This window comes from Hungatella sp. SL.1.14 (assembly GCF_024460495.1).
Classification (GTDB): domain Bacteria; phylum Bacillota; class Clostridia; order Lachnospirales; family Lachnospiraceae; genus Hungatella; species Hungatella hathewayi.
Genome location: NZ_JANFYJ010000006.1, coordinates 57672 through 173014, shown reverse-complemented (window position 1 = coordinate 173014; position 115343 = coordinate 57672). Strand labels below are relative to the sequence as shown.

96 protein-coding genes and 3 pseudogenes (1 of these 99 only partly in view) are annotated in these 115343 nt (G+C 43.8%); 25 read left to right on the top strand and 74 right to left on the bottom strand.

The window, feature by feature from the left end:
• Positions 1-358: 358 nt before the first annotated feature.
• Positions 359-1018: a hypothetical protein gene (locus tag NE473_RS08780; RefSeq protein WP_039892778.1), complete on the top strand. Its 660-nt coding sequence runs from the start codon at positions 359-361 to the stop codon at positions 1016-1018.
• 282 nt (positions 1019-1300) lie between these two features.
• Here NE473_RS08780 and NE473_RS08775 read toward each other — a convergent pair whose 3' ends face one another.
• From NE473_RS08775 to NE473_RS08755, 5 genes are all read right to left on the bottom strand, one after another.
• Positions 1301-2887, bottom strand: a complete 1587-nt coding sequence (locus NE473_RS08775) for a recombinase family protein (protein WP_055650824.1) — start codon at positions 2885-2887, stop codon at positions 1301-1303.
• A gap of 2 nt (positions 2888-2889) precedes the next feature.
• Positions 2890-4548, bottom strand: a complete 1659-nt coding sequence (locus NE473_RS32805; protein WP_080552317.1) for a recombinase family protein — start codon at positions 4546-4548, stop codon at positions 2890-2892.
• Complete coding sequence (locus tag NE473_RS08765) at positions 4541-6235, bottom strand: recombinase family protein (RefSeq protein ID WP_006775928.1); 1695 nt, start codon at positions 6233-6235, stop codon at positions 4541-4543. The genes NE473_RS32805 and NE473_RS08765 overlap by 8 nt, the downstream gene beginning before the upstream one ends.
• 193 nt (positions 6236-6428) lie before the next feature.
• Positions 6429-6686, bottom strand: a complete 258-nt coding sequence (locus NE473_RS08760; RefSeq protein WP_006775929.1) for a DUF6870 family protein — start codon at positions 6684-6686, stop codon at positions 6429-6431.
• A 169-nt stretch (positions 6687-6855) separates the two neighbouring features.
• On the bottom strand, positions 6856-7212 hold the full coding sequence (locus tag NE473_RS08755) for a helix-turn-helix domain-containing protein (protein WP_207729795.1): 357 nt from the start codon (positions 7210-7212) through the stop codon (positions 6856-6858).
• A gap of 300 nt (positions 7213-7512) precedes the next feature.
• Here NE473_RS08755 and NE473_RS08750 point away from each other — a divergent pair.
• Positions 7513-7635: pseudogene (locus tag NE473_RS08750) on the top strand (hypothetical protein); the annotation flags it as partial.
• A 1029-nt stretch (positions 7636-8664) separates the two neighbouring features.
• On the opposite strand, the gene NE473_RS08745 reads toward NE473_RS08750, so the two are convergent.
• The 8 genes from NE473_RS08745 to NE473_RS08710 form a co-directional block, all read right to left on the bottom strand.
• On the bottom strand, positions 8665-9081 hold the full coding sequence (locus tag NE473_RS08745) for a helix-turn-helix domain-containing protein (RefSeq protein WP_055650823.1): 417 nt from the start codon (positions 9079-9081) through the stop codon (positions 8665-8667).
• A gap of 489 nt (positions 9082-9570) precedes the next feature.
• A complete protein-coding gene (locus tag NE473_RS08740; RefSeq protein WP_181987958.1) occupies positions 9571-15180 on the bottom strand; it encodes a bacterial Ig-like domain-containing protein in 5610 nt (1869 codons plus the stop codon).
• Between the two features lie 367 nt (positions 15181-15547).
• Positions 15548-16399, bottom strand: a complete 852-nt coding sequence (locus NE473_RS08735; protein WP_039892412.1) for a carbohydrate ABC transporter permease — start codon at positions 16397-16399, stop codon at positions 15548-15550.
• A 4-nt stretch (positions 16400-16403) separates the two neighbouring features.
• Positions 16404-17315, bottom strand: a complete 912-nt coding sequence (locus NE473_RS08730; RefSeq protein WP_006775463.1) for a carbohydrate ABC transporter permease — start codon at positions 17313-17315, stop codon at positions 16404-16406.
• Between the two features lie 67 nt (positions 17316-17382).
• Positions 17383-18747: an ABC transporter substrate-binding protein gene (locus NE473_RS08725; protein ID WP_117632227.1), complete on the bottom strand. Its 1365-nt coding sequence runs from the start codon at positions 18745-18747 to the stop codon at positions 17383-17385.
• 204 nt (positions 18748-18951) lie between these two features.
• Complete coding sequence (locus tag NE473_RS08720; protein WP_006775459.1) at positions 18952-20451, bottom strand: response regulator; 1500 nt, start codon at positions 20449-20451, stop codon at positions 18952-18954.
• On the bottom strand, positions 20444-22207 hold the full coding sequence (locus NE473_RS08715) for a sensor histidine kinase (protein WP_256265209.1): 1764 nt from the start codon (positions 22205-22207) through the stop codon (positions 20444-20446). Before NE473_RS08715 ends, NE473_RS08720 begins: the two co-directional genes overlap by 8 nt.
• Positions 22208-22418: 211 nt before the next feature.
• On the bottom strand, positions 22419-24479 hold the full coding sequence (locus NE473_RS08710; protein ID WP_070102809.1) for a glycosyl hydrolase 115 family protein: 2061 nt from the start codon (positions 24477-24479) through the stop codon (positions 22419-22421).
• Between the two features lie 290 nt (positions 24480-24769).
• On the opposite strand from NE473_RS08710, the gene NE473_RS08705 reads away from it, so the two are divergent.
• Positions 24770-25000, top strand: a complete 231-nt coding sequence (locus NE473_RS08705) for an HPr family phosphocarrier protein (protein WP_006775456.1) — start codon at positions 24770-24772, stop codon at positions 24998-25000.
• Positions 25001-25221: 221 nt separating this feature from the next.
• Here NE473_RS08705 and NE473_RS08700 read toward each other — a convergent pair whose 3' ends face one another.
• From NE473_RS08700 to NE473_RS08640, 13 genes are all read right to left on the bottom strand, one after another.
• Positions 25222-26148, bottom strand: coding sequence for an urease accessory protein UreD (locus NE473_RS08700; protein ID WP_167594034.1), 927 nt, complete (start codon positions 26146-26148; stop codon positions 25222-25224).
• Positions 26099-26713, bottom strand: a complete 615-nt coding sequence (gene ureG / locus NE473_RS08695; RefSeq protein WP_006775454.1) for an urease accessory protein UreG — start codon at positions 26711-26713, stop codon at positions 26099-26101. The genes NE473_RS08700 and ureG overlap by 50 nt, the downstream gene beginning before the upstream one ends.
• 84 nt (positions 26714-26797) lie before the next feature.
• On the bottom strand, positions 26798-27487 hold the full coding sequence (locus NE473_RS08690) for an urease accessory protein UreF (protein WP_117632246.1): 690 nt from the start codon (positions 27485-27487) through the stop codon (positions 26798-26800).
• A 45-nt stretch (positions 27488-27532) separates the two neighbouring features.
• Positions 27533-28015, bottom strand: a complete 483-nt coding sequence (locus NE473_RS08685) for an urease accessory protein UreE (RefSeq protein WP_006775452.1) — start codon at positions 28013-28015, stop codon at positions 27533-27535.
• Positions 28016-28045: 30 nt separating this feature from the next.
• Positions 28046-29764: an urease subunit beta gene (ureB, locus tag NE473_RS08680; RefSeq protein WP_006775451.1), complete on the bottom strand. Its 1719-nt coding sequence runs from the start codon at positions 29762-29764 to the stop codon at positions 28046-28048.
• Entirely contained in the window at positions 29765-30406 is a 642-nt protein-coding gene (ureA, locus tag NE473_RS08675; protein WP_039892416.1) for an urease subunit gamma, read from the bottom strand.
• A gap of 62 nt (positions 30407-30468) precedes the next feature.
• Entirely contained in the window at positions 30469-31185 is a 717-nt protein-coding gene (gene urtE / locus NE473_RS08670) for an urea ABC transporter ATP-binding subunit UrtE (protein ID WP_050797839.1), read from the bottom strand.
• 16 nt (positions 31186-31201) lie between these two features.
• Positions 31202-31984, bottom strand: coding sequence for an urea ABC transporter ATP-binding protein UrtD (gene urtD, locus NE473_RS08665; RefSeq protein ID WP_006775448.1), 783 nt, complete (start codon positions 31982-31984; stop codon positions 31202-31204).
• 19 nt (positions 31985-32003) lie between these two features.
• The gene (urtC, locus tag NE473_RS08660) at positions 32004-33125 is read right to left on the bottom strand and encodes an urea ABC transporter permease subunit UrtC (protein ID WP_055650819.1); all 1122 of its coding nucleotides are present in this window, start codon (positions 33123-33125) and stop codon (positions 32004-32006) included.
• Between the two features lie 32 nt (positions 33126-33157).
• Complete coding sequence (gene urtB, locus NE473_RS08655) at positions 33158-34066, bottom strand: urea ABC transporter permease subunit UrtB (RefSeq protein WP_055650818.1); 909 nt, start codon at positions 34064-34066, stop codon at positions 33158-33160.
• A 50-nt stretch (positions 34067-34116) separates the two neighbouring features.
• The gene (urtA, locus tag NE473_RS08650) at positions 34117-35448 is read right to left on the bottom strand and encodes an urea ABC transporter substrate-binding protein (protein ID WP_055650817.1); all 1332 of its coding nucleotides are present in this window, start codon (positions 35446-35448) and stop codon (positions 34117-34119) included.
• A 255-nt stretch (positions 35449-35703) separates the two neighbouring features.
• Positions 35704-36705, bottom strand: coding sequence for a response regulator transcription factor (locus NE473_RS08645; RefSeq protein WP_055650816.1), 1002 nt, complete (start codon positions 36703-36705; stop codon positions 35704-35706).
• Positions 36706-36727: 22 nt separating this feature from the next.
• Entirely contained in the window at positions 36728-39304 is a 2577-nt protein-coding gene (locus NE473_RS08640; RefSeq protein WP_055650815.1) for a response regulator, read from the bottom strand.
• A gap of 197 nt (positions 39305-39501) precedes the next feature.
• Between NE473_RS08640 and NE473_RS08635 the strand changes: the two genes are divergently transcribed.
• The 3 genes from NE473_RS08635 to NE473_RS08625 all read left to right on the top strand — a co-directional run bounded on the left by NE473_RS08635 (position 39502) and on the right by NE473_RS08625 (position 42282).
• On the top strand, positions 39502-40623 hold the full coding sequence (locus NE473_RS08635; RefSeq protein WP_006777406.1) for a response regulator: 1122 nt from the start codon (positions 39502-39504) through the stop codon (positions 40621-40623).
• 277 nt (positions 40624-40900) lie between these two features.
• Positions 40901-41389 carry a helix-turn-helix domain-containing protein gene (locus NE473_RS08630; RefSeq protein WP_117632225.1) on the top strand — a complete coding sequence of 163 codons (489 nt, stop codon included), beginning with the start codon at positions 40901-40903 and terminating at the stop codon, positions 41387-41389.
• A gap of 11 nt (positions 41390-41400) precedes the next feature.
• Entirely contained in the window at positions 41401-42282 is an 882-nt protein-coding gene (locus NE473_RS08625) for an MBL fold metallo-hydrolase (protein ID WP_055650814.1), read from the top strand.
• A 188-nt stretch (positions 42283-42470) separates the two neighbouring features.
• Here the strand turns inward: NE473_RS08625 and NE473_RS08620 are convergent, their stop codons facing one another.
• Entirely contained in the window at positions 42471-42866 is a 396-nt protein-coding gene (locus tag NE473_RS08620) for an RrF2 family transcriptional regulator (RefSeq protein WP_006776831.1), read from the bottom strand.
• Between the two features lie 427 nt (positions 42867-43293).
• Between NE473_RS08620 and NE473_RS08615 the strand changes: the two genes are divergently transcribed.
• The 7 genes and pseudogenes from NE473_RS08615 to NE473_RS08585 all read left to right on the top strand — a co-directional run.
• On the top strand, positions 43294-44586 hold the full coding sequence (locus NE473_RS08615; protein ID WP_039893414.1) for an O-acetylhomoserine aminocarboxypropyltransferase/cysteine synthase family protein: 1293 nt from the start codon (positions 43294-43296) through the stop codon (positions 44584-44586).
• A gap of 42 nt (positions 44587-44628) precedes the next feature.
• The gene (locus NE473_RS08610) at positions 44629-45288 is read left to right on the top strand and encodes an amino acid ABC transporter permease (protein WP_006776829.1); all 660 of its coding nucleotides are present in this window, start codon (positions 44629-44631) and stop codon (positions 45286-45288) included.
• Positions 45269-45943, top strand: a complete 675-nt coding sequence (locus tag NE473_RS08605) for an amino acid ABC transporter permease (protein ID WP_006776828.1) — start codon at positions 45269-45271, stop codon at positions 45941-45943. The genes NE473_RS08610 and NE473_RS08605 overlap by 20 nt, the downstream gene beginning before the upstream one ends.
• 4 nt (positions 45944-45947) lie before the next feature.
• On the top strand, positions 45948-46703 hold the full coding sequence (locus NE473_RS08600; protein WP_006776827.1) for an amino acid ABC transporter ATP-binding protein: 756 nt from the start codon (positions 45948-45950) through the stop codon (positions 46701-46703).
• 36 nt (positions 46704-46739) lie between these two features.
• A complete protein-coding gene (locus NE473_RS08595; RefSeq protein WP_039893418.1) occupies positions 46740-47621 on the top strand; it encodes a transporter substrate-binding domain-containing protein in 882 nt (293 codons plus the stop codon).
• Positions 47622-48254 carry a GDSL-type esterase/lipase family protein gene (locus tag NE473_RS08590; RefSeq protein ID WP_006776825.1) on the top strand — a complete coding sequence of 211 codons (633 nt, stop codon included), beginning with the start codon at positions 47622-47624 and terminating at the stop codon, positions 48252-48254.
• A gap of 55 nt (positions 48255-48309) precedes the next feature.
• A pseudogene (locus NE473_RS08585) lies at positions 48310-48552 on the top strand (PLP-dependent transferase); the annotation flags it as partial.
• Between the two features lie 787 nt (positions 48553-49339).
• Here the strand turns inward: NE473_RS08585 and NE473_RS08580 are convergent.
• The 11 genes and pseudogenes from NE473_RS08580 to NE473_RS08535 form a co-directional block, all read right to left on the bottom strand.
• Positions 49340-49723: a hypothetical protein gene (locus tag NE473_RS08580; RefSeq protein ID WP_006776518.1), complete on the bottom strand. Its 384-nt coding sequence runs from the start codon at positions 49721-49723 to the stop codon at positions 49340-49342.
• 307 nt (positions 49724-50030) lie between these two features.
• Positions 50031-50228, bottom strand: a complete 198-nt coding sequence (locus NE473_RS33120; protein WP_039893212.1) for a DUF6199 family natural product biosynthesis protein — start codon at positions 50226-50228, stop codon at positions 50031-50033.
• Between the two features lie 187 nt (positions 50229-50415).
• Positions 50416-51018 (bottom strand): helix-turn-helix domain-containing protein, encoded by a 603-nt coding sequence (locus NE473_RS08575; RefSeq protein WP_039893213.1) that lies wholly within the window; start codon positions 51016-51018, stop codon positions 50416-50418.
• Between the two features lie 307 nt (positions 51019-51325).
• Positions 51326-51664 (bottom strand): DUF3784 domain-containing protein, encoded by a 339-nt coding sequence (locus NE473_RS08570; RefSeq protein WP_006776522.1) that lies wholly within the window; start codon positions 51662-51664, stop codon positions 51326-51328.
• Positions 51665-51685: 21 nt separating this feature from the next.
• Positions 51686-52087 (bottom strand): SdpI family protein, encoded by a 402-nt coding sequence (locus tag NE473_RS08565; RefSeq protein WP_039893215.1) that lies wholly within the window; start codon positions 52085-52087, stop codon positions 51686-51688.
• A gap of 84 nt (positions 52088-52171) precedes the next feature.
• Positions 52172-52775 (bottom strand): annotated as a pseudogene (locus NE473_RS08560) (SDR family NAD(P)-dependent oxidoreductase).
• An 85-nt stretch (positions 52776-52860) separates the two neighbouring features.
• Positions 52861-53304, bottom strand: coding sequence for a hypothetical protein (locus NE473_RS08555; protein WP_006776526.1), 444 nt, complete (start codon positions 53302-53304; stop codon positions 52861-52863).
• 710 nt (positions 53305-54014) lie between these two features.
• Positions 54015-55370 (bottom strand): ABC transporter substrate-binding protein, encoded by a 1356-nt coding sequence (locus NE473_RS08550; protein ID WP_006776529.1) that lies wholly within the window; start codon positions 55368-55370, stop codon positions 54015-54017.
• Between the two features lie 44 nt (positions 55371-55414).
• Positions 55415-56260 carry a carbohydrate ABC transporter permease gene (locus NE473_RS08545; protein ID WP_039893217.1) on the bottom strand — a complete coding sequence of 282 codons (846 nt, stop codon included), beginning with the start codon at positions 56258-56260 and terminating at the stop codon, positions 55415-55417.
• A 2-nt stretch (positions 56261-56262) separates the two neighbouring features.
• On the bottom strand, positions 56263-57144 hold the full coding sequence (locus NE473_RS08540) for a carbohydrate ABC transporter permease (RefSeq protein ID WP_006776531.1): 882 nt from the start codon (positions 57142-57144) through the stop codon (positions 56263-56265).
• Positions 57145-57354: 210 nt separating this feature from the next.
• Positions 57355-58251, bottom strand: a complete 897-nt coding sequence (locus tag NE473_RS08535; RefSeq protein WP_117632222.1) for a radical SAM protein — start codon at positions 58249-58251, stop codon at positions 57355-57357.
• 196 nt (positions 58252-58447) lie between these two features.
• Here NE473_RS08535 and NE473_RS08530 point away from each other — a divergent pair, with 196 nt between their 5' ends.
• Both NE473_RS08530 and NE473_RS08525 read left to right on the top strand, forming a co-directional pair.
• Positions 58448-58831, top strand: coding sequence for a winged helix-turn-helix transcriptional regulator (locus tag NE473_RS08530; RefSeq protein WP_039892760.1), 384 nt, complete (start codon positions 58448-58450; stop codon positions 58829-58831).
• A 49-nt stretch (positions 58832-58880) separates the two neighbouring features.
• On the top strand, positions 58881-59573 hold the full coding sequence (locus tag NE473_RS08525) for a LytR/AlgR family response regulator transcription factor (protein WP_006775898.1): 693 nt from the start codon (positions 58881-58883) through the stop codon (positions 59571-59573).
• Here the strand turns inward: NE473_RS08525 and NE473_RS08520 are convergent.
• Positions 59468-60373, bottom strand: coding sequence for a helix-turn-helix domain-containing protein (locus tag NE473_RS08520; RefSeq protein ID WP_006775899.1), 906 nt, complete (start codon positions 60371-60373; stop codon positions 59468-59470). The genes NE473_RS08525 and NE473_RS08520 overlap by 106 nt on opposite strands.
• Before the next feature lie 144 nt (positions 60374-60517).
• On the opposite strand from NE473_RS08520, the gene uxuA reads away from it, so the two are divergent.
• The 4 genes from uxuA (at position 60518) to NE473_RS08500 (ending at position 64974) form a co-directional block, all read left to right on the top strand.
• Positions 60518-61597: a mannonate dehydratase gene (gene uxuA, locus NE473_RS08515; protein WP_006775900.1), complete on the top strand. Its 1080-nt coding sequence runs from the start codon at positions 60518-60520 to the stop codon at positions 61595-61597.
• Positions 61588-63195, top strand: coding sequence for a mannitol dehydrogenase family protein (locus tag NE473_RS08510; RefSeq protein WP_055650811.1), 1608 nt, complete (start codon positions 61588-61590; stop codon positions 63193-63195). Before uxuA ends, NE473_RS08510 begins: the two co-directional genes overlap by 10 nt.
• 32 nt (positions 63196-63227) lie before the next feature.
• Positions 63228-64631 carry a glucuronate isomerase gene (gene uxaC / locus NE473_RS08505; RefSeq protein WP_055650810.1) on the top strand — a complete coding sequence of 468 codons (1404 nt, stop codon included), beginning with the start codon at positions 63228-63230 and terminating at the stop codon, positions 64629-64631.
• 97 nt (positions 64632-64728) lie between these two features.
• Entirely contained in the window at positions 64729-64974 is a 246-nt protein-coding gene (locus tag NE473_RS08500; protein WP_006775903.1) for a hypothetical protein, read from the top strand.
• Positions 64975-65372: 398 nt separating this feature from the next.
• Here the strand turns inward: NE473_RS08500 and NE473_RS08495 are convergent, their stop codons facing one another.
• Together NE473_RS08495 and NE473_RS08490 are read right to left on the bottom strand one after the other, a co-directional pair.
• Positions 65373-66731: a histidine kinase dimerization/phospho-acceptor domain-containing protein gene (locus tag NE473_RS08495; RefSeq protein ID WP_006775905.1), complete on the bottom strand. Its 1359-nt coding sequence runs from the start codon at positions 66729-66731 to the stop codon at positions 65373-65375.
• Entirely contained in the window at positions 66728-67438 is a 711-nt protein-coding gene (locus NE473_RS08490) for a response regulator transcription factor (protein ID WP_055650809.1), read from the bottom strand. The genes NE473_RS08495 and NE473_RS08490 overlap by 4 nt, the downstream gene beginning before the upstream one ends.
• A gap of 203 nt (positions 67439-67641) precedes the next feature.
• On the opposite strand from NE473_RS08490, the gene NE473_RS08485 reads away from it, so the two are divergent.
• From NE473_RS08485 to NE473_RS08475, 3 genes are read left to right on the top strand one after another with little or no spacing between them, the layout of a single operon-like run.
• On the top strand, positions 67642-68604 hold the full coding sequence (locus NE473_RS08485; RefSeq protein ID WP_055650808.1) for an ABC transporter ATP-binding protein: 963 nt from the start codon (positions 67642-67644) through the stop codon (positions 68602-68604).
• Positions 68601-69362 carry an ABC transporter permease gene (locus NE473_RS08480; RefSeq protein WP_006775911.1) on the top strand — a complete coding sequence of 254 codons (762 nt, stop codon included), beginning with the start codon at positions 68601-68603 and terminating at the stop codon, positions 69360-69362. Before NE473_RS08485 ends, NE473_RS08480 begins: the two co-directional genes overlap by 4 nt.
• A 13-nt stretch (positions 69363-69375) precedes the next feature.
• Positions 69376-70098 (top strand): ABC transporter permease, encoded by a 723-nt coding sequence (locus NE473_RS08475; RefSeq protein ID WP_006775912.1) that lies wholly within the window; start codon positions 69376-69378, stop codon positions 70096-70098.
• Between the two features lie 369 nt (positions 70099-70467).
• Here NE473_RS08475 and NE473_RS08470 read toward each other — a convergent pair whose 3' ends face one another.
• The 13 genes from NE473_RS08470 to NE473_RS08410 all read right to left on the bottom strand — a co-directional run bounded on the left by NE473_RS08470 (position 70468) and on the right by NE473_RS08410 (position 94879).
• Positions 70468-71997, bottom strand: coding sequence for a glycosyl hydrolase family 28 protein (locus NE473_RS08470; RefSeq protein WP_055650807.1), 1530 nt, complete (start codon positions 71995-71997; stop codon positions 70468-70470).
• The gene (locus NE473_RS08465; protein ID WP_055650806.1) at positions 71994-73529 is read right to left on the bottom strand and encodes a response regulator; all 1536 of its coding nucleotides are present in this window, start codon (positions 73527-73529) and stop codon (positions 71994-71996) included. The genes NE473_RS08470 and NE473_RS08465 overlap by 4 nt, the downstream gene beginning before the upstream one ends.
• Positions 73507-75288 carry a sensor histidine kinase gene (locus tag NE473_RS08460; protein ID WP_055650805.1) on the bottom strand — a complete coding sequence of 594 codons (1782 nt, stop codon included), beginning with the start codon at positions 75286-75288 and terminating at the stop codon, positions 73507-73509. The genes NE473_RS08465 and NE473_RS08460 overlap by 23 nt, the downstream gene beginning before the upstream one ends.
• A 21-nt stretch (positions 75289-75309) precedes the next feature.
• On the bottom strand, positions 75310-76584 hold the full coding sequence (locus tag NE473_RS08455) for an extracellular solute-binding protein (RefSeq protein ID WP_055650804.1): 1275 nt from the start codon (positions 76582-76584) through the stop codon (positions 75310-75312).
• 105 nt (positions 76585-76689) lie between these two features.
• The gene (locus tag NE473_RS08450; RefSeq protein WP_006776865.1) at positions 76690-77532 is read right to left on the bottom strand and encodes a carbohydrate ABC transporter permease; all 843 of its coding nucleotides are present in this window, start codon (positions 77530-77532) and stop codon (positions 76690-76692) included.
• Positions 77532-78431 carry a carbohydrate ABC transporter permease gene (locus NE473_RS08445; RefSeq protein WP_055650803.1) on the bottom strand — a complete coding sequence of 300 codons (900 nt, stop codon included), beginning with the start codon at positions 78429-78431 and terminating at the stop codon, positions 77532-77534. Before NE473_RS08445 ends, NE473_RS08450 begins: the two co-directional genes overlap by 1 nt.
• A 72-nt stretch (positions 78432-78503) precedes the next feature.
• Positions 78504-79853: an ABC transporter substrate-binding protein gene (locus NE473_RS08440; RefSeq protein WP_256265208.1), complete on the bottom strand. Its 1350-nt coding sequence runs from the start codon at positions 79851-79853 to the stop codon at positions 78504-78506.
• 100 nt (positions 79854-79953) lie between these two features.
• Positions 79954-83349 (bottom strand): glycosyl hydrolase 115 family protein, encoded by a 3396-nt coding sequence (locus NE473_RS08435; protein ID WP_081034923.1) that lies wholly within the window; start codon positions 83347-83349, stop codon positions 79954-79956.
• A 26-nt stretch (positions 83350-83375) separates the two neighbouring features.
• A complete protein-coding gene (locus NE473_RS08430; protein ID WP_055650800.1) occupies positions 83376-84887 on the bottom strand; it encodes a glycoside hydrolase family 43 protein in 1512 nt (503 codons plus the stop codon).
• A 23-nt stretch (positions 84888-84910) separates the two neighbouring features.
• Positions 84911-87214 (bottom strand): glycoside hydrolase family 2 TIM barrel-domain containing protein, encoded by a 2304-nt coding sequence (locus NE473_RS08425; protein ID WP_055650799.1) that lies wholly within the window; start codon positions 87212-87214, stop codon positions 84911-84913.
• Positions 87215-87480: 266 nt separating this feature from the next.
• Positions 87481-92334, bottom strand: a complete 4854-nt coding sequence (locus tag NE473_RS08420; RefSeq protein WP_055650798.1) for a CBM96 family carbohydrate-binding protein — start codon at positions 92332-92334, stop codon at positions 87481-87483.
• A 602-nt stretch (positions 92335-92936) separates the two neighbouring features.
• On the bottom strand, positions 92937-94412 hold the full coding sequence (locus tag NE473_RS08415) for an MGH1-like glycoside hydrolase domain-containing protein (RefSeq protein WP_006776816.1): 1476 nt from the start codon (positions 94410-94412) through the stop codon (positions 92937-92939).
• Positions 94413-94444: 32 nt separating this feature from the next.
• On the bottom strand, positions 94445-94879 hold the full coding sequence (locus NE473_RS08410) for a glycoside hydrolase family protein (RefSeq protein WP_006776817.1): 435 nt from the start codon (positions 94877-94879) through the stop codon (positions 94445-94447).
• Here NE473_RS08410 and NE473_RS33115 point away from each other — a divergent pair.
• Positions 94864-95127, top strand: a complete 264-nt coding sequence (locus tag NE473_RS33115; protein WP_412349648.1) for a helix-turn-helix domain-containing protein — start codon at positions 94864-94866, stop codon at positions 95125-95127. The two genes, NE473_RS08410 and NE473_RS33115, sit on opposite strands and share 16 nt — an antisense overlap.
• Positions 95128-95358: 231 nt before the next feature.
• On the opposite strand, the gene NE473_RS08405 is transcribed toward NE473_RS33115, so the two are convergent.
• From NE473_RS08405 to NE473_RS08390, 4 genes are read right to left on the bottom strand one after another with little or no spacing between them, the layout of a single operon-like run.
• Positions 95359-97389, bottom strand: coding sequence for a glycoside hydrolase family 127 protein (locus NE473_RS08405; RefSeq protein ID WP_055650797.1), 2031 nt, complete (start codon positions 97387-97389; stop codon positions 95359-95361).
• Between the two features lie 50 nt (positions 97390-97439).
• Positions 97440-98324, bottom strand: a complete 885-nt coding sequence (locus tag NE473_RS08400; RefSeq protein WP_055650796.1) for a carbohydrate ABC transporter permease — start codon at positions 98322-98324, stop codon at positions 97440-97442.
• Positions 98325-98337: 13 nt separating this feature from the next.
• Complete coding sequence (locus tag NE473_RS08395) at positions 98338-99246, bottom strand: ABC transporter permease (RefSeq protein WP_412303988.1); 909 nt, start codon at positions 99244-99246, stop codon at positions 98338-98340.
• A 58-nt stretch (positions 99247-99304) separates the two neighbouring features.
• On the bottom strand, positions 99305-100999 hold the full coding sequence (locus NE473_RS08390; protein ID WP_006775214.1) for an extracellular solute-binding protein: 1695 nt from the start codon (positions 100997-100999) through the stop codon (positions 99305-99307).
• A gap of 259 nt (positions 101000-101258) precedes the next feature.
• Between NE473_RS08390 and NE473_RS08385 the strand changes: the two genes are divergently transcribed.
• Positions 101259-102989, top strand: coding sequence for a sensor histidine kinase (locus tag NE473_RS08385; RefSeq protein WP_006775215.1), 1731 nt, complete (start codon positions 101259-101261; stop codon positions 102987-102989).
• A complete protein-coding gene (locus tag NE473_RS08380; RefSeq protein WP_006775216.1) occupies positions 102967-104358 on the top strand; it encodes a response regulator transcription factor in 1392 nt (463 codons plus the stop codon). The genes NE473_RS08385 and NE473_RS08380 overlap by 23 nt, the downstream gene beginning before the upstream one ends.
• Positions 104359-104550: 192 nt before the next feature.
• Here the strand turns inward: NE473_RS08380 and NE473_RS08375 are convergent, their stop codons facing one another.
• From NE473_RS08375 to NE473_RS08300, 16 genes are all read right to left on the bottom strand, one after another.
• Entirely contained in the window at positions 104551-104790 is a 240-nt protein-coding gene (locus NE473_RS08375) for a GNAT family N-acetyltransferase (protein WP_006775217.1), read from the bottom strand.
• A 246-nt stretch (positions 104791-105036) separates the two neighbouring features.
• Positions 105037-105777 (bottom strand): hypothetical protein, encoded by a 741-nt coding sequence (locus NE473_RS08370; protein ID WP_256265207.1) that lies wholly within the window; start codon positions 105775-105777, stop codon positions 105037-105039.
• A 14-nt stretch (positions 105778-105791) separates the two neighbouring features.
• A complete protein-coding gene (locus NE473_RS08365) occupies positions 105792-106046 on the bottom strand; it encodes a hypothetical protein (RefSeq protein WP_006775220.1) in 255 nt (84 codons plus the stop codon).
• The gene (locus NE473_RS08360) at positions 106009-106455 is read right to left on the bottom strand and encodes a hypothetical protein (protein ID WP_006775221.1); all 447 of its coding nucleotides are present in this window, start codon (positions 106453-106455) and stop codon (positions 106009-106011) included. The genes NE473_RS08365 and NE473_RS08360 overlap by 38 nt, the downstream gene beginning before the upstream one ends.
• Before the next feature lie 70 nt (positions 106456-106525).
• Positions 106526-106813 (bottom strand): hypothetical protein, encoded by a 288-nt coding sequence (locus NE473_RS08355; RefSeq protein ID WP_055650795.1) that lies wholly within the window; start codon positions 106811-106813, stop codon positions 106526-106528.
• Positions 106814-106851: 38 nt separating this feature from the next.
• Complete coding sequence (locus tag NE473_RS08350) at positions 106852-107547, bottom strand: hypothetical protein (protein ID WP_006775223.1); 696 nt, start codon at positions 107545-107547, stop codon at positions 106852-106854.
• An 82-nt stretch (positions 107548-107629) separates the two neighbouring features.
• Positions 107630-108487 (bottom strand): LysM peptidoglycan-binding domain-containing protein, encoded by an 858-nt coding sequence (locus NE473_RS08345; protein WP_006775224.1) that lies wholly within the window; start codon positions 108485-108487, stop codon positions 107630-107632.
• A gap of 42 nt (positions 108488-108529) precedes the next feature.
• Positions 108530-109087 (bottom strand): hypothetical protein, encoded by a 558-nt coding sequence (locus NE473_RS08340; protein ID WP_147348847.1) that lies wholly within the window; start codon positions 109085-109087, stop codon positions 108530-108532.
• Between the two features lie 89 nt (positions 109088-109176).
• Positions 109177-109581: a hypothetical protein gene (locus NE473_RS08335; protein WP_006775226.1), complete on the bottom strand. Its 405-nt coding sequence runs from the start codon at positions 109579-109581 to the stop codon at positions 109177-109179.
• 259 nt (positions 109582-109840) lie between these two features.
• On the bottom strand, positions 109841-110545 hold the full coding sequence (locus NE473_RS08330; protein WP_006775227.1) for a DUF4367 domain-containing protein: 705 nt from the start codon (positions 110543-110545) through the stop codon (positions 109841-109843).
• Between the two features lie 88 nt (positions 110546-110633).
• Positions 110634-111314, bottom strand: a complete 681-nt coding sequence (locus tag NE473_RS08325; protein ID WP_055650794.1) for a DUF4367 domain-containing protein — start codon at positions 111312-111314, stop codon at positions 110634-110636.
• A 2-nt stretch (positions 111315-111316) separates the two neighbouring features.
• A complete protein-coding gene (locus NE473_RS08320) occupies positions 111317-111892 on the bottom strand; it encodes an RNA polymerase sigma factor (protein WP_006775230.1) in 576 nt (191 codons plus the stop codon).
• A 32-nt stretch (positions 111893-111924) separates the two neighbouring features.
• Positions 111925-112713, bottom strand: a complete 789-nt coding sequence (locus NE473_RS08315; protein ID WP_006775231.1) for a hypothetical protein — start codon at positions 112711-112713, stop codon at positions 111925-111927.
• A gap of 609 nt (positions 112714-113322) precedes the next feature.
• Positions 113323-113604, bottom strand: coding sequence for a chorismate mutase (locus NE473_RS08310; RefSeq protein ID WP_039892287.1), 282 nt, complete (start codon positions 113602-113604; stop codon positions 113323-113325).
• A gap of 40 nt (positions 113605-113644) precedes the next feature.
• Positions 113645-114682: a helix-turn-helix domain-containing protein gene (locus NE473_RS08305; RefSeq protein ID WP_006775233.1), complete on the bottom strand. Its 1038-nt coding sequence runs from the start codon at positions 114680-114682 to the stop codon at positions 113645-113647.
• A 181-nt stretch (positions 114683-114863) separates the two neighbouring features.
• Positions 114864-115343 carry the 3' portion of a DUF3267 domain-containing protein gene (locus NE473_RS08300; RefSeq protein ID WP_006775234.1) on the bottom strand. Its footprint extends 141 nt past the window's final position, so 480 of the gene's 621 nt are visible here — the last part of the coding sequence; its start codon lies off the right edge, out of view; its stop codon occupies positions 114864-114866.

The following is a 115343-nucleotide window of genomic DNA, read 5'->3' as shown; positions in this document are numbered from 1 at the left end:
GATGATTTTCAATATGCCATTTATGACACAAATAAGACAAAAAACATCTACCATGCTGATATTCTATTGTCAAAGTACGCAAACCTGAATCATTCAATTCAGTAACACATCAGTTAATCATTGCTAAATTGCCTGATGCTTATAAGCCTATTTTACGATGATTACCTATACTTATCCATTGACTATCAGTCCATAAATAATTAGTACACAATACAACAAGGGCCTTCCACTAACTCCTAAAGGATTGATGGGTCTGTTTTTATGATACAGTAATATAAATCTAAGAAATTATGTAATTTATTTTTAATTTTATATATTGTATAATAAGATAAAATTAAAAGATTTAGAGGATATATTAATGAAGATACTATTACGAATTAAATTTATCTGTTATGTTTTATATTATTATTTTTATACTAATCTACATCTTATGATTAATTTAACACTTACCATAATTATTATAACCGTAACACCTAATATTCTTTTAAAAATTGTGGCACCAATACCTATATTACTAATATTCAATTTTGTTATTTTTCCAATAAAAAAGTATGGAACTCATTTGCAGCTAATTAAGTCAGGAAAAACTTATGAATTAACTATGTGTGGAAAAATAAAAGATTTATCTAAAGAGGAAATACAACATCATTTCTTAAATAGTCTTGAAGAAGTTATTGATAACCCTTCTATCTTTCAATTAAAGAGCAAAATTCGTGTCCACACACATGGTTTGTTTGCAACTAAACTTTTTGAGGCTTTATACAAAGCGCATAACATTGATTACAACAGCAAATTATGGCGTGAAGGGATCGCCAATGGTTTTTTTGAATTAGAGCAATTTAAAATTGAGATTTATAAGAAGAAGGGCAAAAATATTATGATTGCTGGAAATTATGGATACAGTGTTATATTAAAAGATGAAAAACTAATTCAGGCTCTTAAGCACATAGAAAGATCCATTGATTATTATGACATAATTTTACCTCCTGATGTATTTAGAGTAACCAAAAATACATAGTATAAAATCAATCTGCTTAAATTAATCATTTTTAATTTGATTTTCAGTCAGGGGACTGCACTATACTCTTACTGATTAACACAAGAATGAAAGAAAACGGTATCATTTCGAAAAAGTATTTGGCTGCCATTTGAAAAGGCGCTGTACGGCATAAACCTGACAGCGCCTTTCTAATCGTTTCATAAATCACTTTGTAATTTCTTAAATATAGTAAACCAAAGTTATTATTTTTCTTTATCTATTGTAATTTTTCCTTATTTCGTTATTTCATGTAACTATTTCTCAGCACGCTATTCTCTCATAGATTTTATCAATTTCGTCCTGAAATTTAAAAATAATCTCTATATCGTGATTCCTATCCACTAATACCTTCTCAATGAAAGCATCGGCTATATCTGACGTAAGTATTTTTTCTTCCTTGTATTTTTCAACCAATCCAGCATATTCTGAACTAAATATAAAATTATCTTCATTATGCCTGTTAATATCATCTTCTATTTCAGCAATACGTTTATCCAATACGTCTATTTGCTTTGTCAGATCATCTTTTCTTTTCATATATTCCTTTTTTGTAAGCTGCTCTGATTTATATTTCTCATACAATTCCATCTTTTGACAACTTATTAAGTCAACAGATTTATGAAGACATGCCATTTCTTCATGCCGATCAGTTATATTACTCTTTAAAGACTTTTTAATGTTTCTTTCATTATCCAAAAATAAGTATATATTAAACTGTAATGCTTTAAAAACCGCTGCCTCCAAAACTGATGTCTGAATAGGTTTCGTAGTACAGACCGAAAAGGGATTTTCCCGTTTGTCCAAGCAAACGTAAACATCATAATTATATTCTAATCTTCTAGTCATGCCACAACCACATTCTGTACAATAAACCTTTTTATATAGTGCAGAAACTCTTTGCCGTTTGGTTTTTTTATGGCCAGCCTTTTCAGCTCTATCATCAAGCCAGTCATTCACACTATCAAACTGCTCTGTCCTGATAATGGCTAGCTGCCTATTCGGAACCAAAACTTGCTGATCCCGTTTAATAACACGAGTCTTCTTTGTACCCAAAGAACAGCTCTCCACTGTATGACGCACAGAATATCCTAAATAGGTTTTATTCCTTGCTATTTTAAGGATCGTTGCTCTATTCCATACAGATTTTTTACTAACCTTACTCAACTTCACTCCATACCTACTCGTTAAATAAATACTGGGGGGTTCTATCTTCTTTTCTGCCAGGAAGCAGATGATGTATTTATAACTTTTTCTCTGTTCCAAAAAATCCATTATCATCTGAACAACCGTAGCAGCTTCCCAATCTACTTCATATTCACGTTCCTTGGTATACCGATATCCATAAGTTGGTATCGGTCCATTATGCTTTCCCTGTTTGGCCTCTTCCATTTTGATTTTTTTATGCGCATATGAAAGCTGCATTGGATATATACCATTAATCAAATTTTTAAACTTATTTTCAAAGTCCAAACCATACGGATAGTCATTACTATCGTAATCGTCATTTACCGCAATATAGCGCACTTCCAAAAATGGGAATATTTTCTCTAAATAATTTACCGTATCAATAGTATCACGTCCCAAACGTGAAAAATCTTTAGTTACTACAACGATCTTATTGCCATATAAACTTCTAATTTTTTCCATCATTCTCTGGAAATCAGGACGTTCAAAATTCGCCCCTGTGTAGCCATCGTCAATAAACTCCTTTACTTCATAATCTGAAAATTCGTCCTTCTCTTTTTGGAAACGCTGCAATAATCTTCGTTGATTCCCAATGCTGCAGCTCTCATCGTCCCCATCCTCCTTTGAAAGACGTTCATAGAAAAACAAATATTTTTTTATCATTATCATACCACCTCGCATTCTACATCTATGTTAAATATGTCTTTAAATTTAAAGATAACCTCAATAGACGTTTTATCTACAACCCTAACTTCCGCAATCAATTCATCAATCACCTCTGCGGTGATACAAATATTTCCATGAATATCCAGTAAACTCGAAATCCATTTATTCTTCATAGAATACTTCCGGACTGCATCATTAAGTTCCATATCCAGCTTTCCTTTTTTCTCGATCAACTCTTCTCTTTGTTCTGAATACTGATTTTTAATTTGAAGATATTCTCTTTTATCCAAAAGTCCACCGACATAATCTTCATATATCTGCTGTTGTTTTACCGTTATTCTCTGCAACTCATCATCTGCTATTGCCATATTCTGTTGAAATTCCCTCTTTAGTTTAGTTAGAAATATGCCTTTTTTATATAACTTTCTTTCCTTCATTGCAGCTTTTACCCATCTATCCAAGAGAACTGTTACAGCTTTCAGAATATATTTTTCATTGACAAATTGAGCTTTACAGATACTTGGAGCTATATCATGTCCTGGGCAATGATACTCAAATCCCAACCCTTTTTTGGTCTTATACCTGTGTTGGCTCATATTTCTTCCACAAATACCACAGATTATTTTTCCGCCAAACAATCCAAGTTTCTTGTCGTTCTCTCGATTAAAATTATTTACCCACGCCTGTTTCGCAAGCTCCTGTGCTTCATCGTAAACTGATTGTCCAATGATACGCGGCAAAACGTTCTCATCTATGATCCACTCTTGCCGAGGGACCCTTCTGATTTTTTGGTTTTTGTAATAACTCTGCTCTGTTTTATGAGTTACCAGGCACCCTATGTAGGCCGGATTCTGAATTATTTTTGATATTGTATTACCAGTCCATAAATATTTCTCGGGATTCTTTTCTACCTTGTCTTGTTTTCCGTGTTTTATAAGATAATATGCTTGCGGACAGGGAATTCTCTCTTCATTAAGTTGCTTTGCCAGCCTAAAATATGTATATCCTTCTAAGACAAACATATTAAAAATGCGTATCAATACAACTGCGGCCTCATCATCACGGACAAGTATCTTACTGTTTTTTTGAGAACGTGCAAATCCATACGGTGGTCTTGCTCCCCAAAACTCTCCGCTTCCTCGATTCAGTTCATGAGCCTGTGACAACTTTTTCGATGCGACCCGAGCATAATACTCATTTGCCAGATGTTTAATAATATAAATCATCCTGTCTTTGCTACAGCGCGGATCTGCGCTGTCATATGCATCATCAATACTGATAAATCTTACGTCGAGGGAAGGAAACACAACTTCCAGAAGTTCAAGAGCCTCCAGGGAGTTTCTTCCAAACCGGCTGAAATCCTTGACGATGACTGCATTGATCTTCCCGCGTTTGATATCTTGAAGCAATTCATTAAATCCGGGACGGTCGAATGTTGTTCCTGAAATGCCATCATCATAATATTCTCCCGCCAGTAAGCCGTCCTGTATATTTTTCCTGATAAAATCCCGGTTCCTCTGAAGTTGATGTATAATAGAATCATCAATACCCACTTTGTTGCTTTTCACTGATAATCTTGCGTAGGATGCCCATCGGTTCTCTCTAAAAACAGGAGCTGATCTTTCTGCTTTAGAACTTTTTCTACTTGTTCTAGCCACACAAAACACCTCCTTCTCCTATTTGATTCAAGAAGCCTTGCATTTTGGCGTTGGGCAGTTCGTAATGAATCTGTTTGATCTTTTCTATTACTTGCCTGTATTCGTCTTCAAACCAGAATGTCACTTCCAGATTTCCCTGGGCCGTAACCTGTATGTCTTTAATAAAGCTGACCACCAGTTTTCGGTCGAGTTCCTTGATCTGACCAAATTTCAGAAAATGTTCAATCCAGTTATTCTGTCCACAGATATTTCGGAATATATTTCTGCTCTCCTCTTCCTGATTTTCCATCAACTGTTCCAATTCTCCACAGCGCTCTGAATACTTTTTTTTCATCTGCAGATACTCCTCTTTAGTAAGAATTCCCTCTTGGAAACTTTCGTAAAGAGACGTAGACAGTTTCAGATTCCATTGGTACTCCTTTTTTAACATTTCCATCCGGTTACTTTCTTTTTCAACTTTGCGGTCAGAAAACGGAATTGTCTCCACATATTGTAAAATTGACTTCAAGTTTACCATCATAGAAATTTGGTGTCGGATCAGCAGAAGCATACTTTTTTTAAGCTTTGCTTCAGATACACGGTGTGGTGAAGAACACTGCTCTTTATGATCCCTATTTGTTGAGCACACATAGTATCCGTATTCCTTCCCATTATACTTTGCAGGTTTTCTCACAAGTGACTGATGGCAGTCCGCACATTCAAGAATACCCGAAAAAAGGTAAACCGTATCCTGCCCTGGCGCAGTCCGCGTGTCTTTTTCCAAAAGATGATTAACAATCATAAAATCAATCCAGCTTACAATTGGCGGAATAGCCCCCTCCACAATGTCCCACTCTTCCTCAGTCTTATATATTGTTTTATGTACCTTAAAATTGGGAGTTGTGGTTTTTCCCTGAACCAATATTCCCACGTAGGCAATATTACATAGTATCCGCCCCACCGCCACTGCCGTCCAATGGCTGCGCTCATACAATTTGAAGGTTGTTTTATATGGGATACCTTGTGACACCTTGTAATCTGCAGGCGGCAAAAATCCAAGGCTATCCAATCTCCTGGCTATGGCATCCTGGCTAAGACCGCATATTTTCCATGCAAAAATGTCCCGAACCACCCCAGAAGCAATAGGGTCGAGGATCAGCCTGTGACGGTCTTCCGGGTCTTTTTGGTAGCCATAATATGCATATGCCCCAACAAAAAGCCCCTGCTCACGCATAGCTTTTAATGTGTTCCGGATACTGATGCTTGTATTTGCCGGGTAACTCTCATTTAGTAAACTTTTAATGGGTAAAGTCAGAAAATCCTGTTTACAGGATTCATCGTCACTGTCATAGTTATCATCGATTGCTACGAAACGGATCCCCCACTCAGGGAACCGGCGTTGGACATACCGCAGCACTTCCGTAAAGTCTCTTCCCAATCGGCTCAAGTCCTTCACTATAATACAGTCGATCATGCCCTTCTTGATCAATTCCAGCAAATTCTGAAAACCTGGGCGCTTGAAATTAGTACCGCTATATCCATCATCAATCTCCTCACCGACCAATTGGATTTCTGGATGATTTTCCTTATAACGGTTAACTATGACTCTTTGATTTTTGATACTGTCACTCTCGATTTGATCGCCATCTTCTACCGATAGGCGCAGATAAGAGTACGTTCGAAAGATATGATTATACTTTTTAAACATAAAAACAGCTCCTAACCACTTATTAGTCAGCTGTATGACCCTCCTGAAACGGACGGCTATACACCAAATAAGTAGCAGGAACCTGCTTAATCTTTAGTTCTATTCCGCCTTTATTCTACCATGATCCAAATCAGTTGTCCATACCATCTAACATAATCACCTACTTTTTATTTTTTCTCATTTGTGTTCTTATTCAAATCTCTGCTTTTTCCACTAAATTTTCGATAATATCAGATAGTGTTTTCCCTGTATTTGAATAAGCAACTTTTATTTTCATATTTCCCACCCGAAAAAAATATGGATTGATTCCACTTTCCAACAGCATTTTAATGCGCTTTTCTTTGGGCTGGGAAGTATCAACTCTTATACTGTTCAAATCCACCAATGTATTTGGATCCATCTGATCTATACTTATATTTTGTAATTCTTCTAATTCTTCAACGGTCAGCATTTTTAACTCCTATTAACTTATAATAAGCACAATTACAAAGACAATAATTGAATTAAACATAAATGCCAAGTCAATTAGAAAAAAATGGGCCACCAATATATGTATTCTTTCATCTTGTTCTCCTTTAATGCCAAAAATGTCATGATCATAACATATCATTATCCAGTTATTATTTTCCGCTTGCAGTAAGTCCAGTTTTTATCATATTTTCTTTCATACTTACAGCCATATTCAATAAAAAGGCCACTTCTCTTCCGGAACAGTCTTTAATGATCTCCATAAAATCCGAAATATATTTTTTCGTTTCTTTCCCATCATCTGCCCCTGCAACAAAAACCGGATATACATCTAATGCCTGTAATACATTTAAATATGACTCCATACTTAAATTTCTTAGGCCATTCTCTACTTTGCTCATATGATTTGCCGAAACGCCTGCTAATTCTGCAAGTTTTTCTATTGTAAGTCCTTTTGTCTCTCGCACTAACCGGATATTTTGGGCAATATCAAAACTGTTAAGTATCATATCCCTCTGTTCCTCCTTTTCATTTGGTAGTATTTTACAGTATTAAAGTATATTTTAAAATGGACTGGCTGGAATAATTCTACATGAATTTTCCCTAAAATTATCCATTTCAGTTTTTTTGCTATATAACGACACTTTTTTCGTGCAAAAATATCCGATCAGCCTTCCAATCCTTTGATTTACATTTATGGTAAATAATCCCATACACAAAAAAACGCCAGGCGTAATAACCATTTGGCTGCTACGCCTAACGTTTCTTTGTGTATAATTTATCTGTCTGCCTGAGATGCTTCAAAAGCGGCTGTCCACTGCCTGACAAAATCTTTAGCTAAACCGTTGGCTCCGAATATCCGTGTAAACGGTATAGCTCCTGCCTCCATTTTCCAATACTTGCACTTAGAGGCACCGACAGTGGTAAACTAGAAAAGTGTATGATCATTTCGCATTTTTGAAAGCAGGAAAAAGTGGAAGCAGAGGATATCGTGCTTAAAAAGGCAGACTTTAAGGACTGGGAGGCGATGTACCAAAACGTTTGGTCAAGACCGGAGACCACTCTGTTTATGCAATCGTGGGTTTTCTGATACTCTATCGTTTTTCGTATCCGTTCTATCGCCTTTGTCTCATCTGTTGTGATATTCCACGTCAATTGTTGATACAATCAGTGCAGAATAGCATATTTGCTAAAAAGGCTTTTAGAAGACGAAGGAAAAAGATGGTAGTGACATGGGAAAACAGTTGTACTGGCCCTCAACTATATGGTGGAGGCTATAGTAAAATGACTGCTTGACAGATTGATGCTGACAGCCCGAGATTTTCAAATAACAGAGTTACCTGCAGCGGCTCCGCTGACTGTGCGCTGACTCTTAATCCGCAGGAGTACAGAATCAGGAGGGCACTGAAACCGTTTGACATCGGATATCAGCCTACCGATATGATTATGAAAAAATAAGCAAGGAGCAGCTTTCTATGCTTGGAGGCTGCTCCTTGCTTTTCTATTTCAGAGTGGAAGCTCTATTCTTACACTTAATCCATGCGAGACAGCACTGAAAAAACATGCTTCAGCCTCCAACAAAAACACTTATCTTGTAGCCATCTGGATTGTGTACAATACTGTTGCATATCAGATTGCTTAACATTCGTTGCAATAATGAGCTATCGCCGTTCAGTATATCATCAAAAGCACATTCGTAATAAATGCAACAACACCGATCATTACTGGCTGTATATATCGTACAGTAATGGAGAAGTAATAATTGACAGCACTTCTCTGTGGTAATCCGATTACCAAAAGTCCATCGCTTCGTTTCCAGACATGGATTGGGTAATCTTCAAGATATCAGCGGCTGAACATGGCAATAGCGGGTTGTAGATATTTCGCGTGCTCAACTGAGTCTACCCGACGCATAATGAAAAGTGTCGCCATATTAATGACTCTCCTTTAGCGAAATGACATCATGAAGCCCATTCCCTAGACAACTTATCATTTGAACAGGTATTGCGTGGAAATCTGACCTTTTTCTTTTCTTCATCTGATTTTAATTTATTTATATTATCCTTCATGGATTCCAACATGTCCATGAAAAATCTTAATTCAACCTCGGAACACTCTTTTATTAAACATATAAAACGCTCCAACAACTCCACATGCCTCTCAATTCGTTCTACTTCTGATAACAAAACAGGAACAGCTCCTAATGCTTCCAGAATCCTTGTATATGTTTTCATTCCAATGTTTCTGGAGCCAGCTTCAAACTTACTCAGATGGCTTTGAGATATTCCTGCTAATTCTGCTAGTTCTTCTTGTGTCATTCCTTTTTGCTCACGTAATTTTCTAATGTTTTCTGCAATAGAACGAATATAATCCTTCATAAGTCATTCTCCTTTTAGTCATTCAATGAGTGTATTCCGTATTATGGCATCTATGCCTGTCATGATACCGTTTCCATATATATGTACTATCAAATTTTCCCTACATACATCTTTTGTAATAAGTACTTTCATCACATCTGGTCACCCCCATGCCACATATGTAGTTTTCTTCTCTGGCACTAATGTTTTCTACAAGAACCAGGACTGGTTTTAATTAATGATACCGATTATCCCATGCTGGCTGCCATAAGTATTTCTTCCATTAAACCCGCTCTTGTGGATCACGCGCCCCACTCAGGACATGCGCTGGAGATCGGTAAGTATCTCTCTTATTATCTGCTACTATGTGAATGCTGCTGCAAATTTTACGCCGTTTCTGACGAAACTGTGGTAGTTTTAATTCTCTGATATACAGCTACGAATACCGCAGACTTGATTCATCTGCGGTATTCGTAGTTTTTCTTTCCAAGTCTGCTTAAGTGTTATTCATCACTTAATCCATTTTCCTTCTGAATCCACCTGATATCCATCCGGTGTTATATCACTTACCAGCATGTCTCCATCTCTTCCAAGATAGTACCAGTCTTCCTTATAGAAATACCACTCATTGCACTTCATAGACCCATCTGCATTGAAATAATACCATTTCCCGTTCACCAGGACCCAGGTATCGGCACACATGGCACCATCCGGATTTAACAGATACCACTTGTTCTGGTCAGACAACCAGCCGGTCTGCATATTGCTATCCTGATCAAAATGATACCATTTCCCATTTATTTTAGCCCATTCATTTGTTGCATATGTTCCAGTGCTCTTTTTAAACTTCCACGGTTCATTCTGGCCGCCCTGCCACGTTCCGGTGATACTGTCATCCGGTATATAGACGCTTCCGCTGCTGTCGCTGTCGTTGTCATTGCTGCTGACCGTACGTCCCAGAACCTTAACTGTAAAGGTATCCTTAAAGGTTTTATCCTCTCCGTTTTTATCCACTCCCTCATACACCACTTTGATGGTCTTGCTTCCCTGTATTCCAAAGGACGGGATATCCAGATCGTACTCATCTTCCGTAAGCACTCTTTCCCTGCGCTCTGCATTGCTGGCGGTTGCCCGTCTTTCATAAGCGACTACTTTCATTCCCTCTGGGTCGAAGTCTTCTCCTGTCTTATAAACCGTCTTATCCGGCTTTTTCCGTACTTCTATTCCGGTTGTATAATACTCTTCCCAGACTTCTGTTACGGTTACGGTGAAGGAATCGGTAAATACTTCATTATCCCCTTCCTTATTTTCTGCCTCGTAATAAACTGTAACCTTCTTTGTCCCGTCTGTATCGAACGATTCATGCCTTATCTGGTACTCATCAGGATTTAGTGTTCGTTCGTTCCGTGATGCATTGCTGGCACTTGCCACTTCATAAGCGACTACCTTCATCCCTGCCGGGTCAAAGTCGTCTCCGGTCTCATACATTAACTTATTTGGTTTTCTCGTTACTTTAATTCCGGTTGTATAGACTTCGTTCTCCAGCGCTTCTATTACTTCCACTGTAAAGGAATCATAAAACGCCTCTTCTTGTCCATCACTTCCAACTCCATGATATACTGTGGTAACCGTTTTCGTTCCTGCAGTTTCAAAGCTCTCAGACTCTACTTCATACTCCTCCGGCGAAAGCACTCTCGAACGTGCAGCATTACTGCTGCTGGCAATTTCATAAATCGTAACTTCCATTCCCTCCGGATCAAAGCGGTCACCAATTTCATAGTTGGTACGTTCTGGTTTTTTCGTTACTTTAATACGTTCTGTGTAATATCCGGTTTCTGTTCCCTTCAGTTCATCCATTGCCTTTTTCAGCTGTTTGATCTGATCGTCCACTTCTTTCTGCGTTGCAAATACTTTTTCAGCTGTCTTTTTGGCCGCTTCGATTGCCTTTTTAACCGCTTCAATTGCCTCTGGAGAGTAGATATCCGTTTTCTCCGTTTCTTTTTCCGCCTCTTCTATCAGAGCTGTCAGGACCTCTTTATCTGATGAGGGCACCTCTGGTCTGCGCAATGCCCCGGTAACTGCAGGTACATAGAATTCTTCAATCGCCGCTAAATTTGGATGCGTTCCCGATCCATTTGTTCCCGGAAGGCCATTACTATCCAGGGAATTGAAGGTATATCGGTTCTTGTGGGGTTCCTTTCTAGTATCCAGTTCTGAATCGTCATAGAGATTGGCAACCGCTACTTCCCACTTTGCACAGGCGGCAAGCTCCAGTTCATGAAGTTTATCCTGCATTGACTCATCCCGTGAGCCAAGCTTATGTACCGCTACATAAACCAACTGAGCATCCGGCCATTTCTTCTTCATCTCATAAACCGTCTTCTCAAAAGCACCTGCAAAAGTATCTGTATCGAATCGTTCCGGATCACATTCCTCCACGATTGTGCCAAGGGACTCGCTGTCCTTGTTTAAGAGATACTCTGCGTCATTTGTTCCACCATCAAAGATAATATAATCCGGTGCTTCGTCCGGCGCACTATTTAACTGGGATAAAATCTGCCCTCCAGAATAACCGGCCTCCATAATGGTAGCCCCGTTTACCGCATATTTCTGAAGGATCATTCCCTCCTGATCTGCTATGAAATCAGCAAAGCTGTGTTTCGTATACTGATGGCCTGCAACAATACTGTCGCCAAACGCATAGAGCGTTTTTCCTTCCAGCGGCAGATCCAGTGCTGCTTCAGGAGCTGTCAGCCTGAAATTATCGATATACTGAGGCTGCCCGACCCACCAGTTGCAGGCAATCATCTTTGCAAGATTGGAAGCTTCTGTAGGAATTGCAATCTCCTGCGCTGCCACCTTGCCGTCTTTTTCCGTGATGGAATAGCTGACTGTTTTCTCCTCAAAATCAGCGTGCACACGGATCGTATACGTTGTATCCTTATTCATGTCGATATGATTCCAGGATGGTTCTTCGGCGGCTGCCGCTTTTGAATCATCTACTGCTCCTCCGGTTACGGATGGCCTTAAATCATTCTTATCTGCTGCCGCACATATCGCAAACAACAGTCTTCCGTATGAATCCCGGAATTCAAATCCCTGTTTATCTCCCTTTGTGCAGACATAATCGAATGTCATGTCAATTCCTCTTTGCCCTGTAATCTCAGGGCCAAAGGTCTTAACTGCTGTGGTTGCATTTCCCATACTGCCTGCCGTCAGTACCAGTTTTCCATTCTCAATCTTTGTTCCATGTGAAAATCCGAAATTATCAGGATCCGTCTGTTCTTCAAAGTTTTCTTCTATCAGAACATTTTCAAATGATCCCGGCATGTCTGCCATCGGAACTGTCACATCGTGCTGATTGACTTTTCCTCCCTCCAGTGTGATAGTGTCTGTTATATCTTCTTTCTCGCATTTAACCGTAATTGTAGCTACACCCGGAGCCAAGCCCTGCACAATCGAGTAAACGCCGCTCTTATTAGTCACAGCCTCAACCGTTTTATCTCCACTTGTCACTTCTACAACTGCACCCGTGACAGGATTCAATCCATCTGTAACAGTGCCGCGGAGAATTACCGCATCTGGAGCCAGGCTTAGTTCAAACATGCCGATCGTAGGTGCATTCTGATCCGCTACCGTCTGTGTCTTTGGCGAATCAAAGGTTGCCTCAGCATCCGTTTTTTCGAAAGTTGGATAATCCATTCTTCCAATATTAATACAGTCGCCCAGGTAATTCGTATCTGCCTTGTCCAGTGAAGTAAAATTAAACTTGCTTCCTTTGGATTTCAGACCATCATCTATGCTGTATCCATTCGGATCCCGGTCAACTCCCGCTGCAATCAATGGAGAGTCTACTCTGGGTCTCAATCCATTTGCCTCCAAAAGAACGCCGGTCTTGAAATTTCCCTTTCTGTTCAGAGAGGGCGCGTCTCCCTCAAACGGATCATCAGTCAGCAGAATCGGATTTTTATCCTTACTTGTAGGTGCTGTTCCGTAATATGCATTATTGTCATAGGCAAAGTTGCTGCCTCCGCTGAAATTAAATCCCTGTCCTTTTCCATCATAGAACACATTGTTAAAATAGGCGGCACTTCCACCTCCCCAGGGATCGAAATTATTGGTACCATTACCGTCTTTACTGCGGTAGAAGATATTATTATAAATCTGGAAATAGCCGCTTCCCATAGAGTAATGAACATAACTTCTTCCACAGTCCTGCACCAGGTTATAACGGATTACCCCGGAGTTAAAATGAACACCGCATAAAAGGAAGCCTTCCCCTGCATCATGAATGTAATTATACTGGATCAGAGAATTTGTTACCCGCCAGTCCGGATCTATGGCATTGTCATCGGCGCCGCCGCCCTTTTTAACCACATCAGAAATCTCATTATACTGAACTGCCACATTATCGGCAAAATACAGTTCGATTCCACAGGTTCCAATGTGTTCCAGGACATTTCTCTGAATAACGGAATCTTTACTGCTGGTCAAGTAAATACCATTGCAGGCATAGGCAGAAGCCCCCTGGTTGATGTAGTTATCCTGAATTATAATATTGCTGTGGGGATACCAGTTGGCATCGTAGTAATCCGGCGCTCCGCCTGCCCTGTTCCGATTCGCCCAACCTGGATTATTACTATACTGGCTGCCTTCACCATTCCATTGCTTAACTGTTATGCCACAGAAAGAATTATTGATAAATTCACTGTCCTCGATTACAATATCGCTGAACTGGGTTGGCTGGTTACCGCTCGGTTTCAGGCATTCGATAAGGATTCCTCCGGTACGCTTGGAGCCGTCAAGACCTGCATTGTTCACAATTCCGGCATCCTTAAGTCCGGTATCACCAATCCAACTCACTACACCGGTCACATCATGTATCAGCAAATCATGAAGATGGTAACCTTTTAAAGAAGCTACATCACGGCCCGCGATATGGATTCCCCGGTACTCACCCAACAATTTTCCATCTGCAGCGTTTCGGTCTGCATTATTAGTTTCAGGCGGTGTCCCGTCTCCGTTTCCATCTCCCGACAGTTGGGAAAAACCTTCCACGGTATTGGAGATATCCAGACCGCAGATTTCCCAGTATTCCTGATTGTACAGGCAGACCGCATCCGCAGCCTTTCCGTTTGTGGAGATTTTAGGCATAGCCCCCTCTCCGTAGCTGCCAAGAACTATTTTTTCATCCGCACTACCGCTTCCCTGTGGAAAAAGCGTCTCATTTTCCCATTCATCTCCGCAACGGAACAAGATCCTGTCTCCAGGGATAAAATGCTCGCGGTTTACCCGCCCAAGCGTCTTCCATGCAGTATTCTCCGATGTCCCCGCCGCTTCATCATTGCCCTCGCTACTCACATAGTAAGTCGTTCCTGCCTTATGCTCCTGCTGCCCCATCACTTTTACTGACTGAATGTAAACAGTTCCGCGATTCCAGCTGTCCGCATAAAACTGGATTGTATCAAGGCTGTCTGCTGCACTTCTCGCATTCTCATCGTACAACACATAAGAGCCGTCCACAGAGACACGGAACGTATTCTTTTCCAGGTTAATATCCATGCGGACGGTCTGCCACGTTCCGGGAACCGCTGTGCCTGCTGCCTGGTTGTTCGTACCATTAACATGGGTTTTATACTGGCTCCACTGGTTCGCATCATCACTTACGAAGACTGTATACGCTACCTTTCCATTTTTATCCTTAATATACGGGATACTCCACTGCTTGTTGCCTTTTTCTGTACCAAGCTTCAGTCTGGTTTCTATCGATACATAGGAGCAGTTACTTTTGTCGATTCCCAATGCACTTCTTACTAATTGCGTGACAGCTCCATCTGATGACCGTGTAAGCTTCAGGGCCTTTCCCTCTGCACTCTCACCTGCCTCAACCAGTTCTGCTGTTCCTGAACCTCCGCTGACCACCCAGCCGTCCTTTAAGTTATCCAAACTTTCCAGCCCGCTGAAATCTACGGCAGCAATTTCTTTCCAATCACTGGCGCCGGCCGTTTTTCCACCATTCCCCGGTGCAGCCAGTGTAAACATACCCGTTGCAACCGTCATGCCGGCCACAAGTACTGCCGCTATCGTACGGCGAAACCATGTTCTCTGTTTCAATCTCATACTATTCTCCCTTCCTTTTTTCTCCCTTCGCTGCGGGTACTCCCAACGAGCTTTCAGGATGTGCCTATATTCTATCCAAAACTTTCTGTTTTTCCTATGTAATTTTCCGGTAACCTTGCTGGAAAATTCCGACTTTATTATATTTTTTATAATTTTTATATTCAGCAGCCTCAAAAAAACGCCATTATAACCAAACAAAAAACACATAAATTATCAACAAAAGTTGCCGCCTCCCGTCTAAATTCTGCGCTTCGCGCACTCAACTGAGTCCTGCCGCCCCATACTAAAAGAACAGTATGGAATACTCTTGACATATTCCATACTGTTCCATATCATACCATTAACTGTTGCTGCAATCTGTCTGTTTCTATCCCTTGATGCCATCCATGGCAATTCCATCCACCAGATATCTTTGGAAGATAATAAAGAAAATAATTACCGGCAGCAGCGAAATTACTGACATTGCAAACAGTCCACCATAGTTGTTATAAGAGTTTGGATCCAAATACATATTCAGTGCCAGCGGAATTGTAAAGCGTTCCACACTGTTCATAAAAATCAGCGGCTGGAAGAAATCCTGCCAGATCCAGTAAAACGCAAAGATAGAGGACGTAATAATCGCCGGTTTTACCACTGGCACAAGAATTCTAAATAAGGTCGTTATCTTTCCGCATCCGTCAATTTCTGCCGCTTCATCCAGTTCTCTCGGAATTCCACGGAAAAACTGAACCATCAGAAAGATAAAAAACGCACCGCCAAAAATCCACGGAAGAACAAGTGCCGTTTTCGTATTAATCAAATGCAGCTGCTTTAAGATAATGTATTGAGGTACGACCATAACCTGCGGGGGAATCATCATGGTCATCATGACACAGCCAAACCAAAAGCCGGAAAATTTAAATTTAAGTCTGGACAATGCATAGGCCGCCAACAGGGAGGTCAATACACAGCCTACCGTTCCGATAACAGTTACGATCAGCGAATTGGTAAAAAATGTTGTAAACTTCACACCGCCGATCCCTGAAAAACCGCTGTTATAGTTAGTACCTGCATCCCATACCTTTGGGATCAGAGAATACGTATCCAGAAACATGGTATCATTGCTCTTAAAGGAACTGGCCAGAAGCCAGAGCAGGGGATAAATCATCAAAAATCCAAGCGCGCACGCTCCTATGTGAAATATTACCGAATTTATCTTTTTCTTTGTGTGCATTCCCATTTTCTCACCCCTCCTCAGATTCATAATAGACCCAGTTCTTCTGTGTTTTGAAAATAATCACGGTGAAGACAGCGATAATTGCAACCAGGATCCAGGCAAGTGCACAGCTATAGCCCATATCAAAATACGTAAAGGCTCTGCGGTATAAGTAAAGCACATAGGACAGTGTACTGTCTAACGGGCCGCCGTCGGTGATTACATAGCTCTCTGTAAATACCCGGAAGCCGTTGATAATCTGTAAAATCAGATTAAAGAAAATCGTCGGGGTCAGCATCGGAAGCGTAATTCTGAAAAATGTATAGGACGGCTTCGCTCCATCCACCATAGCCGATTCATAAAGGGTATACGGGATCTGCTTTAATGCGGATAAGAAGATCAGCATAGAGGAACCAAACTGCCATACTCCCATGAGAATGATGACACTGAGCGCCGTCTTGGGATTTCCCAGAAAGGAGGTGGTCTGCTGGATTCCAAATACGGACAGCAGTGTCATAACCACACCCTTATTTCCGAATATCTGCTTCCACACAACGGAAACCGCAATGCTTCCGCCTATGATGGAGGGAACGTAATAGAGGGTTCTGTAAAGCCCAAGTCCCTTGTGTTTCTTATTTAAAAGCATGGCTACAAAAAGGGCAAATGCAAGTCTTAGCGGAACGAGTACCAATACATATAAAAATGTCACTTTGAGCGCCTGTACAAACGTCTCATCCTGTGTGAAAGCACGTGCATAGTTGGCAAATCCAATGATCTTGGGATCGTTTAACAGGTTAAAATCCGTGAAGGAATAATAGATGGAAATAATCGCCGGAATCAGCCACATCCCGATAAATCCCACAAGCCAGGGTGCCATGAGCAGGTACGCAACTGCATTATCGGCCTGTCTGGAAACGGCTTTTTTCTTTTTACTTTTCATAATGGTTATCCAATCTCCTCTTTACTGTCAGAGGGGACCATGGTATATGGTCCCCTCCTTCTGCCAATCAGTTATTCCGTGAAAGAATTGCATCTGCGTCTTTTCTGAATTTAGCTGCTGCTTCTTCTGGAGTCATCTGCCCGTAGAATGCGCTGTAAGCAGCATTCTTAAAGGACTCATTAACCTCTGACATTCCAACCGGATCTGGATCAGGTGTTTCACCGCAGAGTGCCAGGGCATCTTCTACACCCTTGAACATCGTTGCCTGCTGATCCGATAACTTGCCAGATGCCACCATATAATCACGGATCTCTGAAGATACCGGAGTCCCTCTCTCCGCCATCATGATGTCGTTGGCTTCCTCTGAATTAACAAACCAGTCGATAAATTCTGCAGCTTCTTTTTTAACCTTGGACGTTTCCGCGATGGAGAAGAACATGCCTGGTTTCATCCAGAGACCTTTGGCGTCAGAACCGGCAACCATCGGAGGGGTTACCATTTTCAGCTTGTCGTTGGTTCCGCTTACTTTTGTCGCATAGTTGTTCCACTCTGTCAGCATGGCGCCTTCTCCGGTTACAACCGGTCTTCCTTCCTCTCCCAGAGTCTGGATCGCCGCATACTCATCCGGATTCGGTGCAGCCCCCTTTGCCATCAGATCAGCCCACATTTGGATAAAATCTGAGCAAAGCTTGTCATCCGCATAGCCGATCGCCTTCTTGTCTTCACTGAACAAGCTTTCTCCATGCTGTCTTACCCAGTAGTTAAATAAGTTGGTATCATCGACCGGTCCGCCTGCCATACCATACTTACCGGTCTTTTCCTTGACCGTTTCAGCCGTCTGAATAAAATCATCCCAGGTCCAGCTGCTGTCCGGCTCTGTCACGCCAGCATCCGCTAATACTTCCGGATTATATCCGACCGATAAATAAGAACTGCTGAGCACCATTCCATTTAGTTTACCATTGATGTTTCCTGTGTTAAGCAGATTTTGATCTATCTTGGAGGTGTCAATCGTTCCATCGTCCACAAACTGCTGTAAATCAGCCAGAGAATTATTTTTAGCATATGTAGTGATATAGAGATAATCCATCTGGACAATGTCAGGCATGGAACCGGAAGCAGCCTGGGTAGCCAGTTTGTCAAAATATCCATCCCAGCCTGACGGCATTGCCTCAAATGTTACATTTGGATGGGAGGCAGTATAGGCATCCAGCATTTTCTGTGTGTAGTCGTGACGCCCCTGGCCTCCCCACCAGGTAATTTTAAGGGTAACCGGTTCACCCGTACTCTCTGTCCCGGCCGCCTGTGTATCTGTCTTAGCGGCTTCTGCTGCCGTTGTCTCTCCTCCGTTCCCTGAACTGCATCCTGCCAGTGAAAACGCCATGGCCGCCGCCATACTTAAAGCTGTTAATTTTTTTAAAGACCTTTTCATAAATACGACTCTCCTTTTCTAATCTGGTTTTGTTTATTTCTGATAGCCTTATTATACTGTTTTCCACTGGAAATCTGAATGGAATTTACAGATTACTCATCTGTAAAATTCCGACTAAAACGTAAAAAAAGAAGCATCCAGGAAAAAAATATACTTTCTTAGATACCCCTCTTTTTTCATTTATTTGTAATTTTCCGACTTTAATCAACGAACGGTTAGCATTTTTCGATATTCAGACGGTACCAGCCCTGTAGTCTTCTTAAATACCTTGGCAAAATACTGTCCATCTGCGGGATACCCAATCTGCTCGGCTAATTCAGATATCCGGATATCCGGATCAAAAGCCATCAGTCGTTTTGCCAAATCTACCCGAATCCTGACTAAAAACGAAGAGTATTTCTCATTGGTGTAACGGTAGAAGAAACGTCCAAAATAATCTTCATTCATAAATAGTACTTCTTTCGCCAGATACTGCAGACTTAAATCCGGATTTTTGATATTCTGATAAATACTATATAATATATGTTTCATGCGGCTCCCATCTTTTGTATCAGGCAGTGACAGTTTCAGATAAGCAGTGCATTCTTCAATCACCATTTCCAGAATTCCCCAGATATCTCCATCGTTCAATTCGCATTCCGCTTTCCCACAGAATATCTTCAAAAAGAAACGAAAGGAATCTGCGATCCTTTTCCTTGAAAACCCACGAATTTCCATCTTTACAAAAGAAGTATAAATCTCAAACATCACCTCCGCGTAATCCTTTGCCTCCCTGATTCGGTCATAATCCAATACCATAACGGAATTGTCATCGGCCTCACCCAAAAAATCAAAGCTGATAAACTCCATCTTCCCTTCCGAATCACCTAAAAAGAACAACTCCTGAAGCTGAGAGTACAGATGGCTGACGTCCTCAATCCCCCCTGTTCTGCTGATCGCCGAACGAAGCTTTGTCTGTTTATACTTCCGATACTCCTTATGAACCTTTATAATCAGAGGCCGCAGATTTTCTGCCATCTCCGCTGGAATCAGATAAACCATCTCATTTTTTGTGGCTGTACTCATATAGACGTTCTCCACACCTAAAAGCTCTGTTAATATATTTGTCAGAGCAAACTGATCCAGCTGATCCAACTCCAGGGAGGACTGAATTCCCAGCAATACAAAGGAGTTTGTAATATCCTCCATAAATTTCTCCAGAAGGATTTCATCAGCCCTGGACACCTCCTCTTTGGTTATCAAGATTCCGAGTATCTGTTCTTTTACACGTGGAAGCATACGGTCAAAGGTGCTCCGGTACTCCTGTTCCGACTTTCTTCTGTTCTCCAGTTCTTCCAGTTCCTTCTTCACTCCCAGCAGCACTTCTACAATCTTTTCCTCATCACAGGGCTTTAAAATATAATGCCGGATTCCAAGTTCCATTGCTCTGCTGGTGTATTCATATTCCCCATATCCGGACAGCACCACAAAAAGTATGTCCGGATAAAGCTCTTTCGTATTGCGGATCAGCTGAATCCCATCCATAACCGGCATTTTGATATCTGTAATTACAATGTCAGGAATATGCATCCGTATTTTTTCAAGCCCTTCAATTCCATTCCACGCCATATCCACCAGTTCCATGTCCAGCTTCTTCCATGGAATAATCTCCGCCATTGCCTCGCGTTCAATATCCTCATCATCTACCAACAACACCTTATTCATCGCTTATCATCACCTCTGCCTTTGGAATCTTAATTGTCACCGTCGTTCCGCCTCCCGGTACACTGCTGATATCAAAATACGCCTCCTGATCAAATGCCATTTTCAGCCGTTCGTAAATATTCTTTAATCCAATACCATGGCCTTTCGGCTCTGCGGTAAAAGTACGGACCGCTTCCAGTTCTTCCTCCGTCATTCCGGGGCCGTTGTCCGATACAGTTATGGTAATTCTCCCTCCTTCTTCTCTGATCGTAACGGATATCTTACACGGCGTCAGCATCTTTTCCACCCCGTGGTAGATAGAATTCTCTACCAGCGGCTGCAGTGTCATATGGGGGATTAGATACTGCCCCGAGACTTCACATTCCACAGAAAAGGCCACACGCTTCCTGTACCGGTACTCCTGAATCGTCATATATTTCCTCAGACTGTCCAGTTCCTCATCAACGGCGACATATTGCTGTTTATTCAGGGCAGACCGTAAGATCGTTCCCAGAGCCACTGTCATTTCCGCCGCCTCGTCATTTTTTCGGGCACGGATCATCCAGTTTATGCTGTTTAAAGTATTATAAAGGAAGTGCGGATTGATCTGCGCCTGGAGCATCTTATACTTAGTATCCTTCAAAAGAAACTGTTTTTCATAATTTTCATGAATCAGATAATCGATTTTATCCAATGTCACTTTAAATTCCTGGGTCATCAGGCCGATCTCATCTTTCTGCGTACTGGTTCCTAAAAACTCTCTTGCCTGATCAAAATCTCCGGTTTCCACAATCTGCATACTTTCTGTTAAATGTTCCAGCGGCTTCACAATCATATGCGCAAGTTTTTTCAAAATCAGTGCGGTAGTAAGAAACAGCAGAAGAAATCCACCAATCATCATATACCGCAGATTCTGATTCTGTCCGTAAATTTCCGAATAAGGAAATATATTGACATAGGTCCAGCCTGTCTTTGATGATTGTAAATAACAAGCAAAATATCGCTGTCCGTGTTCTTTAATAATCTGATACCCTTTATCTCCCTCCAGCTTAGGCAGACGCTCCATCATGCCCTTCTGCTTTTCATAGATAACGCCCTCATTTGAGTACACACAGAGCGTGGAACTGTCAGCTTCCAGATCGTCAATATTCTTTTCGATCATTCCTGCAACATCGCAGGTGATCAGAAGGCTCCCGAGATACTCCAGGCTCGCATCAATATGTTTTCTTACATCACGGCCCGTCAGCAAATAGGGATACTCTGTCGTTGGCGGCTGTACCACATAGGCCCCTTTTGCTTCATGAATCCGGTTCATCACTGAATCGTACAGTTCCTTACTGATCGTTCCCGTTGCAAGCCCCACAACAAACTGAGTTTTATCCCCGTCCGTATATACCATGTTGGATATCATATTTGAATTTGCCAGTTCTTTATTAAACAGCATACGGAGCTGATAAACTTCATAAGAATAATCCGCAGTAAAATGTTTCAAATTTTTCATTTTTGTGAGCTGTTCCTGAATCTGCGTATCGATTGCTATGTTATAGGAGATTCCTTCCACCTCGTCTAAACTCCGGTTTACCTCCTGAGTAAAAAAATCCAGTTCCTGCAGGGACTTTTCATACAATTTCCCATCATAAATATTGAAGCTGACCTGTAGTGCAGCAACGCTTATAAGAAAACAGATTCCCAACATCAGGACGTAAACAATAATCATCTTTTCCACCAGTTTTAAATCTCTGTATTTCTGGTACCAATATTCCAGATATCTTTTCATCGACTGTCCTTTCAACGCTGCTCCTCTATTCTTCATTTTCCTGTTTTCGATTTGAAAAAAGCGACTTTTCCAGATAATTATAACCGAATACAGAGAAAACTGCAAAGACATAATAGAAATCAACTGCAAAACCGGCCATTGGATTTTCTGTAAAGGAAATAATGACCGGCTATATTTATTTCTGCAAAAGCAGGAGCTCTTCGCTTAAAAGCTAAAGGCTGATTTTGTCAAATTTATTATTTTCTTTTTCCTTCATCGCCTGATACAGTTCTCCATCCGTCAGGTGATTTTCATAATTTAGAAGAAGCATGATCTTTCTGTCTCGTTCCGGATATATAATTAATCTCTGCCATTGATAAAAGTATGGACCATCTCCAATATTTCTGATATACCCCATTAACAGCCTGAGTAAGTATGCCGTTTCTTTTATGTCTGTCTGACAGTCGTTATCGTAAAAGCCCTTCCATTTATCGTGTCCGCACTCTTTCATAGCCTCCTCCGCCAGATAAAAGTGGTCTGCTGCCTGGCCAATTTCGTAAAAGGCATTCAGATAATCGCTGCTTTCATATGCCGAATATCCCTTTCCGAAATGGATCACGCCCTCCAGGCAGAACGTGTGAATTTTTACCTGGAGCAGGAGGGAATCCTTCCATAATCTACGGCAGTCTTCCGGCAGTTCATCTGCCAGACTTACGCATCTGTCGAGCAGTCCTTGAAAGCGTGGACAGGCATTTTTACATTTTGACACATACCACTGAAGCTGTGCGGCGAAACTTTCTGCCGGTCCACACCAGCGAAGTTCCTCACAGGCAGCGTTTCCGCCATCCTTCATCCACTGATGAATCAAAACCCGGGTGACATAATTATAAAACTGTTCGCCCGCATGTTCGTCTTCCTCCTCTCCATACGGAAGCGCGGCTTCAAAATATTCCATAAAGCATTCTCTCATTTCCTTTAAGGATCTGTCCCCATAATACCTGCTTATGTACTGTTCCAGATGCTTTTCCGGCTCCGTTTCCAGAGAGTTCCATAAAGTGGCAGCAAAATCCAGAGGATAGACATGGGGCTTAATATTGGAGCAGTTCACGAGCCACAGCGTTGAAATCCCACAATCATAAGCATGCTTCAGTTCCTTTTTAACAAATTCCATGGGATTCGGCAGCATCGTGAGCACATTGGCAGCCTGAAGATCATAAAAAGAAACGTGATAGTAAACGCCATGTCTTCTGTCGCCCAGCCCTTCACCCGGAAGTGCAGGAACTCGCGGATTATGATTGCCCTGCCTTCTGGATACCATCTTTCCGTAACCGTTATCAGCCCAGATCATAATTACATTATCCGGAAGTTCGATCAGCCCCTGCTGATAAAGCTCCATGGTTTCTCCATACAGATTTGTGCCAAAAACAGGATTCGCAACGTATTTTTTTACCAGGTCATACTGTTCCTGCATAATACTGCTGATCAACTGTCCTCTCTTCTCCGGAGTATCATACTGGGGATCATTCTCCCAGAATGGGGTATCACCCTGGCCTCGGAAGCCAAGATTCCAGATGATTTTATGATTCATCTGTCTCTTTATTCCTTCCTCCCAAAGACCTCGGAACAAGTCTGGATACTCTTTGAATGAAGGGGTTTTATCCGGATAAGCCCGCAGGAACATCTCTGCCCCCAGGGGTTCCGCATGGTGTTGGGTAAGCCACAATCCCATGTCTCCCGCAAGACCGGCATATTTTTTTGAATTGCTGTCCGTTCCCGGAATCACCGTATTGCCGCCGCAGCGCAGCAGCGCTTCAAACGCCATTTCCCACGGATAGGCTGCATCTTTCTCCGCGTCCCAGTGGCTGATCAAAACCTCGTCGTTAATAAACCAGCCCCGGTAAGCGACCGGCTTTTTTTCTGAATGGTATTTTTTAAATAAAATGGGTATTTCTTTTTGTTTTACGAATCTCTGATCATTCCAGAACCAAAACGGAAGTATTTGCAGGCAGTGCTCACTAATGTAGATCAGTGCATAAATGAAGCCCAGTTCCTCCGAGGCCGTAATTGTCACCTTTCTGTTATTTTCTACATAAATATCATATTCTTCTGCCGCCAAATCCCCCTTTTTCAAGCATATCTTTCCTGATTCTGCTCTCTCCGTTCCTTCATCTGCTGGTTCCAGCACCATCGAAAGATCCCGGTAAAAACGTGATACTGCACGCCGGACAGGTTCACTCTTTAATTCCGCATCGATTGTGACGTCCCTGTTCAATATAAAAAAATCATTCTGCATATCCATAATCTCCTCTTCCCTTGCTTTTTATTTCTTAATTTTAATCCTTCTTATTAACAAAGAAAATGATCTTTTCCTATATTCTTACTGAAAAAAAGCGACTTTTTATCAGAGAATCCGCTCCAAGGAAATACTACTGACTCTTTACATTTAAAAATTTAATTACAGTTTCATATATAAAGTCTGTTTTTTCCAAATAACCTATCGGTATTCTCCATTCATATTTTAACGAAAAGTGTTAAACTTAGTTTATCACCAAACGAAAACCCGAATATGAGGAGGAATTTATTATGGAACATAAATTTATAACATTTCAGAACACCAAGCAGATCCTGCAGTTTGTTAATCTGGTAAGCAAACTGGATTTCGATGTGGACGTAAAATACGGAAGCCGCATAGTTGACGGAAAATCCATCTTGGGAGTGCTGTCTCTGGCTTCCTTTAAAACAGTCGAAGTAATCTTTCATTCTGTTACTGACTGTATTGCACAGTTAGATGAACTATTTGAACTGGCATCGTAATACTGCTTTACAAAATACTATGACAACGGGTGAACATTATATGGAAATGCAGACTTTAAAGGGGCATTGTAAAACAGATGGGCTATTCATCTATTTTATAATGCCCCTTTAACATATTTGGCAGTTACAAAAAATCCTTAAAATTATAGCATTGACTGGTCTACATAAAAAGACTATCCTGAATGAATATCAAAGATCAATAATCTTTGGGTACCCGGATCTTATATGAGAAGTGAGCGATAACTTTTCGTCCCTTTTACTCTGCCTGTAGCAAAATACTCTATCCTGTCTTGTTTCGCCCAGTCTTTCAGTGTACTGCATACCGCTTCCACTTCCCACGCCTGATTAGAAAAGATTCGCACGGCTACGTCTCCCGAAGCGGTTCTCGTCACACCTCCGCACACATATGGAAGCCCCTCCACGTATTCCCGAAAACGTGTCAGCAGCTCGTCACTTATTCCCATGTGAAACAAAAGAAGACTGGCCATGTGGGAATATCCTTCAAACAAGCCGATTCCCTCCATCATTGTCTCCGGCGGATTAAAACGACATTTTTCCCGGTAAAGCAGTTTTTCCTGTTGCCAGATACGGATGCCAGAGTGATAGAAACGGTAAGAAAACCGTTCCCCTCTGGCTGCGCGCCCACAGGCCATGATCTCCTGCCAGATCAGACTGCTGCTGTCATCCTCCAGCACAATATCCGTTGACGCCTTGAACGCGGAATCAGCAAAAGGAATCACAGGCATTGGACTGTAATCCAGAAAACTGCCGGCTCCTACTGTCAGGCGGATATTCCGGACTGCATATCCATCTCCCATTTTGTGGATCTTTTCGAATGACTGTGACGTACATTCCAGACTGGCTCCCCTTTCTGTACAGATGGAAATTTCCTGTACATCGCCCTCCATGATACCGGCCGACGCCATGAGCATCATAATCTTCATACCACCGTTTTCCTGCTCAAACGGCGTCATAACCTTGAAGGGCGCAGTAAATCCAAGTTCCTTTAAGTAGGTTTTCCCCTCCTTTGCAGAAGCGCTTATATTTAACACAGAAGTTCTGCCAAATGCATTTTTCCCGCTGTCTCCAGTGTTCTCCTTACTGAAATCCGTCTTCAAACAGAACACTTCGCTTGATCCATTTAACAATCTGATCCACCCCTTCATCTCCCCGGATATTGGTAAATACAAACGGCCTCGTTCCACGCATCTTTTTTGAATCCCGCTCCATCACCTGGAGACTGGCTCCTACCAGCGAAGCCAGATCTATCTTATTGATAACCAGTAAGTCAGAACGCGTGATCCCAGGCCCTCCTTTTCGTGGTATTTTATCGCCTTCTGCCACATCAATAACGAATATTGTCGCATCCGCTAACTCCGGGCTGAAGGTGGCAGACAGATTATCTCCTCCACTCTCTATGAAAATGATCTGTATGTCCGGAAATTTACCCATCATCTCGTCCACAGCCTCCAGATTCATGGAGGCATCCTCCCGGATAGCCGTATGAGGGCATCCTCCTGTCTCCACACCGATAATGCGCTCCTGAGGCAGGATGCTGTTCTTACAAAGGAACTGTGCATCCTCCTTCGTGTAGATATCATTGGTGATAACTCCGATACTGTAATCGGAGGCCATTTTTCTCGTCAGAATCTCAATCAGAGCAGTCTTTCCCGAGCCCACGGGGCCTGCCACTCCTATTTTTACATACTTCATCTTTTTCCTCCCTGTCTCTCCCGGCGTTTTCTTCCCTGAGTCCTCTCCTGATAGTTTCTCTCGCAGCGTCCCTTTCCTGGTATATTATGACATATAGAGCCTTGAGTATAATCCCTCATGCTGCATGCACCTGATTTCAAATCCAGGAGCCGACGCACCGAAATCTTCTTCTGTCAGCGTGTCCAAGCGTTCCATAACCTTCCGGAATATATCCTGGCATCCATATAAAAGCTTTTGGCCAGAAGTCTGGCTTAATGGTATGGCTTTCACACAATTGGTCACCATAGCGGAAGTCTGTCCGTACAAATAATGTTCCAGTGTCTCTTCCTGTCCGATTCCATGAGCGGCGCAGTAAGTTCCATATGCAATCACATGATTTTTCAGCCCGCCTTCCCGGACATACCGTGCGAATATACTCTTCTCGCACGGTGCAGCCAGGGCCTGCACCGTTTTCACGAATCGGGATCCCATCTTCTCACCTGCCTGCCGCACCTCCATAGGCGTTCTCTGTGCCGTAATACACTGATCCAAAAGAAGGAGTGCCTCCAGGTTCTCCATGTCCCCTGCAGCCCAAGCGAACCGTACCGCCAAAAGTTCATTTTGGCAAAAGCTGTACAACAGCATATTTTCAATATACTGCGCGGCAGTCTCTTCGCTGTTCACCATATTTTTCTGAATATACGTTTCCAGGCCATAGGAATGCGAATAACCGCCGATAGGAAACAACGCATCATTAAGCTGAAGCAACAGATACCGTTTCTCCTGTTTCATCATCCGCATCCACCCTCCTTACCAAATTTGCATTTCAAAATTTTCCTGTTAATGTGTGTGACTGCTCACCTTGCTTGAAATACTCCGGTCAAAATCCAGCTTTCTGACATCACTCCAGACAGTGACTCCATGAAGCTTCGAAAGCAGTACCAGAGTCGGTTCATTGTACGGGGTAATAAACTGGAGTTTTGTATCTCCCCACATCAGCGCCGCATGCTTATTTCCAATCTCATAACAGACCTTGCATGCCATACGGGCATGATCCTCCCTCACATCGATAACGATGACCTCGCAGGGGGGAACACATACCGTAATCACCGTATCCCCCTCCCGGTACAGTACATCGCCATCCCTCAGTCCTCTCGTCAGGATCTCCGTGCCAAGACGGATTCCAATCTCCCTGTCACCTTTTGTCGTTTTCTGGTTAATCCGCTTATATGCCTCATGCCATTCGATCTCCACCTCGTCTCTGAAACAACCGGAAAATTCCTTATCTTTTACATTACCCAAAATCTCCTCACATACAATCATATACTCTGTTCTTCCTTTCTCTCCTGCTGTTTAAAACAGGGAATACATCTGGGTGAGCGGCAGCCTCTCCGCCGGTTCGGATGTCAGTTTCACTCCATCCGCCCTCACTTCGTACGTCTCAGGATCTACAAAGATCTCTGGCGTCAGATCGTTGAGCTTCATGTCTTTCTTTGTAATCGTCCTGGTACAGTGAACCGGGAGTACCTGTTTTTCAAGTCCCAGCTTTTCCTTAATTCCGCTGTCATAAGCCGCCTGTGACACAAAGGTGGCGCAGGTTCGGTATTTTGCCTTTCCGTGGGCACCGAACATGTGCTGGTACATCACTGGTTCCGTCGTCGGAATGGACGCATTGGCATCCCCCATTTTTGAGGCGATGATCATGCCTCCCTTAATGATAATATCGGGCCTCACTCCAAAAAATGCCGGATTCCACAGGACTAAATCAGCCATCTTGCCCGTTTCAACAGAACCTGTGTAATCGGAAATTCCATGGGTAATGGCCGGATTAATCGTATATTTTGCGATATAACGGCGGATTCTTAAGTTGTCGCTTCCCTCTTTATCTCCAGGAAGCGGCCCTCGTTCCCCCTTCATCTTATGTGCCGTCTGCCACGTTCTGGTGATGACCTCTCCGATGCGCCCCATTGCCTGAGAATCAGAGCTCATCATACTGAATACCCCCATATCGTGAAGCACATCCTCTGCAGCAATCGTCTCTGGTCTGATCCTGGAATCGGCAAACGCCACATCCTCAGGGATGTTCTTATCAAGATGGTGGCAGACCATCAGCATGTCGAGATGCTCATCCAGCGTATTGACCGTAAACGGCATGGTCGGGTTGGTGGATGACGGAAGCACATTTAACGCTCCAGCCGCACGGATGATATCGGGCGCGTGGCCTCCTCCCGCCCCTTCCGTATGGTATGTATGAATCGTACGGCCGCCGATGGCCGCCAGCGTGTCTTCCACACAACCGCCTTCATTCAGCGTATCCGTGTGGATGGCTACCTGCACATCGTATTCGTCGGCCACGCTTAGGCAGTGGTTGATCACAGCCGGAGTGGCCCCCCAGTCCTCATGAATCTTTAACCCCATAGCTCCCGCCTCTACCTGTTCTCTCAGCGGTGCCTCGTCGGAGCAGTTTCCCTTTCCCAGGAATCCCAGATTCATGGGGTATTCCTCCGCCGCCTCCAGCATCCTGTGAATATTCCAGGGTCCCGGCGTACACGTTGTGGCATTGGTTCCATCCGCAGGTCCGGTACCGCCTCCGATCATGGTGGTCACTCCGGAGAACAAAGCGCAGTCGATCTGCTGAGGGCATATAAAATGAATATGGGAGTCAATTCCTCCCGCCGTTACGATCAGTCCTTCCGCCGCCAGCGCCTCTGTCGAAGCCCCCACCGTCATTTCAGGTGTTACTCCGTCCATGATATCGGGATTGCCAGCTTTGCCAATTCCTGCTATTTTTCCATCTTTTATTCCGATATCAGCCTTATAAATTCCCGTATAATCAATAATAAGCGCGTTGGTCAATACCAGATCCAGATCTCCCCCGGCGCTGGTTGTTAGTACGGACTGTCCCATCCCGTCCCTTATGGTTTTACCTCCGCCAAATTTTATTTCATCCCCATATCTCGTATAATCCTTTTCCACCTCTGCATACAGATCCGTATCTGCCAGCCGTATCCGGTCGCCTGCCGTAGGACCGTACATCATCGCATACTGTTTTCCGCTTATCCGATAACTCACCTATTTTCTCCTTTCCGCTTTTCCTCTCGTCAAATCATTACAGCCGTAAACCAGTTTCTTTCCACCCAGTTCCACCAACTGTACCTTCTTTTCCTCCCCCGGTTCAAACCGTACAGAGGTTCCGGAAGGGATATCAAGTCGAAAGCCAAATGCTTCGTCCCGGTCAAATTTCAGCAGTTTGTTCACCTCAAAGAAATGGAAATGAGAGCCAACCTGAATCGGCCGGTCCCCGATGTTTGCAACCGTCACGCTCTTTGACTCCCTGCCCTCATTTAATATAATATCTCTGTCCTGTGTTATTACTTCACCAGATTTTCTGTCCGTCCGTTTCGATATTCCCGGCCCAATCGGATTATGAACAGTTACCAGCTTCGTCCCGTCGGGAAACGTAGCCTCTACCTGCACCGCCTCCACCATATCCGCAACTCCGTCCATCACATCATCCGCATTTAAAATACCGCGGCCTTTCTCCATCAGTTCCGTCACGCTTCTGCCGTCCCTGGCCAGTTCCAGAAGTTCAGAGCTTAGGTAAGCCACAGCCTCCGCGTAATTAAGTTTCAATCCTCTGCTGCGCCGCTCCTTCGCCAGATTACCAGCCAGATGAAGCATCAGCTTTTCTTCTTCCTTCGGCGTAAGCCTCATAATCATTCCTCCTGTCTTTCCTCTTTTTAAGTCAGCCCTGTCGGCTGCCGGCGTCGCTTTTCTTACAGTGACATGGTCGCCTGCAGCCGCTCCTGATCAAGCGAATCCGGCTCACCGTCCATTATAATTCTTCCATTTTCCATGACATAGCAGTAATCCGCTATCTCCATGACAAACTCTAAATACTGTTCCACAATCAGGACAGCCATACGGGTTTTAAGCCCGGTAATCACGCGTCCGATCTCCTGAATAATGGAAGGCTGGATTCCTTCCGTAGGCTCGTCGAGTATCAAAATCTTTGGTTCTGCAACCACGGCCCGGGCGATTGCCAGCTGTTGCTGCTGGCCGCCAGATAAATCCCCGCCTTTTCGGTTCAAAAACTCCTTTAATATTGGAAATGTTTCGAAAATAAAATCGGGAATCACCCCTTTCCCATTCTTTGCTTCCAGGCCCAGAAGAATATTTTCCTCTACAGTAAGCTGTGGAAAAATCTCCCTGCCCTGGGGAACGTAACCGATTCCTCTCTTGGCCCGCTCATAGGAAGGCAGGTGGATCACCGGCTTTCCATCGAGAAGGATTTCTCCCTCTGGCGTCTTCACCAGACCCATAACAGCTTTTAAAGTGGTGGTTTTTCCTGCCCCGTTTCTGCCCACCAGACAGGTGACCCGGCCAACCGGCGCTTCCAGGCTTACATGGCGCAGCACCATACCATCGCCGTAGGCTGCATAGAGGCCTGCCAGTTCAAACGCCGCTTTATTCTCCAGTTCTGTTCTATCCATAATTTCACCTTTCCTCTCAGCTCCTGCCCAGATAAACATCGATCACCTTCTGATTCTGCTGTACCGATTCCATTGTACCCTCATCCAGAATAGATCCTTCATGAAAGACAGTGACCGTATCCGATACATCCCTGGCAAACTGCATGTCGTGCTCCACTACGATAATGGAACACTCCTTTTTGATATCCAGAAGCATTTCGGCTGTTTTTTCCGTTTCCTTGCGCCCCATGCCTGCCACTGGCTCATCGAGAAGCATAAGCTTCGGTCTGGCCGCCAGAAGCATACCGATCTCCAGCCACTGTTTCTCGCCGTGGGATAAGCTTCCCGGATATTTAAACCGCTTATCCGCCAGTCCGATGAATTCCAGAACATGGTTCATGTAATCCTGCTTTTCTTTTGACAGTTTTCGGAAGGTAGTGGAGTAAAGGGAATGGCGTCTTGCCACCGCCAGTTCCATATTTTCCTCAATGGTAATACCCTGGAACACACTGGGGGCCTGGAATTTCCTGCCGATTCCCAAATCTGAGATAGCGTATTCCTTCATTTTTGATACATCTTTCGTGCCATTTTCACCATGGAAGATAATATGGCCTCCACTTACACGGTTTTTTCCGCAGATAGCATCAAGAATCGTCGTTTTTCCGGCACCGTTGGGTCCGATAAAGAACCGGACCTCATTCTTTCCGACCTCCGTGGAAACATGTTTAACCGCCTTAAAATCACCGAACTGAATGCTCACATCTTCGATAGTCAGCACCGGAGCTTCCTCCGGTGTCATGAGGACTTCCGCCTGTGTCATATGCTTTCCCTCCCTTTCTTCATGATGCCGTCCGCCCGTTCTTCTTTGCAGAAGCAGGATAAGCCTCCCGATCTTCCATCAATTCCGGCCGTTCTTCCCGGCGCCTCTTCACCGCATTCCGGATCCGACCCGGTACTTCTTTTAAGGATACAAACCCACCCGGAAGCCACAGAATCACAACGACAAACAGAATTCCTATAAAATACGACCACAGCTCCGGGAAATTCTCACTCGCCAGGGTCTTAAACCCATTTACGGCCAGTGCTCCAAGTATGGGGCCTGCCAGCGTTCCTTTGCCTCCGATGGCCACCCATATAATCATTTCCACAGATGGGACAATCCCTACCTCTGCTGGAGAAATGATTCCCACCTGCCCCACATACAGCATACCAGCCAGCCCTGCGATCATGGCTGAGAGTGCATAGACAAACACCTTATATTTTGCCGTATTGTATCCGGCAAATCCGGCTCTGTTCTCGCCGTCACGGATAGCGATAAACACTTTACCAATCCGGCGGCCCGTCAGGAATCTGCATAAGCCATATACAGCAATCAGGCAGGCCAGTGTGACATAAAACATGGTAATCTTTGTCAGCGGTTCATTGATATTGCGTCCGAAAATCGTTTTAAAATCCGTCAGGCCGTTAGAGCCGCCTGTAAATGCCTGGCTGCCGACCAGCAGTGTACTCATGATCAGTGCCATAGCCTGTGACAGGATGGAAAAGTAAACTCCCTTAATCTTGTTATTGAAGGTCAGATATCCCACAAGGACTGCCAGTGCCACGGGCACCAGAAGCGCCATGGTGATAGCAAATGCCGGATTTCCAAACAGCTGCCAGACAAATGGAAGCTGCGTCACCCCGCTCCACGTCATAAAATCAGGCAGACCGCCGCTGGCCTCCATCTTTAAATACATGGCCATACAGTATGCTCCCAAGCCAAAATAGACACCATGGCCCAGACTCAGGATACCGGTATAGCCCCAGATCATATCGAGCCCGATGGCTATAATGGCAAAACACATATATTTTCCAAACAGTCCCACACGGAACATGGACATGCAAAAGGGCATGACGGCGAGAACCAGAAATATAAGCAGCGCCAGAACTGTCGTACCCTTGATTTTTTTCCTTTGATTCATACCTGTGCCTCCTGTTTTGATTCAAACACCCTCTAGTCTTCCAGTGCCCGGTTCTGTACCGCAAAGATTCCTTTGGGCCTGAACTGAAGCAGGACGATGACACACGCGAAGATGAGCACCTTGCCGATGGAAGCGCTGGTCAAAAATTCGAACGCTGTCTGTCCGATTCCAATAAATCCGGCTCCCAGCACAGAACCTAAGATACTTCCCGCGCCGCCTACAACAACAGTCATAAAAGTATCCACAATATAATTCGTTCCCAGTGTCGGCCCGATAGCGCCGATCCATGTCAGTGCACAGCCGGCCAGTCCGGCCAGCCCTGATCCGATAGCGAATGTCATGGAGTCAATCCGTTTCGTATTCACCCCAAGGCTGGCGGCCATCTCGCGATTCTGCATGACCGCTCTGATATTCCGCCCCTGCCTCGTCTTATACATCAGCACATAAACTCCGGTAAGGCAGCACACGGCAATCAGCAAGATGAAAATTCTCTTCATGGGAAGCGCCACCATCCCGGATATCCGGATGGTTCTCTCCAAAAATGCAGGAGCCTTTACCCCTACATTGGGGGAGCCGAAGATACTCCTGGCCGCCTGCTGTAAGATCAGACTGATTCCCCAGGTGACCAGAAGGCTGTCTGCCGCCCTCCCGTACAACCTGCAGATCACCAGCCGCTCCAGCACATAGCCCAAAGACGCAGCCGCCAGAAACGAAAGGATAATTGCCACGATACAGTAGACATCAAACACTTGCGACGGGAAATACGCCTGAAATATATTCTGCACCACATACGCCGTATAGGCGCCGATCATGATGAATTCGCCGTGAGCCATGTTAATGACCCCCATAAGCCCAAAGGTAATGGCGAGTCCCAGCGCGGCCAGCAGGAGAATTGAGCTTACGCTGATTCCGTTAAACAGCTGCATTAAAAACAGTTCCATACATTTCCTCCCATCTCATGTTACCGGACACACTTCCGGCATTTTAGCATCTACTGTGCTCCGGCAAGACCTGACGCCCAGTCATACCCCTTTAAATATGGATCTGGCTTCACCGGCTCCGGTGTACTCCACACTTCATCAATTAAGCCTTCTTCGTTGATCTTTCCGATGCGTACCGGCTTATAGATATGCTGATTTTCTCCGTCAATTGTAATTGTTCCCTCCGGCGCTTCTATGGATATGCCTGCCGCTGCTGCTTTTACGGAATCTACATCAGTGGAACCAGCCGCTTCCACTGCCGCCGCCCATAAATATACCGCATCATAACCGGCTTCAATGGGATCATCTGTCACACGGTCCGTGCCGTATTCCGCTTTGTATGCTTCCACAAATTTCTTGTTCTCCGGTGTATCGGTGGTCTGATAATAATTCCATGCCGTGAGATGGCCCTCCAGATAGGAGGCTCCGATACCCGCTGCCTCTTCCTCTGCGATAGATACGGACAGAGTCTGAATCTGTTCCGGAGTTAATCCTGCATCCTTAAATTGTTTGAAAAACGCAACATTGGAATCTCCGTTTAGTGTATTAAAGATAAAATCAGGCTCTGCCTGTTTAATTTTGCTTAAGATCGTCGTGTAATCCGTATGGCCCATGGGCGTGTACTCCTCTCCCACAACCTCCATCCCCAGCGACTCTGCCTGTTTTTTTACAATGGAATTGGCAGTACGCGGGAATACGTAGTCTGATCCCAGTAAAAATACTTTCTTTCCATAATTTTCATTCATATACTCAATAGCCGGCACGATCTGTTGATTTGGCGCCGCACCGATATAAAAGATATTCGGAGAAGACTCCATGCCTTCGTACTGAACCGGGTACCACAAAAGTCCGTTATTGCTTTCAAATGTCGGTAGAACCGCCTTTCTGCTGGCTGATGTCCAGCAGCCAAATACTGTAGCCACCTTGTCATTTAACAGAAGTTTCTCCGCCTTTTCCTTGAATGTGGCGTTATCCGAAGCCCCATCCTCAACCACAGGAACAATCTGTTTTCCAAGAACGCCTCCGGCGCTATTGATCTCTTTAATAGCCAGCAGTTCCGCATCCCTTACAGAGGTTTCACTGATTGCCATGGTACCGCTTAGAGAATGGAGGATTCCCACCTTGATGGTTTCTCCTGCGGAAGTCGTAACCGCTGCCGTTGTGGAATCACTCTCCGCTTCCGCCGCCTGTGGTTCTGCCTGACTGCTTTCCGCAGCGGAATCTGCCGCTGTTGTCTGACTTCCTATCTCCGACATCGCACCGCCGCTGCACCCCGCCAGTGAAACTGCAGTCACCGCCGTTACTGCCAAAGCTCCTAATTTCTTCCATAAAGTCTTTCTCATTCTTTGTCCTCCTTATTGATTCTGCCTGTACAACAGGAAAAAGCTGTCGGTCTCCCGTACCGGGAGTTTACCGACAGCTTCGTCTGCTCTTACTTATCCATATTTTCTTGTGTGATCTAAAACATGGATATATCATAGCGGATTTTTTTAAAGAAAAAAACCTTACAAATCCGGTATTACACATGACAAATCCGGAAATCACTGAGCAAGCGTGAAATCAGTCAGGTCGAAATTCCAGAAAAATGCCGGGCCTTCTCACACCACATCTCCGTATTTCCTATAATATGCCGGAGTACATCCTGTATAGTTCTTGAACAGCCGGGTAAAATAGTCCACAGTCGTATACCCCAGTTCTTCACCAATTTCGTACACTTTCTTATTCGTGTCTTTTAAAAGTCGTTTGGCATACTCCATTTTTACCCGCATACAGTATTCCGACATGGTAATTCCGATTTTGCCCCGAAATTGCTTTGCCAGATAATCCTTGCTGAATCCCATCTCCTCAGCGACAATATCCTGAATATGTTCCTGCAAAACACTCTCACTGATTATGGTGGTAATCCGTACCATCATACTGTCTGGTTTCTCCAGATGGTAACGGTCGATCAGATACCGAAGTTCCTGAAGTACCCGCTCCACATCCGTCAATACACGTTCTCCAATACAGACATCCATCTTATCGAGTACCGGTATCCACGGTGCCTGTTTTCCCATATACTCCAGCACCAGTTCCAGTTGTTTCTCCAGGGTCGCCCGAACTTTTAATGTCTGTCCCTGGAAACGCAACTCTTCGCCTTTTATTATCTCAGCTGCAATGCCCCCTGTCGTCTCCGTCACTTCCAGAAGCTTGTGATACAGCATTTCAGTCTGCCTGTCCCCATTCTGTTCCAGATAGTTTCTGGCAATCTCCAAAGCCTCCTCCATCTTTTCACAACTGTAGGGCTTTTCTATGTACTCCAGAGCCCCCAGCCGCATCCCCTCTTTCGCATAAGCAAAATCGCTGTAGGTACTGGCAAGAATTACAGGCATCTCATATCCCCGCCGCTTCATCTGGCGACAGAGTTCCAGCCCATCCATAACTGGCATACGGATGTCTGTGATCACCACATCGTATGTTTTCTGTGCCATCAGCGCCAAAGCCTCCTTCCCGTTGCCGGCCTCACCGGCCACCGAGAAATCTGACTGTTTCCAGAAATGGTATTTCGACACTAAAAATCTGATTGCCTCATCGTCTTCAACAAACAGTATCCGGTACATATACTGCTCTCCTTTCTGCAAATCATACTTTTATCCGCTGCAGAATCATTTCATAGTCAAACCGCAGCAGCGCTCTCTCCAGCTGCTCCGCACAGCCGCGTCCAAAGGCAGAGATAAAGACCTCCCGGTTGTCGCTCCACAACTCCTCCGCCGCAAAATCAGCCCGCTCCACCATGCCATACCATTCTTTGATTAAGTCTTTCTGCAGCTCACCGGAGAATCTTATGACTTCATTAAGGCTGATTTCTTCCATATTCTTCTGATTTTCCTCAAACTTCATGCAGGCACTTTCCGAGACTTCAACTGGCATTTTCCCAATCGGTTCCTCATTCAGTTTCTTATTCATATCTCCAATCAAATCCTTAACCAGCTTCTCAATCCGGCATACCCTCTCCTTTAATTCTCCTTTGACAAGCTCTTCTCCTTTCAGTTCATCTTCCAATCTTTCACAGGCCTTTGACAGCGGCTCCGCCCCGATAGCGCCGGACGCCCCCTTTAATGCATGCAGTAGTGCATAAATTTCTTCACTATCACCTTTTTCTGCCAAATCCATCAGCTTTTTTCCATCCCGGCCGTGTTCCTCCGCAAACATTTCAGTCACCTGCCGGTAAAGCAATTCATTTCCACCCAGCCTCCCAATTCCAAGTTCCACGTCAAGGCAGGATGGTGATATGTATGTTTTCAATACCTTTTCCAGTTCGGCCAGACTGATTGGCTTCATCACCACCTCCTCCATACCGTATGCAAGTGCTCTTTCTCTTATCTGTGCCTTCCCATCGGCTGTTAACGCAATAATAGGACATTGAAAAGTTTTTAAACTACGAATCCTCCCAGCCGCCTCATATCCACTCATTCCCGGCATGCGCAGATCCATAAAAATCAGGTCGAAATGCCTTTCAGATGCCATGCGGACCGCTTCCTCCCCGCTTTCCGCCTCCATAACTGCAACTCCCAGTACAGCAAACAGCTCCTTCTGAATCCTGCGGTTGATCCGGTTATCATCTACAAGCAATACCAAAGCCCGGCAAAAATCCCCTTTTTTTGGTCCGCCTATCTTCATCGGAATCCTCGCCGTAAAAGCGCTGCCTTTTCTCCAGCAGCTCTCCACTGTCAAGCTACCCCTCAAAAGTCCGGCAGTCCGTTGGCAGATCGCAAGCCCCAGCCCCGTTCCTGCTACTGGAGCGCTCTCCTCCTTACTCCCACGCTCAAACGCCTCGAAAATCCGTTCTTCATCTTCCTTTTTTATTCCTCTACCTGTATCTTCCACACGCAGAACCAAAACGCCTTCATCCTCCGTACCTTTCTCCCATAAAAGTTCCGCATGCACCAGGCCTTCATCCGTAAACTTTATTGCATTCGAAATCAAATTTCCTGCAATCAGCCGAAATTTTCCTTCATCTGCTAATACCTGCTCCGGAACTTTGTCATCTGCCTCAACTGAAAATTCAAGCCCCTTTTCCACCGCCAAACAGCAGAAACTGTTTTCAAGATCCTTCGCCGCCTCTCTTAGGCTCCACTCTGTCTCCTGTATTTCCATTTTCTTCTCCAGACTTGCATAATCAAGAAGTTCATTAACCATATCCAGAAGCTGTTTCGAAGCTGTCTCCATACAGGCCAGATATTCTCGCTGTTTTTCATTTAATCTCGTTTGTTTAAGCAGCGTTTCACATCCGATTACCGAATTCAGAGGAGTCCTGATCTCATGGCTGACAGATGCCAGAAATTCGTCTTTAGCCTTCATAGCCTCCGCCATCCGACAATACATATTCAAAACAGACTGCCCCAGCCTGTAAATTTCTGAAATTCCATCAGGTTTTAACTCCGCTGCTCTTCCTTCCTCAAGACACATCTGATAGGCAAGCGCCGGATATATAGTTCCGCGATAGCAGAAAAAAGCATATAAAAGGAACAAAAGCATAGAGGCTCCCTGTAACCCCCACAACATGACAAGAGCGCGGTCCGTTCTTCTCCTCGTTGCCGCCAGCTCCTCGTTCATCCGTTTAACAGCAGATTCCATAAACTCCGAAGCGTACTGGTCGATAACCTTCTTCTCCCCCGCATACCGATCTCCGCATAGCAGAGATATGGCTTCCATACGTTTTTCTTCCGGAGTCATAGCCGCCTCCACGACATTCAGAACATAAGTCTGGACCTCCAAAGGCAGCACTTCCTCATTCTCCCCCTTCCCATCCGCGGCCAGGCGCATAGCCCGCGTCTCCAGATAAATAAGTAGATCCGAATTTTTCTTTGCTGATTCGACCAGTCTCATGTCTCTGTCATCCAGTCCCAACTCACCTAAACGCTTTACAACCCCGTCCCGTCGTTTTCCCGAATGCACCTCTTCCCAATATCTTTCCAGACATGAGTTATCCCCAGTAACCGCATACAACCTTGCCTGTTCTGACAAGTAATCCGCAGCTTCTTTTAATTCCTCACACAGTTTTCCGCATCGATCTCGTTTAGCAGCCACCCGTACCTCGGCAGCCACCGACCGCTTAACATTCCACGTGCTGATAATCATGGCCAGCACCACAAAAATCAGTGCAGCCGCTCCTATACAATTCATAATCTTCTGATTAAAACGAAATTTTCTTTTCATTTATATCCTCTGTTTCTACTGTTTTCCAAAAAATATTCAGGAATGGCTTTTACGAATTTTGTGAACATGGTATACTATGAGCACTGGGTACACCCCCTCACGAACCTGATTCGAACTATCCCAACCACTTGGTCAGGTCTTTTATGAACTTAGTGCAAACGGTATAATATAAGCAAAAAAGTACGGAGGCAATAAATATGGAAGAATCTGCTGTCATTCTCATTGTTGACGATATGCCGGAACAACTGCGGATCACGGCATCACTCCTGAAAGAACACGGCTATTCAGTCCGGGCGGCAATAAGCGGATCTGCTGCGTTACACCTGGTAGAGCGTGAAATCCCCGATCTTATTCTGCTGGATATCCACATGGATGATATCGATGGCTTTACCGTCTGCCAAAAGCTGCGGTCCAGTTCCCGGTACGAAGATACGGCCATCTTATTCATGACAGCCTCCGGGGACCATGACAGCCTCCAAAAAGGGTTTGAAGCCGGTGCCCAGGACTATATTATAAAACCATGCCATGCTTCCGAACTACTGGCCAGAGTCAGCACTCACGTCCAGATCGTCACACAGGCCCGCCGCTTAAAAGCCGCCTACCAGGAGATGGATCAGTTCTGTCACAGTGTCTCCCACGATTTGAAGTCTCCGGTTCAGGTAATGAAACAGCTGACAGGCTGTCTGCGTGAAGAGCTTTTCTCTTCCCCCACAGGTATCGCCGAAGGCACAGAAGCAATCCTGTCCCGCCTCGATGAAAAATGCATTCAGATGGAAAGCATGATCGGGCGTCTTCTTGATTTTTCACAGATGACAACAGTCAAATACCATCCGGAACTTCTGGACGCAGCAGCCATGATCCGTGAAATCTTTGAGGAGCTGTCCAGCCTTGAGCCAGACCGCGTCATCCTCCTGTCCGATTCCCAGTTTGCCTGTCCGCCCATTCCGGGAGATCCCACTCTCCTCAGACTGCTGTTTCAGAATATTATAGGAAACGCTGTTAAATTCACAAAAGGCCGTGATCCAGCGGTTATCACCATCTCTGCCCGCCAGACCTCCTCCCACACTCTTCTGGAAGTGAAAGATAATGGTACCGGATTTGATATGACTGACTCCGGCCGCCTTTTTCGTGTATTCGAACGTCTTCATACCCAGGCAGAATACGAGGGAACCGGCGTCGGTCTTGCCATTTCAAAGCGAATCATGGAAAAGCACGGCGGTACCATTTCCATCATTGGAAAAAAGGGGAAAGGAGCAACCGTAACCTTGAAATTTCCAGTAAAACTTACACCTTTATTCTCTTCCAGTCGGACCCCTTAAAAGAAAAAGCAGGGCATTCAACGTTATCATTCGCCGTTGAATGCCCTGTTTCCTTCTGTATTATTGATGAGTATACCTGAATACTAATGAACGGAATACCTTATTAAATGCTCATAGTATACACGATGGGTTAAAAAACTTCAATGCTTTTATATGAAACCCCCTTATTAACTACTAAAATTTCATTTATGTGATATGTTTTATTACATTGTATTTTCTTTTATGTATGTTATAATATACAAAAGAATTATTAATTAGGCACTTGAAAGAAGGAAGCATGACAACACCAACTGAAATGATTGGAATGATGTTAGGACAAATTGAGCGGGGACAATCTTCCCCAACAATCAACACTCTCTGGAAAATAGCCACCGGTCTGAAAATTCCGCTCTCACTTCTATTGGAGGAGCAATCATCAGAATATACCATTGCTGCCGCAGAGGAGCAAAACGTCATACTTGAGGATAACGGGCGAATGAAGGCCTACCCCATATTTGCTTATGATCCAATCCGTAGTGTTGAATCCTTTTACATTACCTTTGAGCCAGACTGTAAGCATACGTCAGATAAACATAATGACGGTGTAGAGGAACAGGTTTTTGTCCTGCATGGCAGTTTGCAGCTTGTTTTGAACGGAAAAACAATTATCGTAACAGAAAATCAGGCAATCCGTTTTCACGCAGACATCCCCCACGAATACAACAATCCCTTTGCTGATAGCTGCACCGTTTATGATATGATCTTCTATTCCAAAAATGAAAAGTGAGGCATTCCAAAATGTATGAATTAATTCAGGTGGGAACAAATAGTTATTATATCCAGAGCCCGGCCAAAATAGGACTTTATGTAGAGAATGAGAAGGATGTTTGTTTGATTGACAGCGGAAATGACAAGGATTCCGGGCGAAAGGTACGCCAAATTCTGGAAGCACATAATTGGCGGTTAAAAGCAATTTACAACACTCATTCTAACGCTGACCATATAGGAGGCAACAAATATCTGCAGGGACAGACCATGTGCAAAATCTATGCTCCGGGTATTGACTGCGATTTTACACGCCATCCGCTTTTAGAACCATCTTTCCTCTATGGAGCGTTTCCCCCAAAGGCTTTACGGCATAAGTTCCTTATGGCACAAGAAAGCGATGTAGAATATTTAACAAAAGATAATCTGCCAAAAGGCTTTGAGGTAATCCGATTGCCGGGACATTTCTTTGACATGGTTGGTTACCGTACACCAGATAATGTTATTTTTCTTGCGGATTGCCTGTCGAGCATGGAAACATTGGACAAGTATCAAATTGGGTTCGTTTACGACATTGCTGCATACATCAAGACTCTTGAAATGGTGCAAACATTAAATGCTGAAATGTTTGTACCATCACACGCGGAAGCAACAAACGATATTGCACCTTTAGCACAATATAACATTGACAAGGTTTTAGAAATTGCAAAAAAGATTACAGATCTTTGCAAAGATCCGCTCTGCTTTGAAATGATTTTACAAAAGCTATTTACTGACTACTCGTTAACCATGAATTTTGAGCAGTATGTTCTTGTTGGCAGTACGGTACGCTCCTATCTTGCATGGCTCAACGATACGAATAGAATAAATGCCTGCTTTGAAAACAACATGCTGTTATGGAAAAAGAATAACTGATGAAATACGTTGTTATTAAAGGCCTATAAACAAAAGATAAACAACCTCTTAAGAAGAACAGCCATAACTGTAGCCGCAGCTTACAGTTATGGCTGTTCTTCCTCTTGGAAAGAGCCAATACACCGACATTCTGAATATATTCTTATCCTGCCAATGTCAGCTTCCTAAAGAGTCCCCTACTATAAAGTTTATAACAAATCCGCCAGTGTTTTTTCATAAAAATAGTCATGGACCATTTTATCAAACTCTGACCATAAAGGAAGGGTTTTACATATGGCGGCCCTGCTGCAGGGTTTGGCATCCTTGGAAAGACATGCAACGGTAGCAAGCGAGCCTTCCATTAATTCCAATATCTCACCTACTTTATATTCTTCCGGCTTACGGCAAAGTTTGTACCCGCCCCCACGTCCTCCCAGCCCAATCAGCATCTTTCCTTTGATAAGCTCTTTTACAATGATCTCCAGGTATTTTTTAGAGATTTCCTGCCGCTCTGCCACTTCTTTCAAAGGAATATATCCTTCACCACCATGTTCCGCCAGATCTATCATGACACGAAGAGCATAGCGTCCTTTTGTTGAAATCATACCATACACCGTCCTTTCTGTGATTTATGCCTATTATACCGCAGGGTGAATAGGTAAATCAATAATATTCAAAATTTTTCCAAATCACCTATTGACATAGTAGGCGATTGGTGATACTATAAGCGCATCAGTTTTGAGCTGATCATCAGGAAAGGAGGCGAAAGCAATGACCGGATTCTATACCCTCAAAGTTAATACTGTCATGTGTTGTCGAATGCGAAACTCCCGGGCATATTATATGGCTGGGGTGCGGTTATGCGCAGATTGCAGCATAGCTGACTGCCTCGATACAATGCTTAATTGATCTGTCAGCATATCGTATGCCATTTGCCCGGGAGCTTGTGATGAGCTTCCGGTTTTTTATTTGCTGAAACCGGAACAGCAGCCGATTGAACCGACAAATATAAATCCAAAGGAGATTACAAATATGAGTAAATATAAAAACGAATACAAATTTGAAACCCTGCAGCTCCACGTTGGACAGGAGCAGGCCGATCCTGCCACCGGTTCCAGAGCAGTTCCCATTTATCAGACCACCTCTTACGTGTTCCATGATTCAGCACATGCCGCAGCGCGCTTTGGGCTTGCAGATGCAGGCAATATCTATGGACGCCTTACAAACTCGACGCAGGACGTACTGGAAAAGCGGCTTGCCGCGCTTGAAGGCGGCGCTGCTGCACTGGCAACTGCATCTGGTGCTGCCGCAATCACCTATACCATTCAGGCTCTGGCACAAGCCGGGGATCATATTGTAGCACAGAAAACAATCTATGGCGGCAGCTATAATCTGCTGGCACACACGCTCCCCCAGTTCGGAGTTACCACAACCTTTGTGGATGCCCATAACCTTGAAGAACTAACCGCCGCCATACGGCCAAATACCAAAGCTGTCTACCTGGAAACGCTGGGAAACCCAAACAGCGATATCCCGGACATTGATACAATTGCAGAGATTGCCCATGCACACGGTCTGCCGCTTGTGATTGATAACACCTTTGGCACCCCATACCTCATCCGCCCGATTGAACACGGCGCGGATATCGTAGTCCATTCTGCCACCAAGTTCATCGGCGGCCATGGCACTACCCTGGGCGGTATCATCGTGGATTCCGGCAAATTTGACTGGAAAGCCAGCGGTAAATACGATCCTATCGCAAAACCCAATCCCAGCTATCACGGTGTCTCTTTTGTGGACGCGGCAGGCCCGGCAGCCTTCGTCACCTATATCCGTGCCATCCTTCTCCGTGATACGGGTGCAACTCTCTCCCCCTTCAACGCATTCCTGCTTCTGCAGGGCGTGGAAACCCTTTCCCTGCGCCTGGAACGTCATGCAGAAAACACGAAGAAAGTGGTGGAATATCTGTCTAATCATTCACAGGTGGAAAAGGTGAATCATCCCAGCCTGCCGGATCATCCCGACCACGCATTGTATGAGAAGTATTTTCCCGACGGAGGGGCCAGTATCTTCACCTTTGAGATTAAGGGCGGCCAGGAAGAAGCCTGGAGGTTTATTGACAATCTGAAAATCTTCTCCCTGCTTGCCAATGTAGCCGACGTAAAGAGCCTCGTAATTCACCCGGCCAGTACCACCCATTCCCAACTCTCCAGGGAAGAGTTGCTGGATCAGGGCATTAAGCCGAATACTATCCGCCTGTCCATCGGCACAGAGCATATTGATGATATTCTCGCTGACTTAGAGAATGGGTTTGCTTCATTATAACAAGTAATAGGAATGAAATTGAGATAGAAGGAGGCGGCTGGCTTGAACTGGGAAATTATCGGGAAATATTTGCCGTTATACCAAAAAGCAGCGGTACTGACAGTAAAAATCGGGTTTATGGGGATAGCGGCCGCCATCATGATTGGGTTACTATGTACCATCATTCAGTATTATAAGATTCCGGTCATCCGCAGGATCGTATCTGTGTACATTGAAATCAGCCGGAACACCCCTCTTATGGTGCAGCTGTTCTTCATCTATTATGGCCTGCCCAAAATAGGTATTCAGACAGATGCCGCTGCGTGCGGTGTTGCAGGACTGGCTTTCCTCGGCGGGAGTTATATGTCAGAAGCATTTCGCAGTGGGATTGAGGCGGTTGCGCCAATCCAGGAGGAAAGCGCATATAGTCTCGGGCTCAGTAAACTGCAGACTTTCTCTTATGTAATCTTGCCGCAGGCATTTTCCATCAGCGTTCCGGCATTTATGGCGAATGTGATTTTTCTGCTGAAAGAAACCAGCGTATTCTCTGCCATAAGCCTTATGGATTTAATGTTTACAGCAAAGGATCTGATTGGACTGTATTACAAAACTGCGGAGAGCCTTTTCCTGCTGGTAGTGTTCTATCTTATTATTTTGCTTCCGGTTTCCGTTTTGGGAAGCCTCCTGGAAAGGAGGTCACGCTATGCCGGATTTGGGTCTTGAGGTGCTGCTGAAAGGGAAAAATCTTGCCCGTATCCTTGGCGGATTAGACGCAGCACTCAAAATCAGCATGATTTCCGTCGCCATCAGTATCCCATTGGGAATCATTTTGGGCATTCTCATGACATGGAAAAATCCAATCTGCCGGGCGATCCTGCGATGTTACCTGGAATTTGTCCGGATTATGCCTCAGATGGTGTTACTGTTCCTCGTCTATTTCGGCACCACGAGAGCCTTTGGCTGGGACCTATCCGGGGAGCTGGCATCTGTGATTGTATTCACAGTCTGGGGAGCGGCGGAAATGAGTGATCTGGTCCGGGGTTCTCTGATCAGCATTCCCATACACCAGTACGAAAGTGCTGAGGCGCTGGGACTGTCGAGAATACAGAGCTATCAGTACATTGTTCTGCCGCAGGCCGTGCGGAGGTTAATTCCACTGTCAATCAACCTCATCACAAGAATGATTAAAACCACAAGCCTGATCCTGATGATTGGCGTCGTGGAGGTACTGAAGGTTGCCCAGCAGATTATAGAGGCAAACCGGATGGGCAGTCCCAATGCTGCATTCGGAATTTACTTAACGGTATTCTTCCTGTATTTTATTGCCTGCTGGCCAATCAGCCTTTTGGCGAAATACCTTGAGAAACGATGGAGGTGAGGAGATGTCAGAATCGGTATTAACCATAGAACATCTGACAAAACAGTTTGACAATTCTACTGTTCTGAATGATTTAAGCCTGCAGATTCACGAGGGCGAAGTCGTCGTGATTGTCGGTCCCAGCGGATGTGGAAAAAGTACACTGCTGCGGTGTATCAATGCCCTGGAGGACACCCAAAATGGTGAGATCCGGCTCCATGGGGAACTTGTCACGAAGCGAAGCAGAAACTTAGCCGGAATTCGCCAGAAGATCGGTATGGTGTTCCAGAGCTATGAGCTGTTCCCGCACCTGAACGTGTTGGACAATATCCTGCTGGCACCGACCAAAGTGCAGAAAAGGACAAAGGACGAGGTAAAAAAAGAAGCTCTTGCACTTCTGTCCCGTGTTGGGCTTTCGGAAAAAGCGAAAAGTTTTCCACGGCAGTTATCTGGCGGACAGAAACAACGGGTTGCAATTGTCCGTGCATTATGTATGCACCCTGAAATTCTGCTGTTTGATGAGGTGACGGCGGCGCTTGACCCGGAGATGGTCAGGGAAGTATTGGAGGTTATCTTAAACCTTGCAGACCAGGGACGAACGATGATAATCGTCACTCATGAAATGCAGTTTGCAAAGGCCGTGGCTGACAGAATTATTTTTCTGGATGATGGAAATATCAAAGAGGAAGGAACACCGGAGCAGTTTTTCGATGCACCGAAAACTGACCGGGCGAAAAAGTTTTTACAGACATTTACCTTTGAGCGGAAAGGTTCAAAATAAAATTGATATAGGGCGATGCCCGGAATGGAGATTATTATGAAAAAAATTCGTAAGCTTGTAACTGTTACACTTACTCTGTCGCTAGCGTTTTCTCTGGCTGCCTGCGGATCAGAGAATTCTTCAAATAATAATGTGACAGCCAACAGTAGGAAAACCCAGAATGTTGTTTACCGTACTTTGGATGAAATTAAGGAGAGCGGCACCATTAACATCGGCGTTTTCTCTGACAAGAACCCGTTCGGCTATGTAGATGAAAATGGAGAGTATCAGGGTTATGATGTGTACTTCGCCAACCGCATCGGTGAAGATCTTGGTGTGAAAATCAACTATATCTCCACCGAGGCGGCAAACCGCATCGAATATCTGCAGACTGGTAAGGCAGATATCATTCTGGCAAACTTCACAGTAACACCTCAGCGTGCAGAAGAAGTTGATTTCGCGCTTCCATATATGAATGTTGCACTGGGAGTCGTTTCTCCAGACAGCCGTGTAATTGAAAGCCTGGATAACTGGAATGCGGAGGATCCGATCATTGTCATTTCCGGCACAACTGCAGAAACCTATCTGATTGAGAACTACCCTGACATCCCACTTCAGAAGTATGATTCTTACGCAACCGCAAAGAATGCCCTGGAAAATGGGAACGGGGCCGCATGGGCCAATGACAATACCGAGGTTATTGCCTTTGCTTTGCAGAATGCCGGCTACACTGTGGGAATTCCGTCCTTGGGCAGTCAGGACAGTATTGCACCTGCAGTTTCCAAAGGGAACAGCACGCTTCTGGACTGGTTGAATGAGGAAATCAAAGCCCTTGGCGAGGAACAGTTCTTCCACAAAGATTACGAAGCAACACTGGTTGATACCTATGGCCTGGACTACGAAGACAGCCTGGTTGTTGAAGGCGGAAAGACAAAATAAATGATGAAGAATATACTGGTCTTTGGCGATTCCAATACCTGGGGACTGATTCCCGGCACTCATGAACGGTATCCATGGGGAGTGCGCTGGACAAGTATCCTACAGGAAAAAGAACGATGTAATAACACCCGCATAATAGAAGAAGGTCTATGCGGAAGAACCACCATTTTTGAGGATGAACTGCGCCCCGGAAGAAAAGGGCTCGATATGCTTCCTGTCCTGCTGGAAACCCATAATCCCCTGGATGCGGCAATCATCATGCTTGGAACCAATGACTGCAAAATATTGTATCGCGCTCCTGCCCATGTGATTGGGAAAGGGATTGTGCTTTGCCTGGACGAATTGCTAAAAGTAATTCCAGCAGACAGGATTTTATTGGTGTCCCCTCTTCTCCTTGGAGAGAATGTCTGGAAGCCGGAAAAAGATCCGGAGTTTGATCAGGCTTCCGTGTTAATTTGCAAACAACTGAAAGAAGAATACAGAAAAATCGCCTCTGCAAAAGGAACGGCCTTCATTGCGGCATCAGACTATGCAGCCGCAAGCAGCATTGATGATGAACATCTGACGGAGGACGGACACTCGGCACTTGCGGATATTTTGTACAACAAGCTGATAGAAATGAAAGTGATTTAGGAGGCTCAATCCAAACCTTCCATACCGGCATGGACTATGCTGAGGAGACCGCGTAGTCTATCGGAATGTGAGCTATATGACCGTCTATCGAATGTTTCACGAACTATTCAAAAAAAACAACGTGGATACGGTTATGGCAGATATGACTGATCTTGAAGCAGTAAAAAAGGCAATCATTCCCGGAACAAGGCTTGTCCATATTGAAACACCAGACAATCCCACTGTTGGCATAACAGATATAGAAGCAATTGCAAAAATCGCATGCAGTCAGCTGATAACACCTTTACTTCCCCGCTGAATCCCCCCCGGAGCTGGGAGCCGTTTTTGTGGTGGACGCCCTCACAAAATTTATCAATGGTCATGGTGATGCCCAAGAGGGAGCAATCCTTACCAACAATCTGGAGACGATGGACCGCATCCGCTATGAGGCACACAGGTTAACGTTGGCTCCGTCATCAGCCCATTTAATACATGAAGATTTTCCGTAGCTCAGTCACTTTCACGATACGTATGCAGAGAAGCCTGCTTCGCCGGTTTCTTTCAGCAAGGCTAAAATTTATCTGTTCCAGTTTTTGGGCAACCACATCAACATTCTCCGAGGGGTCTATTGGGCTGCCTAACAGCTCGCCTACAGAAACTTCCAAAATTTCTGCGTCCCGTATCAGTATGTCTGCGTCCGGAACAGACAGGCCTTTCTCCCATTTTGAAATCATTTGTCACACGACATGCAGCTACTCAGCCATGACCTCTTGAGAAATGCTCTTTGCTTTACAAAGATTTCCTAAATTCTCGCTAAACATCAAAATTGCTCCCTTCTAATGCTTACAGAATAACGGATATCTGCTGTTGCATTAAGCAATGCAAAGTAACATGAAGGATTATAGAATGTAATTTTCAGAATACGGTCCCTGCCTTTACAGTTTTTTGCTATAGATTTCCAACTCATACTTATTCCCGTTTCGCAAGTCAATTTTCTGTTCTGAATATTGGTAAGAAAATCTGCAGGGGATCGCAAGGGCTTTTGATGTACTATTCTCAGCCCGTGTCGAGTAAAAAAATTCTTTCCCGCCTAAATTGCTGCAATATTATAACAATAATTGCAAAATCTGTTTTCCATACCCTTTGCCTGTATAATCTGGGCCAAGGGTATTTTTCTGATATTCAATGGTTTTGCGAATACATTCCCTGGCCGCCGCTTCACTCTCTGTCACTCGCCATTGCATATACAGTGCTGCTTCCGACCGCGACCATACATTTTTGTACATCGTTTCCCAGTCTTCAAATTTAGCTTTCTCAAGTATGAGATCTTTTGTTTCTTCTGAAAATTCACTTGGCTTTATAATCATCGTTTCGTTGTGTGTCGCTTCTTTCTGCTTGCTACTGCAAACAGTCAGAAGCACTGCGAATAACACAAAGATGAGAAAAGTACCTTTTTTCTCGTCTTTCCGTTTTAATGTCAGTCCTCCCATCAGGACTTTTATAACCTGATTTCATAACTATACCTCTATCAAAAGCCAGTTTAAAAATATGGTATTCATTCATCACATTTCAGGCCAGAAATCCCCAGCCCTATTCCGCTAATAAAGCATACTAACTCTCCCCAACCGCCTAAACTGCTGTCCGGCGATATTAGAAAAAAGCCGCCAATCAGAATTATCGCAATACCAAATAAAATCCGTTTAAGTCCCTGCATTATGTATACTCACATATGTCAATTCAAGTATTTCTGATTCTCAAAATCTATTATCACAATAAAAATTAATCCGGCACTGAATTTCACAGCCCTAATCTGGTAAAATAAACAGACCATAAAACTACTAGACCAATGAATGCGAAGATGCGGTTTAATAAAATATATGTACCACTCGGTTCCGGCTTGTCTCCATTATGTTTCCAGAAATCAATATACCATAGAATTCTGGGATTTATTATATCTAATAGCAGTACAATGCTTACAATTATATAAATAGCCATATGAATCAATCCCCTCTGCCAAGAATACCTGATCCACCAAATGTCTACTGAAAAAACATCCTGTTTGCCAAATCTAAAACAACATCACAACCATTTCGCCCAATCGCCATAGTCAAAAATTCTACGTCCACCTTCTCATTCACTACAATGGTTTTCCCTTTCGTCCTCATGTGACAGCCTTTATGTTTTATGAATTATGGGTGTTCCATGTAATACGCCAATATTTTAAATTAAGTAATCCTATCATTGAAGAAGCTGCTATATGACCGATTAAGACATTGATACCATGCTGCAACGGAAGTATTACTGGCAGAACGAATATTGAGCCAATCAGGAGTAGCCCCAATACAATCTGTAAAGGCTTCATCCGCGCTTTCTTGAAATAGCTGATAGATGTTATAACCAGCAATATGATTCCCAACGCAAAAAACGCCATCCAATAATAGCTAGATAACCCACTATTATAATATCCTGCATAACCGGAATATCCCGTGATCAGAAAAATATATCCTAACCAACGGCAGCAAAGCATTTTAGAATTGTTTCTATTTTCTCGCCACTCGTTTTCCTGTGCGGCCTGTTCCGCTTGATATTTCTGCGGCTCAACCAGCCCGGACAGGCCAACATGGAATACAGTTGCCAATTCGGTAAGATTTTTTGCCTTAGGTTGGCTTTGGTCAGTTTCCCACTTTGAAACAGCCTGCCTACTGACGCCTAACTGCTCGGCAACATACTCTTGTGATAATTTCAGTTCGTTTCTTTTGGTTTTAATATTTTCACCTAGTGACATATCTATCGCCTCCTTTGCCCTAATTTTATAAGGAATCGTAGTTGCATACCACCAACTATACGTCAACTCATGGTTGCAATATGATTTTGTGAGCTTTTGTATGAGGAGATAAGGGCTATATACCCAAAATAAATTTTAAATAATCTGCGGTACTCACTTCAGCTATCATTAAACGTACATCAATCTGTTCGTTGCGTTAGCCTTTTATTATACATTTTCTTGGTACTTGCCTTATCATTTTTCAATCCTCGATTTGTCACTCTGTGTAACTCTTCATAAATTAGATTAAGTCTTGTAAATTATGTATTTATTTTAACAAATATTTCTCAAATGCTTTATGGGCATTAAAATGTACATCCCTAAAAAATAGAATCAACCATATAATGTATGCTCCGATGGCTGCATATGGTGTTAAAACATAAGATGAAACAGCGCCAATCAACATAATTGCTGCCCATACAAAACATGAATTTCTTATATCTCTTGCAATCCATGCCTTATCATACATTTCCTGCTCCTCTTTTGATAATGTATTAAATCCAGAAACAAATTTTGCTGACTTTTCCTTAAATATAGCAAATAGTACACCTATAATGCCAAAAGGAAGAACCAAAACAATACATGCCCAAAAACCAACGAAATTCATAATTATCACCCCTTTGAAAATTTAATTTTTCGGTTCTGCAAACCTGGATTCATTTTTTTGATTTCGATACCCTTCCTTAGTAAAAACATTATTCAGTTTTATTTCTGTAGGAATAATTGTAAGGGCCATGATTGCTATTTGTGTAAAAACTAAATAAACAATCAGCGTTTCAAAGTCTGGGCGGCCTTGAATATATAGGACAAATGCACTTGAAATCACTGCCAATATAACACCTATGCAAAAATTTATTTTCCCCCAATATTTATGCGCGTAAGACCACGTATCCTTATTTAATCTTGACATAGTGGTTCGGTAGCCTGAAAGCCCATTTATATCTTCAGGCGGATTGTTTTCCCACCGTTTGCCTAATATAATCATAGAAAGCGGAACCAGCAATGAACAAACCAATAAAAATATAAACACTTCAACTCCTCCTTCTGTCGCTCTTTGATATGTCTTTATGTGGATTGATTCAAGCCCTCTTAGTTAAAACAGTACTGGCAATATTTAATATTCGCTTGAAATCCTGCCTTTTGAGTACATGCTTGTTGAGGAAACACCTCCGTCTACTGGAAATGCCCCTCCTGTTATGTAGCCGGCTTCATCACTCACCAGAAATGCTACCATATGGGCAATGTCTTCTGGCCGGCCGATGCACTTCATCGACATCCGCATACTGCTGTGCAAGACATTTCTTCAGCATAATCAGCCCAGCTTTCGTGGCACAGTATAAAGGGGAAGTCAGTTCCGGCACCAGGCCTAGGCAAGATGCAATTATGACAATATTTCCTTTTGCTTCCATGATTTTGGGAAGCGCATTCCCAGTCATCCGATAAGTTCCTTTGATATTAACATCTACCATCTGATCCAGCTCCTCATTTGAGGTATCCTCCAGATATTTTTCAAAATATATACCCGCATTATTTATCAGAATGTCTACCCGCGGAATCTGGGATAACGCAGTTAAAATCTGATCATCTTTCCGGATATCCACTTGATAATATTGAAAGCCCTCCGGTGGCGCCTGGATGTCAAAAATAATAACATCCATGTCCATCTGAGATAATCGTTTTGCAATGGCAAGCCCCATGCCTGAGCTGCCTCCCGTCACAATCGCAACCTTTATCCTATCGCTCCTTCTATAAAGTATAACAGTATTTGCTTGTCATCTTGCTAAAAAGCTTCACGCTTTCACTCTACCAATTTGTTCTTTGCACAGCTGCCCTTTTCCAGGTATATAGAAACAAAAGTAAGATTCCACCCGATAGTGCATAGGCAACAGACCACATTCTTTCCGCCGCAAAAAGGCTGTATCCAAACAACATAAGAAAACAGGTTATTATAATAAAGCCGGCTCTGGATATCTTTGCCCTTTTAGAAAGTCCAGATAGATGAAATACATCCAAAAGGTGAATTATTTGTTCCTTTTTTATATTCATTCCTCGAATAAGCGTACATATGTTGAGGACGACGAGGACAAATACCGCTATAATCCAAAGAAAGGGAATAAATAATAATGCTGCTTGATTGTCAACCCCGTTTAAACCGCGATTCAATGCACTTATAGAAGCTCCAAAAAAGGCGGCTCCATTTAAAATTGAAACAAGACACATTGTAATCCAAAAAAACCATTTTTTCATTTCTCTTCTCCTTCCAAATGTGGAATCAACTCAATCAAAACCACTATTTTACTCATAAAAGAGCCTCCAAATAACCATATAAACATAAGAGAATATCTCCAGAGTAGGATGATCCTCTCCATATTCCGGCAGACAGGGATGTTCCCAGCAATGTGTGTATTCGGTATTCCTGTCATTTTATCAAGCCAGACTCTGCGCAGATCTCTGACTTCCCCTATAATATTACAATGGAACACTTTTTTGTAGAAGTCTATTAGCTTTATTTCGCAATAATATTGGTATGGGCATATCGAAACATCTATTAATTCCTCATTTCCATAATGAGAGGTCTACATTCCCTAAAACGGTATTCTTAATGACGAGCCACCTGCATTTATTTATCATTATAATGATATTATCTGAAAATGGCACAAAAATCCTTTAAATATTATCTTACAATTTCATGAAGAAACAGCGATACATACCATTTCTCTATTTCCTCAATAAATTTTTATTTTAATACCCGGTTAAATACAAATCCACATAAAAGCGAAAACAGACTCTGATATAACGTCTGCTTTCGCCTTCTATGTTCATATTGCTGTTTCACATATTTTTTAGAATTTATGTCTGGCACTAGTTTGATGCAGCTCTGCACCGTAGCGTATTCAACAACATTCCATGCATACTCTCTATTGATTCAATGGGCTATCTGTATTTGTCACTTACAATTATTTTTGATTGATTGCATCCAGAGCTGCCTGCGCGGTTTCTGCGGCCTCCTTGAGGGCATCGGCTGCCGGAACATTTTCAATTTCCACTTTATCTGCTGCAATGGCCAAAGCATCAAAAATTTTTCCGCCGGTAGGATCAATAGGATCCGGGGAGGCATGCATGGCCTGAGATAAAGGAACAAGGGCATGGGGATTTTCAGCGGTATAGGACTGATATTCCGGGATATCCAAGGTAGTTTCGCGGACTGGTATATAACCGGTTGCCATGGACCATCTTGCCTGCTGGGATGCATCCGCAAAATATTTCATAAACTGGTAAGCGCCGTCCTTGGTTTTATCTTTTCCTGTTTCCACCATCACTATCTGTAACACTCTGGCAACCGGCGCTGAGGGATTATCCCCGAACCCAGGCTGTTCCATGGCGCCCACCTTAGAAAAATCCAAATCGGCCTGATCGCCGGAGGAACCGGTATACCCGCCCGCTTTGTCTTGAAGTACGTCATCCATGGTATCATACCAATATTCCCAGCCCTGGCCCCCATAGTGTATTACCATGGTCTTATCCTCATGAATCCATCTGCGGGCTGCTTCCCATGTTTCAACCCATGGTTCCGTATTGATGAGCACGGTGCGGCCGTCATCACTGATCATGGCACCGCCGTTGCTGAGGGCCATATCAATCAGGTTGTCTTCTCCCCACATCGGTTCCCATCCATTAGCGCCCGTATTTTGTTGGATAAGGGCGGAGGCTTTCGCTAAATCTTCCCAGGTCTTAATCGTATCAGGCTGAATACCTGCCTTTTCAAACAAATCTCTGTTATAGTACATAACCTGTGTGGTTCCATAAGCCGGCATGGCATACAGGATGCCATCGTCACCAAGGCATTGGCGATAGAATACAGGAATCAAATCTTCTTTATTAAAGGATGAGTCCTGTTCTATATATTGGTCCAGAGGCGCTAACAGTTCCTTCTTTGCAAGGTTTCTGGTTTTATCAGAATCCAGAAGTGCAATGTCAGCAGCATTTTTCCCTGCGATTCCAGCCTGCAGCTTAGTGTATGTCTCATCATAATCAGCCTGCTGAACCCCGATTACCGTATACTCGGATTGGGACAGATTGAAATCCTCTATGATGTCCTCCATGACTCCCGCTGCGGTCTTACCGCCGGAATACCAGAATCTAACCTGAACTTTGCCATCGGCTGTAACGGTATCATCAGGCGCTTTCCCTCCGCAGCCTGTCAAAAGAGAAAGGCTGACTGCCAGTAAAACGGCAGCGCTTGTTCCTGTTCGGAAAGCTTTTTTGAATATTGATGTCCGGCAATGATTGATTAAGGGGCATTTTAGCTTCATTTTATGTTCCTCCTGTTTTGTGATTTATGATTGAATTGTTTTCATTAACCTTTACAGCCAAAGTCAGTAATGCCCTGAACAATCAGGCGCCAAGTACCAGCAAATAAAATCAGTAACGGCACGACAGTTACCGTGCCTGCTGCCATTACCAGGGACCACTGGGTCCCATAGGCGCCTCCCTCATAGAGAAAACGCCGCAGTCCCTGTGATACCAGGCTCAGATCCGGAGAATCGGTTATCAGAGACGGCCACATATAACTATTATAGGTATTAATAAAAGAAAGAAGGATAAATGTAACAAAGGAGGGCCGGGTCATAGGAACAATGATTCTTGTAAGAATCATGAGATGACCGGCGCCGTCCATCCGGGCCGCCTCCATGGTCTCCGAAGGAACTCCTGCGAATGCCTGGTGAAGCAGGAAGATACCGAACACACTGACACCATTGGAAAGAATAAGCCCCCCATAGCTGTCTAAAAGTCCTAACCTGGACAATATCATATAGCATGGAATGTAGGTTACTGCGGTAGGCACCATATAGGTGAACAGAACCAGCCGAAATAGAATATTCTTTCCTTTCGCCTTCATAAAAGTCACGGCATATGTAAAAAGAGCGCAGCATATGACCTGGATTATCACAACACTGACTGCTACCAGCAGGCTGTTAGCCAGATAGCGCGGAATTGGAGAGTGAAATAAAATCTCGCTGTAATTTTGGTATTGTGGATCTGATGGAAAGAAGATATCCACTGCCATGACCTCTTCTTTTGTTTTAAGGGAGCTGACAGCCATCCATAAAAATGGAAAGGCAGTAAAGCAGCATGCACCTCCTAATATAAAATGGACAACACAGGACCGGATGATATGGAGGGTGCGAGGGATATACTTCATGATTAAGCCTCCTTGCTTTTTAGTCTGATCTGGAGCAACGCCAGGCTCAGACCAATAATCATAAGGATGACTACCGCCGCGGCTGCCCGCCCCATATCAAATTGTTCAAATCCCATCTGATAATATAGATATAGCAATGTCCGGGTGCTTCCTGCGGGACCGCCCTGAGTCAGGATTTGTATCTGGTCATAGGCGCGCAGGGAATCTGCTGTCATAATAATTCCTGTCACTAAAATAGCCGGCCGTAAAAGAGGCAAAGTAATATGTAGGAAGCGCTGCATACTTCCTGCACCATCAGCAGAAGCAGCTTCGTGAAGTTCTGATGGTATCCGGGACAAAGCTCCTGTAAAAAGGAGCATGACATATCCCAGATTCTTCCAGACAGTTACCAAAGCTACGCTGGCTAACGCTGTATTAGAACTGTGGAGCCAAGCAGATCCCGGAAGTCCAAGCAGGTGCAGAAGCTGATTTGCCAATCCAGAGTCCGGTTCAAATATCCAGGTCCATACAATCGATACAGCCACGGCTGGTGTTATCCATGGAGAAAAAATAATAAGTGAGTAAATCGTGTGCTTTCCTGCAGACCATATAAGAACTGCCAGAAGAAGCCCCAGAACCAGGACAGGAATCACAGTCTCCAGTGCAAACAAAAGAGTGTGTGTGAGTGCATCCCAAAAAGCCTTATCTTTAATAAGGGAAGTATAATTAGCCAATCCTGTTACATGAAATCCTGCGGTCATGTAATCCCAGTCCGTAAAGCTGATTCCAATAGATGCCACAATAGGAAGCAGCCAGAACAGGATTAGAAACATAAAAGCAGGTGTTACAAATGCTATGAATGTGAATTCAGACTTCCACTTCTTACTGCAATGAGAATCATTCATAATCTACCACTCCCATAACTGTATTTTTTGTTCAATAGCATACTTTTTATCATATATTTGAACACAAAAAATAGTAGCACAGATACCAGAATATGTCAACAGAATTGTTCAAAATAATTATTTATCATTAATAATTGAACAAAAAAATACTTAATACCGGAAAATTTAATATGATTCCTGGCGACAAAATCATTACCAGGAATCACATTTTTATAAATGCCGCAGATTCGTCCGATAATGGCGTAATGCCATTTCATTTTCTGGACTACATACTTTTTCCAATTCGGAAACCATCGACTGCCTGTCTTCGGGGAGTCTCCCTTCCACCCACACAGCATTAGAGGCTCCCAATGTTGCAAAGTATACCGGTATCTCCAGATGCTCGATGAGCGCTTTGACTTCTTCCAGCTTTTCCAGTTCGCTTTCCTCCTGCCATCTGCCTTTTTGAACTTCTCCATACAGCTCGGACTCCGGATAAATAGTTAGCATAGAAGAACCTATAATCTTTGGCCGGGTCATATTAAAAATCTTCGCACTCTCCAACGCCCCCTCAACGCCGCGCCCAGAACCGGAAACCCCGGTAAGATAGAAAAAATTATAGGTGATATGGGCATTATCAAGACGTTCCGCCTGAATGGCAATATCCTGTACTTTATATCCTTTGTCCATAAAATCAAGCGCCGCTTCGTCCCCCGTCTCGGCTCCAATCGTAATGCCGTCATATCCTAAACCATGTAGTTCCTGCAATTCCTCATCCGTTTTCAGTGCAACATCTGTTACACGGGCAAAGCAGCCAATTGTCTCACATTCCGTGAAATACTGATGGATAAGTTCAGAAATTTCCTTCAGCCGCTTAAACTGCAAAACAAACGGATTCGCCCCAACGAGATAAACGCGCTTTACCCTGCTACTCCTTTCGTGAAGTTGATACTGCGCCTCCTGAAGATCCGCCTCTATATCCGTTAGCGGCGACATACGAAATTGAAACGGAAGATCATCATACAAAGTGCAGAATTTGCATTTGTGGTGCGTACAGCCAGCAGTAACTTCAATAAGCAGTGAACCAGCCTCATAAGGCGGGCGCCAGATTGTACCTGTATAGTGCATAAAACAGCTCCTTTCCTGAACAAGCAGAATTAATATTTTTTTCTGGCTCTATCATAAAGCCATGCTCCTCCCATGACAAGTACGGTCTTTTTTTGAATATAGTATTATTTTTCCTACTATGTATTTCTTTTTACCGTACATTGATTTTCTTCTTTTTTCAGGGTATAATCCGGATGAGATAAGGAGGGTCGGTAGAATGGCAGACAATAAATTCCAGACAAAAGACGCGATGGCCCGCTGTGTTCCTATGAGCAGCCTTCAGGCCGTATTAAGTGGTAAATGGAAAATTCTGATTCTTTGGTATGTCGCGTTTTACAAAGTACAGAGATTTGGGGAACTGATGCGCCGGCTGGACGGCATCACGCAATCCACGCTGACCAAACAGCTCCGGGAACTGGAACAAGACGGTTTTCTGCACCGTGAGATCTATAAAGAAATCCCGCCAAAAGTAGAATATACATTGACAGAATTAGGAAAAAGTTTTATACCTGTTTTAAATCAGATGATGACATGGAGTGAAATACATCTTTGCCCTCCAGATTATACCAGCCCTTATTCCGGCAAAAAACTGCCGGATTGATTATTTCAGTTGAATCTAATCTGATATATAAGTTTCAGGAGGTGATACCATGAAAATAGGAATCTGTGATGACGAACCGCATGTCTGTAAGCAGATGCAGGCGGAAGTAAACCATTACTATCATAGCCTAGACATTCTCCCAGTAACTTTTTCCCATGCTGAACAGCTGATTGAGGCTCTGCGAAAGGATCCTGACAACTTTCTGTGTATTTTTATGGATATTGAGCTGGAGGGACTGGATGGAATCACCGCCTCCCGCCTGATACAGGGCATGAACCTGAATATCCCCATCATCCTTCTTACCAGCCACAGCGAATTTGCCCCGGAAGGCTACGAAATATCCGCTTTCCGCTTCTTGACAAAGCCGCTGGACCGTAAAAAAATGGTGGAGGCTTTGAAAGCCGTGGAAACCATGCAGATACGGAACCGGAAAATAGCAATCTGCCAGGATGGGCAGGAGATTTACGTCTCCTATCAGGACATCTGCTATATAAAAAGCGAAAATGTTTACCTGCGAATACGTTCAACCCGGCAATCCTATCTGGTACGAGGCACACTGCAGAAATACCTTGAGCAGATGCCTTCCCTCCTGTTTTGCCGGGTACACAGAAGCTATGCCGTTAATCTTTCGCATGTTCAGTCATTTGACGGGACGGATGTGATTATGGAAAATGCCTTGCTTTTTTTGGTTTCCCTGTACTCTTGCGGGGAGATTCCATACTCTTTCTTAAATGCCCGGTAAAAGCCGGAGTAATCCTGAAACCCGAACATCGGATACACCTCGCTTATCTTCACATGATTCAGGAGCGCTTCCCTGCACGCCGCCACCCGCTTCTTTGTGATGTACTGGTGGACGGACAGACCCATATTGTCTTTAAACGCATGGGAAATATGATATTTGTTCACATAGAACTCTCTCGCCAGACGCTCCAGTGTCAGCTCCTCATCCAGATGCTCTTCTATATAATCGATAAGCTTCTCATACAGATCACGCTCTTCCTTAGGACTCTTCGGGTGATTCTGCTCATAAACGACCCGGTTCAAATGCAGGATCAAATCATTGACACACAGCGGTATCTTTGCCGTTTTCCCGAAACGCTGTGAGTGGATTTCCTCAATCAGATGAAAGACCTTCGACTGAATCGTATTGAATGCAATCACGTCATTGTGAAAGATATACTCCTTTCTGACTGTCACATACTGCATCAGATATCCATAGTCCCGGCACAGCTCCACAAGCTGGTTACAGTATTCCCGGCTGATCCAGAACACAAAGCGCCGGTATGGCGTTTCTTCATCATGGACGACGGCGCGGTGCCTGATCTCCGGCGGAATTAATACCAGATCCCCATACTGCAATGGATATTGCTTCTCTTCGATTTTCATCGAAATATTTCCCTCTAAGAAAAAATAAAACTCATAATAGTCGTGAGTGTGCAGTTCTACCTTCGACAGATAATGTTCTTTATAATAATAGATTTCAAAGTCCTCCGACAGCATATACTGCCGGGTACTGAATTTTGTCTGCAAATTTTTCTTCATCTTATTCCTCCTCTTTTATCTTAACACCAGACCGCAACCCTTGCAATACACACAGCACTCCTGACAATTGGATTTTTTCCCTGAATGTCTATAATGTATTTCATAGTTAAATATTAATTTACAAAAAGAAAGGAAAAGAACACTATGGAAATGACACTCAGATGGTATGGTTCAAAATTTGATACTGTTACCTTAAAACAAATCCGCCAGATTCCCGGAGTCACAGGAGTTATCACTACATTGTATGACACCGCCCCGGGGGAGGTATGGAGCCGGGAACGCATCCGTGCCATGAAAGATGAGGTGGCTGCCTCCGGCCTTCACGTATCCGGCATTGAGAGCGTCAACATACACGATGCCATCAAGACAGGATCCGCCGACCGTGATACTTATATTGACAATTACATTGAGACACTTGAGAATCTTGGAAAAGAGGACATCCATCTTGTATGCTACAACTTCATGCCGGTATTTGATTGGACCAGAACCGAACTGGCGCGTGTACGCCCAGATGGCTCCACCGTACTTGCATACACTCAGGAGGCGGTTGACGCACTTGACCCTGAAAATATGTTTGAGTCTATCGCAGGCGATACAAACGGCACCATCATGCCGGGCTGGGAGCCGGAGCGTATGGCTAAAATCAAGGATCTTTTCGCCATGTACGAGGACATTAACGATGAAAAATTATTTGCCAATCTGAAATACTTTCTGAAGCGTATCATGCCGGTCTGCAACAAATACGATATCAATATGGCAATTCACCCGGATGACCCGGCCTGGAGTGTATTCGGACTTCCGCGTATCATCATCAACAAGGAGAACATCCTGCGCATGATGGAGATGGTGGACAATCCGCACAACGGCGTGACCTTCTGCTCCGGCTCCTACGGTACAAATCTGGAAAATGATCTGCCGGATATGATTCGCTCCTTAAAGGGCAGGATCCATTTTGCCCATGTCCGCAACTTAAAGTTCAATTCTCCGACAGATTTTGAGGAATCCGCACATCTTTCTTCTGACGGAACCTTTGATATGTACGAAATCATGAAAGCGCTCTATGACATTGGATTTGAGGGACCGATACGCCCTGACCACGGGCGTATGATCTGGGATGAGGTGGCGATGCCCGGATATGGTCTTTACGACAGAGCGCTCGGCGCAACTTATTTAAACGGTTTATGGGAAGCAATTGTGAAAGGGGCAGATAAGTCATGCAGGTAAATGAACAGGGTTTAGCAAACAAAAAGCAGTGGGAAGACAAGGGTTATTCTCTTCCGGGATTCGATAGGGCAGCCGTATCTGAGAAGACCAGACAGAACCCCTTCTGGGTTCACTTCGGTGCGGGCAACATCTTCCGTGCCTTCCAGGCAAAGGTCGTGCAGGATCTTTTGAACGAAGGTGTTTTAGACCGCGGACTGGTAGTCGCCGAAGGCTTTGACTATGAGATTATCGAAAAAATGAACCACCCTCATGATGACTACAATATCCTGGTAACCTTAAAGGCAGACGGCTCTGTGGAGAAAACCATTGTGGGCAGCGTGGTAGAGTCACTCACTGTTGACTCTGAAAATGATGCTGATTTCACCCGCCTTCGTGAGATTTTCCAGAAGGACTCTTTACAGATAGCCAGCTTCACCATCACTGAAAAAGGCTATAGCCTTGTAAATGGCAAAGGCGAACTTCTCCCCTCTGTTGCAGATGATATGAAGAATGGCCCGGAGAAGCCGCAGAGCTACATCGGTAAGGTAGTAAGTCTTCTCTACACAAGATTCCAGTCCGGTGAGAAACCGATTGCCATGGTAAGCATGGATAACTGTTCCCACAACGGCAGCAAATTGTTTGACGCAGTCCACACATTCGCCGCAAAATGGTCCGAAACAGGTCTGACAGCCGCTTCCTTCGTGGAATATATCGAAAATCCCGCAAAAGTATCCTTCCCATGGTCCATGATTGACAAGATTACTCCAAGACCGGACCCGTCTGTAGAGGAACTTCTGAAAAAAGACGGCGTAGAGGAATTAGACCCGGTAGTCACCTCCAAAAATACATATGTTGCACCCTTTGTAAATGCAGAAGAATGCCAGTATCTTGTTATTGAGGATGTATTTCCAAACGGGAGGCCCCAGCTTGAAAGAGGCGGCCTGATTTTTACCACACGCGAGACTGTGGATAAAGTAGAAAAGATGAAAGTCTGCACCTGCTTAAATCCGCTTCATACCGCTCTCGCTATATTTGGCTGCCTCCTTGGTTATGACCTGATATCGAAAGAAATGCAGGATGTTACATTGAAAAAGCTAGTAAAAGAAATCGGCTATACTGAAGGACTCCCGGTGGTCATCAATCCCGGTATCCTGGACCCGAAAGAATTTATAGATACGGTACTCAATGTCCGCATACCGAATTCGTTCATGCCGGACACCCCGCAACGTATCGCCACCGATACCTCTCAGAAGCTGGCAATCCGGTTTGGCGAGACAATCAAAGCATACGAAGCGTCCGATACACTTTCTACTTCTGACTTGAAATTTATCCCGCTTGTATTTGCCGGATGGCTCCGGTATCTGATGGGTGTAGATGATCAAGGCAATCCGTTTACTCTAAGTCCGGATCCTATGCTTGACACTCTGCGGCCCTATATATCCGGTATAAAGCTAGGCGATGCCGTAGACGATGCACTGCCAAAGCCGATTCTTGAAAACAGCACTATCTTCGGCGTCAATCTTTATAAAGTGGGACTGGCTCCCCTTGTATGCCGCTATTTCCGGGAAATGACAGCCGGATGCGGTGCGGTGAGGGCAACACTTGAAAAATATATATAACATTTTATATAGTCCGGAAGGGAACCTTTACGATGAAACCATTTATTAACGACGACTTTTTATTACAGACCAATACGGCCAGGGAATTGTTTTCCGGCCATGCGCGCAAGATGCCCATCATTGATTTTCACAACCATCTGAATCCGCAGGAAATTTACGAAGACAGATGCTATGACAACATCGCCCAGGTATGGCTCGGAGGCGATCATTATAAGTGGCGCGCCATGCGTGCCAACGGTATACCGGAACAGTTGATTACTGGCGGCGGACAGCCTTATGAGAAGTTTCTTGCTTGGGCGGATACCGTACAGAATTGTATCGGTAATCCTTTATACCACTGGACCCATCTGGAGTTAAAGCGGTATTTTGACATTGATGAAACACTGTCTCCCGATACGGCAAAAGACATCTGGGATATCTGTAACCGGAAGCTAAGGTCACCACAATACTCTGTCCGCAATCTTCTGAACATGCAGAATGTGAAAGTCCTCTGTACCACGGATGACCCTGTTGATGACTTAATCTGGCACAAGAAGCTTGCCCAGGAGCAGTCAGATTTCCAGGTGCTGCCCACCTTCCGCCCTGGAAATGCCCTGGATATTGAAAAGGATAATTTTCCGTCCTATGTGGCCTGCCTTGGTTCCGTATCACAGTCAGACGTGTCTTCACTGGACGGGCTGACCGAAGCGTTAAAGAAGAGGCTGGACTTCTTCATCAGCGCAGGCTGCCGGGTGACCGATCACAGTCTGGAGAATAGCTTCTATCTTCCGGCTTCCTACGAGACAGCCAATGGGCTATATCAGAAGAGACTCACTGGCGTTTCCCTTTCTTCCGAGGAAGCAGCCATGTACCGGGGATTTTTACTGACAGAGCTTGGACGGGAATATGCCCGGAGAGGACTTGTCATGCAGCTTCATATCGGCGCGCTCCGCAACAATTCTTCCAGAATGTTTGAAAAACTGGTTGCGGATACAGGCTTTGATAGTCTGAATGATTTTAATTATGCTCCACAGCTCTCCGCGCTATTGAACGCCATGGATTCTACTGACGAGCTGCCCAAAACAATCCTCTATTATCTGAATTCGAAGGATGTGGACATGCTTGCCGCCATGGCCGGGAATTATCAGGGGAACAGCACCGGTATCAGGGGAAAGATTCAACTTGGTAGCGCCTGGTGGTTCTGTGACCATAAGCGTGGGATGGAACGCCAGATGGACGCTCTGTCCGACGTTGGGCTTATCTCCCGCTTTGTAGGAATGCTTACCGACTCAAGAAGCTTCCTCTCCTTCCCGCGGCATGAATACTTCCGACGTATCCTGTGCAGCAAGCTGGGTACCTGGGTGGAGAATGGAGAATACCCGAAGGACATGGCCTATCTTGGCAAGCTGACAGAAGACATCTGTTATTACAATGCCAAAAACTATTTTAACTTATAGGATACATCATGTCCGATGCATATCCCGACATTCTGGTTAGCACAGGAACAGTCCTTACCATAGAATACTAACATCGGAAGGAAAAGGATATATAAAAATGTATGGGAAATCGGATACCGATTTTCCCGGAACGCGCCTATTGAATGTAATAGCCTGTATTAATGCTGGTTTTGATATAAGCGGTATGATATTAATTCTGGCTCTTATGTTCATCGGGGGTGAATTGACTATACGCAGCGTTTCACGTAATCTGTCAAAAGAAGATAAATTAGAAGAAATGGATGAGCGCAACCAGCTGATTGAACTGAAGACAAAAAGTCAATCCTTTCGGTTAACACAGTAGATTTGTTTCGGACTAATGCTTACATTTCTTATTATGGGAAAAATATCAGGAGAAAAAGCATTTATCGGTATGGGAGTCGGACTTGCATTTGCATATACCATTTCCATGTTTGCAGAGATTTTCACTTACTGCTATTATGAAAAACATACTTAAAGGAGGCAGCGGCAAATATTTAAAAAAACTTATAGCATTCATTGAAAGATAAGCGTGACGGGCAAATTGATATCCGTTCAAAGTACCACGCATAGGATAAAATAGATGATTGACAAATGGGTACAATATGCTGGGAAGTGAAAAAATCAGTAGACCGTTCTGCGTCAAACAGCAGGTTTCCAAGTTACTGAATACCTGCTGTTTATTGTTATTTGACTTAAATCGCCATATCTTCCGGTACCATGTCAATCCCTCTCTTTCATAACCGGTTGGAACCTGACCTCAATTTCCTGTCCACCCTCCTTGATAGAAATCGTTCCCTCATGGGCCATGATAATCTGCCGCACAATCCGCAGTCCCATCAGGTGTACATCCCCGTCAGGCATCTGTCCCTCATTTAAAAAACGGCAGATAGACGGCGGAATGCCTCTGCCGCTGTCATAAAATACCACATGAGGGCAGCCGTCTTCCAGCCAGGCACGCACCCCAAGGCTGCATCCGTCTTCATTATGGCGGATTGAATTACCAAGTATGTTTTGGAATGCCCGGAACAGGAGCTGTTCATCCGCTTCAAACGAGAATGCCTCAAATTCAGGCTCAATACAGATGGACAGCGGATAATACTCTGCATCTTCCAGGGAATTCAGTACATCTGCAGCGACCCTGCGCAGGATTGCTGCCAGAAAGACCCTTTTCTTTCGCAGCGGCTGCACATTATACTCCAGCTTGGATGCAAGGTTCAAATCCTCGATCAGATTCCGGATTCGGACGCTCTGTGCACGGATTAAGCCGGCCTTTTCCCGGATTTTGGGATCTGTATCCAATTGACGCTCTATCATATCTGCATATCCCATAACCAGGGACAGTGGGGTCCGTATATCATGGGATACCCCGCTAATCCACTCCGTGCGCGCCTCATCCCGTTTCTCCAGCTGTTCCCGCTGTGTTGTCAGACGGTCGGAGGTCCGGTTGATGGTATAGGCAATCTCCTTCACATTCCCTGTTTCCGCCAGATGGACGCTCCCTCCTGACGCCAGCTTTCCAATCGAATCCGCGATCATCCGCATCCTTCTGTAATAGCGGAATCCGGATACCAATAGAATCAGGACTGCCGCTGCCAACGTACTGGTAAAGCTCAACGACAGGAATGTAAAAACCGCCTTTAGCTTATCCATATCCTGATGGACCGCATAATTCCATATGCTTCCTTTCGGATAGCCAACCACCAGAAGTCCCTTTTCACCGCCCCATACATAAACCGGATAATCCTCCAGATACCAGCGTGTAAAAGAGGCCACCTGGGAGGTTGTGTATGTGTGGTTTAACTGCTCCGGCAGCTGATAGCTCCAGACCGGAGTTCCTGCATCATCCAAAAGCATGGCAAAGGAAGCCCCCATCTCCTGGAGACAGGCGGCCGCCTCCTGCCCATCTTCATCTACCGCCTCATATATCCGGGCGATGGAATCCCTCTTTCCGCCGCTGTCATTATCATAAAGCTTTGAGGTAATGACAGCCAGCAATACAAACTGCATTAAAACAAACATAAAAATGATCGCCAGTGCCGTAGCAATATAATTAAAATAAATCCTCATCAGGCTTTTCATCTGTTCATCCGATACCCTAATCCTTTCACCGTAATTAAAAACGCCGGTTCCGATGGCTTCTCCTCTATCTTTTCCCGCAGTTTGCGGATATGTACCATCAATGTATTCTCATAATCAATATAATTCTCTCCCCAGACCGACTCCGACAGGACATCAAATGTCAGTATCCTTCCCCGGTTTTCCATGAACAGTTTCAGAAGCTGGTACTCTTTATTCGTCAGAGAGATGGTCCTCCCCGATCCGTCCAGAACCCTCACCACCCCTGCAGACAGGTCCACCTCCCGATTACCTAGCCGGTAACACTCTGGCTGCTCCTCCAGCCGGTAGGTCCGTTTTAAGATCGCTGAGATACGCAGTACAAGCTCCCTTGGAAGGAATGGTTTCGTCATGTAGTCATCCGCCCCCAAATCGAGTCCCTGGAGCCGGTCCTCATCCTGATCCCGCGCGGACAGGAACAGAACCGGGATCCGCTGATTTTCCAGCACGGTCTTGATCCGCTGTAAGAAAGAAAACCCGTCCTCAAACGGCAGATTGACATCCAGAATCAGGAAGTCCACATCGCCGCTTTTTATCCTACTCTCTGCCTCCCTGCAGGAAAAAGCTGTCTCCACATGGGAAAAACCCTCCTGCCTGCAAATATTTTCCACCAGACTGCATAGCTCCTGGTTGTCATCCACCACTAAAATACGTGCTTCCGTAAGCTTCATTCCAATCACCTGCCTTTTGGTTTTATTATAGCCGATTTACCGTGACAGGGAATCACTTTTTAAATCATTTAAGGTAAATTTAAGGTTGGAGAAAGGAAGGCATAAGGATATTACGCTATTCTGAATTCGATAGAAAGCGGCGGCGGAGAAAACAGAAGATGTTCTGCACATTATGCCGCTCGACTGACAAGGAGGATAACAAAATGGCACAATATAGCATCGAAACCAGCCAGCTTACAAAAACCTACCGGGGTACTCCCGCCGTGGACCATCTGGACCTTCGCATTCCGGAGGGCGCCATCTATGGTTTTCTAGGCCCCAACGGCGCAGGCAAAAGCACCACCATGAAAATGCTTCTGGGATTAATCAGCCGGGACGGCGGGAGTATCCGCATTGGCGGAACAGAGCTGAATGACCGCAGCCGCATCTCCATCCTGAAGCAGGTGGGTTCCCTGATTGAGAACCCCTCTTATTATGGCAATCTCACCGCATATGAAAACCTTCAGATCAGCTGCATGCTGAGGGGGCTTCCTTACACGGAAATTGACCGGGTCCTGTCCATCGTGCGCCTGGATGGGCAGAAAAAGAAACGGACCGCGCATTACTCTCTGGGTATGAAGCAGCGCCTTGGCCTGGCAAATGCCCTCTTAGGCGCTCCCAAACTGGTGCTTTTAGATGAGCCTACCAATGGACTGGACCCAGCCGGTATCCATGAGATGCGGGAACTGATTAAGAGCCTCCCGAAACAGTTCGGAATGACGGTGATGGTGTCCAGCCACCTTTTGTCGGAAATGGAACAGACCGCCGATCACATCGGTATCATATCAGGAGGGCAGCTGATATTCCAGGATACTATTGCCATGCTCCAGGCACGCAGCACAAGCCAGATTTACCTGCGCACCTCGGATGACACAGGCGCCGCCTCCCTGCTGCGGGAAAATGAAGATCTCTCCAACCTGTTTTGTGAAAGAAAGGATACCATTTCTCCGGACAGCTTCTGTTATTTCACCGACAACGGCATCCGTCTTCCCTTCCTTCCGGACCGGATACTGGCACAGGTGATCCGCACCCTTATAAACCACGGAATTGAACTGTACCGGGCGGAGGAAAAGCGGCAGAACCTTGAGGATATCTATCTTGGCATGGTAAAGGAGGCGGGACTATGAGTAAAAAGACAGAATTTGCCCTGGAAATGCGCAAACTGCGCCGCCGCCACATCCCAATTCTGTTCCTGATGGTATTTGTCCTCATCACGGCCTGGACATACTGGTGCATTGATGACCTGGACGTCTCCCGTCTGAATGATGTGAGCGCCATGGTATTCACCAACCTACTTCTGATGAACACGATCCTGTGTCCCATTGTCATGGCGGCCCTGGCCAGCCGGATGTGCGATATGGAACAGATGGGGAATACCTACAAATGGCTCTGTACCATGCAGAAACCGGAACATATCTACCGTGGAAAAGTGATGGCAGGCAGTTTTTATATTCTCCTGTTCACCCTGATGCAGACGGTTCTGTTCTGGATCATTTCACAGCCATATGGCGCGGGCGTCGTGTCCCGTCTGCCGGGATACTTTACAACGATATTCCTGACCTCTCTCTGCATCTTTATCCTTCAGCTGAACCTTTCCCTCAAATTTACCAATCAGCTGACGCCTATCTTTATAAGCATAGGAGGCACGTTTACCGGACTGTTTTCCTGGTTCTTGAACCGGTGGCCGCTGCGATATCTGATTCCATGGGGCTACTATGCATCACTGTGTAATGCAGGGTATAACTATGATGAAACAACACGGTACACCACCTATTACTGGGATATGTATCCGTTTCTTTGGATGGCCGTCCTGACTGCCGCAATTATCATCCTGTACCGCCATGGACAGAAACATTTTTTAGAAACGGTCCGCGAAACCATATAAGGAGGAAAATCTGATGATCGTAAAAGCAATAATCTGCGAACGCATGAAATGCAAGGGGACCCTGATATGGCCGGCCTTTCTATTGATTCCCGTCATACCAATTTTACTCGGAGCGGGGAATTACCTGTCCAACCTGGAGATTTTGAAATCCGGCTGGTACTCCTACTGGACCCAGGTGACCTTATTCTATGCCACCTTCTTCTTCGCTCCTTTAATCGGAGCATACTGCGCATTTTTGTGGAGATACGAGAATTTCAACAGCTGCCGGAATACCCTGTTCGCCCGCCCGATCCCGTATCACACCATCTACTTATCCAAGTTCATCCTGGTATGCGCCATCTCTGCTATGACCCAGATATGGTTTGCCCTGCTCTTTATTGCCTCCGGGAAGCTTATCGGCCTGCCGGGCCTGCCGCCAGCCGACCTCTGTTTCTGGATGATCCGCGGACTTGCCGGCGCCTTTGTAATCGCAGCCCTGCAGTTTCTGGCTGCCACTGAAATACGGAATTTTGCCACTCCCATTGCTATCGGATTGGTGGGTGGCGTTACGGGCATGATTGCCGCCAATACCAGGGCCGGTCTCCTCTGGCCCTATTCCCAGATGCTTTTAGGTATGAACTCCAACAAATCGGAGGACGTACTTGGACAGAATGCCGCAATCTTCTTTGTGATATGCGTGGTTTATCTGCTGGGGGTATCTTTGATAGGGATTAAAAGAATAAAGCGGAATAATTGAATATAATAAAGCAAAGATATCTTTAAAAAGGCAGGCTGAAAGAAAATATCAGCCTGCTTTTTAAATTAACAACTATTATCTTCTTTAATCCATCTTATGGGGCCTGCGTATTTTTTTCACTGACAATGTTTTATTCTCTGATTCATATGCCTAACGGACGGAGTTGCCCATTCTTCATGATATACCAGTGTCCACACAGAACGCATTACCGGTGCTGTCTCCTCCACAGTAAAGTCCACCACAGTATGTATATCATAATCCACATGGTATACCCTCTATTCCACATATAAGTACCGATATCCTCAGGACACCTACTCTCTTCAGCATTCCTACATTATAGGCCCAATGTCCTGTTCATAATTACTTTCCTCACCTTTTCAAAAATCCTGCCGCTGAAACATTAGAAAAACTGATTCCCTCGCACATCTGCAGAGTAATTATATGCTTACGATTCTCTCCCGGCCTCCCCAGTCTGATATCCTTAAATTCGATTTCTCTAAGCTCATAGCCTTCTTCATCAAATCCACACAGTTCAATGGCATCGCAGGGAATCCATTCTCTCTGTTTGCTCAGACTCATTCCCGTCACATCTATATTCTCAAAGATGCATTTCTCGAAAACCGGCGGTTTCGGAGCACCGGCCCCGTCATCATTATATCCAACCGAATGGAACAGGATTCTGGCTGTCCGGCTGTCTCTAACTTTTACATTTTTCACATATCCGCCACGTTTCTTTGTTCCTTTGATTTCAATCCCATGCCGGGAACTGCTGATATCGCAGTCCCAAATCTGCACGTCGTTAATTCCTCCCGACATCTCGCTGCCAATGGTAATCCCGTGTCCCATGGCACATTTACAGTCAAAAATCCGGATATGCTCACTGGGCCTGCTAATTTCGTTTCCCTCCGGATTCTTGCCCGATTTAATGGCTATGGAATCATCCCCGGTATTAAATGTACATCCAAAGATCGTACAGTTGGTGGAAGAATCTGGATCCCAGCCGTCCCCGTTCCAGATTCCCTCCGAATAAAATGTGCAGTTATTGGTCACAATGCCGTCAGAGTAGATCATATGGACATTCCAGCTTGCGCCATCTTTTAACTTCAATCCTGACATGGTAATATTCTGGCAGTTGCTCATATTGATCAGTCTCGGCCTCACCCTTCCTGGAATCGTCTCCGGCTTCTCGCATTCCCTAATCTGCTCCCCAAGGGAAAGTAAATAATCCTTTAAATGCTCCGTTTCAGACGCAATCACCTTCTCTGCCAGGCTTCTCCCTCCGCTTGCGATAGTTCCTTTTCCGCGTATTACCACATTTCGACAGTTATAATCCCCTTGATGTTCCAGACTCCCCAGATTTAAAACGCTGCTATAGCATTCCTGCTCAATCCCTTCAAAACGGCTCCAGATTCTGGGAAGATAATCTTCCACCTGGTCCGTTCCCTGAAGAACCGCGCCTTCCTCCAAATACAGTTCCATATCGCTATGCAGCCGCAGCGCCCCAGTTAAGAATACTCCCTTTGGAAGATAGACCGCCTCTTCGTCCATGCAATCGTCAATCGCACGTTGGATCACCGCTGTATTTAAAGTTTTTCCATCCCCCACAGCGTGATATGGTCCTCTCGTAATATCCAGTAGAACCTTCTTTTTCCCTGTTTTTACCATAATTTCATCCGACACTGCCCGACCTTTCTCACTGTCCGTTTTTACTTTAAGCCTGTATTCCGTATCTGGCTCCAGATCTTCTAGTTCACAGTGTGTCCGGTCCACCGTATCTGCCTGCTTCCGGTTCAAAAACACCTGATATTGTACGCCTCCTTCCAGCCCCTCCGGTTTGTCCCAATAAAGAGTAATTGAATTCTCTGTCGTGAAACTGTGAAGTTCCTTTATCTGATTCATACTGTCTTTCCTCCTCTTTCTTCTAAAGATATTCCTGGAGTCTTCCGTCTCTTTTTCTCCATTTCCCCGTATTCTCCCGGCGTGACTCCAGTATACTTTTTAAATACTCTTGAAAAATAGCCAGAATTGGAATACCCCACATGAAAAGCCACCTCTGTTACTTTCCAATTCGTTTCCCTTAACAGATTCATTGCCTTTTCCATGCGGATTCCTTCAATATAAGAGGTGATATTGATTCCGGTCCGTTCCTTAAACAGTGTCGATAAATAGCTTACATTCAAACCGTATTTACGGGCCAAATCCGCTACATTTAAAGAGTCGTCATAATTTTTTTCGATATATTCTCTGATGCTGATAATTACATCCGCTGACTCCTTATTGCGGACTCCGTCCAGCAGACGGCTGACGATCTTTTTCAAACTATCTTTTAACTCATCAGAGGTCTGGTAAACGAGCAGATAATCCCGGCTTTTTAAATCATGGAACAGTATCTCAAAATCCATGTCTCCGCCCGCCTCCCTGGGCAAATGCCCCAATAGAACCAGGAGTTCTCCTACTCCGTCTTCAATTAAAGTAATGGAGTTCGTCTCCGAGATCAGCTCATTAATAATTCCCAAAAGTTCTCCCTCCAGGCGGTCAAATTCCTCCTTTCGTATCAGACTGTAAAGCTGCCCCAGTTTTCCTCTCATTTTCCGTTTCTTTTCTGCTTTTTCCGATGAATCCCTGTTCTCACAGGAAGAATAGGAAATAATTTTTTTCTGGGGACAGAACATTTTCCGCTTTAGAAAACAGAGGCTCTGGGCAACCGCGACCTTGAACTCTCCACGCTCGAACACGGTTGAAACCGCCGCCCGCATCTTTTGATCCCCCATGAGTTCCAGAAGATCGCTGCCGCACTTTTTCGCAATATCCTGACTCTGCGTCTCAGTGTTAATCAGAAACATAAAACAACTGCTCCTGGAACAGTCCCGCAGATAATAGGCAGAGCAGTCACTGTACTGTGACAAATGATCCTCTACCTTCATCCTGATCTCCACCCCATTCTCCTCGTCTGATGGCGCATAGATAGCCAGTGCCGTCACATACCGGTACTGAAAGATCACATTCTTCTCCGGTTCCTTTACAGAGATACTCCGTAACATTCTGTCCAGCTTCTCCTCATTGGCCTTATGAAGCAGCTGGCCCAGCATTTTTTCCAGTTCCTCTTTATTCACGGGTTTCAGCAGATATGCTTCCACTCCCAGCTGAATGGCCGTCTTCGCATAAGAAAAATCGCTGTATGCACTCATGATGATATAATTGATGCCCGGATATCGTTTTTTCGACTCCGTAATAAATGCCAGCCCATCCATCTTCGGCATCCGGATGTCCACCAGTACGATAGTCGGGCGGAAAGATTCCTGGAGCGCCAGCGCCTCCTGGCCGTTTGCTGCCTCCTCAATCTCTGTGATACCGAATCTCTCCCAGTCAATCCTGTTCCGGATGCTTTTTCTGATAAATTTTTCATCGTCAACAATCATCACCTTGTACATAACTCTCTCCTCCCTCAAGTATTATGCTGTTTTCCTTCTGTCTTGTATTTATGCAGACAAAAGGAATCTTCATAACAATACAGGTACCCTTTTCTTCCCTGCTGAATATCTCTATAGAATAAGTATCTCCGTAGAAAAGTTTCGACCGCAGATGAACGTTTAAAATTCCAAGGCTCTTGTACTGCTCGATAAATTCGAGTGGGCGTTCTCCTGTCACTTTCAACCTTTCGTTCAGCTCCTTCAGTTTCTCCTCCGGGATTCCTATTCCGTTGTCGAATATCATGATTGAAACCATATTCTCTTCCTTTTTAATCCGTATCCGAAGCATCCCGCCTGAATCCGTCTCAGCAAGACCGTGGGAAATGGCATTCTCTAACAGCGGCTGCAGGGTGAATTTTAGAATCCTGCAGTTTAAGCATTCTTCATCCACATCGTAATACACTTCGAACCGGTCCTCGAACCTTATTTTGATCACTGTCACATAGTTTTTAATCTGTTCCAGTTCTTTTTCAACTACAGTCACATTTTCAAATCTTGTATTGTAACGCAGCATCTCACTTAAGCAGGTACTGACCTCAATAACCGCATCATCCATTCCCTCGCTTGCAAGTCCCATAATGGTTTCCAAAATATTATAGATAAAATGAGGGTTGATCTGCTGCTGGAGCGCCTTGATTTCTGCCTCCTTTACCAGAAGCTGCTCGGACTCCACACGCCTCATCAGCTCGTTGATCCGTCTCATCATATCGTTGAATTCCCGGATCAAAATGTTGATTTCGTCTTCTGTATCAGGCTTAACCCTGGTGGTTAAGTCTCCGCGTTTTACCTGTTCCATGCCTTCCGCCAGACGCTTGAAATTCACCGTAATGATTGAGAAACACCGTTTGGAAATCAGGAGCGTGAATCCAACAATTACCAGCAGTATCAGGATCAGCACCGGGATAATCTGGTTCTGCCCTTTTAGAATCTCCTCTTTGGAACTGGCCAGGCAGAGATGCCAGCCGGTACTCTCCGAGGTGCCGTATGTAATAATATAGTCCTCTGTCTCATAGGTTCCGCTCCCATTTTCCGTCATTAATTCTGCAGGGATTTTAATCTCAATTTTATCATAGAAAAGAACATTCCCGTCCCCGTCCAGAATCGTCGCCCCGGCAATCTTGCTGAAGCTGTGGAGAAACCGTTTCTTCAGATAATTCATATCTATATCGATTTTTAAATATCCCACCACACCCGGTGTATATAAATCCTCAATTTTATAGACACAGGACTGGACAGAGGCACCATTCTCCGCATTCACGGTCATCAGCACCTTCTTATCCCTCGTCCATATGATTTCCTGATACCAGTCCGTATACCGGTAATCCGGAACGTAGACGGCTCGCTCTTCATTTTCGATGGAATATACACCATTCCAGTGGCCAGCCTTATAAAAACTCAGGGCTAGATCCGGATTGGAATAATAGTACTGGCTTTCAATTCCCCGAAGTAACGCTAAATCAGATACCGTGTCTTTATCATTTCTCATAAAACGGATCATGTCGCGGTTGTAGATGATTGCGTCCGCGATTCGGTCCACATCTTCAAAATACTGCTGCATCATGGTCAGATTTGATTCCATCAGATTCTGCCTCATATCCCTCGCCTGTCTCATGGCATTCTCTCTCATAATTCCGTACAGAAAGATAGCCACCAGAAGATTGGAGCTGATAATGATCAGAATCAAATACCTTAAAAACCGATGTGTAATTGTCTGCTTCATGCTCTCTCCCTCATCCTCGCACTATCTTACTCTTAACTTGGCCAGCTCTTCTTCAATCGTCTTAAATGTATACTCCAGCTCCTGTTCCCCCAGTAAATACATGGACACTTCCCTGCGCATCACTTCAATTCCCCCATTGTGAAGTGTGCCAACAGCCAGCCCGCGGGGCGCCTGGTCCATCAGGAAATATTCCGCATGTTCCGGAATCTGCGTGCCGGAGAGATAGATTTTTAAAACCTCTGGAGACTGCAAAAATGGAACAGTCCGGTTTTTTGCCAGAATCTTACCGCCTTCTTCTCCTGTACAAAATTTCATAAAACGATAGGTTTCTTCCGGATATTTGGTTGCCTCGGCCATGGCTACCACCGCGGTATTGTATACGTCCGCTTTCTCCGTTCCCTCCCAGGATGGAAGTTCCATCACATCGTATTCGATATTCATGCCTTTTTTCCTCAGTTCCTGGTTGATGGTATTTACTTCGCCATCTTCCCCAAAATACATTCCAAGCCTGCCTTCCGCAAATAAGATGTGATAGCCGCTCCAGTCATCATCTGTCCGGGACATATAGGGAGTTTTCTCCGCTGACTCACTGATAAACGCATGGCACCACTCCGCCGACTCGCGGAACATCTTTAAATCTTCTTCCTTAAAAGGGTCGAAAGCTCCTCTCGTTCGTGCAGGAAGCATCCACCACGAGCTGGAATTTTCAAATCCCAGTGCTCCGTAGACCTTCTTGTTATTTCCCCAGCCTGTCAATATTCCTGCCTTTTCTCTGTAATCCTCCCAGGTCCAGTTCTCCTGCGGGTACTCCACGCCCCGGCTGTCAAAAAGAGTTTTATTATAATACACACAAATTTTCCCAACCCGGTAGGGGATCATATACAAAGCGCCGTCCTTCTCCACATCACCATACAGAGAAGCATTTACCTGATTCTTCGTCTCATACCAGGGGCTTAAATTTTTCAAAATCTTCTTATTTTTCCAGATCGCTGCCTCCCCGGCCTCCGGAAAAAAGATACAGTCCGCCTCACTTTCACCATTTTTAATACGCATCATCTGCTGGCTGTACTCTGAGTCCGGAATCCAGTGAAGTTCTATGGATACATCCTGATTCTCTTTCTCATACGCCTGTACCAGAAGTTTTAAATTTTTTTCCTCATTTTTTCCCGCATATACGTCCAGAACCGGCACCATCTCTGCTTCCACTTCCACGGTTTGCTCTGTTTTCTGCCAGCATCCGTTTACTGATAAGGCCACCGTGGCAGCAAGTACAAAACTTCCCAATTTCAGATTCATGATGATCCCCCTTTTTCTGTAAAATCCTGTTTTCTCCAAAATGCAGATGAAAGCTGTCGTCCAGACGGAGGGACTCCCTCCGGGACAGCAGCTTTATCGTTTTTATTATCCTTTTAATCCGCTGGTACTGATTCCTTCCACAATATATTTCTGGAAGCAGAAGAATAAGATAACCGGCGGAAGCAGTGACAGAATACCCATTGCGAACATGGCCCCCCAGTCTGTCATGGAGGTGGGGTCAGAGAACAGCCGCAGTGCCACAGATACAGTATACTTCTTCGGGGAAGTCAAGTAAATAAGTGGGCCGAAGAAATCCTCCCATTTCCAGTAAAACTGGAAGATGATTGAGGTCACAAGGGAGGGTTTGATCAATGGCAGAATTACATTTGTGTATACCTTGAATTTACTAGCCCCGTCTAAAAATGCGGCTTCATCAAGTTCATTGGGGATGGAGCGGATAAACTGCATATGCTGGAAGATAAAAAACGCGCTTCCAAACCACAGCGGCAGGATCAGCGGCAGATAGGTATTCAGCCAGCCCAGTTTGTTAAACATGATGTACTGAGGGATCATAACCACCTGCCCAGGCAGCATCAGTGAGATTAAGATGGTCATAAAGCATACATTCTTAAATGGAAAATCCAGCCTTGCAAACCCATAAGCGACAAAGGGACATGTAACAACAACCCCAAGAACGCTCAAAATCACGACAATAAACGTATTCTTAAAAAAATAGGCAAAGGATATCCCTCCGAACCCTCTCCAACCATTTATATAGTTTTCTATTTTAAACTCATGCGGGATTAAATTGGCCGCGTCCACAAACACCTGGGAGCTTTCTTTTAAGGAACTGGAGATCATCCACAAAATCGGATATAAGGAGGTCAGGGCAAATAAGATGCAGATCACATGAAACGCAATGTTTCCGATTTGTTTTTTTCTTCTCATTATTTTTTCCCTCCGCTCTCATAGTAAACCCACGCGTCCGAACTTCTGAATACCAGTGCGGTAAAAAACAACACAATCACCAGCATGATGCACGACAGGGCTGACGCATATCCCATATTAAAGTCTTCAAAGCCTTTTTGGTACACATAAAGTTGATAGAATAAGGTCCGGTTCATAGGACCACCGTTGGTGACAACCAATCCCTGTGTAAATGTCATGAAGCTGTTGATCATCTGCATGATCAGGTTAAAGAAGATGATAGGGGACAGCATCGGCAATGTGATGGAGAAAAAGCACTGTACCTTATTGGCTCCATCCACCGTTGCCGCTTCATAATAGGTGGAGGATATATTCTTTAAGCCTGCCAGGAAGATCAACATCGGAGATCCGAACTGCCAGATGGCCATTAAGATTAAGGAGCCCAAGGCTGTCCTCGGGTCCGCCACCCAGGATATGTCCATATTGATTCCAGTAACCGCCGTAATCAGAGCATTGAAAGCACCGCTTCTGGAAAATAAGTTTCGCCACATAACGGCCACTGCCACACTTCCGCCGATGATAGAGGGAATGTAGAATAAGGTTCTGTAGATTCCAATCCCCCTTCTCTTCTGATTCAAAAGCATCGCAACCAGAAGAGCTGCCAGAAGCTTTAATGGCACAGACACCAGTACATAGAGAAAGGTTACTTTCAGGGATGCAATGAATTTTTTATCTTTCGTGAATATTTCAATATAATTCTGAATTCCGTTCCACTTCGGCACGCTTAACATATTATATTCTGTAAGGGAGAAATAGATCAGGCAGAGAAATGGGATCAGAGTCAGCACGATAAATCCGAATAACCAAGGCGCCACATAGAGATAACCTTCACAGCGCTTTCTTAATTTTTTGTTTTTCATATTTACCTCCGGTTTTTACATGCAAACGGGGGCAGGCCGTTGCCGCTCTGCCCCCGCATATCTCCTATGGAATCAATTAAGCTTAGCAGCTTCCACTAATTCGTCATATGCCTCGTCTGGCGTGATATCCTGATACATCATTCTCTCTTCGTACTCTGCCAACAGCTTCTGAATCTTGCTGCTGCCTGCCATAGACGGCCGATCATTGGCTGAGCTGTACTCTACAGCCTGGTCTACAATTGCAGACACTTTCTTCTGATTTTCATCAAAAGTGCTCTCCATGCTCTCACGCACTTTATCGGAAGCCGGCATACCGCGCTCAGCTTTCATGATCTTATTTGCCTCCACATCATTGATCAGGAAATCAATCAGTTTCGCTGCTGCCTCCTTATTCTCAGACTTGCTGGACATACATAAATGAAGGGAAGCCGGAACCATGGTTGCCTTTCCGCTTGTAGATCCCGGAAGCAGGATCATCCTAAGCTCCTTGTTCGCCGCATTAGCAAAATTTGCATACTGAGAGGCAGGAATAATATTAACCGCTGTTTCTCCCTTTACAATTGAAGAATCTTCCGGTCCGTTCTCTGCCTGTGATACATCATATGGCGGAATGAGACCCTCACCAGCCCACTTTAATTTCATGCCATAAAAGTTGTTAAATGTATCCTTTGAGAAGTTAATCAGGCTGTCGCCTTCCGGTGCATATACACTCTCCCCCTGCTGTCTGCAGTAATATTTAAACACATCGCCTTCCATCATCAAAAAATCGGCAGCAGCGTATTTGCCTGTCGCTTCTTTTAACTTTGGCAAATCTGCCTCTAATGCTTCCCAGGACTCATAACCATTTTCCGGAATTGTTAGGCCGGCCTTCTCATAGATGTCCGGTGCCACTAACATTGCTCTGGTGTTTACTCCGAATGGCAGCCCGTAAAGTTTTCCGTCCACCTGGCCTTCAGCAATTAAATTCTCCGAGATGGAAGATAAATCAATCAGGCCGGACTCTGCATAGCTATCTAAAGGTTCCACGATTCCGTCATCCATGAACTGCTGGAAGTCTCCCGAACCGATGTAGCCCTGATAAACATCAGGAATGTTGTTAGCCGTTGAAGCTACCGATAAATTTTCCCAGTAGGAATCCCACGGATAAAAGCTTGTCTCCACTTCAATATCCGGGTTCTTCTCCATGAACAATTTCACTGCTTCATTAGTCAAATCGGCCCGTTCCTGGCCGCCCCACCAGGCAAATCGGATCGTCGTCCTGCCGTCCTTCCCGTTTTTCACTGCCGATGTGGTCTCCACACTGCTGGTTCCGTCAGCACTTGTATTGTCGGTCGTCTGGGAGTTCCCGCCGCCGCATCCGGACAGCACCCCCGCCGCCATCGCTGCTGTCAAAAAAAGTGCCATAATTTTTTTCATTCTCATTACTTTTTCCTCTCTTTCTTTTTCTGTTTTTATTGTACTATCTTATTTTTATGTAAAATACAAAAATTCTTGGATGTTATGTGCACTTTTTTTGTTTTTCTTATTCCCAGGAACAGTCAACCGGCGGTCGGTCTCCTTTTCTGGTCAGATACAGCCGATCAATTCTGACACCAGAGGCCAGCACCGCAAGAGTGAGTACATGCTTTCCGCCGGAAAGTGCCAGACCCGCAAGAGGAATCCATCTCCAGACCTGTTCCGCCTCATATCTCCAAGTTTTTCCGCTGTTATATAAAAGTGTACGGTCCACAAAGTTTCCGTCAGCCGCTACTCCCAGATAGGAAGGGGAAGCCGGATCAATCCGGAGCAGAACCCAGAAATCATAGGTTCCTCCGTCACACCGGATCTGATAATTCAGATTCGGAGCCTCTTCCTCCTGTTTCCACTGCTGCCCACGCTTTCTCATATAAATGGCCAGGCCGCTCCTGCCATAGGATTCGCTGCTGCAGTACTGCCACTGGCCATTCTCCGTATAAGCGAATTCCGTCTGCTCATATGCAGTCACTGCATCAATCTTTACCACGCCGTCTTTTTCGCAGAATAAACTGTGAGCAGCGGTAAGTACTTCCTTCGGGCTTTTCGTCTTCCCATATTCCACCGGTTCTTCAAAATGATCCGTCGCTACAAGACTGTCTCTTGTCACCTCCCGGTTCGCATAAATTTCTTTCCTGGGCTTTAATTCAGGGGCTCCGTAAAACCGATCCGACCAGTCAAGGATCCGACCATTATTCAAAAGCGCCTGTTCTCTAGGAAACTCCCGATTTACCTGACCCGCACAAATAATTCCCAGATTGTTCTCCGCTCTTTCTTTCGTATAAATCACAAACCGCGAAATCGCGAAATAGGGATCAATCACCTTAAACGTCACCTGATGCGCGCCTTTTTTTAAATACGGAAGTTTTAAGTACAATTTATCGACGTTATTGGTGGAGTTATACGTCCAGGTATCACGCCATTCGTCATTTGCTAGGCTTTCAACCGTTAACACTGTCCCACGGTCGATCTTTACTCCCATGCGGATTCTTCCCGTAGAATTCAAAGATGGAAAACGGTGGATTTCTAATAGGAATTCTCCCTCGCTGCTAAAATATACCGGGAATGAGGCTTCTGCCCCTTCCTTATATCCTTCCAGTAAATCTCCCTCTTCCCGTCCCAGGTAGGAAATCAACCGGAATCCGTCCACGCGGAGTCCTGTCACGGAGACTGACACTACCCCAGCCTCTTCCGGATTCTCACAACCGGCAGGAACCGGGCTTACAAGAACTGGTACTTCACACTGCACATTGTCCGTCTCGTTCCGGATCAGAATAATCCCTGTTTTCTCTTCCTGAGTTTCCTTTACCGTTACCAGGATTCTTGTCTCACAGGATATCTCCCCGGATGTTTCGGAAAGCTGTATCCAGTCTGGAGTCTCCGCCCGCCAGGCGAAGCTTCCTTCCCCACCGTTGGAAATCTCGAACCATTTTGTTCCTGGCCTCACAAAACAGAGTTCCTCCCCGTTATTCCATATATGAACCAGCATATTCCTGCCACCCATATGAACAGACGGCGTACAGGCCGGATACATGGCAGTTCTGGGCGGCGGAAAATCTTCCGGCGTAACGATTCCCTTCCATTTTCCGCCCGAGATCCGTTCATTGTAGTAAAGAAGCAGTTTCCTCCTGGCGTCCTCATAAGCCCTGGTCTCCTTCACATAAAGATCGGCTGCCTGCTGCTTTCCCTGTTTGTGGCACAGAGTACTTCTGTCAGAGAAATAATATTGGCCCATTGTCAGGTAAAGGGCATGAATCCGCAGAAGGACTAACTGGAAGAACGCGTCTTTTTCCTCCTCCAAAAGTCCCTCATAGACCACATCTGCCTGATCCAGAATTTCCTGCAGTTTATGAAGCCGCATAACTCCCTCATCACCATAAGCAGTCTGGGAAAATACATCGTCCTCCATCATTTCCAGCTTGCGCACGTTGGCAATCTGGGAAAACCGGTTGAGCAGCGGTCCCATTTTCTCTCCAATTTTCCCGGTAAAGTTCCGGTCAATCCAATCGCTTACATAGCTGTCCACGTCCTGAGTCCGGCCCTTCGCGCTTCCCGCTTCCCAGGCAAGACGCAGGAAGAATTCCACCTCCATTTCAAGAGGCTTTAACGCTCCCACATTCAAGATCCACAACTTCTGAATCCCTTCGTCATATGCTTTCATCAGTTCGTACTTCGTATGGGTAAGAGGGATGGAACAGAAGAATAAGTAGGACCTTCCAGGCGGGGACCAGTAGGAATTATGATAATAGATTCCATGTCCGCCCACTCTCTTTCGGTCTTCTTCTGAAGGATAACGGCGGACATAGCCGTAGTTGTCATTCGCCCAGATCATCGTAAAATCGTCCGGTACCTTCAGGCCATGGTCATATAGCTCTAGGACTTCCTTATAAGGAATGAACAATTTTAATGGTGTCTTGTCCAGCTCCTCCTTAAGGATTTCATTCTGACTGGCGATGATTGTCTCCAGCAGTTCAATCTTCTGAGTCCGCAGTTCTTCCTCAGTTCTGCCATTTAAATTGCTGGTCTCAAATCCTGAATCATGGATTCCCCTCATTCCCAGGGTATAGCTCACCTCAAAATCCCGATTCTGGATCACGCTCTCCCTCCAGTATTCATGGAGAATTTCCCGATTTCTGCCCTCAATGGTGTAGTCATACTTCACACCTTCGTATCCCTTTTCTTTCAGCCATGGAAGCCATTCCCGGTTATTACTCCGCATCAGCATATCGCAGTGTGAGGTACCGACTACAATCCCCATCCGGTCTGCCAGGGCGCCGTTTTCCTTCCTGCGGTTAAAGGAATTCACATGCATGGCCGGCCATATATAGTTCGCCTTTAGCCGAAGAAGAAGTTCAAAGATCTTCTCATAGGTATGGACGCCGATAGTGTCCTCCTCCATATGAAGCTTCGCCCAGCGTTCCAGTTCCTCCTCATCATTGATAAATATTCCTCTGTATTCCACGGAAGGATAGTCGATAATTTCATAGTCCTCTGGAAATACCAGCCACTCTTTCTTCTTTACCGGAACGTCCGCCCAGAAATACCAGGGTGACACACCGATTTCCTCACATAAATCGTAGATTCCATAGATAGTTCCCCGCCTGTCCGTCCCTACAATCACTAATCGGTCTTTCGATACCGTCCGGATATATGCCTCTTTCCTGAAATTTCCATTTTTATCCTGAAGTTTTTTTTCATCAAAGAGACCTTCTATCTCTGCTGAAACGCCTGCCGTTCCCACAAGGATTGATTCTCCACCTTTGAATTCTCCAAGGGTTACTTCCGTTCCCAGTACTTTTTTTAAATCGTTTTTCAGATTTTCCGCTGCGATGCGGACAGCAGAATTTTCTTTCCAACTGATACCTATATGAATAGAGCTTTCATTTTTTATGGTTAATACCGCCAATTTTTCCTGCCTCCTTATTCCGTCACCTATTTGTATGCATCAACAGGCCCTATAGAAAAACTTTTAGCCTCCGCATATGCACTTGTCTGCTTTTGGGCCAGTGCGTAAAGTCCCACCACGGTTCCGGTAAAGCATTTTCCTGCAATCTCGCAAGATAAAAACCTGGTGGATGCCGTACCGGCCAATGTAAAGGGGCCACCTTCCAACGCATAGTAAAAATGATACTGTTCCCTGTCACATTCAATCCTGAGCCAGATATTCCCATCCCTCACCGGCGCAAAACAGATCGTCTGCTTAAAATCCTCTGCGGTCTTCTCCAGGACCAGGAAAACTCCATCATCTAGCCTTTTTTTACAAAAACGGTAATGGAATTTGGATTCCAGATAGATTAGCAATCCTGCCTCATCCCCTGTCTGCTCCGGACAGAACCGAAGTTCAGTCTCCACAATACATTCAAAATCCAATGGTCTTACGGCCGCAAACGTGCTTCCAATATCTGTACCGTCAGCCTGTACCGAAGGGATAAGAGAAAGCTTCCCATCTCCCCGTTTAAAAAGCGAATCCCTGCGTTCCCGCAGAAAAAGCCAAGGCGCCTCCCAGTTTTTAGAGCTAAAATCTGCACTCCAGAGCTGCACACGCTCCTGTCCGGCCCAAAGCGGCCCTTCCCGTTCAATGGTCTCCAGCTTATTTCCGCCCACATATGGCCAGCCATCCTTCCATGTAACAGATGTAAGGAATGTCTCTCTCCCCAGATGGCTCATGGTCCGCCTTGCCGTCCTGACTGCCAAATGAACCATCCACCAGTTTCCCTGGTGATCTTCAATTAGATCCCCATGGCCGGAGCATTGAACAGCTTTAACCGTATCATGGCGGTTGGTCAGAATCGGATTGTTTTCATACCCCTCATACTCTCCCCAGATGGACTTACTTCTGGCAATTGTCACCATATGGTTGAAAAAGGTGCCTCCCTCTGCGGCCATCAGGTAATACCAGCTGTCCTTATAATAGATATGAGGTCCCTCCAGGTGGCCTCCACCTGTCCCTGACCAGATGGGCGTGATGGGGCTTTTCAGCTTCCCGGTTGTCACGTCAATCTCCTCCAGTGTAATTTCCTCTTTTCCCGGGTGGACGCTCTGATTTGTACAGTAATACGCCTTTCCCCCCTCAAAATACAGGGAAGGATCAATCCCCCCCACCGGCACCCACACAGGATCCGACCAGCCCTCACGCGGATCCTGTGTAGAAATGATAAAATTGCCGTACTTCTCTACAGTGGCCGTCACATAGAAAACTCCCTCATGATACCGGATCACAGGGGCCCAGATCCCTCCTGAATTACCGGCATGTTTTAACGACAGCTGTTCCGGCCTGCTGATGCAGTTTCCGATTTGCTTCCAGTTTACAAGGTCCCGGCTATGGTAAACTGGAATTCCTGGAAAATATTCAAAAGAACTGTTGACCAAATAATAATCTTCACCAACTCGACAGATACTTGGGTCCGGGTGAAATCCTTTTAAAATGGGGTTCTGATATTTCATATTATATTCTCTCCTAAGTCAGTTTACTGTATAATCCTGCAGACGACAGCCGCAGATTTCAGCCCAGGCGCCCAGGCTAAGACACGGAAGCTTTCTCCACTCTCGCCGCTCCTTACAAGCACACTGGCCTCGCCCTGGAACATATGAATCATGGTTTCATGATACGGTTCACTCCCCATCAGATTTCCGTTATCCACAGCCAGGATTTCACCAGCTCCTTCCGCCGTAAATGTCACCATAGAGCTTTCACGGAAATATGGGTTTCCTGATTCGTCGCAGGCCGCCACGGTCAGAAGCCGCTGCTCTCCCGCCGGGATTTCCACCACTTCCCCTTCTTTGAATTTCAGCTGTACCGGTGCTTCCGGCGTGACCACCTCCCGATTGCACACCTCTTTCCCCTGGTTGTAGCCCACTACCTTCACCCGTCCGCGGACATAGGGAAGAAAGCCGGTAATCATCCGGTTGGGACACTCTGCCGGCTTCGGAAGATAGAACTCCTTTTCATTTAAGAACAGTTTTACCTCCTCGCAGTTACTGGCAATCATATACGGAATCACAGCCCTGTGAATCTGCGGAAAATGCCAGTGTTCTGCATACATGGGGATATCCCAGTGTTCCTTCACCCCTTCATCCTCCAGGCTGTAATCCATCACTGCGAAATACACCATGGGTTTCCTGCTCCAGTAACTCTGCATTATGTAATAGGATGCCCTGCGAGAACCGTTGGTACGGATTAAAGAGCCGCCCCAGCCCTTAGCCGGATACCCCATAGATTCTCCCAGATAATCGATTCCGGTCCAGATGATTCCGCCGATCACATAATTTTTCTCCAGAGGGACAAGGGACGGATTCTCTGCGGTAAAATTCTGCATCTGGTTCTCATTTCCCTTGAAAAACTGGTAAATCTCTGTTCCCAGAATCAGCTTTTCCGGAAAACGCTCATGGATCCTCTCATACCATTGTTCCTGGTAATTACAGGAAATAATATCCACCACCTCCGCAATCCTGGATATCCGGTCTAAACGCTCCTCCATATCATAGATTTCCGTATTGTCCTCCTCATCTACAAACTTCTGAATATCCTTAATTTTTGACAAATCCACATTGCTTTCCCTCTTAAAATGTGGATTCATCGCGTAACTCACCGGTCTGGAGGAATCCAGTGATACGGTATACCCTTTCAGCATTTTTAAAATTCGGATCATGGAATCCTGGGCCTGGTTTTCAACCTCGTTTCCCACGCCCCAGATGAAGATACACGCCCGGTTCCGGTCTCTCTCCACCATGGCTGATACGTCCTTCTTCCACTCTGTCTCAAAATATCTCCCATAAAGCCCCCCTGTCCATTTGTCGAAGCACTCCTCATAGACATAAAACCCCAGCTCGTCGCAGAGATCTAAGAATTCCTCCGCGTAGACATGGTGGGCTGCCCGAATGCAGTTGCAGCCCAACTCCTTTAAATCCATAAGCCGCGCCCTCCAGAGCTCCTTAACAGCGGCATTCCCCCGGCACCCCACATCCTGATGGATGCAGACGCCTTTTAACACAACCGGTTCTCCATTCACAAACATTCCCTGATTGGGGACAAATGAAAACTCGCGGATTCCCACTTTCTGCGTAATACGGTCTGTGCTCCTCTCCCCGTCCATTAATTCCAAAGTCAGTTCGTATAAATTTGGCTCCTTTGCTGACCAGCGCTTCGCATCGGGAATCCACAGGGTGAGGGGCCATTTACCGCCCTTGCAGGAATACGTCTCGTCCCCGCCGCGTACAGTCACGCGAACAATCCCCTCGATCCCTGGATTCACCTCAATGATCCCGACCTTCCCCTTCAGGCTGGTTTTTATGATCACCTGATTCTCTTCCAGATGGCGTTCTTCCATCTCAATCCATTTCACTGTTCGGTAGATTCCCGCTCCGCTGTACCAGCGGTCCGCGGGCTTCTTCGTATTATCCACCCGCACCAGAATCTCATTGTCTCCGGTATGCACGAAATCCGTGATGTCCAAGCGAAACGGGCTATAGCCGTACTTCCGTCCGCCCACCACTTTATCATTGACCCATACCGTGCTGTCCTCGTAGATGCCTCCGAAATACAGGTAATAGCGGTAACTCGACTTTTTCTCCTCCAGCACCTGAATCTTCCGGTACCAGCCGACGCCCCACCGGTCGCGGAAGCCTTGGGCCTCCCCCTCAGCCATCTCCCTGGAAAACGGGGCCGTAATCGCCCAGTCATGCGGCAAGTCTACCGTCTGGAAATGCTTTTCGCCGTCTTTCTCCAGTGCAAATTCCCAGTTATTCATGATTTTCGTTTCTTTTCTTGGCATGTATGTTCTCCTCCTCATAGGAACTTAACAGTTTTATCTAATTTAATCTTATCCGATTGCAGCTTAAAAATATAGCATTATTCTCGGATTGGACTTATAAAATTTTTGGATTCTATATATATGATTTGATTCACTGCGAAAAAAATACCAAGGTGTCAATACTCCAATAAAACTAACACTCTTTTGCAACTGTAAAAAGCAAAAAAACAAGCGGATTTATGCAAAACCGCTTGTTTTTTCTAATAATTATCTATTCTGTATTCCCTTTAACCAATCCACCGGCCCTCTGCATCAACCTGATACCCATCTGGTGTAATGTTGCTTACCAGCATTTCTCCATCACTGCCCAGATAATACCAGGTCTCCTTGTAGAAAAACCATTCATTACACTTCATGGATCCATCTGCATTGAAATAATACCATTTTCCATTCACCATTGACCAGATATCGGCACACATGGAACCATCTGGTCCCAGGAAATACCATTTATTCTGATCAGACAGCCATCCGGTCTGCATATTGCTTTCCGTATCAAAATGATACCATTTTCCGTTTATTTTAGCCCATTCATTCGTTGCATAGGTACCGTTGCTCTTCTTAAACCTCCATGGTTCATTCTTTCCACCCTGCCAGGTTCCTGTCACATTGTCATCCGGTTTGTATGTGGTCTCATGTTTGTATGTGGTCTCATCATCGTCGTCGCTGTTATCATCATCTGTCTGGTTTCCCAGAACCCTGACCGTGAAGCTGTCACGGAAAGTTTTCTCCTCACCCTTCTGATCCACGCTGCAATACAATACCTTTACCGACTTGGCCCCCTGTGTATCAAAGGGTGGAATGTCCAGTTCATACTCGTCTTCCGAAAGCACTCTCTCCCTGCGTTCCGCATTACTGGAGCTTGCCCTTCTCTCATAGGCCACTACCTTCATTCCTTCCGGCTCAAAGTTCTCACCAGTCTTATAAACAATCTTTTCAGGCTTCTTTTCCACCTTGATTCTGGTTGTATAATAGTCTTCCCAAGCCTCTGTAACCTTTACACTGAAAGATGCACTGAAAGCCTCTCCTTCTCCATCTTTATTTTCCGCATGATAGGTAACGGTAATCATTTTTGTTCCAGCTGTATCAAACTCTTCCTGGCTAATGTCATAGTCCTCTGGAGAAAGCTCTATTTCTCTGCGTATCGCATTGCTGGAACTCGCTGTTTCATAAGCGACTACTTCCATACCTTCCGGATTAAAGTCTTCACCAATTTCATATTCTGTTTTGGTCGGTTTTTTCGTAACTTTGATTCCGGTTGTATAAAATTCTTCCTCAGATTCTATGACACGTACAGAAAAGGAATCAGTAAAGTCTTCATTTACACCTTCCGCATTCTTTCCTGAATAAGTTACCGTAACTTCATTTACTCCGGCAGTATCAAACCGATTCGGCGTCACTTCATAATCCTCGGGAGAAAGTATCCGCTTTCTATCCGCATTGCTCTTACTTGCAGTCTCATATACAGTAACCTCCATGCCGGCCGGATCGAATTTTTCACCTGTTACATACTCCATTTTATCCGGTTCTTTTGTTACTTTGATGGTATCTGTATAATACTCTGCGTCCTGTACCGTTAATGCATCCAACGCTTTTTGCAGTTCCGCTTTCCGAAGGTCTATCGACTCCTGGTCCGTCTGATCCTCATCCATAATCTTTTTGGCTTCGTCAATTGCCTTTTTCAGTATTTCTATGCTTTCAGCCGTATAACTACCGGTTTTCTGTACTTCCTCCTTAGCTTTTTCCAACAACAGCTTTAAATCTGTCTTATCCGCCACATTGGCGTAAGCAACTCCAAGAAATGTAATAACTGCTCCTTTTTCACTGTTTGCATAGATATTTAAAGTAACCTCTGTCTCGTGGTCTACCGTTAGGCGGCCCGTCCGCAGCGCATCTATGCTGTTTCCTGCACCCACCTTCACGTTTTCTGCAATCATCACTGAGACCTTCTTACCGTCTTTGTCCTCGTATACAGCTTCAAAATTAGAACTGCGGGAATCGTTCCACCATTCATGGGACTGAACAGTAATATCATACTCTCCTGCTTCCAAAGTCAGCTTATAAGCGTATCCGTTCTCTTTTCCTGCTTTGTTTTTTCCATAATAGCCATCATGGAATTTATCACCATCGCCATCTGACTTTTTTCCGTCATATGTATCTGTAATTCCCCATTTATCATCGCTGTTTTTCCAGCTTTGGTCTGCCCTATCATTTAGCAGATCCAGCCCCAGTTTCTCTACGGCTTTATAGCTTTCGGAATCTTCTGAATTACAGTCAATAAAATATACCAGATTCTTCGGAACTACCTCTACCTTTGCCTGTGCAACTACATCAGAATCTTCTACTTTTCCATTTACTGTAACAACGGAATAATTTTCTTTAAAATCTTCCGGATCCAAATCCCATTCAACATTCTTTTCTACTATTTTCCCCTGTTCCATCACCTCCAGTGTCTTCGGGAGTTCCGGGAGCTCTCCATTCACCACAGCCGTCCGCTCTGCGGCTGGTACCTGCGGAACCAGTCTTATATAGTCAAGTCCGATTACATAACCAGAACTTTTACTGTTCTTTCCGGTTACCGTAAATCGCATTTTCTTTGTTCCATCTGAATCAAACTTTACGCTTCCGAAAGATTTTTCTGTAAATTCACTTCCAGAGGCATACATATCGACAGGATCTCCGCACTCTTCTCCATTGACAGCAAGCTGAATCTGGCCTCTATTATTAGCGGATCTGTATCCTGCGATCACTTCATATTCATAATCCGATGCCGGCATATCCAGATCAAATTCAACCCAGTCCCCAATTCCTTTCGGGATAACCTTCATCCATTTACCGCTGACACCTTTATCTTCCCACCAGAATCCGTCCAGTTTTGAGTCCGGAGACAGATTATATGGCAGGGATTCCACCTCAAAGAATGTATCTCCAGGAGCCATGGCACTGCCTGTTACTAACCGGATACAGGAGTATGCAGGGATTTCAATGATCACATCGTTTCCGGATATCGTGAATTCTGCCTTTTCATCTGTTCCCTTTACCCAGTTTCCTTCCTCATCATAATACCCTTCCTCAAGGCTGCTCACGCCATAGCCGGCAAGTCCTTTCAGTGTATACTTCGCATCCCGGGTACTTTCCAGAATAATTTCCTTTTCACCATGATCTACCACGATTCCAACACCCTTTTCGGGAGAAACATAGCTCACTTCAATATTTCTTACCTTTTTTTCAGCGCTTGTGCTCTTCCCCAACTGATTGAGAAATACTAATTTTTTTCCGCCATCTCCATCCGCCACTTTCGTAGCCAGATCAAAGGATATTTTATTAAGCATATGATTGATATTTCGCATATCCTCTACATACTCACCGTGTGGAACCGGTATCCCATTTTTATTATCATATAAGCCGTTTCCGTCTGGGCTGCATAAATCATATACATTATAAAAACTGCCGCCGGCCAGCGCCGCCAATATCCAGTTTGGTGTGCCGGACTTAGAACCGCTGTTTTCCATAATCATAGTCAGGTTATCTCCCTGGTCATATGGCCCGAGCCAGGTATTTTTATGTCCGAAATCATAGCAGAGCTGGGTATCTGCCCCATATGGGTCAGGCCCGATAAAATCTACGTTTGTTCCACCCTGTTTTCTCATTTTTTCATTATACGTAACACCGACTGCATCGGTTCCAGTATAGTTATTCACCCTCGTCCATACCGAATAATCGGATTCCTTTACACCTGCTGCCAGATTATTGGTGTACTCCCACATAGTCAAATCACGGAATTCCTGATCTGACATGGTTCCTTTTTTCTTCATACAGGTATCACAGTAACAGTGCTCTCCGTATTTAGTTTGATGCAGCCTTCCAACGGCTGGTTCATTGGCCACCTGGCAGCCAACTACCGTATTTAAGTTTCCATTTTCTCTGTTATACTCTGCGATATGGTCAAACATGGCTTTCATGGCTTCTTTTTCCTTTGCCCGAAGCTCAGGATCATTCTTGCACATCAAAAACCAATAGGTTCCATAAACCGGATCTGTCTTTTTCTCGAAAAACGGTGTTCCGTCCGTCTTTAACGATTTCTGGTATCCCTGGAATACATAATATGGAACACGGTTATCAATCGTGGAATTAACTGTATCCGTTGAAAACCACAGAAGCTCCAGTTTAATTCCAGCCTCCTCAGCCCAGCCGATTACTTTATCGAGATAATCCCAGTTATACACATCGTCTCTTGATATAACCAGCTGCGGAGCCGCCTTTTCACCCTCTTTACCGTCGATTCCAACCATATTTTTTGTATCTTTATCCGTCCTAAGAATAAAACTGGCTTTCTTATCCTCATCACAGTATTCATTGATGAAATCCGTCACATCAAAATCATAATACTGTGCTTTATTTACCGGATCATAGGAGGGAGTTAAGCCAAGATCGATGACGCCTTCTCCCGTAATCTCATAGCCATTGTGATTAGGCGCTCCGGAATTCCATGTCATCGTACTGCTGTCCCAAGAGTCATCCTCAATTCCATAAAGCCTCAGACTATTGGCCTCTTCTGCCGAATTGACCCATACACGCAGTTTCGATCCCGCCCAGTCAGCCCCAGCCAATTCTGCAAAATCAAATTTGAGATATGTAAGAGACTGTTCATCTGGAGTATCCGAATAACCTGACAGCATTGATTTTTCGTCTGAAAAATTCTGATCCGCATACTCTCCGTTTCGTATATAGGTTGTCTCTGATGCATCGTAAAATTGATCCGGCTGAATGTCCATCCACCGCAGCTGTGCATTAGCCACTGTGAAACCATCATCCCTGGCAATCTGAAACAGATTCTGTATCTGCTCATCGGAATAATGATAAAAATCCTTAACCTTGTCAATTCTGATTTGGACTCCATTGAAAAAAAACGGTTTTCCGTCCACCATCAGTGTCTGCCGCTCATAGGTATCTCTGGAATTGTCAACCCATGATACAGGCCGCCCATTATCGGAGGCCAAAGGCATTCCTGAGGCTGGAATTGTCATCATTGTCAGGCATAGTCCTGATACTGCCACAGTTTTGATACTTCTTTTTAAAGACATAATTTTCCCCCTTGCTCTTAAATTGTTAGTAGTTTTACTTACTCCCCGGAAATTGTAACATTTACATTATGTAAAATATATAAATATTCTCAGGTATGGCATATAAATATTTTGGATGATTTTGATAAAAGCAACAAATCCCTCATCATATAGCAAAAATATGCCATATGATGAAGGATTTAAGTCCATTGTACTCATGTATTTTTCTTTGCGTCTTTGATTTTCTATGTCATAGACACATCTTATACCTTATACAGTTTAATGCTACACTGACGTAATAATAATTACTCATATAAAATAATTTCATAAATATAAGATAATCCGTCCCTCAAGAAAGAGCCTGAGTCCTTATTTTCGTCCACCAAGCTGCTGATCCATGTTATTTACTCTATAATGTAAACCGACACAACGCTTCAGACACGCACACTTTATTTCTGATGAACAATTATCTTCTATTCCTTCTAACAAACAAGCTGCCCATTCCATATAAAATTTTTCATGATGTTTCCTCCATTCATTATATTTCTTATATATGAATTAACTATCCAACTCAAGGTTCTCCCTATATAGAAGTTTTGAGATGAAATTTTATTTCTACATTATCAATAAATCATTAATCCTTTTCCTTTTCCATATCTGGTTCCGTCCCTGTCATACAGAACCGTATATTCCTTCTTCCCAACTCGCACCCCTTCTAAGAGAACATAATCCCACTCCGGCGGAATCATCGGTTTAACGGCCAAAGATATTTGCTGCGGATCAAGCCCCAGAAGTCCTGTTATGATCAAATCACAGTACATAGAATGATTGTAGTCCTTTCCACGTTCATACCCTCCTTTTTCCGCTTTCCACCCGTCCTTTTTCAGAATTTCCCTGGATATCCATTCTCCGGTTTCCGGATCAGAATCCTCATCGATCCATGGAATTTTCTTCCCAGATTCCGTGATGCGGTGCTGGCTTTCAGCATAGATTTTAAGCGCTCTATGATAATCTTTCTCTGTCACAATCTCCTGATGGTAATTTCGCAGGAGATTTGCCATTGCCACCAGTGCCTGGGACGTTGCAAAAGGCCATACCGGACCATTCCACAGACATTCGTGAGGAACTTCATATTTGTATCTGGGATGTGCCTGATCTGCTGTACAGAATCCGTATTTTCCCAGAAAATGCTTCTCATCCATAAGATAAGCAAATGCCTTTTCATATCCCGGATCCGGCAGATTAAAGTACCAGGGAATGTATCCGATTAGTTCCCTCACGTTATGTTCCATTGGGATTTTTTCAAAATCCAGAGTCTTACAGTTTAAAAATCGCCCTGGCTTCGGATCAATCTCTGCCGGAATCACCTGAAAGAAGTCTCCACTCCATAAGGTCTTTTGCATCTGCTTCTTTATATTCTCTGCTCTCTCTGCATATTCTTCCGCCAGACTCTTTCTCCCGGCTTTTTCCGCAAATTGGGAAATCGCCCTGGCATCTGCATACAGATACGAGTTCAGTGTGGGGCGAAATCCCGATCCACTGATAGAGAATTCCATGGCATCCCGATCATCGATGGACCAGAATAAACCAGTTTCCGTCCCATGTTCCTTTATCCAGCCCTCAAAATTATCTGTCAGGCTGTCCAAAAGTTCTGTCCCAAGGCTGTAATCATCCAAAACACAGCAGTAATCCCATAATGCATCTGCTATCCAGGTGCTGTAAGAGCGGATGTCCCCGCTCCCTTGCAGCCAGAAGCGTATTGTATCCTCCATGATCTGCTGTCCATTTCTCAGCCATCTTCCTTCCCTGATGTGAAACCCTGCGGCGCAGTTTATTGAATTATATTTCCCCGACCACGGAACCTCTGGCAAGAATTCCGTAATCAGATAACCTTCCGGAATTTTCTTAATATGCTTCCGATAAGTCCACCATCTAAAATAATAGATTTCCTCAATTACGGGATCGGGACATTCAAACAGCGGCACGTTGTCCTTTAGCCAGCCCAGCGCATGCTCATTATCAATCTCTTGCTTATAGACCTCCTCATCTTCGTTATTAAACTTTTGTATATATTCTTCCAGTCTCCTATCAAGAATCATATCTTCCTGAATTTCCTTTCTGTTTCTATTTATTAAAACTCAAAATCCCGCCCCTCATGAAATGCCAGTCCAATCTGCTCCGGCGCACCGTTTCGGCCATTATACCAAAGCATCCATTTTCCATCCCAAAATATAGTAAATGGCTTATAGCACGCACTTTTGTCAAAGCCTTCATCGGGAGCGATAATCGGATTTAATTCCGATCGTTCCCAGTTTCGAATACCATCCTTTGAACGTGCCATTCCGATCTGGGCATAGTCCTCATCATGATAACCGATATAAAACATATAGAAATATCCGTCCTTTTGAAATACCTGGCACCCAGCAGCTTTGTGCTTTTCCCACTCAATCTTTGGATCTGCTTGGAATATGGGATTTTCGGCATATTTTTTCCAGCTGATACCGTCCGAACTCTCCGCATAACCGATGGCATTGGGTTCATACTGTTCCCCTGCGGAATACCACATCTTCCAAAGTTTTTTCTCCTCCGATTCGGGGATTTTCCGATATCTCGCTGCACCAATATATCATGGATAAAAAGATGTCGGAGGCCAGTTACTATTTGTCTGAAACTACCCTTGACGTAAAGGAGATTGCTCAAAAGTTAGGCTTTAGCGACAGCCACAATTTCATGAAAGTCTATAAAAAGGAAACCGGGATGACTCCCTCGGAATACCGGAATTCTTTCCCAAACAGACTAAATTATGATAGCTGAAGCTAAGTCCGTATCCTGCATATCAGACAGTAAAAGTGCAAGTAGAAAAATGCTGGGTGCGCAGCCCATCGACTACCGCACCCGGCATTGATAGCAAATCGTTTCCTGGCAAATTCCGTATCGGCCATGGCTCCCAACTTGGCAAGCATATCGTGAGCCATATCCATTCCCTAAATATGAAATCAAACAGCACAATTACCTGCTACGGAGCCAATCCAGCACCATAATCTTCTATGTCTCTCTCCGTGTCCAGACTTGCATCTCATTTTCACCACGATTCGCCCAGGCATAATAAGGAATATATTGCAATTGTATTTGTTCTCCTCTTTTATCGTCCGCATCATAATACAGCGGTGTATTTTCTTTCAGCTTTGCAACCTGCTTTCGTCCGCTTAATTCTACGCAAACCATAGTAACCCCTGCAATATCCCTGTACATTGTTTTGACTTCCGCGTCCTTCACTATACTTAACAGATGCAGACTACTTCCATTATCCACTTCTTCCAGACAATACACCAGCGGTCCTCTCATAACCGCGTTCTTACCAATGTTCTCTCTGACAAACGGATTTGCTTCGATCAACCGGACCTCCATAGGAAACTGCAAATGAATTTCTTCCTCCTCTTCCCATTTCTTTGTCACATAAAGGTATCTCTCCTTCACCTTTATCGTTGCACCGTTAATTTTACTTAATTGATATGCCTCTCCCCATTCCGGAATGTGGAAAGCAATGGTACATACTTCCCGAACGCCTTTTACATATACATTCACTTTACCATTCCACGGAAACTCTGACTGAATCTTAACTTCCATCTCCTTTCCGTTTATCTGCTTTTTAAGGATAGCTCCTATATAAAGATGTATAAATATGGTATCCTCTTTTTCCGTATAGGCATAAGAACCTACAGAACTTAGCAGCCTTGCCACGTTAGGCGGACAACAGGCGCAGCCAAACCATTTCTGGCGCACTGGTTTTACATGAGATTTTCGTTCATCCCTATGACATGCTTCAGGAACCACCTCTAGGGGATTTACGTAGAAAAAGCTTTTTCCGTCTAATGCCATCCCACTTAATACTCCATTATAGAGCACACGTTCCATCACGTCCGCATACTGGGCATCCGGTCTTATTTGAAGCATTCTTCTTGCAAAAAATACAAGGCCGACCGATGCGCATGTTTCCGCATAGGCAGTATCATTTGGTAAGTCATAAGGAAAAGAAAAAGCCTCTCCTATATTTGTGCCTCCAATTCCACCGGTAATATACATTTTTCTGTTAACAATATCACTCCATAAACGCTCGCAGGCCTCATAAAGTGTTCTATCTTCCATACATCTGGCCGTATCTGCCATTCCGGAATAAAGATATACTGCCCGCACTGCATGCCCTACAGCCTCTGTCTGCTGTCTTACCGGCATATGTGCCTGTTGATAAGCATACCGGATATCCTCCTCATGACCTGCCTTTATAGATTCAGGATGTTCCAAATCAAAATAATAGGGCCTTGTTCCCCGTTCATTTATAAAAAAACTACCAAGCTTCAAATATTTTTCTTTTCCCGTTGCCTCATAAAGACGCACCAGAGCCATTTCTGCTATCTCATGTCCAGGATATCCTTTTCGCTTTCCTTCTTCCGATCCAAAATTCTGCAATATACAATCCGCATAGCGTTCTGCCGCCTTTAACAGCTTATCTTTTCCTGTTGCCTCAAAGTACGCAACCGCACCTTCCGCCAGATGCCCTAGGCAATATAATTCATGATAATCCCGTAGATTCGTAAAAGCCTTATTAATCCCATTAATAATATAATATGTATCCAGATAACCGTCATCCTGTTGAGCATTGCATACAATATCAATGCCTTGATCCGCGACTTTTTCCAACTCCGGATCCGGTTCCTGAGCCAGTGAATACCCTACAGCCTCAATCCATTTATAGAAATCGCTGTCCTGGAAAACATATCCATAAAACTCCTCTTTCAGTTCCTTCCTGTCTTCCGGTAGTATCTCAAATCCACGATCCGTATATGCGGGTTCCTTAAAAGCTTTTCCCTGACGTTTTCTTTCTTCACTACGTTTACCAGCCACTTTAAAATTGTGCATGCAAAAACTGGGCGGGGCTTCTTCAAGCTGGTCGTTCAAAGCTTTCCACTGGAACGGAATCATTTCCTTACGTACCAGTTCCATCTCGCTTTTCCAGAAGGAATCCGTAATACGAATCCTGTTTAATGGTATCGGACTGCTATATTCTATTTTATTCATATTTCCCCATTCCTCTCTTTCTGATGGCACCTATTCTGCCTGACATAGATTTATTCTTTTACGCCTCCCAAAGTAATACCCGTAACAAAATATTTTTGTAAAAAAGGATAAATACACAGAACAGGTACCATGGAAATAAATATCTTTGCTGCATTTAATGTTGTATTAGACATCATCGTCATCTGTTTCAGCTGTTCCGCAGTCATCTGCGATGCATCCAGTTGGAATACAAGCTGCTTAATATAGGTTTGGAGAGGATAGTGGGTTGCGCTTGTGGAGAGTACGAGTCCCTGAAAAAACTCATTCCATTGCGCCACAATAGTAAACAAAGCAATTGTCGCAAGAACTGGCTTCGACAGCGGAACCACAATGCGAAGCAGAATATACCAGGAGCCTGCACCATCCACCATAGCCGCCTCCTCCAGCTCTGTTGGAATGCCTTGAAAAAAGTTCACCATCAGTATAAGGTTGAATACTGGAATTCCTCCGCATATTGCCAGACCAAATACATTATTAATTAATCCGTAGCTCTTCATGACCATATACCACGGGATCGTTCCTCCAGAAAACATCATGCAGAAAACAAATACCCATAGTATTGAGTTTCTGGGAGGAAATTCTTTTTTGCTTTTTGCCAGAGGATAGGCTGCCATTGTCAATATAGGTAAAGTAGTGATAAGAGAAAGCACCACTCTTTTTAAAGCCACAAGAAAAGACAAGAAAAAATTCTTTTCTTTCATAATATCGCGGTAGGCATTTGCGGTGAAATCCACAGGCCAGAAAGCCACCCGTCCGGCTTCAGCAGCAGCTTTCGAACTGAATGATACTGCCAGATTATAAATCAGTGGTAAAAGACAGCTGAGCGCCAACGCTGTCAGAATTACTGCAAATAATGCATTTACCGCACTTTTACCTAATGTCTTTTTTTCTACCATATCATATTCTCCTTTAAAAAATGGTGTAATTGGCTTTTTTATTCGCTATGTAATAGGATGATGATATGAGTAAGAAACCGGCTACTGACTTTAATAATCCGACTGCTGTTGCCAAAGAAAACTGCATATCATTGAGTCCTACCCGATAAACCCATGTATCGATAATATCGCCTGTGGAATACACTGCCTGATTATACAGATTATAAATCTGATCGAATCCTGCATTTAAAATATTTCCAAGTGCCAGAATCGTCATCAGCACAATAACTGTTTTCAATCCCGGAAGCGTAATATGCAACATTCTCTTCCAACGGCCCGCACCATCAATTGCAGCCGCTTCATATAGACTCGGACTAATACCTGTCAATGCAGCCAGGTAAACGACTGCATTAAATCCGAATTCTTTCCAAACATCGGTCCCCACTGCCAGCCCCCGAAATAAATCCGCCCTCCGGAAAAATGCAATCTTCTCCAACCCCATGGACGATATAATGCTGTTAACAGGGCCATACAAGCCAAATACGTCCAAAAGAATACCGCCCATAACCACCCAGGAAATGAAATGGGGAAGATATACAATGGTCTGTACCGTTCTCTTAAAATACACGTTTTTTATCTCATTTAATAGAAGGGCAAATGCGACTGGAACAGCTACATTCAAAATCAGTTTAAATACCGCGATTACAATAGTATTAACAAAAATCTGCAACACATCTTTCATTTCAAACATATAACGGAAGTTTTCCAGACCTACAAATTCCGATCGAAGAATCCCTTTGCCCGGATTGAAATCCTGAAATGCCATAATGATACCAAACATAGGAACGATGTTAATGAAAAACATCCAGATTAATGCCGGACATACCATGAGCCAGTAAATTCCTGTCTTACCCTTGAAAAAAGCAGTTTGTTTTCTCTTCACCTTTTATCTCTCCTATCTTTTTATAAGAACCGCCGCATATTCTGCGGCGGTTCCCCGATTACTGATTCGCGGCTTCCTGCACTTCAGCTGTTATTTCATCTCCTCCCTCTGCTTTCCATTCTTTTACGAAAGTATCGAAAGAATCAACAGGCTCTTCTCCAATAATAATTTTCATAAATATTTCATCTTCTTTTTTCTTTAAATTTGTCCACTTCTTCTCCATTGTGGGTGTCTGTGTGTAAATCAAGCTGTATACTTTATTGACAACACCTGCTTCTTCCGCATCGGCAACAGCTCCTGAACCAACCAGAAGAGAATATATTCTTCCAGAGTTCACATCACTCATATTCCATGTATGGACATCAAAATCATCATATGGCACCTGTTTTACATCTTTTACGGTTGCAATATCATTGTCCAGAAGCTTATATGCAATATTGTCATATTCAGGGATTTCTTCCCCCTTTAAATATTTTCGTAACACCTGCATGGTAAAAGAATTCTCGTCCATCGGGGTAATAACGATCCTGCCCGGATAATATGAAGCATCCAGTGATTTTACATCCATCTTCGCTTCATCTCTACGCAAAAAATTATTCAATAGGAATGCTGCTTCCGGATGCTCATAGCCTTTGCGTACCACCACATACTGATTCGTTGGACTTCCCAACTTAGGATACCACTGTCCGTCTTTGGCTTCCGGCGCCGCATAAGCTACCCATGTTGCATCTGGATCATTTGCGATTGCTTCTGCCAGATTATATCCGAGCCACCATGGATAAAAAAAGATTCCGGCCTGTCCGCTCTTCCATGCTTCATCCGCATCTTTTCTGACTCCTAATTCCTGATCCAATGCGCCGTTCTTGTACATTTCCTGCAGTTTGCCCAAAGCTTCTTTAGTTTCAGCTGTTGTGGAACCATAAACCGCTTTACCATCTTCTCCCTTTATCCAAAATCCGGGATAAGACTGATATGCCTGAAAAATGCCATCAAGGGTACAGAGGTTATTGGAAGCCTGGAGGAAATCTCCATAAAGCCGATTATTTACCGTTGGTCCAAGAATTCCTACAGTTCTGTCGCCTCCCATCTTGTTATCAACAAAAGCCTTTGCAACAGTCTCCAACTCATCTACGGTCTTAGGAACTTCCAAACCCAGTTTATCCAGCCAGTCCTTCCGAATCCACATCAGACTATATCCGTCTGCCTCTGTATTCACACTTGGAAGTCCATACATCTTTCCATCCACCGTAGCAGCTGCCATCGACTTTCCATCAGTGGACTCGATATTCTGCCGGATGGTATCGGAAATAAACTGGTCATAATAAGGCGTTAAATCTTCTATCTGGTCTGACTTAATCAATTTTTTAAATTCATTTTCTCCAACCACCATGATATCCGGAAGGTCATTGGAGGCAATTGCCAGATTCAGCTTCTGTGAATAATCCGCTGTGGATGCCTGCCATTTTACCTTGATATCAATATTAATATTATCCTTTATATATCTGGTATACTGATTGTCTGTCGTAGACTGTCCTTCCGGAATTGTCATGGTCGGATTAATGGACTGAACGATTTCGACCGTAATCGGTTCCTTATATTTTCCAAATGGACTTGGATTTCCGTTCTCATCAATCGGAATATTTTCTTTTACCACATTCTTTAACGCTGACTCATCTTTTGTACCGCATCCCATTATCCCTGTGGTTACTGCCATACATGCCATTACAATACTGATGTAACTTTTAATTTTCATGTACGCTCCTCCTTATTTTTTCGAATTAATGCCTTTCGATTCGATAAGTTCATTATATAATTACTCCTCTTATCTTTGAACTCCTTTCAATCATGCATAAGTGGATTATGATGATTATATTAGTGATTTCAAAGCATCAAAGTCCACCTACTCAGTAAAATAATCCCCCCGCGTTAATTGACTTTCGATTTTTCTCTCCCTATAATGATACTAGAAAATTATTAAATTAACGATAAATCAATTGGAGAATAGTATTGAAATGAAAACTTGTCAGAAAAATTTGTCACTAAAAAAAAGAATCTTTATTTTATTCTTTTGCATTCTAACGCTCATGGTGTGTGCCTATATCTTTGTCATTACACGTTTTATTACGCAGTTTACTCAAAAACAATTGGATTTTGACTACAATACTATTTTATCAGAAGCCAGCGATACTTTAGAAAATATTCTGTGGAATCTCACACTTACCTCTCAGCAGCTTCTGGACAGCAAAGAGCTTCTGAAAAATATCGAATCTTACCTGAGTACCGAAGACCTCTTAGAAAAAAAAGACTGCTATTATGAAATGTTAAATACAGTATCATCTCTTACAATGTCAAATACCGATATTGCATTAATTTATCTTTATGATATCGATGAAAATGAAATTATTTATAATACGCTCCCTAACATAAAAAGCAGTGACTCGCCAGTTCTGTATCAAAATTCCGATTACACCTTTTATGGACCTGGTAAAAGCCAGAGCAACTTCGTCGGTTCCCCCGTCGTCTGCTTAAAACGACAGTTTGAAGATGAGAATGGGCATAGATTTCTTTTATCCATTGAATCAGGATACTATTCTCTTGATAAACCATTTCACTCTGCCGAACAAAAATCTTCCTATTTTATATTTACAGACGAAAAAAAATCGGTTATATATAACACGCTTCCCAAGTCATGGAATGTACCAGATATCATGAAAAGCCTGAGTTTAAATGCCCGTCATGACTTTCACTCTTTTTGCAAAACAGGTCCCCAAGGATGGTCTGTCTATATTGTAATACCCAATGATATATACGCTCATGATTACAGAATGGTACTGCGTGATTTTGGAATTTGTACGCTCATCATTTCCATTATTGTCAGTTTTCTTGCCATATACTTTTGGAAGAGTGTTTATCATCCTCTGCAATTATTTGATAATCAGCTGAATCGGCTGCTTTCCGATGACGATTCCCTGGAAGAGATTCATTCTTCTATCCCGGAATACGATCATTTACTCCAGAAAATATTGGTCCTTCAGCAGCAGATCCAGCAAATGATCCAACAATTTGTTAATCAGGAAAAGCTTCATTCACGGATGCAGCTGGAAAAACTGCGCGCACAGATTAACCCTCATTTCTTAATGAATACGCTGAACACACTTCACTGGATGGCGCTGATGAAACATGAAACAGAGATTGACCGTATTACCCAGTCCCTCTCTCATCTGCTTAGCTATAATTTGGACAAACAAAGTTATTCCACAAATCTGGAAAGGGAGCTCATGGCATTAAAAGAATATGTTACTTTGCAAAAAGTCCGGTATGCATTTCAATTTGATATCAGCTTTTATCCAGAAAATACCACATTGAACTATCCATGCCCTAAATTTATCCTGCAGCCATTAATCGAGAATTCCCTCAGCCACGGCTATCAGGAAAACATGGATATCTATCTCACTGTACATGTTAATGATTCTATTGAAATTATAATCAGGGATACCGGTGCCGGTATCCAGGAAAACACTCTGTTAAAATTACAGCAGTTGACTCCCATACCGGAATCTCATCTTTCCGACAACATGCAGTTTGGAATTGGGCTTCAGTATGTGGTTCAGAGTTTGAACGATTTTTATGGCGGCAATTATAATTTTTCCATTACAAGCAGTTTAGGGAACGGAACCGAGATTACACTGAATTTTCCAAAATTAAAGGGAGGCGGATATCATGCTGAAAATATTAATTATTGACGACGATGCACTGACGCGCAAAGGTATACAGACACTGATGCCTTGGAATGCGCATAACATGGAAATTATAGGAGAAGCTTCAAATGGGAAAAATGCCCTGGAATTTCTGGCAGATCACGATGTGGACTTAGTGTTGGTTGATTTAGATATGCCTATCATGGATGGGATGACTTTCATAGAACAGGCAAAGTCCTTATATCCGAATCTAAACTATGTGGTACTCACCATTCACACTGAATTTGAATATATACAAAATGCGCTGCGTATGGGAGCAATTGATTATATCGCCAAAACCCAGTTTGACCAGGAAAATTTTGATCAAATACTGAACCGTATCAATTCCAGCATTTCAAAAAAGCTATCACAAAAACAAGTACTTAATCCTAAATGGAAAGAAAGCAAAATTCTTTATCCTTTTATTTATGTACTTATTACAATGGAGACCGAAAGCGATGAACACATCTACCAGTTCTGGGATATGAATGGGCTTTCTGGCCGCTCAGATATTTTTGAAATCATTTCCGGGGGATGGGTATTCACCGATGAACGCAGCACGTTCCTGTTTCCAGAGTGCTTTCCAAATACCACACTGCTGTGTATCTCAGATGTAAGCGACCTGACTTACTCACAGTTAGGCGCTCTTTTGAGGAACTATAAAAAGGAACAATTTTTCTACGACTATCAACCGTTGCTTTTGATTAATCACAAACGTGCTTTTGAACTCCAGGAAAGTACCTATATCACGGACGAAGCTTCCTTGGAAAGTTTAAAAAATGAATGGATTTCTTTGAATTGGGTATATAGAAATGAACTTTTTGATAAGATTAAATTCGATTTAAAAAACAGCAAGCTGACTTTCTCAAAATTATATCACCTTCTGCTGTCATTGGAAAATGTCTGGAATGCCTCTTACTCCCAGATGACCGGACAATCACTTGAACTTCCCACAACATTCTATTGCTGGGAAGAGGTAGAAGCCTGGCTGATATCCGTTTATGAGAAGACAAATATGATCAGTGCATCATCGAAATATTCTCAGGATATAACCAATCATATTCTTGCAGTAAAGCAGTATATAGATTCTCATTTTTCGGCCAACATTGTCACAAGTGAAATTGCCCGGAAAGCACATATGAGCTATGGATATTTCAGCCGCTGTTTTCATGATATCATAGGCATCTCCTTCAGTGATTACTGTATTCAGCTTCGGATTAATAAGGCAAAAGATTATCTTCTTTCCACTGACGAGCCAATACAAAAGATTTCATTTTGCGTTGGATATAATGATGAAAAATATTTCAGCAGACTGTTTAAGAAAATAACCGGTTACAGTCCCAGTGATTACAGAAAATTGCACACGGAAGATTAATTATAACAGCGCATCACTTCCATTAAAGGACTGGGCAATTGAAATCTTATTTATTTCCAGCAATTATGCTCCCTCCTTTACAGTTTTTTGCTATGGATTTCCAACTCATACTTATTCCCGTTTCGCAAGTCAATTTTCTGTTCTGAATACTGGTAAGAAAATACGCAGGAGATCGCAAGGGCTTTAAATGCACTATTCCCAGCCCGTGTTGAGTAAAAATTTTCCATAACCTTGGCCTGTATATTCTGGGCCAAGGGCAATACTTGCCTCCTGATAAATATCCGGCGTAATCTGCTCTACTCCGGCAAATCCAATAGCCTGGCCCGTCCTTTTTTCATATACAAAATACGTATCGTGATTTTTCTGATATTTAATGGTATTGCGAATACGTTCCCTGTCCGCTGCTTCACTGTCTGTCACTCGCCATTGCATATACCGTGCTGCTTCTGGCTTGGACCATACATTTTTGTTTTCAAACCACTTTTGAGTTCAGCCTGTTAAATTTTCTTATTTATTACGCTAATTATCCTCTGCAAACGGAATAAATACTGGATGCTCATAGACATACTTGTCCCTGTTTTCCATCGCCCTCCCTTCGCTTATGGGTTTCGCATCTTCCGCATCATATTCATATTCTGTGGAATAAAATCAAGGCTGGTCCGCATCCTTCATCCTATCCTATATGACTGCTTCCACCAAATTGCGTTTCGATTCTTTATAAGTAAAGTAAGAGTAACTGGAATTACCAGCGCCACTGGAGCCCTCATGAGCAAGCATTCCATTTTTACAGAAATAGTATCTGCTCCTGAAATCGTAATCCATCCGCATTTTATCATTATGCTTTACAATATATTCTCTTGCGGCCGCTATCAGTTTCTCATAAGAACCGCTGTCTTTTATCCGACATTCCCAATCACCATCCTTTCCTTCTTTAAATGCGGTAAAGCCGTTATAATAGTTAAACAGATACACGGTGCCGTGTTCATCTTCTGCTTCTATAATAAACTCTTTAGCAGCTTCGTCGTCAATTACGGACAGGCTTCCGCTCTTAGATGGTGCCAATATCTGCCTGGAACTGATAATCGTATCATCCGGACCCACATCAATGATATTGACACTCCCCTGTTCCCTGTATCTGGCGTCAGTAGCATGAAACCATTCATTTTGTTTGGTTACCTCCGGTAAATAGCTGTCCCAGAAATCATCTATATCCTCACCGTCAATAACAAACGTATAGGGTGCCACTAATTTTAAGTTCTTATCTGTAAGCTTTAGTTCCTCTGGCTGCGCCCTGCTCTCTGCCGGGGGGGGGGCATTCTGCGAGGTTTCCACAGGCTTTTCCGATGTACAGCCAGATAGTAAAATGGCTGCTGCCATAGCCGTCAATAATAAACCTGCGGTCTTATTTTTTGTATACACTCTTCTCTTCCTCCCTACCCGGCAACCGGAATATTAGTAAACACGCTTATTACAATGCCATCTTTTACAAGAGCTGTTATACTGATCCGCCCCCCTGTTATAATGGAATTTTCTTTAACCGCCTCCTCTGGTATCCTGCCAAACTGGTATAGATAAATTGCATCATAATCCTGTGCCTGAAACGGACTGCCCGGGTCTTCCAGGAAAAGAGAATCTCTGGGATAATCCTCCTTACTGCAGGCGGTAAATGGAAGCGAGGTAATGACCATACTTGATACTCTTTTGAAGCAGTTCATCGCTGGAAAAGTAGTCTGGATATTGGTCCTGGATAAAACCGCACGCCTCGCTCCAGCGCCCATCCGCTCCCTCATCTCCAAGCGCTTCCAAAATAAAATGCCTATCCTGTTCCGCCTCGTCCTCTGCCTGCTTTTTCAGGTTATTTATAATCTCTTTTTTCTCCGTCCTGGTACTGCCGGCTTGGTCTTCAGCCTGAGGTTCGGAGCTGCCGGTTGTAACTTTTCCGGACTCAGCTGATGGTTCTTCCTTTGACGGTTCGGTGCTCTCTGACAAAGGGACCATTATGGAAGCTGGTTCTGTTTCAACCTTTGCATATTGTGAGCACCCCACTCCTAAGCTGCATACTATAAATAAGCTAACTATTGTAATAATTTTCTTCATACAGACTCTCCTCACATCGCATTTACCGTTTACCAACAATCGTATACAAAACGGTATTTCTTACTGTATTTTATTTTCTGGTAAGTGTTCCTTCATATACAATATGTAGATAAAAACCTTCTTTCATTTCCCCCTTCTTTAATGTTAAATTTCCAGCATATTCTCCCTCAAGTTTTTCATTGTACTCAGAATAATAAATATCCATAGGTATGGTACTTCCATCAAAAGAATAAACACTTATAATTTGCTTTTCGTATGAATCATCCAGCATATTATTTGCATAAGACGTAAAAGATAATGTTAAAAATATAGTCACTAAACTGAACATACAAATAAATTTTTTCATGTTTTTTCTCATGGCCTCCTCCTTGTAAAGCAGCATTTTTATCGTCCCTATCAATTTCTTTCTATACCTGTATCATTAAATGAATCCTCTTTTTCCGCCTCTCCGCTTGTGACGTCAATCTTCGGCCTGTTCTCTTCCCATGTAGGATTTCCCTCCTTCGCATCAAATCCCAATGGCAGATACTTTTGAGGAATCACTTTTTCATAATCAATATCTGTAAAATGATTACAAAAGGTCAATTCTACATAGACGATTTCCTGCTGCGCTTCATCTGCCAGTGCATAGATATATCCGTAATAGCTGGCATTCACAGCTAGAAGCGGGTAGGGAAAATCCGTTGCGCCATAAATCAAATAATCCGTTGGCCGCGGAATCTGTTTCAACCGCTCTGTCTCTGCTTTATAGTCATTTACATCGCAGCGATACACCAGATAACTGAGATAGCATGGGTCCCAGGGATTATAATACTCATAATAAAAATCTTCTACTTCTGCCGATTCCGGCAATTTTTCCGGAAATATGTTGTTAATTACCAGATATGACTCACTTGTTTTCTTCAGCTTGGAAGTATTACTGGTTCGGTGAATTCCCTGTGCGCCAAAATATGTCTCATAATCCTCTATATCTGTAACTATATTTTTCTCTACCCAATGGGTGATAATACAAACCACCGGGGTTACGATAATTCCTACCAGTAAAATAACAATCAGAACGATCCTCAGCTTCACTTTTGTTCTTTTATCCATTATACGCTCCCAGCCTCTGCCTGCCCAGAGCCATGATTACTCCGCTACTGGCCGGCGCAGCGTTCTTCTCCCATCCCACTTTTTATTTCTTTGCTTCTGCATTAGGAATAACAATAAGAGTACCCGGACATATCATATCCGCATTTTTGATCCTGTCCTGATTTCTTTCCAGAATATAAATCCAGTCATCACTGTCTGCATAATAGTGCCCGGCAATTTTTTGCAGGCTGTCGCCTTTCCTGATGGTATATGCCTCAAGGTCTGTCGGAGTAAGAAAATAGCAATCCGGCTTACTTTTATACAAATTGGTGACATAGCTCACCCTTGACGTATAGGTATATGTGCTTCCATCCTTTAAGGAGCGGACCGTGACAAGTGGGTACACCTCCAGGGTTGTTCCGCCATGGCTTTTCCAATCATAATCCTTTGGGAAATCCGGTATAATTGGAGGTTCTTCCGGTTCATTGCTGATGTAAGTGCATTGTTTTCCAGAACCGGATGCCGTACTTAACGGTACTGCCCTGTAATACGGCGTAATTTTCCCTCCCTCTATGACAGTCACATCCGCGTCGTCCGAAGTGAAATCCTTAATATGATATTCATAAGATATCTCGTAACCGTCTGCCATATCCATGAGGATCTGTCCGCCTGCAAGGTTCCGATACCTGCTCATATCATGGGTATTATCTATGAATCCTTTCCCGTCAGGCGACAGCAGAATTTCCCTGTAATGGAACTCATAATTAAATGTATCCGCAGCCGGGTTTTTCAGAGGCGGATGTAGGGAGCGTGTCTGCACAGCGTGGTTATCCTCACAGACCCTGGCAAATTCCTGTTCGTTCAGTCCGCTGCTTTCTGCGTAAGATGAAAAAGGAACTGCTGACAGAAGCGCAATAAAAAGGGAACACATTAATAGTTGGATTTTAATATGGTGTTTCATAGACTTTTTCTCCTATCCTGCCTTTGAGACAAAGATTTTACATCATTCGATACCATAAAACTGTATTTTCCACCCCTCCGATTTCTTAATCAGCTCTATTGTAAGCGATTGCACTGTATCGTCAGAGGCAGATTGTTTATACTGCATTGCAATCACACAAATATCATCCACATTTTTATTTCCAATATCAGAAATACCATTAATCGCTATGACTGAAATATCCGCTGATTTTTCGGGATTAGAATATACTTCTATATCCCAGTCATACGGATCTGTAAGATATTTTTTAATCTCCTCCACATCCCCGCTAAAATAGGCCGCTGAAAATGTTTCAACAATATCCTGAATCTCCTTAGCGTCTTCGGATAAAGCAGGATCTGTTATTTCGGTATCTGCGGTCTCTGTACGTTCCATGCCCTGCAATAATTCATCCGTCTGGCTTTCCTCTTCTGTTGTGTTTTCAATCGCATACTGACTGCTTGTTTCCACTGTTTCTAATACTGTTGACGAACTCTCTCCGATGTTTTTCTTATTGGCACAGCCTGCCAAAGAGATTAGGGTTATAAATAATAATAATGTATTCATTTGAATATTCTTCATAAACATACTCCTTCCTTCTGTCTATAACTATAACGTATATCTGCCATATAATATCTTGTTCATCTGGCAGATATCCCCTTGATTAAAAACTATTTTACTGTATAAGTTGCATATAAAGCCGCACCATCTATCTTATTAAAAATCACTGCATAATAGTCATTACCTCCGACAGAGATATCTGTTACAAATTTTCCATCGTTCTGAACCGCATCAATGGTTGCTGCATACATTCCATCTGCCGTATAAATTTTCACGCAATGACTACCATCTGCTGACGTACTAAAACCTCCTTCCACATAATATGTATTGGGGAACAGAAAATCACGAATCCCATTCCAATTTTGAGAATAAGGCAATTCCGTCTTTTTTATTTCGGGTAATGTAGTCTTTTCCGCCCAAACCATATCCTGATCCATAATCCATTTCGCTTTATCTTCCAAATAAAGGATTCCAAGCTGGGAAGTAATATTTAACTTAGTGACTTCATAAATCAAATCCTTTATCTGCTCTTCAGACCTTTTGTTACCATTTTCATCTAATGACGGGCAGTCATCGTATACGAATCCTTTTCCCGGATATATAGGTACATTTATATTTTCATACTCTGAATGAAATGCCGCCGCTTCTTCTGGCGTTAGTTTCCTTGCTTCACCATTTGCTACAGTTTTTGTTCCCTGTGCCGCAAAAACCGATACTGATTTTGCAATTGTTAATATGAGAACTAAAATCAGTCCGCCTTTTTTCTAAAACTTTTCATTTTTTATCCCTTTCTTCCAAAAAATTTATACTTTCTGCAACTTTTAATATCTCATCTTTACCAAGATACGTGGTTATAATAAAAAAGCCTTTATCATTGTTCCAGATTAGTACATTCTCAAACCGTTCATCAGTGGCTGAAAAATATTGTCCCAGCGAACCATTTATCGTAATATCAGTAATAATATGATTTTCATTATCTACGTTTACACTTACGCTTTTATAGTTTTCCAGAGAAAGTCTTTCTCCGTTTTCATTTTCATATGCAATGTGGTACATACTAGCAGAATTAGATTCCTCTACTTTATAAAACCCCTCCGGGACATACCCTATATTAAACGGTTCCAGTTCTTCATCAGGTGCGTTATAGTCAATTTCGATATATCGGCTGGTAAACCGCACCAGAATATCATAACAGGCTGCTCTTACTTCATTGAATTGAAGCAGGGCAATGAAACTGACTCCTACGGTTATAAAGATCACAGCGACGATTTTTTTCGTAATTCTCTGAACTTTGCTAAACCATTGCCTGCGCCAGAAACGCTTAATCATCTTCCGGATTTTATAATCACAGGCATCCGATATCTGGAGATTGTCTATTTCCTCCTGAGGCGGATAAGGTTCTATTTCATTCATGCTGTTTTGTATAACAGCTGCTTTTAGCAGAACTTCAAACCACTCATCATTCAATCCGTTCTTCATGATTACGAACCTCCCTTATTGTGCCGCAATATTTTGTCCCAATATAATCTCATTTTGATGGTTTACTTATTTCTGCTCAACAGGTTACTTATTTTATATTTTCGGCTATTTTTAATATCTCATCTTTATCAAGATACGTGGCTATAATAAAAAAGCCTTTATCATTGTACCATATTAGCATGTTTTGGGACTTTTCATCTGTGGCTGAGAAATACTGTCCGGGCGAGCCATTTATCGTAACATCCGTAATAGCATGATGTTCGTTATCCAAATTTGAACCTCCGCTTTTATAGTTATGCAGAGAAATTTTTTCTCCATTTTCATTTTCATATCTAATGGAATGCATACCGGCGTAATTAGAATCCTCTATTTTATAAAATCCCTCTGGAACATATCCTATATTAATTGGCTCAAGTTCTTCGTCAGGAGCGTTATAATCAAATTGAATGTATTTACTGGTAATCTGCACCAGAATATTATAACAGGCGGCCCTTACCTCCTTAAATTGAAGCAAAGCAATAAAACTAATCCCTATAGTCATGAAAATTATAGCAACGGTTTTTTTCATAATTCTCCGGGCTTTGCTGAACCTTTGCCTGCGGCAGAAGCGCTTAATCATCTTCCGGATTTTATGATCACAGGCATCCGATATCTGGAGCTTGTGCATTTCCTCCTGAGGCGGATACTGCTCTATTTCATTCAAGCTGTTTTGTATAACAGCCGCTTTTAACAGGACTTCAAACCACGTATCATTCCATTCACTTTTCATGGTTATGAACCTCCCTTCTTATTGCGCAGCAATATCTTGGCCCGATATAATCTCATTTGAACGGTTTTCTTTTTTATATGCAGAAAATCGGCTATCTCATCATCACTAAGCTCTACTATATATTTTAATTCAAGAACCTCTTTATAATGTTCTTCCAGTTTATTGATTTCCTCCACCAGATAATCAAAGTATTCCCTATTTATGATATCTTCCAGAATATCGTTCTGTTCGGTCTCCACAGTTTCAATATCCTCAAAGGAATCTTCCTCGATTCTGCTTTTTCTGCGCAGGTAACTCCGGCAATAATTACGGGCTATGGTAATGACATAATTCCTGCTTCTCTGCTCATCAGACATATCTATTTTCTGCAGATTTTTACCGATGATGATGTAAATATCCTGCAATAAATCCTCTGCCTGAAATTTATCTTTTTCATAGATTGATATTGTGTACAGGACTATCTTCCTGTATTTTTCGTACAGAATTGTAAATTTATCACACTCCTCTTTCGTATCAAATACAAACAATATCATCCTCAGTCTCCTCCCGGTTATCAATGCTTTGCCTCTGGCAATCATTCTTATATCGGTATATCACAGTTTTCACTTCCTTACTGAATCTGTCTCCAGTCCAATGCTGTTGTAAGTGCGGTTTCGTAGCTTTGAATTTTAGTATTGTATTCTTCCTCTGTAATTTCAGTTCCATTTTGAGAATAGGTAAACATGGCAGTATCTCCCTCCTGGGAACCTGCTGAGGCAAAGGAATCCACCAATTTGTGACTTACCCCATCGGCATCTATCCTGTAAAAATCAACTCCAGATTCTCCCGCGCTGCCGCTATAACACACTTTTATAATTCCATTTGCATAAAGTGAAACATTCGTTCTGTACCCAAAGTCCATTTCCGGAAAAATATGAACCACATTGCTTCCATCAAAGGTATACAGGTCATAATTCCTGAGGGGAAGGCCGGAACCTGATGCGCTGTCTTCACCGCCCGCAATAATCAGTTCCTCTATCCCATTTCCGTCTATGTCATAAAATGCATAGTATACATCCTGCTTGTAGTTACGGATTTCAGCACCAATGTCCTCTCCAAAACTACTGTCATAGGCTTCCAAGTCCCCATGATCCAGAAGGTCTGTGTAAAAATCATTCTGAACCATATCCTTATATTCTGCCAGAACATGATTATAAACATCTGTATCACCAGATGATGTCTCCTGATTATCTGTCACATCATTCTTATTTTCTGAATCCATAATTTGAATTTCTTCCTTGGTTGAGTCATATCCGGCCTGTGCTTGTTCAGTACCAGGCCCGCATCCTGCAATTAAAAGTGTTACTGATAATGCCACTGCTGCTATCACATATGTTTTACTTATTTTTCTGTTTTTCATAATGCTCCTTAATCGAATTTGACTTTCTCTTTCTTCATCTGTGGGGCCTGTTTTAAAGCAGGACCGCGTTACTGTGGAAATGACACAGTAAGAACTTTCGTATCAAATACAAGCAATATTTTCTTCAGTCCCCTTCCGGTTATAAATGCTTTTCCTTCAGCAATCGTTTTCATGTCGATGTATCATAGAGGCCATAATATACTTAAACGGGCCTCTATAAATACATTAACGCATTTTTTTCGCATTGTACTACAAGTTTAATTTGATTTACACATTTTTTTACAAGCTGAATGTATATATCACAGGTTTTCTCCATAGAAAATATTGTACTCATGCCCAGCAACCATATTGTCACCCTCCTCATAAAAACAGCCCACAGATATCTTTAGACATATCCATGGGCTAATGTGAGGCTTATGCTACAAATTTTTAGTTTCAGTTTGTTTTTTATTTCGGCACTCATCATCTGTCTGGATGATCCTTGTAACTGGCGATATGCTTTCTGCTGAGCATATTAGGAATCAAAAAAATAAGTTGACTGTTCTGTTATAAACAGCATATCTCAATTGCCGGATACCTATTGTTTATCGTTACTCATCGTAAAGCATTTTACTTTTTTGAAAATTCCTGTAACTCCATATTTACAAATCGTGAAATCATTTCCCGATATAATGCTTCTACCATGTCTGCATCCGCACCATATTCTTCTGCTTTCTTCCGGACTTTGGCAATGACTGCTTCCACACGATCAGGGGCTTTGACACCGGCCTCATTCTTCTTAAATTTAGAAGCCTGAATCACATAATTCCCCCTCTCTGCTATCAGTTTTATGATCTCGTTATCGATTCGGTCAATATTGGAACGTACTTCTTCTAAACTGCTGCACTGCATAATCGTATCTCCTTTTGCCATATCCATTATAAAGTTATCTTTATTTCTGCAGAACTATTTCTTTCCACCTCTCATCATCCTTCAAAAATCCATAGCTTTCTTCATCCCGAAAACATTTTAATAAATTGTTCTTCAGTTCAGCCAGGAACTCCTCCCTCATTTCCTTAAATTCCATATGCCCGTAAAGAGGGGACCTATAAAAGCTGCCTATCTGCCCTATGCTGGAAAGCATTTCTTTCATTGTAGCAATGACTGTATCTGCATCCTGTTCCACTGTTGCAATATCAAGCCGGGAAGACACCTCACAATATTTTCCCATTTCAAAGCATCTCGCCAGCTCCTCCTGCTTCCTTACCAGCATATGCGCCCGGTCCATCTCGCCCTGATCCATTGCCAGCATATACATTCCATGAAGCGCCCCACTTGCCAGCTGATAATGTGAGTAAAGAAGCTCCTCATAGGCTTTATATGCCTCGGAGATACAGTTAGTCCTGCCGTAAATTTGTGCCTGTTTCATTTTCTTTATCGGATCCTGCACAGAAAAATATTTTAGATATTCCTCTGCCTTATCATATCTCTTTTTTCGCAGATAAAAGCTAAATAATGCATCGGCCGCACGGCTGCGGATTGTCTCGTCATCGCTTTCTAACCCCCGGGCATACAGGGAACAGATATAATCATCATATTGATTTGCGTCAGGCAGTTCCTGCACCATACGTTGTGCATCCAGAATTACTGCCAGCTGCAAAATCAGCTGTTCACAATTCGGATACTGTTCCAGTTTCTTCTTTACCCACAGAAACGCCTCTTCATAAGGCTTTTCCTTCAGCATGGAATCCGCTTCATAAACAAGTGCTTTTATTTCCTCTGCTGTCAGTTCCTCACGGAATGACAATAAAATATCCGTCGTAATGCCTAAAAGCCTGGCAATGGGCGCCAACAGCGTGATATCCGGCATAGAAGCTCCATTCTCCCACTTATTTACCGCCGGCGCCGTAACTCCAAGCCTGCCCCCCATCTCTTCCTGTGTCATGTTTTTATTTTTACGATATTTACGGATTACCTGTCCTAACTGCATATCAATGCCTCCTTATTTTTTGCATTGGCCTTTGCTGATTTTATGATAGCAGACAGCTACCATCTTCACAACTGAACAGGCGTTAAGTATCTTTCAAAAATATTAACTATCGCTCATATTCAAGATAGGCCGCCTCTTTTCAATTAGGCAAAGATAATCCGACCGTATGTATTTCAATTTGCTACTCTGCATTCTTAAAATATGTCGAATAACCATTATTTACAATTGTTCCATTTTGGGAGACTTGCCCCGCAATAAGAAACATATTCAAAATATCAACACATGAACCGCCGGCATTTATAATACAAAGGATAATAATAAACCAATTTGAGATTCCTAAAATTAATAAAACCGCAGGAAGTATGAAAGATAGCAGCAACAGCGGCATGATCGATATAAGCATAAATCTCTTTTTTGTCATTATTTCTTCCGTATACACAAAGCCGAATCCACCGTTAAATCCCCAATAGGTACATGGTGAATGAAATACACCGGGAACAAATAGGGCATGTATCAGCTCATGTATAAGCAGGAATAGAATGACAGCCAAAATATATCCCAGGCTTTTTATGCTAATTTGAAATTCGACTATAAAACCGTCCGAATTGATAAAACTTTTAAATACAGGTGAGAGTAAAAAAAGCCATATTCCATTGACCGT

Coding starts and splice junctions, on each gene's coding strand:
- NE473_RS08780 (WP_039892778.1), top strand. CDS start 359: ATGAAGATACTATTACGAATTAAATTTATCTGTTATGTTTTATATTAT.
- NE473_RS08775 (WP_055650824.1), bottom strand. CDS start 2,887: ATGATAAAAAAATATTTGTTTTTCTATGAACGTCTTTCAAAGGAGGAT.
- NE473_RS08765 (WP_006775928.1), bottom strand. CDS start 6,235: ATGTTTAAAAAGTATAATCATATCTTTCGAACGTACTCTTATCTGCGC.
- NE473_RS08760 (WP_006775929.1), bottom strand. CDS start 6,686: ATGCTGACCGTTGAAGAATTAGAAGAATTACAAAATATAAGTATAGAT.
- NE473_RS08755 (WP_207729795.1), bottom strand. CDS start 7,212: ATGATACTTAACAGTTTTGATATTGCCCAAAATATCCGGTTAGTGCGA.
- NE473_RS08745 (WP_055650823.1), bottom strand. CDS start 9,081: ATGAAGGATTATATTCGTTCTATTGCAGAAAACATTAGAAAATTACGT.
- NE473_RS08740 (WP_181987958.1), bottom strand. CDS start 15,180: ATGAGATTGAAACAGAGAACATGGTTTCGCCGTACGATAGCGGCAGTA.
- NE473_RS08735 (WP_039892412.1), bottom strand. CDS start 16,399: ATGGGAATGCACACAAAGAAAAAGATAAATTCGGTAATATTTCACATA.
- NE473_RS08730 (WP_006775463.1), bottom strand. CDS start 17,315: ATGAAAAGTAAAAAGAAAAAAGCCGTTTCCAGACAGGCCGATAATGCA.
- NE473_RS08725 (WP_117632227.1), bottom strand. CDS start 18,747: ATGAAAAGGTCTTTAAAAAAATTAACAGCTTTAAGTATGGCGGCGGCC.
- NE473_RS08720 (WP_006775459.1), bottom strand. CDS start 20,451: ATGAATAAGGTGTTGTTGGTAGATGATGAGGATATTGAACGCGAGGCA.
- NE473_RS08715 (WP_256265209.1), bottom strand. CDS start 22,207: ATGAAAAGATATCTGGAATATTGGTACCAGAAATACAGAGATTTAAAA.
- NE473_RS08710 (WP_070102809.1), bottom strand. CDS start 24,479: ATGCAGAATGATTTTTTTATATTGAACAGGGACGTCACAATCGATGCG.
- NE473_RS08705 (WP_006775456.1), top strand. CDS start 24,770: ATGGAACATAAATTTATAACATTTCAGAACACCAAGCAGATCCTGCAG.
- ureG (WP_006775454.1), bottom strand. CDS start 26,713: ATGAAGTATGTAAAAATAGGAGTGGCAGGCCCCGTGGGCTCGGGAAAG.
- NE473_RS08690 (WP_117632246.1), bottom strand. CDS start 27,487: ATGATGAAACAGGAGAAACGGTATCTGTTGCTTCAGCTTAATGATGCG.
- NE473_RS08685 (WP_006775452.1), bottom strand. CDS start 28,015: ATGATTGTATGTGAGGAGATTTTGGGTAATGTAAAAGATAAGGAATTT.
- ureA (WP_039892416.1), bottom strand. CDS start 30,406: ATGAGGCTTACGCCGAAGGAAGAAGAAAAGCTGATGCTTCATCTGGCT.
- urtE (WP_050797839.1), bottom strand. CDS start 31,185: ATGGATAGAACAGAACTGGAGAATAAAGCGGCGTTTGAACTGGCAGGC.
- urtD (WP_006775448.1), bottom strand. CDS start 31,984: ATGACACAGGCGGAAGTCCTCATGACACCGGAGGAAGCTCCGGTGCTG.
- urtC (WP_055650819.1), bottom strand. CDS start 33,125: ATGAATCAAAGGAAAAAAATCAAGGGTACGACAGTTCTGGCGCTGCTT.
- urtB (WP_055650818.1), bottom strand. CDS start 34,066: ATGGAACTGTTTTTAATGCAGCTGTTTAACGGAATCAGCGTAAGCTCA.
- urtA (WP_055650817.1), bottom strand. CDS start 35,448: ATGAGAAAGACTTTATGGAAGAAATTAGGAGCTTTGGCAGTAACGGCG.
- NE473_RS08645 (WP_055650816.1), bottom strand. CDS start 36,705: ATGTACCGGATACTGTTTGTTGAAGACGATGAGGCAATCAGATTTTTA.
- NE473_RS08640 (WP_055650815.1), bottom strand. CDS start 39,304: ATGAAAAGAAAATTTCGTTTTAATCAGAAGATTATGAATTGTATAGGA.
- NE473_RS08635 (WP_006777406.1), top strand. CDS start 39,502: ATGGAAGAATCTGCTGTCATTCTCATTGTTGACGATATGCCGGAACAA.
- NE473_RS08630 (WP_117632225.1), top strand. CDS start 40,901: ATGACAACACCAACTGAAATGATTGGAATGATGTTAGGACAAATTGAG.
- NE473_RS08625 (WP_055650814.1), top strand. CDS start 41,401: ATGTATGAATTAATTCAGGTGGGAACAAATAGTTATTATATCCAGAGC.
- NE473_RS08620 (WP_006776831.1), bottom strand. CDS start 42,866: ATGATTTCAACAAAAGGACGCTATGCTCTTCGTGTCATGATAGATCTG.
- NE473_RS08615 (WP_039893414.1), top strand. CDS start 43,294: ATGAGTAAATATAAAAACGAATACAAATTTGAAACCCTGCAGCTCCAC.
- NE473_RS08605 (WP_006776828.1), top strand. CDS start 45,269: ATGCCGGATTTGGGTCTTGAGGTGCTGCTGAAAGGGAAAAATCTTGCC.
- NE473_RS08600 (WP_006776827.1), top strand. CDS start 45,948: ATGTCAGAATCGGTATTAACCATAGAACATCTGACAAAACAGTTTGAC.
- NE473_RS08595 (WP_039893418.1), top strand. CDS start 46,740: ATGAAAAAAATTCGTAAGCTTGTAACTGTTACACTTACTCTGTCGCTA.
- NE473_RS08590 (WP_006776825.1), top strand. CDS start 47,622: ATGATGAAGAATATACTGGTCTTTGGCGATTCCAATACCTGGGGACTG.
- NE473_RS08580 (WP_006776518.1), bottom strand. CDS start 49,723: ATGGGAGGACTGACATTAAAACGGAAAGACGAGAAAAAAGGTACTTTT.
- NE473_RS33120 (WP_039893212.1), bottom strand. CDS start 50,228: ATGGCTATTTATATAATTGTAAGCATTGTACTGCTATTAGATATAATA.
- NE473_RS08575 (WP_039893213.1), bottom strand. CDS start 51,018: ATGTCACTAGGTGAAAATATTAAAACCAAAAGAAACGAACTGAAATTA.
- NE473_RS08570 (WP_006776522.1), bottom strand. CDS start 51,664: ATGAATTTCGTTGGTTTTTGGGCATGTATTGTTTTGGTTCTTCCTTTT.
- NE473_RS08555 (WP_006776526.1), bottom strand. CDS start 53,304: ATGAAAAAATGGTTTTTTTGGATTACAATGTGTCTTGTTTCAATTTTA.
- NE473_RS08550 (WP_006776529.1), bottom strand. CDS start 55,370: ATGAAGCTAAAATGCCCCTTAATCAATCATTGCCGGACATCAATATTC.
- NE473_RS08545 (WP_039893217.1), bottom strand. CDS start 56,260: ATGAAGTATATCCCTCGCACCCTCCATATCATCCGGTCCTGTGTTGTC.
- NE473_RS08540 (WP_006776531.1), bottom strand. CDS start 57,144: ATGAATGATTCTCATTGCAGTAAGAAGTGGAAGTCTGAATTCACATTC.
- NE473_RS08535 (WP_117632222.1), bottom strand. CDS start 58,251: ATGCACTATACAGGTACAATCTGGCGCCCGCCTTATGAGGCTGGTTCA.
- NE473_RS08530 (WP_039892760.1), top strand. CDS start 58,448: ATGGCAGACAATAAATTCCAGACAAAAGACGCGATGGCCCGCTGTGTT.
- NE473_RS08525 (WP_006775898.1), top strand. CDS start 58,881: ATGAAAATAGGAATCTGTGATGACGAACCGCATGTCTGTAAGCAGATG.
- NE473_RS08520 (WP_006775899.1), bottom strand. CDS start 60,373: ATGAAGAAAAATTTGCAGACAAAATTCAGTACCCGGCAGTATATGCTG.
- uxuA (WP_006775900.1), top strand. CDS start 60,518: ATGGAAATGACACTCAGATGGTATGGTTCAAAATTTGATACTGTTACC.
- NE473_RS08510 (WP_055650811.1), top strand. CDS start 61,588: ATGCAGGTAAATGAACAGGGTTTAGCAAACAAAAAGCAGTGGGAAGAC.
- uxaC (WP_055650810.1), top strand. CDS start 63,228: ATGAAACCATTTATTAACGACGACTTTTTATTACAGACCAATACGGCC.
- NE473_RS08500 (WP_006775903.1), top strand. CDS start 64,729: ATGTATGGGAAATCGGATACCGATTTTCCCGGAACGCGCCTATTGAAT.
- NE473_RS08495 (WP_006775905.1), bottom strand. CDS start 66,731: ATGAAAAGCCTGATGAGGATTTATTTTAATTATATTGCTACGGCACTG.
- NE473_RS08490 (WP_055650809.1), bottom strand. CDS start 67,438: ATGAAGCTTACGGAAGCACGTATTTTAGTGGTGGATGACAACCAGGAG.
- NE473_RS08485 (WP_055650808.1), top strand. CDS start 67,642: ATGGCACAATATAGCATCGAAACCAGCCAGCTTACAAAAACCTACCGG.
- NE473_RS08480 (WP_006775911.1), top strand. CDS start 68,601: ATGAGTAAAAAGACAGAATTTGCCCTGGAAATGCGCAAACTGCGCCGC.
- NE473_RS08475 (WP_006775912.1), top strand. CDS start 69,376: ATGATCGTAAAAGCAATAATCTGCGAACGCATGAAATGCAAGGGGACC.
- NE473_RS08470 (WP_055650807.1), bottom strand. CDS start 71,997: ATGAATCAGATAAAGGAACTTCACAGTTTCACGACAGAGAATTCAATT.
- NE473_RS08465 (WP_055650806.1), bottom strand. CDS start 73,529: ATGTACAAGGTGATGATTGTTGACGATGAAAAATTTATCAGAAAAAGC.
- NE473_RS08460 (WP_055650805.1), bottom strand. CDS start 75,288: ATGAAGCAGACAATTACACATCGGTTTTTAAGGTATTTGATTCTGATC.
- NE473_RS08455 (WP_055650804.1), bottom strand. CDS start 76,584: ATGAATCTGAAATTGGGAAGTTTTGTACTTGCTGCCACGGTGGCCTTA.
- NE473_RS08450 (WP_006776865.1), bottom strand. CDS start 77,532: ATGAGAAGAAAAAAACAAATCGGAAACATTGCGTTTCATGTGATCTGC.
- NE473_RS08445 (WP_055650803.1), bottom strand. CDS start 78,431: ATGAAAAACAAAAAATTAAGAAAGCGCTGTGAAGGTTATCTCTATGTG.
- NE473_RS08440 (WP_256265208.1), bottom strand. CDS start 79,853: ATGAGAATGAAAAAAATTATGGCACTTTTTTTGACAGCAGCGATGGCG.
- NE473_RS08430 (WP_055650800.1), bottom strand. CDS start 84,887: ATGAAATATCAGAACCCCATTTTAAAAGGATTTCACCCGGACCCAAGT.
- NE473_RS08425 (WP_055650799.1), bottom strand. CDS start 87,214: ATGCCAAGAAAAGAAACGAAAATCATGAATAACTGGGAATTTGCACTG.
- NE473_RS08420 (WP_055650798.1), bottom strand. CDS start 92,334: ATGTCTTTAAAAAGAAGTATCAAAACTGTGGCAGTATCAGGACTATGC.
- NE473_RS08415 (WP_006776816.1), bottom strand. CDS start 94,412: ATGATTCTTGATAGGAGACTGGAAGAATATATACAAAAGTTTAATAAC.
- NE473_RS08410 (WP_006776817.1), bottom strand. CDS start 94,879: ATGTGGTATTCCGCAGGGGAACAGTATGAACCCAATGCCATCGGTTAT.
- NE473_RS08405 (WP_055650797.1), bottom strand. CDS start 97,389: ATGAATAAAATAGAATATAGCAGTCCGATACCATTAAACAGGATTCGT.
- NE473_RS08400 (WP_055650796.1), bottom strand. CDS start 98,324: ATGGTAGAAAAAAAGACATTAGGTAAAAGTGCGGTAAATGCATTATTT.
- NE473_RS08390 (WP_006775214.1), bottom strand. CDS start 100,999: ATGAAAATTAAAAGTTACATCAGTATTGTAATGGCATGTATGGCAGTA.
- NE473_RS08385 (WP_006775215.1), top strand. CDS start 101,259: ATGAAAACTTGTCAGAAAAATTTGTCACTAAAAAAAAGAATCTTTATT.
- NE473_RS08380 (WP_006775216.1), top strand. CDS start 102,967: ATGCTGAAAATATTAATTATTGACGACGATGCACTGACGCGCAAAGGT.
- NE473_RS08375 (WP_006775217.1), bottom strand. CDS start 104,790: ATGCAATGGCGAGTGACAGACAGTGAAGCAGCGGACAGGGAACGTATT.
- NE473_RS08365 (WP_006775220.1), bottom strand. CDS start 106,046: ATGGTCATTACCTCGCTTCCATTTACCGCCTGCAGTAAGGAGGATTAT.
- NE473_RS08360 (WP_006775221.1), bottom strand. CDS start 106,455: ATGAAGAAAATTATTACAATAGTTAGCTTATTTATAGTATGCAGCTTA.
- NE473_RS08355 (WP_055650795.1), bottom strand. CDS start 106,813: ATGAGAAAAAACATGAAAAAATTTATTTGTATGTTCAGTTTAGTGACT.
- NE473_RS08350 (WP_006775223.1), bottom strand. CDS start 107,547: ATGGATAAAAGAACAAAAGTGAAGCTGAGGATCGTTCTGATTGTTATT.
- NE473_RS08345 (WP_006775224.1), bottom strand. CDS start 108,487: ATGAAACACCATATTAAAATCCAACTATTAATGTGTTCCCTTTTTATT.
- NE473_RS08340 (WP_147348847.1), bottom strand. CDS start 109,087: ATGAAGAATATTCAAATGAATACATTATTATTATTTATAACCCTAATC.
- NE473_RS08330 (WP_006775227.1), bottom strand. CDS start 110,545: ATGAAGAACGGATTGAATGATGAGTGGTTTGAAGTTCTGCTAAAAGCA.
- NE473_RS08325 (WP_055650794.1), bottom strand. CDS start 111,314: ATGAAAAGTGAATGGAATGATACGTGGTTTGAAGTCCTGTTAAAAGCG.
- NE473_RS08320 (WP_006775230.1), bottom strand. CDS start 111,892: ATGATTGCCAGAGGCAAAGCATTGATAACCGGGAGGAGACTGAGGATG.
- NE473_RS08315 (WP_006775231.1), bottom strand. CDS start 112,713: ATGAAAAACAGAAAAATAAGTAAAACATATGTGATAGCAGCAGTGGCA.
- NE473_RS08310 (WP_039892287.1), bottom strand. CDS start 113,604: ATGCAGTGCAGCAGTTTAGAAGAAGTACGTTCCAATATTGACCGAATC.
- NE473_RS08305 (WP_006775233.1), bottom strand. CDS start 114,682: ATGCAGTTAGGACAGGTAATCCGTAAATATCGTAAAAATAAAAACATG.